85 protein-coding genes, 6 tRNA genes and 1 riboswitch (2 of these 92 running past the window's edge) are annotated in these 115343 nt (G+C 40.6%); of the genes, 51 read left to right on the top strand and 40 right to left on the bottom strand.

What is annotated here, in order from left to right:
* Both LPB86_RS00885 and thrC read left to right on the top strand, forming a co-directional pair.
* Positions 1-698: the 3' portion of a homoserine kinase gene (locus tag LPB86_RS00885; protein ID WP_230640577.1), read on the top strand. Its footprint begins 238 nt before the window's first position; 698 of the gene's 936 nt are visible here — the last part of the coding sequence; the start codon falls outside the window, past its left edge; its stop codon occupies positions 696-698.
* Positions 699-730: 32 nt separating this feature from the next.
* On the top strand, positions 731-2038 hold the full coding sequence (thrC, locus tag LPB86_RS00880; RefSeq protein ID WP_230640576.1) for a threonine synthase: 1308 nt from the start codon (positions 731-733) through the stop codon (positions 2036-2038).
* 32 nt (positions 2039-2070) lie between these two features.
* On the opposite strand, the gene metF is transcribed toward thrC, so the two are convergent.
* Together metF and metH are read right to left on the bottom strand one after the other, a co-directional pair.
* Positions 2071-3027, bottom strand: a complete 957-nt coding sequence (metF, locus tag LPB86_RS00875) for a methylenetetrahydrofolate reductase [NAD(P)H] (RefSeq protein ID WP_230640575.1) — start codon at positions 3025-3027, stop codon at positions 2071-2073.
* A gap of 39 nt (positions 3028-3066) precedes the next feature.
* Entirely contained in the window at positions 3067-6729 is a 3663-nt protein-coding gene (gene metH, locus LPB86_RS00870; RefSeq protein WP_230640574.1) for a methionine synthase, read from the bottom strand.
* Between the two features lie 116 nt (positions 6730-6845).
* Positions 6846-6961, bottom strand: a riboswitch (SAM riboswitch).
* A 267-nt stretch (positions 6962-7228) separates the two neighbouring features.
* On the opposite strand from metH, the gene LPB86_RS00865 reads away from it, so the two are divergent.
* A complete protein-coding gene (locus LPB86_RS00865; protein WP_230640573.1) occupies positions 7229-8563 on the top strand; it encodes a S8 family peptidase in 1335 nt (444 codons plus the stop codon).
* 89 nt (positions 8564-8652) lie between these two features.
* Here LPB86_RS00865 and LPB86_RS00860 read toward each other — a convergent pair whose 3' ends face one another.
* The 3 genes from LPB86_RS00860 to murQ are packed head-to-tail and all read right to left on the bottom strand — an operon-like array spanning position 8653 to position 10844.
* On the bottom strand, positions 8653-9405 hold the full coding sequence (locus tag LPB86_RS00860) for a Bax inhibitor-1/YccA family protein (RefSeq protein ID WP_230640572.1): 753 nt from the start codon (positions 9403-9405) through the stop codon (positions 8653-8655).
* Between the two features lie 47 nt (positions 9406-9452).
* A complete protein-coding gene (locus LPB86_RS00855; protein WP_230640571.1) occupies positions 9453-10022 on the bottom strand; it encodes a hypothetical protein in 570 nt (189 codons plus the stop codon).
* 3 nt (positions 10023-10025) lie between these two features.
* Positions 10026-10844, bottom strand: a complete 819-nt coding sequence (murQ, locus tag LPB86_RS00850) for an N-acetylmuramic acid 6-phosphate etherase (protein WP_230640570.1) — start codon at positions 10842-10844, stop codon at positions 10026-10028.
* Positions 10845-11020: 176 nt separating this feature from the next.
* On the opposite strand from murQ, the gene LPB86_RS00845 reads away from it, so the two are divergent.
* The 6 genes from LPB86_RS00845 to LPB86_RS00820 all read left to right on the top strand — a co-directional run bounded on the left by LPB86_RS00845 (position 11021) and on the right by LPB86_RS00820 (position 19162).
* Positions 11021-11428: a hypothetical protein gene (locus LPB86_RS00845; RefSeq protein ID WP_230640569.1), complete on the top strand. Its 408-nt coding sequence runs from the start codon at positions 11021-11023 to the stop codon at positions 11426-11428.
* Between the two features lie 121 nt (positions 11429-11549).
* On the top strand, positions 11550-12632 hold the full coding sequence (locus LPB86_RS00840; RefSeq protein ID WP_230640568.1) for an efflux RND transporter periplasmic adaptor subunit: 1083 nt from the start codon (positions 11550-11552) through the stop codon (positions 12630-12632).
* 31 nt (positions 12633-12663) lie between these two features.
* On the top strand, positions 12664-15840 hold the full coding sequence (locus LPB86_RS00835) for an efflux RND transporter permease subunit (protein ID WP_230640567.1): 3177 nt from the start codon (positions 12664-12666) through the stop codon (positions 15838-15840).
* A complete protein-coding gene (locus LPB86_RS00830; protein ID WP_230640566.1) occupies positions 15821-17251 on the top strand; it encodes a TolC family protein in 1431 nt (476 codons plus the stop codon). The genes LPB86_RS00835 and LPB86_RS00830 overlap by 20 nt, the downstream gene beginning before the upstream one ends.
* A gap of 186 nt (positions 17252-17437) precedes the next feature.
* A complete protein-coding gene (rsmA, locus tag LPB86_RS00825) occupies positions 17438-18232 on the top strand; it encodes a 16S rRNA (adenine(1518)-N(6)/adenine(1519)-N(6))-dimethyltransferase RsmA (protein WP_230640565.1) in 795 nt (264 codons plus the stop codon).
* Positions 18233-19162: a 2-hydroxyacid dehydrogenase gene (locus LPB86_RS00820; protein WP_230640564.1), complete on the top strand. Its 930-nt coding sequence runs from the start codon at positions 18233-18235 to the stop codon at positions 19160-19162. It begins immediately after the preceding gene.
* Here the strand turns inward: LPB86_RS00820 and LPB86_RS00815 are convergent, their stop codons facing one another.
* Positions 19163-19555, bottom strand: coding sequence for an HIT family protein (locus LPB86_RS00815; protein WP_230640563.1), 393 nt, complete (start codon positions 19553-19555; stop codon positions 19163-19165).
* Between the two features lies 1 nt (position 19556).
* Positions 19557-20030, bottom strand: coding sequence for a transcription elongation factor GreA (gene greA, locus LPB86_RS00810; protein WP_230640562.1), 474 nt, complete (start codon positions 20028-20030; stop codon positions 19557-19559).
* A gap of 182 nt (positions 20031-20212) precedes the next feature.
* On the opposite strand from greA, the gene LPB86_RS00805 reads away from it, so the two are divergent.
* Positions 20213-22093, top strand: coding sequence for a M1 family metallopeptidase (locus LPB86_RS00805; RefSeq protein WP_230640561.1), 1881 nt, complete (start codon positions 20213-20215; stop codon positions 22091-22093).
* A 65-nt stretch (positions 22094-22158) separates the two neighbouring features.
* Complete coding sequence (locus LPB86_RS00800; protein WP_230640560.1) at positions 22159-23169, top strand: type IX secretion system membrane protein PorP/SprF; 1011 nt, start codon at positions 22159-22161, stop codon at positions 23167-23169.
* A gap of 8 nt (positions 23170-23177) precedes the next feature.
* Here the strand turns inward: LPB86_RS00800 and LPB86_RS00795 are convergent, their stop codons facing one another.
* A complete protein-coding gene (locus LPB86_RS00795; protein ID WP_230640559.1) occupies positions 23178-26753 on the bottom strand; it encodes a gliding motility-associated C-terminal domain-containing protein in 3576 nt (1191 codons plus the stop codon).
* 266 nt (positions 26754-27019) lie between these two features.
* Between LPB86_RS00795 and LPB86_RS00790 the strand changes: the two genes are divergently transcribed.
* The gene (locus LPB86_RS00790; RefSeq protein ID WP_230640558.1) at positions 27020-27436 is read left to right on the top strand and encodes a GAF domain-containing protein; all 417 of its coding nucleotides are present in this window, start codon (positions 27020-27022) and stop codon (positions 27434-27436) included.
* Here the strand turns inward: LPB86_RS00790 and LPB86_RS00785 are convergent.
* From LPB86_RS00785 to LPB86_RS00765, 5 genes are read right to left on the bottom strand one after another with little or no spacing between them, the layout of a single operon-like run.
* Positions 27408-31148 carry a S8 family serine peptidase gene (locus tag LPB86_RS00785; RefSeq protein ID WP_230640557.1) on the bottom strand — a complete coding sequence of 1247 codons (3741 nt, stop codon included), beginning with the start codon at positions 31146-31148 and terminating at the stop codon, positions 27408-27410. The two genes, LPB86_RS00790 and LPB86_RS00785, sit on opposite strands and share 29 nt — an antisense overlap.
* A 39-nt stretch (positions 31149-31187) precedes the next feature.
* Positions 31188-32048, bottom strand: a complete 861-nt coding sequence (locus tag LPB86_RS00780; protein ID WP_230640556.1) for an N-acetylglucosamine kinase — start codon at positions 32046-32048, stop codon at positions 31188-31190.
* Positions 32049-32066: 18 nt separating this feature from the next.
* The gene (locus tag LPB86_RS00775) at positions 32067-33380 is read right to left on the bottom strand and encodes a TolC family protein (RefSeq protein WP_230640555.1); all 1314 of its coding nucleotides are present in this window, start codon (positions 33378-33380) and stop codon (positions 32067-32069) included.
* Positions 33370-36468, bottom strand: a complete 3099-nt coding sequence (locus LPB86_RS00770; protein ID WP_230640554.1) for an efflux RND transporter permease subunit — start codon at positions 36466-36468, stop codon at positions 33370-33372. Before LPB86_RS00770 ends, LPB86_RS00775 begins: the two co-directional genes overlap by 11 nt.
* Before the next feature lie 5 nt (positions 36469-36473).
* Positions 36474-37550, bottom strand: coding sequence for an efflux RND transporter periplasmic adaptor subunit (locus LPB86_RS00765; RefSeq protein ID WP_230640553.1), 1077 nt, complete (start codon positions 37548-37550; stop codon positions 36474-36476).
* Positions 37551-37958: 408 nt separating this feature from the next.
* Here LPB86_RS00765 and LPB86_RS00760 point away from each other — a divergent pair, with 408 nt between their 5' ends.
* Entirely contained in the window at positions 37959-39752 is a 1794-nt protein-coding gene (locus LPB86_RS00760) for a M61 family metallopeptidase (RefSeq protein ID WP_230640552.1), read from the top strand.
* 110 nt (positions 39753-39862) lie between these two features.
* On the opposite strand, the gene LPB86_RS00755 is transcribed toward LPB86_RS00760, so the two are convergent.
* Positions 39863-40342, bottom strand: a complete 480-nt coding sequence (locus LPB86_RS00755; protein WP_230640551.1) for a hypothetical protein — start codon at positions 40340-40342, stop codon at positions 39863-39865.
* Between the two features lie 171 nt (positions 40343-40513).
* Between LPB86_RS00755 and LPB86_RS00750 the strand changes: the two genes are divergently transcribed.
* The 8 genes from LPB86_RS00750 (at position 40514) to LPB86_RS00715 (ending at position 50684) form a co-directional block, all read left to right on the top strand.
* The gene (locus LPB86_RS00750; protein WP_230640550.1) at positions 40514-42286 is read left to right on the top strand and encodes a long-chain fatty acid--CoA ligase; all 1773 of its coding nucleotides are present in this window, start codon (positions 40514-40516) and stop codon (positions 42284-42286) included.
* A gap of 269 nt (positions 42287-42555) precedes the next feature.
* The gene (locus LPB86_RS00745; protein WP_230640549.1) at positions 42556-43014 is read left to right on the top strand and encodes a MarR family winged helix-turn-helix transcriptional regulator; all 459 of its coding nucleotides are present in this window, start codon (positions 42556-42558) and stop codon (positions 43012-43014) included.
* Entirely contained in the window at positions 42992-45355 is a 2364-nt protein-coding gene (locus LPB86_RS00740; protein ID WP_230640548.1) for a 3-hydroxyacyl-CoA dehydrogenase/enoyl-CoA hydratase family protein, read from the top strand. Before LPB86_RS00745 ends, LPB86_RS00740 begins: the two co-directional genes overlap by 23 nt.
* 121 nt (positions 45356-45476) lie before the next feature.
* Positions 45477-46652 (top strand): acetyl-CoA C-acyltransferase, encoded by a 1176-nt coding sequence (locus tag LPB86_RS00735; RefSeq protein ID WP_230640547.1) that lies wholly within the window; start codon positions 45477-45479, stop codon positions 46650-46652.
* Positions 46653-46743: 91 nt separating this feature from the next.
* Positions 46744-47094 carry a four helix bundle protein gene (locus tag LPB86_RS00730; RefSeq protein ID WP_230640546.1) on the top strand — a complete coding sequence of 117 codons (351 nt, stop codon included), beginning with the start codon at positions 46744-46746 and terminating at the stop codon, positions 47092-47094.
* Positions 47095-47296: 202 nt separating this feature from the next.
* On the top strand, positions 47297-49078 hold the full coding sequence (locus LPB86_RS00725) for an acyl-CoA dehydrogenase family protein (protein ID WP_230640545.1): 1782 nt from the start codon (positions 47297-47299) through the stop codon (positions 49076-49078).
* Positions 49079-49244: 166 nt separating this feature from the next.
* Entirely contained in the window at positions 49245-49772 is a 528-nt protein-coding gene (locus LPB86_RS00720) for an FKBP-type peptidyl-prolyl cis-trans isomerase (RefSeq protein WP_230640544.1), read from the top strand.
* 6 nt (positions 49773-49778) lie between these two features.
* On the top strand, positions 49779-50684 hold the full coding sequence (locus LPB86_RS00715; RefSeq protein WP_230640543.1) for an FKBP-type peptidyl-prolyl cis-trans isomerase: 906 nt from the start codon (positions 49779-49781) through the stop codon (positions 50682-50684).
* A gap of 2 nt (positions 50685-50686) precedes the next feature.
* Here the strand turns inward: LPB86_RS00715 and LPB86_RS00710 are convergent, their stop codons facing one another.
* Positions 50687-51991 (bottom strand): deoxyribodipyrimidine photo-lyase, encoded by a 1305-nt coding sequence (locus LPB86_RS00710; RefSeq protein ID WP_230640542.1) that lies wholly within the window; start codon positions 51989-51991, stop codon positions 50687-50689.
* A gap of 30 nt (positions 51992-52021) precedes the next feature.
* The gene (locus LPB86_RS00705; protein ID WP_230640541.1) at positions 52022-52930 is read right to left on the bottom strand and encodes a TIGR01777 family oxidoreductase; all 909 of its coding nucleotides are present in this window, start codon (positions 52928-52930) and stop codon (positions 52022-52024) included.
* A 196-nt stretch (positions 52931-53126) separates the two neighbouring features.
* Between LPB86_RS00705 and LPB86_RS00700 the strand changes: the two genes are divergently transcribed.
* The 5 genes from LPB86_RS00700 (at position 53127) to LPB86_RS00680 (ending at position 60274) form a co-directional block, all read left to right on the top strand.
* Positions 53127-54125, top strand: a complete 999-nt coding sequence (locus LPB86_RS00700) for a deoxyribodipyrimidine photo-lyase (protein WP_230640540.1) — start codon at positions 53127-53129, stop codon at positions 54123-54125.
* A gap of 114 nt (positions 54126-54239) precedes the next feature.
* A complete protein-coding gene (locus LPB86_RS00695; protein ID WP_230640539.1) occupies positions 54240-55118 on the top strand; it encodes a MerR family transcriptional regulator in 879 nt (292 codons plus the stop codon).
* 64 nt (positions 55119-55182) lie between these two features.
* Complete coding sequence (locus LPB86_RS00690; RefSeq protein WP_230640538.1) at positions 55183-57984, top strand: 2-oxoglutarate dehydrogenase E1 component; 2802 nt, start codon at positions 55183-55185, stop codon at positions 57982-57984.
* Positions 57985-58003: 19 nt separating this feature from the next.
* Positions 58004-59239, top strand: coding sequence for a 2-oxoglutarate dehydrogenase complex dihydrolipoyllysine-residue succinyltransferase (odhB, locus tag LPB86_RS00685; protein ID WP_230640537.1), 1236 nt, complete (start codon positions 58004-58006; stop codon positions 59237-59239).
* A 144-nt stretch (positions 59240-59383) separates the two neighbouring features.
* Entirely contained in the window at positions 59384-60274 is an 891-nt protein-coding gene (locus LPB86_RS00680) for a hypothetical protein (RefSeq protein WP_230640536.1), read from the top strand.
* 7 nt (positions 60275-60281) lie between these two features.
* Here the strand turns inward: LPB86_RS00680 and LPB86_RS00675 are convergent, their stop codons facing one another.
* A complete protein-coding gene (locus tag LPB86_RS00675; protein ID WP_230640535.1) occupies positions 60282-61733 on the bottom strand; it encodes a M1 family metallopeptidase in 1452 nt (483 codons plus the stop codon).
* 37 nt (positions 61734-61770) lie between these two features.
* Positions 61771-63642, bottom strand: a complete 1872-nt coding sequence (locus LPB86_RS00670; protein WP_230640534.1) for a CocE/NonD family hydrolase — start codon at positions 63640-63642, stop codon at positions 61771-61773.
* A gap of 88 nt (positions 63643-63730) precedes the next feature.
* Here LPB86_RS00670 and LPB86_RS00665 point away from each other — a divergent pair, with 88 nt between their 5' ends.
* From LPB86_RS00665 to LPB86_RS00655, 3 genes are all read left to right on the top strand, one after another.
* Positions 63731-64177, top strand: coding sequence for a GtrA family protein (locus LPB86_RS00665; protein ID WP_230640533.1), 447 nt, complete (start codon positions 63731-63733; stop codon positions 64175-64177).
* Between the two features lie 90 nt (positions 64178-64267).
* Positions 64268-65674: a dihydrolipoyl dehydrogenase gene (gene lpdA / locus LPB86_RS00660; RefSeq protein ID WP_230640532.1), complete on the top strand. Its 1407-nt coding sequence runs from the start codon at positions 64268-64270 to the stop codon at positions 65672-65674.
* 41 nt (positions 65675-65715) lie between these two features.
* On the top strand, positions 65716-66858 hold the full coding sequence (locus tag LPB86_RS00655; RefSeq protein WP_230640531.1) for an MFS transporter: 1143 nt from the start codon (positions 65716-65718) through the stop codon (positions 66856-66858).
* Between the two features lie 72 nt (positions 66859-66930).
* Here the strand turns inward: LPB86_RS00655 and LPB86_RS00650 are convergent, their stop codons facing one another.
* From LPB86_RS00650 to LPB86_RS00630, 5 genes are all read right to left on the bottom strand, one after another.
* Positions 66931-70125 (bottom strand): efflux RND transporter permease subunit, encoded by a 3195-nt coding sequence (locus LPB86_RS00650; RefSeq protein ID WP_230640530.1) that lies wholly within the window; start codon positions 70123-70125, stop codon positions 66931-66933.
* A gap of 6 nt (positions 70126-70131) precedes the next feature.
* Positions 70132-71196 (bottom strand): efflux RND transporter periplasmic adaptor subunit, encoded by a 1065-nt coding sequence (locus LPB86_RS00645; protein WP_230640529.1) that lies wholly within the window; start codon positions 71194-71196, stop codon positions 70132-70134.
* A gap of 84 nt (positions 71197-71280) precedes the next feature.
* Entirely contained in the window at positions 71281-72612 is a 1332-nt protein-coding gene (locus tag LPB86_RS00640; RefSeq protein ID WP_230640528.1) for a TolC family protein, read from the bottom strand.
* Between the two features lie 20 nt (positions 72613-72632).
* Positions 72633-73241, bottom strand: coding sequence for a TetR/AcrR family transcriptional regulator (locus LPB86_RS00635; RefSeq protein WP_230640527.1), 609 nt, complete (start codon positions 73239-73241; stop codon positions 72633-72635).
* A gap of 111 nt (positions 73242-73352) precedes the next feature.
* Positions 73353-73961 (bottom strand): TetR/AcrR family transcriptional regulator, encoded by a 609-nt coding sequence (locus LPB86_RS00630; protein WP_230640526.1) that lies wholly within the window; start codon positions 73959-73961, stop codon positions 73353-73355.
* Positions 73962-74136: 175 nt separating this feature from the next.
* Between LPB86_RS00630 and murB the strand changes: the two genes are divergently transcribed.
* The 3 genes from murB (at position 74137) to LPB86_RS00615 (ending at position 76145) form a co-directional block, all read left to right on the top strand.
* Positions 74137-75153 carry a UDP-N-acetylmuramate dehydrogenase gene (gene murB / locus LPB86_RS00625; protein WP_230640525.1) on the top strand — a complete coding sequence of 339 codons (1017 nt, stop codon included), beginning with the start codon at positions 74137-74139 and terminating at the stop codon, positions 75151-75153.
* A gap of 149 nt (positions 75154-75302) precedes the next feature.
* On the top strand, positions 75303-75833 hold the full coding sequence (locus tag LPB86_RS00620) for an RNA polymerase sigma factor (RefSeq protein WP_230640524.1): 531 nt from the start codon (positions 75303-75305) through the stop codon (positions 75831-75833).
* A gap of 72 nt (positions 75834-75905) precedes the next feature.
* Complete coding sequence (locus tag LPB86_RS00615; protein ID WP_230640523.1) at positions 75906-76145, top strand: cytochrome b5 domain-containing protein; 240 nt, start codon at positions 75906-75908, stop codon at positions 76143-76145.
* Here the strand turns inward: LPB86_RS00615 and LPB86_RS00610 are convergent.
* Both LPB86_RS00610 and LPB86_RS00605 read right to left on the bottom strand, forming a co-directional pair.
* On the bottom strand, positions 76142-76699 hold the full coding sequence (locus LPB86_RS00610; protein ID WP_230640522.1) for a hypothetical protein: 558 nt from the start codon (positions 76697-76699) through the stop codon (positions 76142-76144). The genes LPB86_RS00615 and LPB86_RS00610 overlap by 4 nt on opposite strands.
* A gap of 269 nt (positions 76700-76968) precedes the next feature.
* On the bottom strand, positions 76969-77889 hold the full coding sequence (locus LPB86_RS00605; RefSeq protein WP_230640521.1) for a PfkB family carbohydrate kinase: 921 nt from the start codon (positions 77887-77889) through the stop codon (positions 76969-76971).
* A 142-nt stretch (positions 77890-78031) separates the two neighbouring features.
* Here LPB86_RS00605 and LPB86_RS00600 point away from each other — a divergent pair.
* Positions 78032-78108, top strand: a tRNA-Asn gene (locus LPB86_RS00600).
* Between the two features lie 105 nt (positions 78109-78213).
* Positions 78214-78891, top strand: a complete 678-nt coding sequence (locus LPB86_RS00595; protein WP_230640520.1) for a DUF429 domain-containing protein — start codon at positions 78214-78216, stop codon at positions 78889-78891.
* Between the two features lie 246 nt (positions 78892-79137).
* Here LPB86_RS00595 and LPB86_RS00590 read toward each other — a convergent pair whose 3' ends face one another.
* A complete protein-coding gene (locus LPB86_RS00590) occupies positions 79138-80049 on the bottom strand; it encodes an AraC family transcriptional regulator (RefSeq protein ID WP_230640519.1) in 912 nt (303 codons plus the stop codon).
* A 232-nt stretch (positions 80050-80281) separates the two neighbouring features.
* Positions 80282-81259, bottom strand: a complete 978-nt coding sequence (locus tag LPB86_RS00585) for an aldo/keto reductase (protein ID WP_230644269.1) — start codon at positions 81257-81259, stop codon at positions 80282-80284.
* Positions 81260-81797: 538 nt separating this feature from the next.
* Here LPB86_RS00585 and LPB86_RS20825 point away from each other — a divergent pair.
* The 12 genes from LPB86_RS20825 to LPB86_RS00530 all read left to right on the top strand — a co-directional run bounded on the left by LPB86_RS20825 (position 81798) and on the right by LPB86_RS00530 (position 97029).
* Positions 81798-81920: a hypothetical protein gene (locus tag LPB86_RS20825; protein ID WP_255695465.1), complete on the top strand. Its 123-nt coding sequence runs from the start codon at positions 81798-81800 to the stop codon at positions 81918-81920.
* A 269-nt stretch (positions 81921-82189) separates the two neighbouring features.
* A complete protein-coding gene (locus tag LPB86_RS00580) occupies positions 82190-82774 on the top strand; it encodes an RNA polymerase sigma-70 factor (RefSeq protein ID WP_230640518.1) in 585 nt (194 codons plus the stop codon).
* Positions 82775-82868: 94 nt separating this feature from the next.
* Positions 82869-83981: a FecR family protein gene (locus tag LPB86_RS00575; protein WP_230640517.1), complete on the top strand. Its 1113-nt coding sequence runs from the start codon at positions 82869-82871 to the stop codon at positions 83979-83981.
* 218 nt (positions 83982-84199) lie between these two features.
* Positions 84200-87508: a SusC/RagA family TonB-linked outer membrane protein gene (locus LPB86_RS00570; RefSeq protein WP_230640516.1), complete on the top strand. Its 3309-nt coding sequence runs from the start codon at positions 84200-84202 to the stop codon at positions 87506-87508.
* A 12-nt stretch (positions 87509-87520) separates the two neighbouring features.
* A complete protein-coding gene (locus tag LPB86_RS00565) occupies positions 87521-89026 on the top strand; it encodes a RagB/SusD family nutrient uptake outer membrane protein (protein WP_230640515.1) in 1506 nt (501 codons plus the stop codon).
* An 11-nt stretch (positions 89027-89037) separates the two neighbouring features.
* The gene (locus LPB86_RS00560) at positions 89038-89823 is read left to right on the top strand and encodes a DUF4843 domain-containing protein (protein WP_230640514.1); all 786 of its coding nucleotides are present in this window, start codon (positions 89038-89040) and stop codon (positions 89821-89823) included.
* Positions 89824-89850: 27 nt separating this feature from the next.
* A complete protein-coding gene (locus LPB86_RS00555; protein ID WP_230640513.1) occupies positions 89851-91368 on the top strand; it encodes a PKD-like family lipoprotein in 1518 nt (505 codons plus the stop codon).
* Positions 91369-91700: 332 nt separating this feature from the next.
* Positions 91701-92858 (top strand): TlpA disulfide reductase family protein, encoded by a 1158-nt coding sequence (locus tag LPB86_RS00550; protein ID WP_230640512.1) that lies wholly within the window; start codon positions 91701-91703, stop codon positions 92856-92858.
* 89 nt (positions 92859-92947) lie between these two features.
* The gene (locus LPB86_RS00545) at positions 92948-94075 is read left to right on the top strand and encodes a TlpA disulfide reductase family protein (protein WP_230640511.1); all 1128 of its coding nucleotides are present in this window, start codon (positions 92948-92950) and stop codon (positions 94073-94075) included.
* A gap of 191 nt (positions 94076-94266) precedes the next feature.
* Entirely contained in the window at positions 94267-95337 is a 1071-nt protein-coding gene (locus LPB86_RS00540) for a serine protease (protein ID WP_230640510.1), read from the top strand.
* Between the two features lie 20 nt (positions 95338-95357).
* Positions 95358-95987, top strand: coding sequence for a PDZ domain-containing protein (locus LPB86_RS00535; RefSeq protein ID WP_230640509.1), 630 nt, complete (start codon positions 95358-95360; stop codon positions 95985-95987).
* A 439-nt stretch (positions 95988-96426) separates the two neighbouring features.
* Positions 96427-97029, top strand: a complete 603-nt coding sequence (locus LPB86_RS00530) for an alcohol dehydrogenase catalytic domain-containing protein (RefSeq protein WP_230640508.1) — start codon at positions 96427-96429, stop codon at positions 97027-97029.
* Positions 97030-97177: 148 nt separating this feature from the next.
* On the opposite strand, the gene LPB86_RS00525 is transcribed toward LPB86_RS00530, so the two are convergent.
* Positions 97178-98578, bottom strand: a complete 1401-nt coding sequence (locus LPB86_RS00525) for an RtcB family protein (RefSeq protein ID WP_230640507.1) — start codon at positions 98576-98578, stop codon at positions 97178-97180.
* A 765-nt stretch (positions 98579-99343) separates the two neighbouring features.
* On the opposite strand from LPB86_RS00525, the gene LPB86_RS00520 reads away from it, so the two are divergent.
* Positions 99344-99949, top strand: coding sequence for a 2'-5' RNA ligase family protein (locus tag LPB86_RS00520; protein ID WP_230640506.1), 606 nt, complete (start codon positions 99344-99346; stop codon positions 99947-99949).
* 36 nt (positions 99950-99985) lie between these two features.
* Here LPB86_RS00520 and LPB86_RS00515 read toward each other — a convergent pair.
* From LPB86_RS00515 to LPB86_RS00495, 5 genes are all read right to left on the bottom strand, one after another.
* Positions 99986-100057 (bottom strand) — tRNA-Glu (locus tag LPB86_RS00515).
* Between the two features lie 30 nt (positions 100058-100087).
* Positions 100088-100163 (bottom strand) — tRNA-Met (locus LPB86_RS00510).
* Positions 100164-100199: 36 nt separating this feature from the next.
* Positions 100200-100271, bottom strand: a tRNA-Glu gene (locus LPB86_RS00505).
* A gap of 24 nt (positions 100272-100295) precedes the next feature.
* A tRNA-Glu gene (locus tag LPB86_RS00500) sits at positions 100296-100367 on the bottom strand.
* Between the two features lie 30 nt (positions 100368-100397).
* Positions 100398-100473: transfer RNA gene (locus LPB86_RS00495), tRNA-Met, on the bottom strand.
* Positions 100474-100582: 109 nt separating this feature from the next.
* Between LPB86_RS00495 and era the strand changes: the two genes are divergently transcribed.
* Together era and der are read left to right on the top strand one after the other, a co-directional pair.
* Positions 100583-101461 carry a GTPase Era gene (gene era, locus LPB86_RS00490; protein WP_230640505.1) on the top strand — a complete coding sequence of 293 codons (879 nt, stop codon included), beginning with the start codon at positions 100583-100585 and terminating at the stop codon, positions 101459-101461.
* A gap of 87 nt (positions 101462-101548) precedes the next feature.
* Complete coding sequence (gene der / locus LPB86_RS00485) at positions 101549-102850, top strand: ribosome biogenesis GTPase Der (protein ID WP_230640504.1); 1302 nt, start codon at positions 101549-101551, stop codon at positions 102848-102850.
* Between the two features lie 8 nt (positions 102851-102858).
* Here der and LPB86_RS00480 read toward each other — a convergent pair whose 3' ends face one another.
* Entirely contained in the window at positions 102859-104418 is a 1560-nt protein-coding gene (locus tag LPB86_RS00480; RefSeq protein ID WP_230640503.1) for a S41 family peptidase, read from the bottom strand.
* A gap of 158 nt (positions 104419-104576) precedes the next feature.
* On the opposite strand from LPB86_RS00480, the gene LPB86_RS00475 reads away from it, so the two are divergent.
* Positions 104577-105374, top strand: a complete 798-nt coding sequence (locus LPB86_RS00475) for an alpha/beta fold hydrolase (RefSeq protein WP_230640502.1) — start codon at positions 104577-104579, stop codon at positions 105372-105374.
* 7 nt (positions 105375-105381) lie between these two features.
* Positions 105382-107859, top strand: a complete 2478-nt coding sequence (locus LPB86_RS00470; RefSeq protein WP_230640501.1) for a response regulator — start codon at positions 105382-105384, stop codon at positions 107857-107859.
* On the opposite strand, the gene fabF is transcribed toward LPB86_RS00470, so the two are convergent.
* The 6 genes from fabF to LPB86_RS00440 form a co-directional block, all read right to left on the bottom strand.
* Positions 107846-109090 carry a beta-ketoacyl-ACP synthase II gene (gene fabF, locus LPB86_RS00465; RefSeq protein ID WP_230640500.1) on the bottom strand — a complete coding sequence of 415 codons (1245 nt, stop codon included), beginning with the start codon at positions 109088-109090 and terminating at the stop codon, positions 107846-107848. The two genes, LPB86_RS00470 and fabF, sit on opposite strands and share 14 nt — an antisense overlap.
* Before the next feature lie 66 nt (positions 109091-109156).
* Positions 109157-110458 (bottom strand): M28 family metallopeptidase, encoded by a 1302-nt coding sequence (locus LPB86_RS00460; RefSeq protein WP_230640499.1) that lies wholly within the window; start codon positions 110456-110458, stop codon positions 109157-109159.
* The gene (locus LPB86_RS00455) at positions 110455-111711 is read right to left on the bottom strand and encodes a sugar MFS transporter (RefSeq protein ID WP_230640498.1); all 1257 of its coding nucleotides are present in this window, start codon (positions 111709-111711) and stop codon (positions 110455-110457) included. Before LPB86_RS00455 ends, LPB86_RS00460 begins: the two co-directional genes overlap by 4 nt.
* On the bottom strand, positions 111689-112522 hold the full coding sequence (locus LPB86_RS00450) for a sugar phosphate isomerase/epimerase (protein ID WP_230640497.1): 834 nt from the start codon (positions 112520-112522) through the stop codon (positions 111689-111691). The genes LPB86_RS00455 and LPB86_RS00450 overlap by 23 nt, the downstream gene beginning before the upstream one ends.
* 2 nt (positions 112523-112524) lie before the next feature.
* Entirely contained in the window at positions 112525-113427 is a 903-nt protein-coding gene (locus LPB86_RS00445) for a phytanoyl-CoA dioxygenase family protein (RefSeq protein ID WP_230640496.1), read from the bottom strand.
* Positions 113428-113450: 23 nt separating this feature from the next.
* Positions 113451-115343: the 3' portion of a DUF5107 domain-containing protein gene (locus tag LPB86_RS00440; RefSeq protein WP_230640495.1), read on the bottom strand. Its footprint extends 1230 nt past the window's final position; only the last 1893 of its 3123 coding nucleotides appear in the window; the start codon falls outside the window, past its right edge; its stop codon occupies positions 113451-113453.

Below are 115343 nucleotides of genomic sequence, written 5' to 3'. Positions count from 1 at the left end.
ATTTGGGTTTAGAAATAGAATTACACAAAAAAATGCCAATTGGCAGCGGCCTGGGCTCTAGTTCTGCAAGTACTGTAGCAGGCTTATTTGCCGTGAATTCTTTGCTGGATAATTTACTAACCAACATGGAGCTGGTACCTTTTGCCATGAAAGGTGAGGAACTGGCATGTGGTTATGGACATGCCGATAATGTTGCACCAGCATTATTAGGTGGCTTTGTCTTGATCAGAAGTTATGAACCGCTTGATATTATCAGTTTGCCTTCTCCAGAGGGATTGTATGCTGCAATTGTATATCCGGAAGTAGATGTGCCTACCAAAGACGCACGTCAAATGATCCGCAGTAAGGTGTTTTTAAAGGATGCTGTAACACAATGGGGTAATGTTGCTGGCTTGGTAAGCGGTTTGTTTCTGAAAGATTATGATTTGATTGGAAGGAGCATGACTGATATTTTAATTGAGCCAACACGGTCTATCCTAATTCCGGAGTTCTATAAGCTGCGCAGCATAGCCATGGAAGCTGGCGCCATAGGATTTGGAATCTCGGGCTCTGGTCCTTCTGTTTTTGCCTTAACAAAAGATGAAGCAACGGCAGCAAAGATTACACAAAGTCTGCAGGCACATTTAAAAGGAATTTCAATCAATAGCTTATCCTTCGTTTCTAAAGTGAATGAAAAAGGTCCGGTTGTTTTAGATTAAAAAGACCTGCCTTAACCCATAATAAAATTAAAATGAGATTATATAGTACCAACAATAAAGAATTAAATGTAGACTTTGCTACAGCAGTTTTTAACAGTATGCCCCAGGATAAGGGCTTGTATATGCCTGTAGAAATTCCTCAGCTGGATGCTGATTTTATTGAAAATATAGGCAGTTATTCCCTGCCAGAGATTGCCTTTAAGGTAGCCTCTGCCTTATTGGGAGATGCTATCCCCGCCGCAGCTTTAAAAGCTTTGGTTGAAGATGCCATCAACTTTGACGCACCTGCCAGAAAACTGGATGAAAATACTTATGTGCTTGAATTGTTTCATGGTCCTTCTTTGGCCTTTAAGGATTTTGGTGCACGTTTTATGAGCCGTGTGATGGCCTATTTTTTAAAAGATGGAGAGCAGTTGCTGGACGTACTGGTAGCTACCTCGGGTGATACTGGAGGTGCCGTTGCACTTGGTTTTTTGGGTGTGCCAAACACCAGGGTAACCATTTTATACCCCAAAGGTAAGGTGAGTGAAATTCAGGAATTGCAATTGTGTACCAATGGACAAAATATCCATGCCATAGAAATTGATGGTACCTTTGATGATTGTCAGCATTTAGTTAAGCAGGCTTTTGCTGATGCGGACTTAAATGAAAAACTGCGGTTAACCTCTGCAAATTCTATTAATATTTCCAGGCTTATACCGCAGACTTTCTATTATTTTAATGCCTATGCACAGCTGGCAAGGGAAGGTAAAAAGAAAGTAGTATTTGCAGTGCCCAGCGGTAATTTTGGAAACATAGCCGCAGGTTTAATGGCCTATAAAATGGGCTTGCCCGTACATCAGTTTATTGCAGCTACCAATGCCAATGATACTGTGCCAAGGTTTCTGGAAAGTGGCGTATACCAAACCCGCCCTTCGGTACAAACTTATGCCAATGCGATGGACGTGGGTGCGCCAAGCAATTGGGTACGCATTATGGACTTGTTTGATGACAGTCGTGAAGAAGTTTTAAAAGTAGTGAGCAGTTCTCGTTATACAGATGAGGAAACTTTGCAAGCCATCAAGGATATTGATCAGCAATACAACTATGTAGCTTGTCCGCATACGGCAATTGCGTGGCTGGCTTTAGAAGGATATAAACGAGCGCATGCCGAAGAAAACTTTGCCGGTGTATTTTTATCAACGGCACATGCTTGTAAATTTCCTGATATTTTTCCTGAAGATATAGCCGCTAAAATAGAAATACCTGCGCAGGTTCTGGAATTGATAGATAAAGAAAAAGGTGCAACGGTGATGGATACTGATTTCAAAAACTTTAAAAATTACCTGCTTAACCTTTAAGGTTAGCAGGTAATTTGTGATCAGCATAGTAGTTAAAAGATAGCCTGAGCAATTCTTTTTGTTGGCTCTGGATTTCCCATGGTATAGAAATGCAAAACAGGCGCACCCATTTCACGCAGTTCTTTACACTGGTTGATCATCCATTCAATACCAACTTCTTTTACCTGCTTTTCAGTGCTACAAGCCTGAATGGCGTTGGTAAGGTCTAGCGGAATATCCAGATGGAATATTTTAGGCAGGCCAATCAACTGTTTGCTGTTAGTAATTGGTTTAAGTCCCGGAATAATGGGTACATTAATGCCGTGGGCACGGCATTTTTCTACAAAGGCCTTGTATTTCTGGTTGTCAAAAAACATTTGGGTAACAATAAACTCTGCACCCATATCTACCTTTAATTTTAAATAGCTAAAGTCTGTATCCAGGTTAGGGGATTCAAAATGTTTCTCGGGATAGCCTGCAACACCTATACAAAAATCTGTTTTCTCTGCACTGTCCATATCGTCGTGCAGATACTTGCCCTTATTCATGTCTGATACATGTTTAACCAGGTCAGAAGCATAAGCATGACCATTTGGAGTTGGAATGAACATGCTGTCGCTTTTTCTGGCATCACCACGCAGTGCAAGTACATTATCTATACCCAAAAACTGCAGGTCAATCAATGCGTTTTCTGTTTCCTCCTTGGTAAAACCGCCGCAAATCAAATGCGGTACGGCATCTACCTTGTATTTATTCATAATGGCAGCACAGGTAGCCACTGTACTTGGACGTTTACGGTAGGCTACTTTTTCCAGTAAACCGTTGCTGTGCTGTTTGTAAATGTAATCTTCACGTAGATAAGTTACATCTATAAACGGAGGATTAAACTCCATTAATGGGTCAATGGCATCAAAAATACCTTTGATACTTTGTCCTTTTATGGGTGGTAAAAGTTCAAATGAGAATAAGGTTTTACCCTTTGCGTTACTGATATGGTCTATGATCTTCATTGATGCGTAATGTAAATGCTAATTTCTGAAATGATTAATTTATGAATAGGCAAGGTTAGGGCTAAGCCATCTTTCCACCTCTTCAACAGACATGCTTTTTCTTAGCGCGTAATCCTCAATCTGGTCTTTGGTAATTTTACCTAAACCAAAATACCTGGATTGTGGGTGTGCAAAGTAAAAGCCACTTACCGCTGCGGTAGGGTACATCGCATAACTTTCTGTAAGTCTAAGTCCAATTTTAGCTTCAGCATCCAGCAATTCGAAGAGCGTTCCTTTTTCTGTGTGTTCCGGGCATGCAGGATAACCAGGAGCGGGCCTGATACCAGCATACTCTTCTTTAATTAAGTCTTCATTGCTCAAGTGTTCATCTTTAGCATAACCCCAGTATTCTTTACGCACCAATTCATGCATCCTTTCGGCAAAAGCCTCCGCTAAACGATCTGCCAGGGCTTTGGCCATAATGCTGTTATAGTCGTCGTAATTTGCTTCAAATTCTGCGACCAGCTCATCGCAGCCCAAACCTGTTGTCAAGGCGAAACCACCAAAATAATCAGGTATACCACTATCTTGCTGGGCTATAAAATCAGATAGCGCATAGTAAGGCTGGCCTTCTGCTTTCTCTGCCTGCTGACGCAAAGTATGGATAACTACTTCTTCACCGTCAACATTGAGTACAATGTCATCTCCGGAAGCTTGTGCAGGCCAGAAACCGATTACTGCTTTTGCAGTAAGGAGCTTTTCATCTACAATTCTTTTAAGCAATACCTGGGCATCCTTAAAAAGCTTTTTCGCTTCGTCGCCTACCACTTTATCTTCAAGTATCCTTGGGTAACTGCCACGCAATTCCCAGGTATGAAAAAATGGGGTCCAGTCTATATAAGGTACCAGTTCTTCTAACGGGTAGTTTTCGAAAATCCGGGTTCCTGTAAAGGCCGGGGCCGGAGCAACCAGGCTGGTGTCAATTTTAAAGTTGTTAGTACGTGCCTCTTCAATCGATTTGAATCGTTTGTCTGAACGTTTGTTTAAATGTGCTTCACGTGCTTTATCATATTCTGCCCTGATGCCGTTGATATAGTCATCACGGGTATCTTTGTTCATTAATGTACTACATACGGTTACACTTCTTGAAGCATCTAGTACATGTATGGCCGGGCCGGAGTAATTGGGTGCAACCTTAACAGCTGCATGAATTCTGGAAGTAGTAGCGCCGCCAATAATCAACGGAATGGTAAAACCTTCACGCTCCATTTCTTTTGCAAAATGTACCATTTCATCCAATGAGGGCGTAATCAGTCCGCTCAAGCCAATGATATCTGCATTAATTTCCCTGGCTTTTTTAATGATCTCCTGTGCAGGTACCATTACGCCCATGTCAACAATTTCAAAGTTATTACAGGCCAATACTACACCTACAATGTTTTTACCGATGTCATGAACATCACCTTTTACAGTGGCCATCAGTACTTTTCCCGCAGAAGAGTTTTGATCCTGATCTGGATTGTCGAGTTTTTCCTGTTCAATAAAAGGCAACAAATAAGCTACTGCTTTTTTCATTACCCTCGCAGATTTAACTACCTGTGGCAGGAACATTTTTCCGGCGCCAAATAAGTCACCTACAATGTTCATTCCGTCCATTAGCGGACCTTCAATGACCTGGATTGGTCTGGCATATTTTTGCCTGGCTTCTTCTACATCATTGTCCAGGTATTCGATGATCCCTTTTACCAGCGCGTGCGAAAGGCGAGACTCTACCGATTCTTTACGCCATTCTTCGTCACGAACAATCTCTTTACCCTTTGATTTAATGGTTTCTGCAAATTCTACCAATCTTTCTGTGGCATCATCCCGGCGGTTCAATAACACATCCTCTACACGTTCTAACAATTCTGGTGGAATTTCCTGATAGACTTCCAGCATTCCGGCATTTACAATCCCCATATCTAAACCAGCACGTATAGCATGGTATAGAAAAGCAGAGTGCATCGCCTCACGTACCGTATTGTTCCCTCTAAAAGAGAAGGAAATGTTAGATACACCTCCACTAACTTTAGCATGGGGTAGGTTTTCTTTGATCCAGCGGGTTGCGTTGATGAAATCTACTGCATAATTGTTATGTTCCTCTAGTCCGGTAGCTACGGTAAGAATGTTAGGGTCAAAAATGATGTCTTCAGAAGGAAAGCCAATTTCATCTACCAGTATATCGTAAGACCTTTTACAGATCTCTTTTCTTCTTTCAAAATTATCCGCCTGTCCATGTTCATCAAAGGCCATTACAACTACGGCAGCACCGTATACCATGATTTTTCTGGCACTCTCTCTAAATTTATCTTCGCCTTCTTTTAGAGAAATGGAGTTGACAATTCCTTTGCCCTGCAAGCATTTTAGTCCGGCTTCAATCACCGTCCATTTAGAAGAGTCAACCATAATAGGCAACTTTGAGATGTCCGGTTCTGAGGCAATCAGGTTCAGAAATTTAGTCATAGCTGCTTCTGAATCGATCATACCCTCATCCATGTTCACGTCAATCACCTGTGCACCACCTTCTACTTGCTGGCGTGCTACGGTTAATGCCGCCTCAAAATCCCCACTCAGAATCAGTTTAGAGAACTTTGGTGAGCCTGTGATATTGGTCCGTTCGCCAATATTAACGAAAATGCTTTCTGGAGTAATGGTTACAGGTTCTAGACCACTTAAGCGCAAATAAGGTTCAATAACAGGGATTTTTCTCGGTGCTACACTTTTAGCTTTAGCGGCAATACAGCCAATATGATCTGGTGTGGTACCACAACAGCCACCAACAATATTTACAAATCCGTGTGCTATAAAGTCCTCTACAAAATGAGCCGTTTCATGAGGCATCTCGTCATAAGCCCCAAACTCATTCGGTAAACCTGCATTTGGATAAGCGGAGACATAACATCCTGCTTTTGCAGCAAGTTCTTCAATGTGTGGCCTCATTTCTTTAGCACCCAGTGCACAATTGAAACCAATGCTTAACGGATTTGCATGGATAACAGAGTTTAAAAAAGCTTCAACCGTTTGTCCGGAAAGCGTTCTTCCAGAAGCATCGGTAATGGTTCCGGAAATCATGATTTCTATCTTTCTGCCAATGACCTCTTCGTATTTTTTGATAGAAAAAATAGCTGCTTTGGCATTTAAGGTATCAAAGATGGTTTCGATCATCAGTAAGTCTGACCCTCCATCAACCAGTCCCCTTACCTGGGCATCGTACGCATCTACCAGTTCATCAAAAGTCAATGCCCGGTAGCCAGGATCATTTACATCCGGCGAAATGGAAAGTGTTCTATTGGTAGGCCCAACAGCACCAGCAACGAAACATTTACGCTCAGGATTGGCCTGCATAAAGGCGGCTGCCGCTTCTTTAGCAATTTTGGCGCCTTCAAAACTCATCTCATAATCCAGTGTTTCCATCTGGTAATCTGCAAGTGAAATGCGCTGCGTACTAAAAGTATTGGTTTCGATGATGTCAGCGCCAGCCTTTAGGTATTCGGTATGAATCTCTTTAATGATGTCGGGACGGGTAAGGTTTAGTAAATCATTATTACCTTTAACATCGCAGGGGTGGTCTTTAAAACGTTCACCGCGAAAGTCTTCCTCGCTAAGTGTATAACGCTGGATCATGGTACCCATCGCACCATCGATAATTAGTATTCTTTTCTCTAATTCTTCTCTAATGTTCATTAATAAAACAATAATATGAGCAGGTGATGAGCTATTTTTGATAGTGGCTAAAGCCAAAACAAGTGCCGAACTCATTACGTGCAAAGCTTATTCGGAATTCAGGCTGTGATGAACTCAACTTATCTTTCGGGGGTTGCTGTTTAAAAGCGTATTCCGGTAGAATGTAGCACCTTGTAAGCACAGGTTGCTAAGACTTCGCAGGGTCTAATCCCTCCGTCTTTCTCTATAAGCAGTACAAAAATGCAACAAAGAAAACTCAATTCCAAGAAATTAGCGTTTTTACCATATAAAATTGTATTTGATGAAACAAAGGAACCGTGTTTTAAAATTAAATTTTTCCAGAGCGCTATATTGGGGTGTACAAAAATTAGTTATTTAAGACCAGAACAGACCGCGCTTGAGGGTAAAAAAGGCCAATAGAAAAAACATAGTTGCCAGCCTGATTTTAAAATAAAAGCAAATATGTGTAGGTTGCACAAAAAAACTGAAACACAAAAAAATGAAAAAAACAATTGCAATGGTGATGTGCTTGCTACCGGCTTTAGGCTTTGCGCAACAGGCACCGCAAAACTGGCACATGCTCTCAAAAGATGCAGATAATGTATATGGTATCGGCGTAATTAAAGCTTATGATAAGCTATTAAAAGGAAAAACACCAAAACCAGTGGTAGTGTGTGTATTGGATGGCGGTATTGATACTCTACATGAAGATTTAAAGGCAAATTTATGGCGCAACCCAAAAGAAGTATTGGGTGGTGATAAAGATTTAGATGGCAATGGCTACAAAGGTGATGCTCTGGGTTGGAATTTCTTAGGAGGCCCAAATGGACAGGTTACTGCTGCCAGTGTAGAATATCAACGTGTATATCATATGTATAAAGCCCAGTTTGCTGGTATTACGGATGAAAAACAAGTAAAGAAAAAAGATCTGCAACATTACCGCTCATGGGTAGTAAGTAAAAGCTTACTAACAAAGGCAGACAGCGTTGCACCAGTTGACTATAGAGGTAAACAAGTAAAAGATGATTATTTCAATAAGAAAGACCGTTTTTACGGAAATTCAAACCTAATTGGAGATCCTTATTTCCATGGAACCCACGTAGGTGGTATTATTGGTGCTACACGCGGCAATGGTAAAGGAATGGACGGTATAGCAGATAATGTAAAGTTGATGGGTGTTCGTGTGGTGCCAAATGGCGACGAGTATGATAAAGACGTGGCCCTTGGCATTCGCTATGCCGTAGATAATGGCGCACAAATTATCAATATGAGTTTTGGGAAAAGGGTATCTCCGGAACGTGAACTGGTAGAGGAAGCTATTAAATACGCGGATAAAAAAGGTGTGTTACTAATCAATGCTGCCGGAAATGATGGTGCTGATGTAGATAGTATCCCGCATTATCCAACTCCATTTTTTATGAAAGGTGGCAAAAGAGCACCCAATATGATTACTGTAGGTGCAAGTGGCGCTACTGAGGCAGGATTGGTTGCGCCATTTAGCAACTACGGCGACCAAACCGTAGATGTGTTTGCTCCTGGTGTAGGTATTTATGCCACGGTTCCTGATAACAAATACAGACCAATGTCTGGAACAAGTATGGCTACGCCTGTAGTGGCGGGATTGGCCGCTTTGATTAAAGGTTATTATCCTGATTTAACAGCTAAACAATTAAAATACATCATCGAGCAATCGGTAACTAAAATCACTATTCCGGTTACTAAACCAAAATCAGGTGGTAAAAAGGTAGCTATGACAGCGCTTTGCAGAACAGGTGGAATTGTTAATGCCTATGATGCATTGATATTGGCAGATCAGATTTCTAAAGGGAAATAGTTCCAGCAGAGTCTGAACAACGATTACTGAATTCAAAAAAAGACAGCTGGTCATTTATGATCAGCCGTCTTTTTTTATACCAGAATGTTTTATTTTCTTCCTCCAAAAATCCTTAACAGGAATAAGAAGATGTTGATAAAATCAAGATATAGATTTAATGCGCCCATGATCGCTAATTTCTTAGCATCAGCAGCAAGAATTTGTTCACCGTCAGCTTCCAGGCCTTGCCCGATGTTTTTCAATTTCTGAACGTCGTAAGCGGTAAGTGCAGTAAATACAGCAACACCAATAAAACTCATTACGTAGCTTAAGGTACTGCTACCAATAAATAAGTTCACCAGACTGGCAATAAATAAGCCTGCAACACCAACCATAAGGATAGGGCCAAACTTAGTTAAATCAACATCTGTAGTATAGCCTAAAACAGCCATAATTCCGAAGATGCCTGCTGCCGCTCCAAAACAAGCTACGATAGAGCCAGAAGTATAGATTAAGAAAATAAAACTTAGACTAACACCAAGCAGTATGGAGAAGAGCACAAAAACACCCAGTAAAGCACCATAGGAAAGACGACTAAATCCAGACCCCATAATTAGCACCAAACCCAGAGGTGCAAACATGGCAATATAACCAAGCACAGTTCTTTGTCCTGTCTCAAAGTTGATAAGCTGACTTACGGCTTCTTTAGATGATGAAATGTATAGTGCTGCTAATGTTGATAAGCTTAGCGCTACAAACATCCATAAAAACACATTCGCGAAAAATTTCTTTGCAACTCCGCCTGTTTGGTTCTGTACAAAAACAGAGTCTTGTGACCAGTTGTAATTATTGTTATTGTCCATTTTGTTATTGTTTATTTTAAGGGTTAATGATTAGTGTTATACAAATGTTATGCCCCAAGTCTTTTTGTCAGAATTTCCTCTGCTTTCTTGAAAATCTGTAATGGTTTGAGTGTGCGCCATGCCATTTCGTCAAGTTCGCCTCCAAAGTTAATGTAATAGTCAATATTGCTATTCCTAAACTCCTGAATCACATGCTCATTAAAATTAACGCCGCAGATCCACCCATCTTCTACTTCCTGAAACCACTCCTCGTAGTAACTGTCTTCAGAGGAATGAAAGTTTAGCACATTTTCTCCGATCAGGATAAACTTGTTGATGCCTTCATTCATCATCAGTTCCAGGATTTCCCTTTTCATGAGCATGATGTCATTGTTAATGGCATCGTTCCATTCGCCAATTAATTCTATAATGGTGTAATTTCTGTCATAATCAACAAAAAGTACCTTTAAATACATGGTGTTGGATCCAAAATCATCCCACTGCGGATGAATTAAGAAATTATAGAGTTGCTTGTCAAAATAAAACTCCGAATACTCCGTCTCGTAAAAAGGCGAACGATCATCTTCTGCAGCAATATAATCATCGCGCCATTGATAATATGGTTCTATTTCATGCATAATTTATTGAGATATCAGTTTTTTTCCGGCCTCTACGGCTTTCCGTACACTTCCGTGGCGCAATAGTAAATCTGCAGAAGCATCATAACCCAGCTTCAGTTCATCCATTACCATTTGCGTACCGCGGTCTACCAGTTTATGATTTGTTAACTGCATATCCACCATTTTATTGCCTTTAACTTTTCCAAGTTTAATCATTACCGTGGTGCTCAGCATGTTTAAAACAAGCTTTTGTGCCGTTCCGGATTTCATTCGTGTAGAACCAGTTAAAAATTCTGGACCAACCACCACCTCTACGGGATAATCACTTTCCTCAGCAATTGGTCCACCTTCATTACAAACAATACAGCCTGTTAAGACACCGTTTTTGCGTGCAGTATTTAGACCGCCAATTACGTAAGGTGTAGTGCCCGAGGCGGCTAATCCAACCAGACAGTCTTTAGCATTGATGTTAAATTCCTTTAAGTCAACCCAGGCTTGAACTGCATCATCCTCTGCATTCTCAACTGCTCTGCGGATAGCTTTATCGCCGCCAGCAATAATGCCTACAACCTCATCAAAAGGAACACCAAAAGTAGGTGGGCATTCCGAAGCATCTACAACACCTAGTCTGCCGCTGGTGCCTGCGCCAATATAAAATAGCCTTCCGCCATTTTTCATTCGCTCAGTAACAGCCGAAGCGAGCTTTTCTATTTGTGGAAGAGACCGCTCCACGGCAAGAGGCACGGTTTTATCCTCTTCATTAATGTGCTGTAGAATCTCTGCGAAAGACATTTCATCGATATTGTTATATCTGGATTCCTGCTCGGTAACTCGGATCATATTATTTATTTTGGATAAAAATCGTTAAATTCTTCCTGAACTGGAAATAAATAGACGAATAATTGAGGATGTTAACAACAGCAAAAGCCACTGGTCAACTATTTACAAAAATTTGACTGTTAAAATATGTTAAGGCCATACTACCTATGAGGGCTTATCTTATTTTTGAGGCGGATATGAGATTTGTATTTATTTTGGTGCTTTCGCTGTTTTCCTTCTTATTGAAGGGTTCAGGACCTGTGTATGCGGGAGGCCATACTAATGCAAAAATCTCTAGCCCTCCTTTGCGCAGCTCAGAAAGCACACAGCAATTTAATCTCGGCTACCTTTCTAAAGGCTATCCAGTTATCAAACACGAAATTCTTAGTGATAAAAAGGAAGACCTGCTCAACGTTGACGATAGCGAAGACGAACCGGTTTTTAGCAGGAAATCTGTGCTGATCAGTAAAGCTTATCTGGCGCTAAATGATCCCTCCCTTTTAATTGAGCTACACAATAGCTCCTGCAATCACCTGCCTATTTGCAGGCATTTTTCTTACACATCTACTTACACCTATCTTCTTCAAAGAGTTTTAAGGCTATGATAAAAACATTATCAGCTTAAGGTACGATCGTGCAGGTCAGCCCCTAAACTGATGTGATTTTTAATTCCAGGGAATTTTACATTCCAGATTATCGAAATAGCTTAATAAAAAACTTAATATCGTGAAGAGAATTGCAATGCTCGCCGGCTTATGTGCGCTTTTGTGCCATATCGGCTGTACATCTAAAAAAGAAGAAAAAGAAGAAGTGGAGAAGTATACTGTTACTACTCCTGTAAAAATTGATACTTCATTTACCAAAGAATATGTTTCCCAGATTAAATCGGTTAGAAACATTGAAATCCGTGCCCAGGAAAAAGGGTTTTTACAAAACATCTATGTTGACGAAGGTCAGGCTGTTAAAGCTGGTCAGGTATTGTTCCGGATCATGCCAAAAATGTATGAGGCTGAATTGCTTAAAGCCCAGGCCGAAGAGAAATCTGCTGAAATTGAATTTCAAAATGCAAAAACCCTGGCGGATAAAAATATCGTTTCCAAAAATGAACAAGCAGTAGCACAGGCTAAACTCCAGGCTGCAAAGGCAGAAGTTGCATTGGCTAAACTTCATTTAGGATTTACCGAAATCAGGGCGCCCTTTGATGGTACAATTGACCGGATTCCCTTAAAGTTAGGAAGCCTTATAGATGAAGGGGAGTTGCTCACCAGCCTTTCTGACAACAGCCAGATGTTTGCTTATTTTAATGTGTCTGAGCCGGAATATCTCCAATATCAAACGGATATAAAAGACCGCGCCGAAAATAAAGTTGATTTACTTCTGGCCAATGGCGATGTTTTTAAATACAAAGGAAACGTAGAGGTTATTGAAAGTGAGTTTAACAGTGAAACAGGGAATATCGCTTTTAGGGCCAGGTTTGCCAATACAGGAAAATTACTTAGAAATGGTGAAACAGGGAAGATCCAGATGTTGGTTCCTTTGAAAAATGCGATTGTAATTCCGCAAAAAGCAACCTACGAGATTCAGGACAAGAAGTATGTTTTTATTGTAGATAAAAACAATAAGGTGCATTCACAAGAGATCACCATTACCGGAGAAATACCCGATTTATATGTGGTAAGTAGCGGGCTTACTGCACAGGATAAAATTTTATTTGAAGGTGTACAGAAAGTAAAAGAGAATGATAAAATTCAATTTGAGTTTGAATCTCCTGAATCGGTATTGAATCATTTGCGCTTAAAAGCAGAATAGGTTTTTGATTAATCATTAAAAGAATATAACAATGTTTAATAAATTCATTCAAAGACCTGTGCTGTCGATAGTAATATCGCTGGTGATTGTCTTTTTAGGGGTGTTATCGGTGATGAATTTGCCGATTACCCAGTTTCCTTCCATCTCTCCTCCAATGGTAAATGTTACGGCAGATTATCCTGGATCAAATGGAGAGCTTATGATTAAATCGGTAGTTATTCCTTTAGAAAGAGCCTTAAATGGTGTTCCGGGAATGAAATATATGACTTCTGATGCAGGAAATGATGGTGAAGCAAGTATTCAGGTGGTATTTAACCTGGGAACCGACCCCAATCAGGCTGCAATTAATGTTCAAAACCGTGTGGCTTCGGTTACCAATAAATTACCTCCATTGGTGGTGCGTGAAGGGGTAAAAATTACCCGGGAAGTGCCAAGTATGCTCATGTATGTAAACCTTTATAGTACGGATAAAAATACCGACATGAAGTTTTTATACAATTATGCGGATATCAACGTGCTGTCCGAATTGAAGAGGGTAAATGGCGTTGGATCTGGAGATATATTAGGAACACGCGAATACGCGATGAGGATTTGGTTAAAGCCGGATCGGATGTTGGCTTATAAGATATCTGCTGATGAGGTCATGGAAGCTTTATCCAGTCAGAGTTTAGAAGCTTCACCTGGTAAAACAGGAGAGAGTTCGGGTAAACGCTCTCAGGCATTTGAATATGTATTGAAGTATTCCGGACGATTTACCACCAAAGAGCAGTATGAAAATATTGTGGTGAGGTCAAATAGTAATGGTGAACTCTTACGGTTAAAGGATATTGCCAAAGTTGAGTTCGGCAGTTCAATGTATGACATCTATTCCAACTTAAATGGTAAGCCATCGGCAGCTATTGTATTAAAGCAGTCATTCGGAAGTAATGCCAACCAGGTTATTGAAGATGTAAAAGCCAAGCTCGAGAAGATTAAGCGCTCCTTTCCGAAAGGAATGAATTATGAAATCTCGTATGATGTATCTAAATTCTTAGATGCTTCTATTGAAAAAGTAATTCATACATTAATAGAAGCCTTCATTTTAGTGGGCTTAGTGGTATTTTTATTCCTGGGCGACTGGCGTTCTACTATTATTCCGGCAATAGCAGTTCCTGTATCACTGGTCGGGACTTTCGTGTTCATGCAATTCTTCGATATTTCACTCAACTTAATTACGCTATTTGCGCTCGTTCTGGCTATTGGGGTTGTGGTAGATGATGCCATTGTGGTTATTGAAGCGGTTCATGCCAAAATGGAGGAAGAACATCTTTCGCCGTTTAAAGCGACTAAAAAGGCGATGCACGAAATTGCGGGGGCTATTATAGCCATTACCTTTTTAATGGCTGCGGTATTTATTCCGGTTGCTTTCATGTCTGGCCCAGTAGGGGTCTTTTACCGACAGTTTTCAATTACCATGGCAACAGCCATTATCCTTTCAGGTATTGTAGCTTTAACATTAACCCCTGCGCTTTGCGCAATGATGTTAAAGAATAACCATGGCAAGCCTAAAAAGAAGACACTTGCAAATAGATTTATAGATAGTTTTAACAACACGTTTAATCTGGCACAAGGCAAATATCAGCATGTATTGGGTAAAATTGTGAATAGAAGAGTTGTTACCATCCTTGTACTACTGGGTTTTTGTGCGGGTACATGGTTAATTAGCAGTACAGTCCCTTCCGGCTTTATTCCAAATGAAGATCAGGGTATGTTCTACGCCATTATTCAAACGCCGCCGGGTTCATCTCTGGAGAGAACAAATGATATTGCCGAGAAATTGCAGAAAATAGCCGAACATGTGGAGGGCGTAAAATCGGTTTCTTCTTTAGCAGGTTATGAAATTTTGACGGAGGGTACCGGCTCTAATGCGGGTACTTGTTTAATTAATTTGGAAGATTGGAACGACCGTAAACAATCTGTACAGGAGATTATGACAGAACTGGAGGAAAAATCAAAAGATATTCCTGGAGCAAACATTGAGTTTTTCCAACCGCCTGCAGTACCAGGATATGGAGCAGCGGGAGGATTTGAACTTAGGTTGCTGGATAAAACAGGGACAAATGACTTCAAAAAGCTGGAAGCGGTCAACAAAGATTTTGTAGAAGAGTTAAATAAGCGGCCGGAGTTATCTAACGTTTTTAGCTTCTTTAGTGCCAGCTTTCCGCAGTACATGATGAAAGTAGACAATGATTTGGCGCAACAGAAGGGTATTTCCATCGAAAATGCAATGAATACCTTGTCGACGCTTGTGGGCAGCAATTACGAAATCAGTTTCATTAAGTACGGAATTAATTACAAAGTTATCGTTCAGGCGGCTCCTGAATATCGTGCGCAACCTGATGATATTTTAAAGCTGTATGTAAAGAATGATCATGATGAAATGGTGCCTTATTCGGCCTTCATGAAATTAGAAAAGGTGTACGGACTCTCAGAAATTACGAGACATAATATGTACACTTCAACAGAAATTAGTGGGGGTGCGGCTCCAGGATATAGTAGTGGTACAGCCATTAAGGTGATCCAGGAAGTTGCAGCTAAAAAGCTACCCCGGGGGTATGATATTGATTGGGCAGGGATCTCTGCTGATGAGGTTGCGCAGGGTAATCAAGCCATTTGGGTATTTTTAATCTGTTTAGGATTCGTATATCTGGTTCTAGCGGCCCAATATGAAAGTTTTATTCTTCCATTGTCTGTGGTCTTATCTTTGCCAGCCGGTATTTTTGGGGCTTTCCTTTTGTTGAAATTAACGGGATTAGAGAATAACATTTATGCGCAGGTTGCCATGGTAATGCTTATCGGACTGCTGGGTAAAAATGCTGTGCTAATTGTGGAGTTTGCCATACAGCGGCATGCATCAGGTAAATCAGTTCTGGAAGCTGCGATGGAGGGAGCCAAAGCGAGGTTCCGGCCTATTTTAATGACTTCATTTGCTTTTATAGCAGGGTTATTGCCGCTTGCTTTTGCCAGCGGACCAGGTAAAATCGGAAACAGAACCATTGGTACTGCGGCTGCGGGTGGTATGCTCATCGGAACCATTTGCGGTGTCTTTGTCATCCCTGGCTTGTATTATATTTTCGGAAAGATTGCCGAGCGATACAAGCTGACCAAATATGAAGAGGAAAATCCCTTAACAGAAGAAATAGACAACAATGAAATACAGCACATATAAATATATTGTCCTGCTAGGCATAAGCCTGGGCATGGCAAGTTGTAAAATCCCTGCCATTCAGCAGCAAACAGAAAATACGCGTACGCCCGAGTCTTATTTGGGCAGTACCGACAGTACCAATACCGGGGGACTGGAATGGAAGATTTTTTTTAAAGATCCTAATCTGGTTAACCTGATAGATACCGCTATAAACCGCAATCAGGAGTTGATGATTACTTTGCAGGAAATTGAGATGGCCAGAAATGACATCAAGTTAAAGCAAGGTCAAATTAGCCCTACAATTGGGGCAAGGCTTGGTCTGGGCGTTGAAAAAGTAGGCCGGTACACCAGTCAGGGTGCGGGTGATGCTTCTACAGAAATTGCTCCGGGCAAAGAAACACCTGATCCTTTAATGGACTACTCGGCCTCTCTTTATGCCAATTGGGAAGTAGACATTTGGAAAAAGCTCCATAATGCCAAGAAAGCTGCAGTAAGCCGCTATTTGTCTTCGGTTGAAGGAAAAAACTTTGTGCAGACCAATCTGATTGCCGAGGTTGCAAATTCTTACTATGAATTGCTGGCCTTAGATAACCAGCTTGCCATAGTAAAGCAAAACATCCAGCTACAAAAAAATGGTTTGGAGGTAGTAAAGGTTCAAAAGGAAGCCAGCCGTGTTACAGAGCTTGCGGTACAGAAGTTTAAAGCCGAGGTGTTAAATTCTCAAAGCCTTGAATTTGATATCCACCAAAAAATCAAGGAAACAGAAAACAGGATTAATTTTTTGCTGGCGCGTTATCCGCAGGAAATTCCGAGAGATCACAGCAGCTTTTTAGACTTGGTGCCTGCCGCGGTGCGTGTTGGTATTCCTTCTCAATTGCTGGCCAATCGTCCGGATATCAAAAAAGCAGAGTTGGAGTTGGCTGCGGCCAAGCTGGATGTTAAAGTAGCAAGGTCTGAGTTTTATCCATCATTTGGTATCTCTGCAGCATTTGGCTTCCAGGCATTTAATCCTTCATACCTGGTTAAGTTTCCTGAGTCTATGCTGTATTCACTTGCCGGAGACCTGGCGGGCCCGCTCATCAACCGTAGCGGAATTAAAGCAGAGTTCAAGAACGCTAACCTCCGTCAGCTTCAAGCGATGTACAATTACGAGCGAACCATACTTAATGCTTATCTTGAGGTTTCTACGCAACTGTCTAATATCAGCAATCTTGAAAAAAGCTACAGCTTGAAATCTGAGCAGGTTGATGCACTGAATAAATCAATTGCCATCTCCAATGATTTATTTAAATCGGCCAGGGCCGATTATTTAGAAGTACTGATGACCCAAAGAGATGCTCTAGAGTCTAAGCTGGAACTCATAGAAACTAAACAAAAACAGCTAAATGCTGCTGTTAATGTATACCAGGAACTTGGTGGCGGCTGGAAGTAAAATCAACGCAGCTGATCTGTATTTAAAGCGCAGATCAGCTGCTTCTTTGTTTAAGCAGTTCGTCATAGCCGTAGCCTACAGGCAATAAGATAAAGGTATCATTTTGTTTTTCTGTTTAGGTTAAATGCCCTGGATTCGGTAAACTTTGATAATTTTACACCTTTACAAAAGAAAGCGTTAGAAAATATGAGTTTGGTAAGGGCGAAAAAGCATTTGGGACAGCATTTCCTGACGGATAAGAGAATAGCCGCGAAAATAGTAGAAGGTCTGGTACATACAGATCAATATACCCAGGTTTTAGAAGTGGGCCCCGGAATGGGCATACTCTCTGATCTTCTGTTGCAACGTACAGATCTGGAGACTTTTATGATTGATATTGATGTAGAATCTTATCATTTTTTAAAAGACAAATATCCTGAAATGGGTAACAGGCTTATTCTCGGCGACTTTCTTGCACTAGATCTTAATACTATATTTCCCGGGAAGTTTTCAATTATTGGTAATTTTCCATACAATATATCTTCCCAAATTCTTTTTAAGGTGTTGGAACACAAAGATCATGTTGTAGAAATGGTAGGGATGTTTCAAAAGGAGGTGGCAGAGCGCTGTGCTTCAAAATCGGGCACTAAAGATTATGGCATTTTGAGCGTTTTAATTCAGGCTTATTACGATATAGAATATCTGTTTACCGTAAAACCGGGGACTTTTAATCCGCCGCCAAAGGTCAATTCTGGGGTCATCCGCCTTAGCAGAAATAGCGTAGAACATTTACCATGCGATGAAAAGCTCTTTTGGCGTACTGTAAAAGGGGGATTTAATCAAAGACGTAAAACTTTAAGAAATGCTTTGTCGGGCACCATTTCAAAAGATAAGATGGATAACCATCCGTTTTTTGAAAAACGCGCTGAGCAACTTAGTGTAGCGCAATTTATTGAACTTACACAGCACCTTACTTTTTTAAATAACAATCAAAGCAGCTAAATGAAAGGCAAGATTTTAATCATAGACGATCTCCATCCCATATTTAAAGAACGCGCCCTTGAAATGGGCTATCTGGTAGATGATTTGCCAAAGATTACCCGTGAAGAAACGTTGGCTATAGTTAAAGATTACGTAGGTATTGCGGTACGTACCAAGTTTAGGATTGATAAAGAACTTTTTGATGTTGCCCCTAACCTGAAATTTGTGGCCAGGGCAGGAGCCGGGCTGGATAATATTGACGAACTGGTAGCGGGAGAAAGAAATATTGCCCTTTTAAATGCACCGGAAGGCAACCGTGATGCTGTTGGTGAGCATGCTACAGGAATGCTCCTGGCTTTAATGAATAATTTTCAAAAAGCCGATGATGAGGTCAGAAATGGCGTATGGAACAGAGAAGGCAACCGAGGTTATGAACTAAAAGGTAAAACAGTTGGCATCATAGGTTATGGTTTTATGGGCAGCAGTTTTGCCAAAAAGATGAGTGGCTTTGATGTTAAGGTAATTGCCTACGATAAATATAAAACCGGGTTCTCTGATGCCTATGCGCAGGAAGTAAGTATGGAAGAGATTGTAAAGCATAGTGATGTGCTGAGCCTGCATATTCCGCTAACTGCTGAAACAAGGCAAATGGTTGATGCGGAATATTTGTTTCACTTTAAAAAGCCCATCTTTTTTATCAATACTGCACGTGGGGAAATTGTAAATACAACAGCTGTATTGGAAGCCATTAAAGATAAAAAGATTATTGCGGCTGGATTGGATGTGCTCGAAACTGAAAAGTTCCCTGCACTGGCTCAGCAAGCCTGGTACAAGGAACTTATACTATCTGGGAAAGTGCTACTAACACCACATGTTGGGGGCTGGACTTTTGATTCTTATCGCCGGATTTCTGAAGTACTGGCGGATAAGCTAGCTGTCATCAGCAGCTAATTATAGCTCTGCCCTAATTCTGGAGGCCGCATTTGCCAGTTCTTCCTGCGAAGGGCTTAGCTTTGCTTTACTAAAATTCATGTCGCTCACATTATTCATAGGAATAAGGTGGATGTGAACATGGGGCACTTCAAGTCCAATAACGGCCATGCCTACTTTGATACATGGAAATGCCTTTTTGAGACCCTGGGCAACAATTTTTGCAAAAAGCGTTAGTCCAAAGTAACTCTCCTCTTCCATATCAAAAATATAATCTATTTCTTTTTTTGGAATCACCAGTACGTGTCCCATAGTTAGAGGACTTACGTCTAAAAAGGCCATAAATTCAGTAGTTTCGGCTACCACATGTGCCGGAATTTCTCCATTGACAATTTTTGAAAAGATGCTCGACATGTTACCTGCTGATTTCTAAGATCTCAAATTCTATTTTACCTGCCGGTACTTCAATCTCCGTTTTGTCTCCCACAGATTTGCCTAGTAATCCTTTTGCAATAGGAGATTTTACAGATATTTTTCCTGTTTTTAAATCTGCTTCAGATTCTGCCACTAATTGATAAGACATTGTAGCGCCATTTTTAACGTTTTTGATCTTTACAATAGATAGGGCCAAAACCTTTGAAGTATCGAGTTTAGACTCGTCGATAATACGTGCCGAAGAAAGTGTTTCTGCTAATTTAGCAATCTTCGCTTCATGCAGGCCTTGTGCTTCTTTAGCAGCATCGTATTCAGCATTCTCAGAAAGATCACCCTTATCCCTGGCTTCAGCTATTGCTTTAGAAATTTGCTGCCTGCCAACTGTTTTTAAGTACTGTAATTCTTCTTTCAGTTTGTCTAAACCGTCTTGTGTATAGTAAGTTACTTCTGTCATTGCTCAGTTTGTTATATTGCCTTTTAATACAAACAAGCAAGGCTATTTAAGGGCATCTGCCTTAAATAATCTTGCTTGAATAAAGACGAAGATAGTAGGCTGTTTTTATAAAAACAAATATTTTAGTTTGAATTAACCTAAAATTCTATAATTCTTTTACTTTTGAAAGTATAACTTATTATATGATGCAGATCTACAGCCTGAGGTTTCTTATATTCCTTATCCTTCTTTCCAATACTGTCCTGGCACAGGAACTTTACATGCCCCGGAATATTAAAAATGCTTATGAAAAGGGGACTCGTTCTATGGACGGTAAACCTGGTAAAAACTACTGGCAAAACCGCGCTAAGTATGATATTGCAGTAACCGTAAATCCAGATAGTAAAACCATTGCCGGAACAGAAACCATCGTTTATTCTAACAACAGTCCGGATACGTTAAAAGCTGTAGCGCTTCATTTTGTAAACAATGTACATAAAGCAGAATCGCCCAGAACGGATTATACCAATGCTGAAGAGTTTACTAAAGGGCTTTCTATTTCTTCATTTGCTATAAATGGGCAGCTCTACCCTATAGATGCTAAAAACTGGGGTACTACCGCAAATGTTAAGCTCCAAACGCCCTTACTGCCTGGCAAAACTGCAACCTTCGTCATCGCTTACAGCTACCCCTTATCAAAAGGTGAGGGCAGGGAAGGTCAAATAGACCCCACTACTTTCTTTGCCGCATACGCTTATCCAAGAATCTCTGTATATGACGACTACAATGGATGGGACCGTGTCCCTCACCTTGGCAGAAATGAGTTTTACAATGATTTTAACGATTACAAACTGGCCGTTAAAGTTCCTAAAAACTACATTGTATACGCAACCGGCGACCTGCAAAACCCAGATCAGGTACTAATGCCTGAATTTGCAGCCAGGCTTAAAAAATCTTACAGTTCTGATGATGTGGTTCATATGGCTACGGCTGCGGAACTAAAAGCAGGTAAAGTTACTTTACCTAATGAATGGAATACATGGAAATTTACGGCCAATAACATCTGTGATGTAACTTTTGCCCTTAGCGATCACTATTTATGGGATGCGGGAAGTGTAATGGTAGATCAAAAAGCAGGGCGTAGGGCGAGTGTGCAATCCGCTTATGATGAAAAGGCTACAGACTACCCATATGCGGTGAAATGGGCAAAGGAAGCTTTAAGCTGGTTTTCTGAAAATGCGCCAGGCGTACCTTATCCTTTTTCTAAAACTACCATTTTTCAGGGGTTTGCAGATATGGAATATCCTATGATGGTTAATGATGCTACGACAGATGACAATGAGTTTTCTCAGTTTGTCATGAACCATGAGCTGGCGCATACGTATTTCCCTTTTTACATGGGGATAAATGAAACCCGTTACGCTTATATGGATGAAGGCTGGGCTACTACGCTGGAGTATCTGATTTCTACTGCTCAGCTTGGAAAAGCGAAAGCAGATGCCAACTACAAACAGTTTAGGGTAAACAGGTGGATTAATGACCCTTCTACTGAGCAAGATCAGCCGGTTATTTCTTTATCCACTCAATTATCTGGTTCTGGCTATGGCAATAATGCTTATGTAAAGCCCTCTCTGAGCTATCTGGGGTTAAAAGACTTGCTTGGTGACGAGTTATTCGCAAAATCTTTACATGTGTATATGGACCGTTGGAACGGAAAACATCCAATGCCCTGGGATTTCTTTTATTCCATCAATGATGCCACTGGACAAAATTTAAACTGGTACTGGAACAACTGGTTTTTTAGTAATTATTATATAGATCTTGGCATTGAAAAGGTAGCCATTAAGGGTACTTCTTATACTGTCTTTGTAAATAATATTGGCGGTTTCGCTATCCCTTTTGATGTTAAGGTTACCTATGCAGATGGCAAAGAACAGGTTTTTCATCAGAAACCGGGGGTATGGAAAGCAGATCAAAAAAAGACCAGCATTGTCATCAACGGTTTGCAAGCCATCAAATCTATAGTGCTTGATGGAGGAATATTTATGGATGCAAAATCTGCGGATAACACCTGGAGCAAGTAATTATTTTATTGTCAGGCAGTACATTTATGTTTACAAATGCTAACTTAGGGCTGAATATTTTTTAAATGAAAGCTTTCAACGCACTCTGTCTTTTTTTATCATTAACTATCTGTAGCCAGGCACAAGAAACACCAAGGTCTACTCAATATATTTTTAACAGTTACCTGATCAATCCAGCCGTTTCCGGAATTGATAATTACACTGATGTAAAGTTAGGCCATCGCACACAATGGCGGGGTCTTGAAGGTGCCCCTGTTACCAATTATGTTTCGGTACATGCGCCAATTGGTGATGATTTTGTGCGTAGTTCTGTAAACTCCTTTGCGGGCAATGGCTACAATCCTTTAAGCCGGAGCTACGTAGATCAGTACATGGCTGCCGAACCTCATCATGGTATAGGTTTTTACGGTATTACGGACAAAGCGGGTCGGATTAGGCAAACCAATGCAGGCGCCAGCTACGCCTATCACCTGGGCTTAAGTATAGATGTGAATTTAGCACTGGGTGTTTCTGCCGGATTTTCTTCCATCGGTATTGATGTGGCAAATGTGAAAGTTGACAATACTGCCGACCCTTTATTAACAGCAGAATACAACAACAGAATCAGGCCAGATGTAGGTGCAGGTTTTTGGTTGTATAGTCCAAGGTTCTTCTTAGGTGTTTCAGCAAAGCAAATTATTGGATTTAGTAATGCCATCGAAAATTCTCAGAATGTTTATCGTCCCTATCAGAAAGCTGCATTTTATGGTACAACGGGTTACAAGTACTTTTTAGATGAAGACATTGCGGCAGTTCCCTCTATATTGATTAGTTACTGGCTCAATTCTCCTGTTGCTTTAGATGCTAACTTAAAATTGGCTTATCAGGATAAGTTTTGGGTGGGAGGAAGTTATAGAAACAATGATTCTTATTCTTTTCTTGCTGGCCTTAATATGGGTTCGCTGATTAACTTAAGTTATTCTTACGATGTAAGCAGTTCTGCACTGCGTTCCGTTAATAACGGAACGCATGAGATTGTTTTGGGAATCCTACTCAATAACAGGTATGAAGTGAGGTGTTCTGCACGGCAGTTTTAAATTAACCTTTACCTTAGCAGGGTTAAACTCCCCCCAAGCGGAGCACAGTCTGCACGTAAGTCAATTCTGTAGTAATATACGCCGGCTGGTAAATCTTTGCCTCTAAAACGGCCGTCAAATGGTTTGAGGTATTTGCCATTGGCTTCATAGATGAGTTGACCGCTGCGGGTATAAAGCTTGATGTTTACCTCACTCTCTGGTAAGCCATTGATTACCCAGGTGTCATTCATTCCATCTCCATTTGGCGTGATGGTATTCATGGCTAAAAGATTATCATTCGTGACTTCTACATTTATTTTAGTGAAGCCGCTCTCACAAGTGCCCAGCCTTCTTTTTACGTAATAATCACCAGTTTTACTTACTCTAAATACAAAGACACCAGTTTTGTTTTGCATAATAGGCTGGCTTCCTTCGATGTCACTGTAAAGTTCGTAAGTTCCTTCCTCAGGAGCTGTAACGTTAATCATGATATCTGAAGCGTAACACACCTTAATTTTTCCGTTAAATACTGGGTCTGCGATCGGGAAAGGAGGGTTTGTGACAACATATTCTGCACTAAAAGCTTCACCGCAGTCCGTTCCGTCTTCAACTCTTAAATGATATTTCCCTGCTGGTACGCCAATTAAATCAGGTGTAGTCTGTACTGGTTTAACAGGCTGGTTAAATTCATTAAGCCAATAATAGCGATAAGGCAGTATCCCACCATCAACTGTTATTCCCGTAACGGAGCCACGTGATAGGCTACAACCGTCGTTAGTTGGCGGTATCTGTGTATTGATCACGGTTAAGAGAGGAGTTTCGCTTAAATTATATGGTCCAAAAGGCACCGGACATCCATTTCCATCAAATGCAGTCATTGTATATAAGCCTGGAGGCAGGCCGCTTAATGAACGTATTCTTGGATTCGAATTAGTCTGGTTAGGTATCACGCTTCCCGAAGCATTTGTCCAGATATAAGCTACAGGTAATGGTGTGTTATTCGCAAAAGTAATCGTTATACTCCCGTTGGTATTTCCGCAGGTGGTAGCTTGAGAAGCCTCCGTAGTACTGTAAGCAGTGGGATTGATACTACCTATATTAAATACGATTTCATTGGAGCAGTTATTCACACTATTACGTGCCCGAATCCTGTAATTGGTGCCAGCTGCAAGATTTGGAATTTCAAACATGGCAGTGTATTGTTTTTCTCCTTGGGATGTACCATTAGGAAGTATGAGCTCATAACGATCAGCGCCAGTTATGCTTATGTTTCTGTATGCGCCATTGTTATTTCCACATGTGGTAGAATAAGGAATTCCTGAAATACTTACTGAGGAGTTAAAGCCAATATAACGTGCTTCAGACCATACAGGAGAGCAAGCTCCGGCATCAGTTACTTTTAGAACGTACCAGTTATCTCCAGAAACATTTTCAAGGTCTAAAAAGGTTGCTCCCGGTATTGGGGTAGTAACAAGATTAGTAGTCCTGTTATAATTATACCATTGATAGGTAACGGGACTGGTGTAGTCGGAAATCGGGTTAACAGTGGGGCTTGCTTTTAAAGCACCATTTTGCAGACCGCATGAAGCACTAATAGATGCAAATGCATTTATGTTGATGATAGGTTTTGGTTTTCTGTTAATCGCATTAAAAGCATAAGACATAGAACATCCCGCGTCATCCGTAGCAGTAACTGTATATGTTCCTTGTGGTAAATTTACTTCAGAGAGTACTCCATAAGTAGTTTGTCTTATAACATTTGCTATCACATCCTTCCACTCAAATTTAATAGTGCCGCTCCCTCTCAATACTTTTACAGAAAATTGAAATGACATTTGTCCGCAATCAGGTTGAGGAGTGGTAACGACTTCAATCGGAGTTAGTTTTTGATCTTTAATCTCTAAGGGAATGGTCGATTCTTTACAGCCATCGTTTACTGTAACTTCATAGGACCCTACCTCCAGCCCGGTAATTTGTTGGCTATTCCCGAGAAATTGCTTTCCTCCGCCAGGGAGGAGTTTATTCCAGGTAAATGTGATGCCCTCCCGATCTTCTAAAATAGTAATGGAACCTGATTCATTGCAAGTAACATGTTTCACTTTAAAATCCTCATCAGTTAATTCAGTAGATGAGAAAGTTGAAGTTGTCATGTTTAATAATGTTGCAGTTGCGATAACGCTGCCCGTTATTGGTGCTGAATATTCCCAGTAACCTGAACTTAAAGCTTGTACCGTTTTAAAGTAGGTTCGCCCTTGACAGGATCCTCCGCAGTTCTCTGTGTAAAATAGCTCTACTGATGAATTGGGCGTAGCTTTACCTGATATATAGTTAGGTTGTATTTTTAAAATCCTAATAGTAGGTTGGGGATTATTTTGGGATTTTACAATTCCTGCGAAATTATTGCAAAAAATGCTGTTTCTTGTGATGGTGATAGGTTTCGAGGAGGTGCTTTCGATACCATAACCGTTATAACCAATATAATTGGTTTCGGCTGAAGTTCCACCAATCGTTCCAAAGGCACCACTCTCTATTTTAATTCCAACCCCTGCGTTGCTTAGATTCTCCGTATGTGCAATACCAGTTCCAACCGAGTTACCCGTAAGTATAAAATCAGCATTAGCTATAGAAACCCCTGCTGTTCTGTTTCCAGAAATAATATTATTACGGACATATAAATTTGTATATGCGGCATCTATCTTTAAACCGTAAAATGTTACTGAAGATCCGGTACCAAATAAAGGTATTCCTTGATAGTCTTTGACGCCATTAAAGTCTACTCCTATTTTGTTATTGATTACATTAATTTCAAACCGGGTGGTTGTGCTGCTATAATAATATCTGTTAATGGTTACGTTATTTTGATTGGCGGAGATCACATTTCCTTCACCTGGATTGTCTCCTCCAATATTTAGATTGCAATCATAAAGACTCGCATTAATACCATTTACGTTAGAACGTTCAGAAGTACCATCATAGAAAACACCTATAAAATTTGATTGTATGGAAATGCTTGAGGTGGCGTAGGTAGAATAATAAGAAGAGTTCTGGATAAGAATACCGTTGATGTTACCGCTAAATACGTTTCCTTTGCCAGGTGCACCTATTTTAATGTTATTTGCCCTGTAATCTACAACAATTCCAGATCCGCCAGTAGGAGAAGGTTGTAGGGATTGGATCTTTGCAAAATTACGCAAATATAGCCCGTAAATTTCCACTCCAGAAGTTTGTAGCCCGGTTGAATAGTATTGACCTATGGTTAGTCCATTAAAGGTTGTATTTGTATATTCTGGTTCTATGATAATTTTAGCACCCGATATGCCTAAGGCCGGCCAAGGTTGAGTATTTCCATCAATAATGACGTTAGATGGAATTACTGGTAAGGCAGTTTTTATTTTAATAGTTCTATTTTCGTCACTGGGACTGCCAGGTAAGTTGAATTTAATTGTATAGCCAGGAGTGTTAGCAGGAATATGTGATAATGCATATCTTAAGGATGTTGTAGATTGATCCTCATCTCCATTGCTGGTTACAGTGAATACCTGCCCAAACCCTTTTTGAAAGCCAAATAACAATACTAAGACCAGGAAATACTTAGAGAAGCGCATACTTAAAATGTAAAATGTCAGGTTATCATTTATTTAGAGGTAAAGATTGTTAAAAGTTATGAAAAAGAGTGAGTTTTAGCCTGATATTTTATCAGGCACTTAAAAATATCTTAAACACTTTAGTGTTAGTTGATTAAGTTGTGTAGATTAGTTGTCAAGTGCTTATCTAGGCCTTAGAACTTTTAATTGTATGAATGTGCACGCAAACAATCAGTTATATCAAAACGTTTGTCTTTTTGGAATGGAAATTGTAAATCGAGCATTTAATGGGAATGAAGGATTATATTGTTAAAAGCGCCGGTGCTATTCCAGTGGTTACCGAACTGGTTGTGGAAGCGGCAGAACTACTGGACGTATCTGCGGTACTAATAAATTTTGCTGGCACAAATCAGCTAACTAATAATTTAGAAAATAGTCAAAATTTTGAACAGGGTTTTTGGACAATTGCCTCTACAAATGGCATTAGTGATCCTGCTATACTTTTAAATGCCGTTTCATCTGCAGAACATGGATTCCGCTTTTACGCTTCAGTACCCATTAGTTGTTCAGAGGGCTTAAACAGAGGATTTATATGTGTAGCCTGCTACAATCCCCGTTGTTTTACAGAAGAGGATAAAGCTAGTCTCAATAGAATTGCCGAAAAAATCTGTGAACTTACTTTATCAGTGTCACCTTGCGACTAAATTTCTTATTACCAGATCTCACTGTGAGGATATAGACGCCATTAGTCAGATGGTTCATTTTTATCCTGGTGCTGAAAAAGCCCAGATAATTAGCCCTGCTCTCTTTAAATACCTGTTGTCCCATCATGTTGCTAAGTACAATTGTAAAATCACCCTCAACAGGTATGCTGAAATTCAGGTTCAGCTCTCCGTCCGTGGGTACTGGATAAGCTTTTAAGTTAATATCCAATTCACCAGCATTTGTTGAAATGTTCGTATAGGTATATTCTCCTGATCTGAGCACACATCCGCCTGATACGGTAACATCAACGGTATACTTTCCATTCTGTAAAGGCTTGTAGGTTTTTGCAGTAGCTCCTGTAATTAGCACCCCGTTTAAATACCATTGATAGGTTCCTGTACCACTAACAGAGAGTTCTCCATTTATATTGGTAATGGTAGAAGAAGTTAAAGGAACAGCTATTTTTTCTGTACTGCTACAGCCAGTCGATTTTACCTTAATGTCATAAAAATAATAGTAATATGCGCCAGAATTAGTGGCTGCGGTATTTCCAGTAATTTTTAACAAATCCAAAGCTGAAGCATAGGGGTATTGTGTGGTAACGGGGTAATTTCTGAAAATAGTTGCGCCATCAAAATATTCCAGTGTTATGGTATAATTTCCTGCTGTAGGAAAGGTAAGATTCAATGGATAAACCTGTCCCTGATCATTAGCGTCATTAGTCGACTCGCCAGCGGCAGGCGTAGTCCTGGTTGCAGTTACGCTAAGGGTATTACTGGATACTTCGACTCCTAAACCGTTGATTACAGAAAATTTAATCCTGCCAGAATTTCCGATGTACAATCTTGCGCTTTCGATTACAACTGGTGCCAAAGTGGTAACCAGTACTGCTGGATCAAAGGAATTATAATTGCCGCTAGGAAAGGTCGCTTTTGTTTTAGGGCCCGCCTCACTTCTATAATCATTCAACCCAGCGTAATAGGTATTGTTCTCAGGTGCCTCCATCGTGGTTACAGCACTCCCATAAGCAAAAGGGACAGTAGCATTAGCTGTTTTGTACCAATATACCGTTCCTTGCCCTGATGAAGTAAGCGCATAAGAATTGAAAGAGTTGCAGAAGTAGGCCTTGCTATCTGCCGAGACGATAGGAGGCATATTTACCTGTACATTTGTCGACAATTGATTATTTCCGGCATCTGCATCACCAGCTTGGGTAATACTTGCCGTTATGCTATAACTTTTGCCCGCCTCAGCATTAAAACTTCCCGGAAGGAGGAAGCTGCTTTCTGCCATACTCGCAAGTGTTCCCGTAAAGGTTCCAATTAGCGTAGCTACAATAGTGGTATTTTCCCTGACCACAACCATTACCGGAAGGTTACTGACGGCCTGTGCACCATAATTTTTCAGCGTTACTTTAACCGTTTGGGCTGTGTTTGCACACAGAGTTGCTGTAGGGTCTACAATGGCTTTAATACCGGGGTCAACTGCTGGTGTAAGGAATTTGATGCGGTAGTCCTGGGTTTCTCCTTTGGCATAGTTTCCGCAAGGATTAACGGTGCCTGCATCGCTAGTCTCTACTAATACTACCCTTAACAGCGAATAGTGTTCAGGGTTAACGTTTCCAGGAACGGTAATTGTGGTGGTGTAAGTCCCTGCCGCAGAAATTACGGTTGAAGTTCCAATCAGTTCCCCGGCGTCAGTAAAGTCACCATCGCCATTCCAGTCTGCATATATTTTAGCAACCTTATTAAAGTTGTTGCCGCAAGTACCAAGCGATAAACTTAAGGGATAACTTACTCCTTTTTCCAGGTTAATGCTCATGGAGCTGAAGTCAGAGTAGGTGCTGCAGCCTGTTGCCGTAGTATTGTTGATATTGCTTAGACTAAAATTCGTGATTTTTGAATCTGCAGAACTGGTAGGTGCTGAACTGCAATAGTTGCTTCCGCCAATGCCAGATAAAATTAACGAATAAGCCTGTGGTCCACTTTGTAAAGTGCCTTTATGACTGACGCGGATGGTGTAACTTCTTCCCGGTACTGCATCTGCAATCAAGACCTGCTCTACATTGTCTCTAAAGTTATCTCCTTTTGTAGCCGCTGTTGAGGGACTTGCAGGGTTTAAAATCCAGGGTGTAAAAGTACTGCTTCCCTGAATCACACGAAGGTCAAGGTCATTTACCAGTCTTGCTATGGGATTATTCAAGGCATTTTCTGTGGTTACAGGATTTGCTGCCGGATCTGTCCAGCTAATGGTAGCCTTTAATGGTCCATTGCCAGAAGCAATAACAACAAGGTCTTGAGACTGACCTTGAGCCAGCGCATTTTCTGTCATTCTGCTTTTAGTACCGTTGTCTAAAATTAAGGTAGCGGCCTCCTGCATATTCAATAAACCCCATCCGTAGATGTAGTCTGGGCCGGCATTACCAGCATCAGCAGCAGTACCAATTGCTAGCCCTTTAAGGGTAGCAGCACGCATAAAAGCGCCATTATTCTTCTGGCTATATAATTCTTGCAGCAGGAGCAGAGACCCACTCACGTTAGGAGCGGCCATAGAAGTCCCTGAATAGGTAATATAGGCATTTACACTGGCATCGCTGGTAGAAGTTACATTAGAGCCATTACCTACCAGATCCGGCTTAATCCGTCCGTCGTCTGTAGGCCCCCAGCTGCTAAATGATGTAATGGCTGCTGTAGATGCTGATGCTGGCCCGCCACTAAGTGGTCCAATTGCACCTACGGTTAATATGTTTTTTGCATTGCCGGAAGTAGAGATGATGTCATAGCCGTTGTTACTGCTGATCCCGGTGGGGCGAGGTCCTGCGTTGATAAATGTCCCAGCCGTATTGTATCTGTAATAAGTTGCGCCAACAGCAGGACCATTAACGGAGCGGTTGTTTCCGGCAGATTTAACGGGTAGGTAGTAAGGCGCATTGTAGCAAATCCTATCCCAGGCTGCGGCATCATCGTCGTAATAGCCAAATTTATAATCTTCATTGGCGCCCGCTCTACCATAAAATTCCCAGCGTTGTGGCGATACATCTGTATTCAGGTCCCAGCCAGCAATCACGCCATAAGAATGATTGGAAATCAATAAGGTGGCGGCGTTGGCAGACATTTCAGCATTGTCGTTGGTAAAATCAAAAGAAGATAATTTAGGCAATGCATAAGCCATTCCTCTGGCTGCAGCATTGATGCCCGAAGCTATCATTGTTCCGGCAACGTGAGTAGAGTGTGTAGAGGTAGCGGTGGTATTATCTTTAATTTCAACCCTTCCGGTGCCAAATTCAATATGGTTGGTTAGCACAGCACCGCCATCCCATAAAGCAGCTTTTGTTCCTGTTAAGCTACTGCCGCTCAATGACAGTCCTAAACTTCCTCCTGTATATAAGGTATTTGTTCCTGTGGTAATGGCAGAAAGGGCATTGTTGTCGGTTGCATAATATATGGGTAAGCCCAGTGCGTCAATACGCTGTAACACCAAGATACGCCCATTTTGCCTCCTTATGGATACTGGCCAGCCTTTTTCTTTAGCCCTGGCCAAAGCAACAGTTCTTTGTGCTGTGCTTTTTTCTCTTAGCTCAATCCCGTTTTTTTCCAGAAATGCGGTATTGGTTACACGTGGATTGTTTACCTGTGCATTTAAACCGGCAGTCAAACCAATCCATGCCGTAAAAAATGGTAAAGTGTACTTTAGAAAGGAACTTTTGGTCATATTGCCGGAATCAAACTTAAACCGAAAGTACAAATTTCCCTAATCCTTAACCAGTAATCCTTCTTTTTTAAGAATATAATTGTAAATACCCTCAATTGGCTTTTGAAGAATGTTTCCTGCTTTGACACCATTCTCCGCACAAACTGCTCTTAAGATGTCCTGATAAAAATAAGCGATTGAGCCAACAAAATGACACTCTAGACTTTTATAGTCCGTATAATCTCTGATATTCGTATCTACAAACTCCTGAAAACCCTGCTTTAAGATTTGAATGATGAAAGGGTGCGCCCTGTGGTTTGCCATAAACCTGCTGATGCCGGCCAGGTATACATTAGGTGAGGGCTGCTGGTATACATTGGTAATTACAGTTTCTTTATCTACCTGGTGCTCCGCAAAAAAAGCCTTGCCCAATTCGGCAGGCATATGGCCATACAAATAGCTGGTAATGAGTTTGCGACCGAACCAGGTGCCTGATCCTTCATCACCCAAAACATAACCCATGCCATTTTTACCGGTGTGCAGTACCTGCCCATCAAAATATGAAATGTTAGATCCTGTTCCTAAAATGCAAGTCAGGCCTTTTTCATCTCCACAGGTTGCGTATGCCGATCCGATCATGTCATGATCTACACTGATAAAAGCATTTGGGAAAAACATAGACAAGCCGTTGGAAACTACTTCATGTTTATCTGGTGAGGAACATCCGGCACCAAAAAAATAAATCTCTTTTACCTGATCTGCGTAAGCAGCTACATCTTTCTTTTTTGAAAAAAGCCTGTAAATATCCTGTGCGGTTAAAAAGTAAGGGTTGATGCCCGTTGTACTAAAACTGATAGTTCCTTCCGGACTATATCCCATCCAGTCTGTTTTTGAAGAGCCACTGTCTGCTACTAAAATCATGCGCTAAAAATAGTAATCTTATTGAACATTTAAAGTGCCACTAATTTCTTTCAAATTGATTTCAGTAAGTTTTGCCTGATATTGAGCTTCAAGGAATCTGGTTACTGCGTCAATAGCATTGCGTTGCGCCTCTCTCAATTCCAATGGTGCTATACTTCCCAAACGGTATTTTTCTAATGTGATGTCTAGATTTTGCCTGGCAACTTCTACGTTTTTGCTTTCTATTTTAAGTAAATCCAGGTTGGTTTGGTAATTTTGATAGGCAGATAGTAACTGGGCATTAATGTCCTGTTTGGTTTTGCTCAGCAATAACTCAGACGAATTGATCTGAATTTTTGCATTCCGCTCATTCTGTCGTTGTAAAAAGCCATTAAACAAATTCAAACTGGCAGTTAAGCCATAAGTTAAACCTTTTGCACGTTGCTGGGTATTAAATCCTGTGGGGCTGGCACTACGCTGTACTTCATAGCCTCCGTTTATACCTATGGTTGGGTAACGCTGCCCTCTAACTTGTTTTAAGTTCAACTCAGCCAGTTTTTTGCTGATAAAAGCATTTTGTAGGTCGGGGTTCAGTTGTTCCATTTGGGTAGCCAGGGCAGTGTAATTCAAATCGCTTGTAATGTTGATGTTGTCCTGAACAAGAAAATCGTCGTTCAGGTTTCTTGCCATAATTTGATTGAGGCTTACTTTTGAAGTCTTTAACAGGTTTTTTTCCTGTAAATAGGAAGATGTATCTGTATTGTAATCTACAGTAGCACTGAGTACGTCTAGCTTAGAACCCCGGCCAATTTCCAGTTTGCTGTTGGCAATCCTCAAACGCAATTTAGAAACATCAAGCGCACTGTCTTTTGCCAGCACCAGCTGTTGTTGCTTTACTACCATGAAATAGGCATTGACCACATCACTTATGGTGGTTAATATGGTGGCCCTGGCATTGACTTCGCCTTGTTTTTGTAATTCTTTAAGTCTATCGTAATTTGCAAACATTTGGAAACCATCAAAAATGGTCCAGCCCAGGGCCACACCATAGCTCATATTGGTGTTTCTAATGCCATTTAAAGTTTGCTGGGCGCCGGTACTTTGTGTACGGGTGGTATTTTGCAGACTTCCGCCCTCGGTAAAACTTGCATCCAGGGCCGGTAAAAGTCCTGCATTGCCTGGATTTACATTGTTTTTAGCAACAAGCAGGTCGTTGTTGATGAGTTTGATGTCGTAATTGTTTTTTAAAGCGGTGGCTATGGCTTCCTCAAGCGTTAGCCTTTCCTGTGCAGCAGCCTGTTCAATCAAGCCGGCAAACAATGCGAATGCAAATAATAGGGCTTTAATTTTCATCTGGTGATTTGTCTAAGTATTCTTTTAATTCTATATTCACTTTATGTGGTTTGCTCCAGTAAGAATAGATGGCCGGAATTACAAACAGGGTAAGTACCAATGAAAAGGTAGTGCCGCCTACAATAACAATTCCCATCCCCATCCGGCTTTTTGCGGCCGCACCCAATGCCATGGCAATAGGTAATGCACCGATGGCAATTGCAAGACTGGTCATTAATATTGGGCGGAGGCGATTAACAGAGGCTTCCCTGATGGCATCATGAATTGAAGCACCCTGTTCTTTGAGCTGATTGGCAAACTCTACAATTAAAATCCCGTTTTTGGTTACCAGACCAATGAGCATAATGGTGCCAATCTGGCTAAAAATGTTCCAGGTTTGTCCAAATAACCAGAGCGACAACAAAGCTCCGGCAACGGCCATGGGTACCGTAATAATGATGATAATAGGGTCTATGAAACTTTCAAATTGAGCGGAAAGAATTAAGTAAACCAATAGCAATGCAAGGCCAAAAGCAAACATGGTATTGGAAGAACTTTCTTTAAAATCTCTGGATTCACCACCCAGATCTGTAGAAAAGGTTTCGTCAAGTACTTTCGCTGAAATCCTGTCCATGGCTGCAATTCCATCACCAATACTGCTTCCGGGCGCTAGTGCTGCGGATACGGTTGCAGCTGTAAAACGGTTGTTGCGGTAAAGTTGAGGCGGGCTGCTTTGCTCTTGTGCACTGACTACATTATCAAGCTGAATGAGCTGACCTTTATCATTTTTAACATAAACCGAGCTTAAATCCAAAGGATCTTTCCGGTCGGCCACTTCAAACTGACCAATCACCTGATACTGCTTTCCGTTCGTGAAAAAGTAGGAGAAACGTTGTCCGCTCAAGCCCAGCTGTAAGGCCAGTCCGATATCTGAAGCGGAAACCCCCAGGTTTTTTGCCTTGTCCCGGTCTATCGTCAGGTTGATTTCTGGTTTATTGAATTTAAGGTTCACATCAGATGTGGTAAAGGTTGGGTCTTTAGCAACCTCATCCATAAACACCGGCACTTTCTCCCTAAGTTTCTCAAAGTTCTGTCCCTGGATGATGTAATTTACCGGCAAACCTCCGCGCCTGCCTACAGAGATGGTGGGCTGCTGGGTTACCGTAACTTTTCCTTCAGTGTATTTTCTAGTGATTTTAGTTAGCCTGGCAGCGACCTCCGCTTGTGACAATTCACGGTCGCCCGGATCTGTTAAGCCCATCCTTACAAAGCCACTGTTTGTTGATCCTGCACCGCCAAATCCTGGAGAGGTAATGGTGATGTTGACCTTTTTTTCGGGTACAGAGTCAGAGATCATCTGTTGTACCTTCATCATAAACCTATCGGTATACGCAAACGAAGCGCCTTCTGGTGTCGTAATATTCATGTTGATGGCGCTGCGGTCATCATATGGAGCAGTTTCTTTTGGTACCAGGCTCCAAAATAAGGCAATCATGCCCATGCAGATGGCAATAATAGGTATGGCGAGCCATTTTCGGTCTAAAAATTTGTTAAGGTTTTCTGCGTAACTGTCGTTAAGTTTTACAAAATAAGGTTCAGACCAATTGTAAAACTTTGATTTCTCATGGCCTGTTTTTTTCATCAGGTAGGCGTTCAGCATTGGCGTTAAAGTGAGCGAAACAAATGCTGAAATGAGTACCGCCGCACCAATAACGATCCCAAACTCTCTGAAAAGCCGTCCAACAAAGCCCTGTAAAAATATTACGGGTAAAAATACGGCAGCAAGCGTGATGGAAATGGAGATGACCGCAAAAAAGATCTCGTTTGAACCTTTAATGGCAGCTTCAAATGGAGAATAGCCTTCTTCTACTTTCTTAAAGATGTTTTCGGTAACCACAATTCCATCATCCACCACCAATCCCGTTGCCAGTACAATGGCCAATAAAGAAAGTACATTGATAGAAAATCCAAAAATGTACATGATGAAAAAAGTAAAAATCAATGATACTGGAATGTCAATTAATGGCCTGATGGCAATGGCCCAGTCCCTGAAAAACAAGTAAATGATGATAATTACCAATATCAGCGACAGAATGATGGTTTCCGCGACTTCTGTTACAGATGATTTGATGAATTTGGTCGTATCTAAAGATATGTTGAGCCTAATGTCTTTAGGAATGTCTTTTTGAAGCTGCTCAAAACGGGTGTCAAACTCCTTCGAAATGTCCAGGTAATTGGCTCCTGGTTGCGGAATTAAGCCGACGGCAACCATGGGTTTACCAGATTCGCGCAAAACCGTTTCTTCATTTTCTGAACCAAGCTGGGCAAAGCCGATGTCTTTTAACCGCACTACATTGTTGGAGTCTGATTTTAAGATCAGGTTATTGAATTGTTCTGCATTCGTTAGTTTACCCAGGGTTTTGACAATCAGCTCTGTATTGGCACCGGTTATTTTTCCTGAAGGCAGCTCCACATTTTCATTATCTAATGCGGTAACGATATCTTGTGTAGTTAGACCATAAGAAGCCAGTTTATCCGGTTCAATCCGGATACGCATCGCATATTTACGCTGACCCTGAATTTGGATAGCGCTGACACCGGAAATGGTTTGTAGCCTTTCAGCTATTACATTTTCGGCATAATCACTCAGTTCCATTACATTGCGTTTGTCGCTTTGCACGGTCATGGTAATGATGGCATCAGAATTCGCATCGGCTTTACTCACCACTGGGTTCCCGTCAATGTCTTTGGGTAAACTTCTGGCCGCTTGCGAAACCTTATCGCGCACATCATTGGCGGCATCGTCTATGTTTTTATCCAGGTTAAATTCAATGGTGATGTTGCTGGTTCCCTGGTTGCTGGAAGAGCTGATGTTCCTGATTCCGTCTATCCCATTAATGGATTTCTCCAGCGGCTCCGTAATCTGCGATTCTATAATGTCTGAATTTGCACCAGGATAAGATGTTCGCACAGAGACTACAGTTGGGTCTATGTTTGGGAACTCTCTTACGCCCAGGAAATTATAGCCGATAACCCCAAATAGGAGAATGGCTAAATTCATGACAATGGCCAATACCGGCCGCTTTATACTGGTGGTTGAAATACTCATAAATGCTAATTTTTAACCACAGTTACTTTTACAGGGGCATCGTTTTTTAAGGCCATGGCACCTGTTGTCAATACCGTATCGCCTACTTTCAACCCTTTTGTAATCACAATTTTTTCATCTGTTCTGGTGCCTGCTTCAACAGGAATCTGCTGCGCCTTTCCCTGTTTGCTGATAAAAACGGTTTTGCCCTTTAGTACTGGAATAATGGCCTCATTGGGAATTAAAATTGCGCCCTTAGCTGTATTTAATGCTACTTTTATTTTAGCGAAGGCCCCTGGAAGGAGTTCTCCACCTGGATTGGCGGTAAGGGCTTTGATTTGTAAGGTGCGTGTTTGTGTATTGATGCCGGGTTCAATGGCAAAAACTTTAGCCGTATAGGTTTTGTTTAAACCATCTGTTGTAAAAGAAATCTCTGATCCTGATGTGATTTGGCCATTATATTTTTCAGGTATGGAAAAGCTCACTTTCACAGGGTTGATGCTGGCCAGATTGGCAATTGTTGTGCTGGGTGTTAAATATTCGCCAGTTGAAATTGCACGTAAGCCTATTTTACCACTAAATGGGGCATAGATAGACGTTTTGGCCAATTGCGCGCGGATGAGCTGCGCCTGAGATTTTAGGGATTGCAGGTCTGCAAGAGAAGTATCGTATTCTTCCTGGCTAATTGCACCTTTTTGTAAAAGCTGTTTAGATCTGTTTTCGTTTGTGGCCGATAAGCGTTCCTTCGTCAGGGCATCTTGCAATTGTGCCTGGATATCTCTGTCATTGATCTTTACCAGGAGTTGTCCTTTGCTGACATTACTACCTTCCTGAAAATTAATTTTGGTGACCAAGCCAGATACTTCCGCTCTTAGCGCTACCGCTTCATTGGCTTCGATGGTGCCGGTGATGTCCAGGAAGTTCTCAAAATCAATAGTATTAACAACGATTCCGTCTACCTGTAAACCTTTTGCGGGACCAGCTTTGCCTTTGCCGCCTCCTGCACCATCTTCGGCTAATTTTTTATTGGCAGAAATACGGTAAAATACCAGGTAAGCAACCGCTATGGCGATCAGTCCATATATAACATATCTAAGTTTCATTTGGTGTGTTTTGTTGTTTAACTGTGTGTATAACCTATCAGCAAAAATATTTAATTCATTCAAAATTACTTGTATTAAGTGTGTTACAGCTTAATTGTTTTATTTATTTTTTTCCGTTGTTTTTTGCTACTTTTTTCATTGCTTTTACAAATCTCATAGAAGTTCAATCCCATGACTTGAATTAACAAAGCTTTGGTAAGTGCATAAGAGGGGGTTGAGTAGCTTTTAGGGTATGCCAACCCCTTACCAACCCCTTGTCAACCCCCTGTCAACCCCTTGTCAACTTTGGCTATGGGTGGGAAAAGCTCAATAATTGGACAAAAAGCTTAAAAGTTAACATTAGGGACGCCTTTTTACACACTTTTACCTAAGTTTGGGCTAAATAATGCCAGGAATAAATATTGAGATATGAAGAATGCAATTTTAGGAATAATAACGTTACTTGCAGTAAGTATGACAGCAAAATCACAGGTAAAAATTGGGTTTGAGGTTAGTTTTAAAGAACCACAAGCTCATTATGCAGAAATTGAAATGAATATTTCTGGTTTAAGCAAGGATTATATAGATGTTAAAATGCCAGTCTGGACGCCAGGGTCCTACCTGGTGCGTGAATTTTCTAAAAGTGTGGAAGGTTTTGCTGCTAGTGCTGGTGATAAAGCACTAAAATATGAAAAAGTAAGGAAAAATACCTGGAGAATTTATTCAGCGAAAGCAGCCAGCGTAAAAGTAAAGTATAGGATTTATGGATTTGAAATCTCTGTTCGTACGCCTTTTATTGATGACGCTCATGCATTCTTGTCTACTTCGGCGGTGTTTATGTATCCTGATGGTCATCTGAAAACGCCAAGTACGGTCAAGATTATTCCTTTTAATGGTTGGACAAAAGTTTCTACAGGTTTGGAGCCGGTAGCTGGTCAACAATTTACCTATACCGCACCGGATTTTGATATTCTATTTGATAGTCCAATAGAAGTAGGTAATCAGGAGGTATTCGATTTTATGGCTGCTGGTGTAAAACATGAGGTGGCTATGTATGGCGGTGGTACTTATAATGTGGAACGCTTAAAGGTGGATATGAAGAAAGTCATTGAGCAGGAAACAGCTATTTATGGTGAGAATCCTAATCAGCATTATACCTTTATTGTTCACAACTATGCTTCTGGTGGAGGTGGTTTAGAACATTTAAATTCTACAGTATTGGGCGCAGGGCGCGATCAGTACAGCACGGAAGAAGGTTATATTGGTTTTCTTCAGCTTGTGGCACATGAATATCACCATTTATGGAATGTGAAGCGTTTGCGCCCCGTGGCATTAGGCCCGTTTGATTATGAGAATGAAAACTATACCACCAATTTGTGGATTGCTGAAGGTTTTACTGCTTATTATGAAAACAAGATCATGCTAAGGGCAGGCTTTAATCAGCCTGAAGGATTTGTTTCTGAGGTTGCTACTGCGCTGGCAAATGTAGAAAATACAACGGGTTCAAGAATTCAGTCGGTTGCGGAAGCAAGTTTTGATGCCTGGATTAAATATTACAGACCAAATGAAAATTCAAGCAACACAACAGTATCTTATTATAGTAAAGGAGAGGTTGTTGGTTTGTTGATGGACCTGGAAATTGCAAATGCTACTAAAGGTGCAAAAAGCCTGGACGATGTGATGAAGGCGATGTACCTGCAGTGTAAAACATTGAAAAGGGGATATACTGATGCAGAGTTTAAAACAATGGTAGAAAAAATAAGCGGAATTAATTTTGATGATTTTTATGCTAAATATGTAAATGGAACTGCTCCGGTAGATTACGTGAAGTATTTTGGTTATGCAGGTATCAATATTACCAATGAAAATACTGGTAAAAAGTTTGAAGAGACGCCTTATTTAGGCGCTAGTTTTGCGCAAAAGGGCGGTGCTATAGTTGTTTCTGCGGTGTCACGTAATTCTGCAGCCTGGATCGGGGGCTTAAATGTTAACGATGAGTTGCTTAGTTTGGGAAACAATGCTGTTGATCCACGTGCCAATAGCTTGCCACCAATGAATGGTAAAGTCGGAGAAATGTTTAAGGTAATTGTTAAAAGAGATGGCAACATCAAAGAATTGAGTCTGCTATTAAAAGCCAGTCCGAATATTAAACTAAGTACTACCTTTAATGAAAAGGCTACTGCAACGCAGTTAGCCGTTCGTAAAGCCTGGATGGGAATTTAGTATAAATGTGAAAAAGCAATAATCTATCGCAGTCTGGCATCTGTTAGGCGCTTTCAGCGCAAACAGCGCCTGGGCCTGCTCATAGATTATTGCTTTTTTTGCTTTGTTACCTAGAATGTATAACGTATAGATAATGCTGCGCCAGATCCGTCAAAATCTGTGTCAGGTGTCAGTTGTATTGCCGGTTTCCAATCCAGGGATAGGTTAAAGGGAGCATCCTGAAATTTATAATCCAAACCTAAAACACCGTCAGCAGAAAGATAAAAATCTTTGGATCCGGTTGGTTTATATTTAACCGATCCTACAGTAGCACCGGCACCGTAATACCAGCCTAATCCGGGTGCACCAGCAATTGGCATGTTTACCTCATACAATCCAGTTAATCTCGTGTACTTAAAATAATTAGTGTTCCTGAAATTAAGGATAAGGTCCAGCATTTTGTTGTCCCCTAAAGTAGTTTTAAACGTCACTCCATTAGCAGCTCCAAAGCGTCCTCCTATGGCATTTTTGTAATCTTGAGCATCAGCAGTAGAATGCATCGCAATTGTTGCGATGACAGTAAAACAAAGGGCAGTAATAAATCGTTTCATAATTATGTGTTGTTAAATAAGCGAGCACCAAACAAATATTATGCCGTGTTAAAAGTAATATTATACCCTTTTGACTTTAATAGAAATTTTATTTTGCTAGATTTGGATTGTACCGTTGTTCGTGTATGGGCACCAGAACAAGTATTTTAACCAAATTTAATTCCGAATGTTATGGCCGTAAAAATCACAAGAGTATTTGACCTGCTTCAATACAACTTAGAGCAATTTCCGAAAGAAGAATTCATTAGTGGCAAGGTAGGGGGGCAATGGAAAAAATACAGTACAGCACAATTTATAGAAATAGTTGATCATCTGAGCAAGGGCCTGATCCGGCTTGGAATGCGCAAGGGATCAAAGATAGCAGTGATGTCTCACAATATGCCACAATGGAACCTGACTGATTTTGCCATTATGCAGATCGGGGCCTATCAGATTCCGCTTTATCCAACACTGGCAGAGCATGACATTAAATTTATTCTGGAGAATGCTGAAGTAGATTTGATTTTTGTGGCTGATGAGGCTTTACATACAAAAGTGAAAGCCGTGATTACAGAAGCTAACTTAGCCGTTAAGATATATACTTTTAATCAGGTAGTTGGCGCAGAAAATATACAGCAGCTGGTGGATGATGGTGCTTTGGGTACCGACATCAATCTTGACGAGTACCGGAATGCAGTGGATCCTGAAGATATTTTAACTTTGATTTATACTTCTGGAACTACAGGCACGCCGAAAGGGGTAATGCTTACGCATAATAACCTGGTAAAAAACTTTCAGAATTCTGCTGTCCTGCTGCCGGAAGGCATCAGTAAAGTATTGAGCTTTTTGCCGCTGTCGCATATTTTTGAGCGGATGGTGGTGTATTTATACATGTATGTAAATACAAGTGTTTATTATGCGGAAAGTTTGGATACTATAGTTGCAGATATCCAGTTTGTTAAACCAAATGTATTCTCTACAGTGCCCAGGTTGCTGGAAAAGGTGTATGAGAAAATTATGGAAAAAGGTAAGGCGCTAACCGGAATTAAAAAGGGAATTTTCTTTTGGTCTTTAGCGCTCGCTGAACAGTTTGAAATTAAACATAGCTGGTGGTATGGCCTTAAGTTGGCGATTGCCAGGAAACTGGTTTTTAAGAAATGGCAGGAAGCATTGGGCGGAAACATTGTCGTGATTATTTCTGGTGGCGCGGCTTTAAATCCTCGTTTGGCCAGGATTTTCTGGGCAGCAGGCATGCCTGTATTTGAAGGATATGGATTAACGGAAACATCGCCGGTGATTACTGTAAATCATTTTCAAAACGCCATGTTTGGAACGGTAGGTCCGGCAATTGAAGGTGTTGAAGTGAAGATTGCTGAAGATGGTGAGGTATTAACGCGTGGTCACCACATTATGAAAGGCTATTATAAACGCGATGACCTGACTGCGGAGACCATAGATCAGGATGGCTGGTTTCATACTGGTGATATTGGTCAGTTAGTAGACGGTAAGTTTTTGAAAATTACGGACCGTAAAAAGGAGATTTTTAAAACTGCCGGGGGAAAATATGTTGCTCCTCAAATGGTGGAAAATAAGTTTAAGGAATCCAACTTGATTGAGCAGATTATGGTATTGGGTGAGAACCGAAAGTTTCCTGCGGCTTTGATTGTTCCTAATTTTGCGGCTTTGAAAACATGGGCAGGTAAAAAGGGAATCAATTATACTTCTAATGAGGAAATGGTTAAGGATCCTCAGGTGCTGGAAAAATTTGAGCAGGTTACCGCAGAGAGCTGCAAGGAATTTGGCAAATGGGAACAGGTAAAGCGTTTTGCATTGCTGACTAAGGAATGGAGTATTGTTGGTGGCGAGTTGACACCGAAAATGAGTTTAAAACGTAAGGTTATTTTGGAGAAGAACGCGGATACGATTGAGCAGATCTATAAAGACGCAGAAAATTTTAAAGGCTAATTATAGGTAAATAAAAACAATGATCTGTCAGAGTCTGGCATTTATTAGGCGCGAAAAGCGCTAATAACGCCTAGGCCTCCTCATAGATCATTATTTTTATTTGTACAGCGAGGTGTATATATCGAGCATCATGAGGGTGTCTATATTTTACCTATCATGATGATTTGTCTGGTATTGTCCCTTCCAATAAACGCTTAAAATAATTGAGTTTTTATTTCTTGGATTAAAACTTTTTATTCTATATATTTGTTATGCAAGCATAGCAATGTATGAAACAACAGGAAACGGTAGATTATTTTTTGAAGGTAGTTTGGCAAAATGTAGTCAACACTTACAACCAAATCGCTTCGGGCTTTGGTATCACACAATCTGTGGGTTATGTGCTTATCAATATTGATAAAGAAGGTACAGCTGTTTCTCAGTTGGCCGGACTTCTTGGTGTTAAGGCAACCAGCCTGTCAAGGATGTTAAATAATATGGAAGATCTGGGGTTGATATACCGCGAAACTTCTGCAGGAGATAAGCGTTCTGTTAAGGTGTTTCTTACTGATTTTGGTCGTGAGAAAAGACACCTTGCCCGTGGCGTTGTGATTTCTTTTAATGAATATTTAAATGAAAATATGACGGCCAAAGAAAAGAATGAATTGATTTTGACTTTGCAGAAATTGAATAAACTCACATTAGCCTATACAAATACATTAGAAGATGATAAACAAAAAGATAAATAAGGTTGCGGTTTTGGGTTCCGGAATTATGGGTTCCCGCATCGCCTGCCACTTTGCGAATATTGGCGTAGAGGTTTTGTTGTTGGATATTGCCGCAAAAGAGGGGCCTAAAAATGGTATTGTAGATGCTGCGTTGCTTGCAGCGGTAAAAAGTAATCCTTCTCCGGTTTACACCAAATCTGTGGTTAAAAAAATCAGCACTGGAAATTTTGAAGACGACATGTCTAAAATTGCTGGTTACGATTGGATTATAGAGGTGGTTGTAGAAAACCTTGACATTAAAAAGGTAGTGTTTGATCAGGTAGAGCAATACCGAAAACCGGGCACTTTAGTTACCTCAAACACTTCGGGGATTCCAATTCATTTGATGGCGGAGGGCCGGAGTGATGATTTTAAAGCGAACTTCTGCGGAACTCACTTTTTTAATCCGCCACGTTATTTGCGCTTGCTGGAAATTATACCCACACCGCATACCAAACCAGAAATTGTTGATTTTTTGATGCATTATGGTGATCAGTTTTTAGGTAAAACCACTGTTTTATGTAAAGACACACCTGCATTTATTGCTAATAGAGTTGGGGTTTATTCCATTATGGCTTTGTTGCACCTGGTTCAGGAAATGGACTTAACGGTAGAGGAAGTAGATAAATTTACTGGTCCTGCTTTGGGTAGGCCTAAATCGGCAACATTTCGTACTACTGATGTTGTAGGACTGGACACTATGATTAAGGTGTCAAAAGGTTTGTATGATAATGTGCCGGATGATAAGGCGCATGACTTATTTAAACTGCCTGATTATGTAGAGAAGATGGAAGCAAATAAATGGCTTGGCGACAAGACCAAACAAGGCTTCTATAAAAAAACTAAAAATGCGGAGGGTAAAAGCGAGATACTGGCATTGGATTTAAAAACGCTGGAATACCGCCCGCAACAAAAGGTGAAGTCCGCTACACTCGATATCACCAAAAGCATTGAAAATGTAAAAGACCGAATGAAGGTTTTTGCAACGGGTAAGGATAAGGCTGCTGAACTCTTCCGGGCTTCGTTTTTTGGTTTGTTTGAGTACGTATCTGACAGGATTCCTGAAATTTCTGATGAATTATACCGAATTGATGACGCCATGCGTGCCGGCTTTGGCTGGGATCTTGGTCCCTTTGAAGTTTGGGATGCGGTAGGTATTAAGGAATCTTTGGATGGTATGAAAACCTATGGGCATGAAGCTGCAGTATGGGTACATGAAATGCTGTCGGCAGGCCATACCTCGTTTTATAAAGTAGAGGAAGGGGTTAAAAAATATTACGACATTCCTTCTAAATCTTACAAAGCGGTACCGGGTACTGAAGCTTTTATAGTGCTGGATAATATCCGTCTAACTAAAACCATTTGGAAAAACTCTGGTGCTTCTATTTTGGATTTGGGTGATGGCATTTTGAATGTGGAATTCCACTCTAAAATGAATACCATTGGTGGTGATACTTTGCAGGCCATTAACAAGGCGATTGATCTAGCTGAAAAGGAATACAGGGGGTTGGTGATTGGTAATGATGGCGCGAACTTTTCTGCTGGTGCTAATGTGGGTATGATTTTTATGATGGCGGTAGAGCAGGAATGGGATGAATTGAATATGGCGATAAAGCTGTTTCAAAATACTTCTATGCGCATCAGGTATTCTTCTATTCCGGTAGTGGTGGCGCCGCATAACCTTACGCTAGGCGGTGGTTGTGAGTTTAGCTTGCATGCAGATCATGTGCAGTTGAATGCGGAGACGTATATGGGATTGGTAGAGTTTGGTGTTGGCGTAATTCCCGGTGGCGGCGGAACAAAAGAATTTGCGTTGCGTGCTTCTGATGAATATACTGATGACCAGATTGTGCAAAATGTGTTGAAAGAAAGATTTTTGACCATTGGTATGGCTAAAGTGTCTACGTCGGCGCTGGAAGCCTATGAACTGGGGTATTTACAGAAAGATAAGTTTTCTGTATCCATGAACAGAAGCCGTTTGATTGCCGATGCAAAAGCCAAAGCGATAGCGCTGGCTGAGGCAGGTTATACGCAACCTGTTCGCAGAAAAGACATCAGGGTCTTAGGTAAACAGGGGCTAGGTATTGTGTATGCTGGTGCAAATACGATGTATTCTGGACATTATATTTCTGAACATGATAAGAAAATCTCGGAGAAATTGGGTTATGTGATGTGCGGGGGTGATTTGTCATCTCCAACAGAAGTTACTGAGCAATACTTACTGGATTTGGAAAGAGAAGCATTTTTGTCACTTTGCGGGGAACGTAAGACATTGGAACGTATACAAAGTATTGTAACCAAGGGTAAGCCGTTGAGAAACTAGTTGGAGCGAAGGTCTTTAGAATAAAGATTGAGCGCAGAAATTGAAGAAATAAATTAAAATAATAATATTGGTTAGGTGGTCTGGTTTTTAATCCCTGCTCCTTAACCCTTAATCATAAAAAATGGAAGCATATATCATAGCAGGTTTACGTACAGCAGTGGGCAAGGCCCCACGTGGGGTATTTCGTTTTACGAGGGCCGATGATTTGGCGGCTGAGGTTATCAAACAATTGGTGGCCTCTGTTCCTAACCTGGATAAAGAACAAATAGATGATGTAATTGTAGGTAATGCTACACCTGAGGCGGAACAGGGGCTGAATATTGGCCGGATGATTTCGCTGATGGGGTTGGATACGGATAAAGTTCCGGGGGTTACAGTGAATAGGTATTGTGCATCTGGATTAGACACGATAGCTACTGCGGTAGCTAAAATTAAAAGTGGAATGGCAGATTGCATCATAGCGGGTGGTGTAGAAGTGATGTCTGGAATGCCCTTTGGCGGATGGAAAGTTGTTCCTAATCCGGAAGTGGCTAAAACCAATCCAGACTGGTACTGGGGTATGGGCCTGACTGCAGAAGCGGTAGCTGCTGAATATAAAGTGAACCGGGAAGATCAGGATGAATTTGCTTATCAGTCGCATTTGAAAGCGGTGGAGGCTATAAAAAACGGGCACCTTAAGGCCGGTGTGGCCCCCATTACCGTTACTGAAAATTATCTGGATGGTAATATGAAAAAAGTAAGCCGGACTTATGTGGTGGATACTGACGAAGGGCCGCGTGCGGATACAAGTCTGGATAAACTAGCGAAGCTTAAACCTGTATTTGCTGCAGATGGAAGTGTTACAGCCGGGAATTCCTCTCAAACTTCAGACGGTGCTGCATTTGTATTGGTGGTTTCGGAAAGTAAATTAAAAGAACTTGGTGTTGAGCCGATTGCCAGATTGGTTAGTTATGGCGTAGTTGGTGTGCCACCCAGAATTATGGGAATTGGCCCAATTGATGCTATTCCACTGGCTTTAAAGAAAGCAGGATTGAGCCTGGAACAAATGGATCTGGTTGAGCTAAATGAAGCATTTGCTTCCCAGTCTCTGGCTATTATCAGGACGTTGGGGCTGGATACTTCAAAACTGAATGTAAACGGTGGTGCTATTGCCTTAGGGCATCCGCTTGGTTGTACTGGTGCTAAGCTTACGGTGCAATTGTTTAACGAACTGAAACGCAGAGAGGGGAAATACGGAATGGTAACGATGTGCGTGGGTAGCGGACAGGGTGCTGCAGGTATTTTTGAAATGTTGTAGTTAGAGAACAAGGATTAAGAAAAAAAGATAGTAGTAAGACTAGATGTATATTAGAACAAGGATGAAGGATTAAAGATAAAAGCAAGACTAGATGCATAATTTTAGGCAATTACAGATTTGGCAAGAAGCAATGAGCATTGTAAGAGATACTTACATAGCTTTAAAATCTTTACCTGATGCAGAAAGATTTGGGTTAATTTCTCAAATTTCCAGATGCTCAGTTTCAGTTCCTTCAAATATTGCAGAAGGCTCTTCAAGATCTTCGGATAAGGAGTTTTCTCATTTTCTCTCTATAGCATTGGGCTCTCTTTTTGAATTAGAGACACAATTGTTGATCTGTGTAGCTGTTAATCATCTTACTGCTTTACAAATACAACAGCTATTGTTAGATATAACTCAACTTCAAAAAAAGATATCTGCATTTAAAAAGACACTCAGTTAGATGTCATTATTATAAAAAAAAGATAAACTCGATTAAAGCGCCCGGTCTTAAAATCCTTGTTCTTTAATCTTTAATCTAATAAAAAACTTGGTTAAAGCGCCCGGTCTTAAAATCCTTGTTCTTTAATCTTTAATTTAATAAAAAACTTGGTTAAAGCGCCCGGTCTTAAAATCCTTGTTCTTTAATCTTTAATCTAATTAATATGGACAAAAAAACAATTAAAGGAGGTGAGTTCCTGATCAAGGAAACCTCATTTCAGGATGTATTTATTCCTGAAGAATTTGATGAAGAACAAAATATGATTGCACAAACCTGCCGTGATTTTTTAGCGGCAGAAGTGTTTCCAAATCTTGATCGCATTGATAGCCAGGAGGAAGGTTTGATGCCGTCTTTAATGGATAAAGCAGGTGAACTGGGGATTCTTGGTGTTTCGATTCCGGAAGAATATGGAGGCTTTGGAAAGAATTTTAATACCTCTATGCTGGTGGCTGATGTAGTTGGCGCAGGACATTCTTTTGCCGTGGCACTTTCTGCCCATACGGGAATTGGAACTTTACCAATTCTTTATTATGGAAATAAAGAACAGAAAGAAAAATACATTCCAAAGTTAGGAACGGGAGAATGGAAAGCAGCTTACTGTCTAACGGAACCTAATTCTGGATCGGATGCTAACTCTGGTAAAACTAAAGCTAAATTGAGTGCAGATGGTACGCATTACCTGATCACGGGTCAGAAAATGTGGATCACTAATGGTGGTTTTGCTGATGTATTTATCGTGTTTGCGAAAATTGACGACGATAAAAACCTGACTGCATTTATTGTAGAGCGGGAGTTCGGTGGCATTTCGATGAACCCTGAGGAACATAAAATGGGAATCAAAGGTTCTTCAACACGACAGGTGTTTTTTAACGACTGTCCTGTTCCTGTAGAAAACATGCTTTCTGAACGAGAGAACGGTTTTAAAATTGCGGTAAATATTTTAAATATTGGCAGGATTAAACTTGCTGCTGCTGCAATTGGCGCATCAAGAAAGGTAATTGATACAGCTATAAATTATGCGAATGAGCGGATCCAGTTTGACAGGCAGATTTCTAAGTACGGTGCCATCAGGTTTAAACTGGCCGAAATGGCGGCTAAGGTGTATGCTGTAGAGTCTGCAAATTATCGTGCCGGTCAAAATATTGATGATGCCTACGAAGCCTTGGTTGAAGGTGGAATGGATGCCAGTAAAGCGAAATTGAAATCAACGGAACAATTTGCTGTAGAATGCGCCATATTGAAGGTTTGGGGATCTGAGGTGCTGGATTATGTGGTTGATGAAGGTGTCCAGATCTATGGTGGAATGGGATTTTCTGCAGAAGCGCCTATGGACAGGGCTTACCGTGATGCCAGGATCAACAGGATTTTTGAAGGTACAAATGAAATCAATCGTCTGTTAACTGTTGACATGATGTTGAAAAGGGCCATGAAAGGGGAATTGGATTTGATGACCCCCGCTACGGCAGTTGCAGGAGAGTTGATGTCTATACCTGATTTTGGGGAGATTGATGATACTTTGTTTGCGGCAGAGAAAAAGATCATCTCCAATTTGAAAAAAGCTACTTTGATGGTTGCCGGTGCTGCAGTTCAAAAATTGATGATGAGCTTGTCTAAAGAACAGGAGATTTTAATGAACATAGCCGATATGGCAAGTTATGTTTATGTAGCCGAGTCTGCCATGCTAAGAACTGAAAAATTAGTGAGCTTAAAGGGAGAAGAAGCTTGTGCTGGTCAGCTAAACCTGATGCGTATTTATTTTGTAGAGGCTGTTGATGCTGTGCATAAAGCAGGAAAGGAAGCACTTTGGGCTTTTGCTGAAGGTGATGAGCAGCGTATGATGATGGTTGGCCTGCGCAGGTTTACCAAAATGGAAGCTTTTAACGTAAAAGATATACGTCAGCAGGTGGCACAACAGTTAATTGCGGCCAATAAGTATTGCTATTAAGTATAAAAGACAATTAACTAAAAGCTAGATTAGCTTTGGAGCGTCCTTAATTTTAAGGGCGCTTTTTTTATTTAGGATAGCCAGGGGCACTAAGTATGGGGCCAGCTTATAATTGTTAAAATTGGTTAAAAATTGTTCTATCCCTAATAAAAGAGTATTTTTGTGCATGTTGTTAAAAAATGCAGTTTTATTGGTGCTGACTGTTCTTTTGCTTGCCTTTTACGCATGTAATAAGTTTGAAGCATACGATAAAACGGCACAGCTGCAATTGGATATTGATTCTATTCAGCGTTTTTTGACAAAGAAAAATCTGACGATGACTAAAGATGCCAGCGGGATTTTTTATAACATGGTTAGAACAGGAACAGGAACGCAGGTGTTGGGAGATTTTGATACGGTGAAAATAGCTTATACCGGAAAGATGTTAAATGATAGTATTGTAGAGCAGGCAGTAGATTCTGCTAAACTGGTGCTTTTTGCAATGCCTGAGGGTTTTAGAAGAGGATTACAGATTATACCTGCAGGTACCTCGCATGGCATACAGGCTGGTGGAGAAATCAGGTTTATTGTTCCTTCGGCATTGGCTTATATCAACAGACCTGTGTATACGCCATTTCCAATTGGTATCATTCCACCCAATTCAAACCTGGACTATACGGTTCAATTATTACAAATATACAAACAGAAAAAATAACAAAACATGCTTAAAAAGTTGTCTTCATATACTTTTGCTTTACTGGGATTAATCCTTCTTTTTAACTCCTGTACAAAGGAATATGAATCTATTCAAAGTGTAGACGAAACTAAAATACTCGAATACCTGAAAGCCAATAACCTTACTGATAGGTTTAAAAAAGATGCGAGCGGCTACTATTACGAAATTACTACACAGGGAGCCAGTACATCGTTAAAAAATACAGATTCTGTTTTTTATAGGTACGACCTTAAAAGCCTAGCTGGTGAAGTTTTTAGTGAAACTGCTGCTAATGGCAATGAAGGTACTTTTGTAGGTTATGTAACTCCTGTTCCATACAGAGATATCCTGACAAAACTCGGTCGCGGCGGAAAATTTACTGTAATTCTTCCCTCTTATCTTGCCTTTGGTAAAAATGGAAGTGGCTCTATTGGTCCAAATGAAATTATAATGTCCAACGTATCTGTGTATACACAATCTACACAAGCGGCGATTGATAAAGAAAGAATCCAGGCTTACCTTACATCAAAGGGCATTACAAATGCAATTGAAGGTCCTGGTGGTGTTTATTATGTAGTGGTTGCACCAACTACGCCAGGAACGGCCGAAAAACCGATCGAGGTGATTAACTTTGGAAGTTCAATAACAGCCAAGTATACAGGAAGATTATTGGATGGAACTGTATTTGATTCTGGTACTGATGGTACTTTTGTATTCACATTGGCTGGTGTTATAAAAGGCTGGGGAAAAGTTCTACCTCAGTTCTCAACCGGAGCAAAATTGAGGTTGTTTATTCCTTCTGGTTTAGCTTACGGCACCTCTGGAAGTACAAGTCAAACAACTGGAGCTACTATTATTCCTGCAAATGCTATCCTTGATTTTGATATAGAAATTACAGCAGTAACCAATTAAGGTTATTGGTTCAGCGCTTCTTTAAAAACTTTTAAGATCCTGTCCCTTGCAAAAGCATGTTCAACTATCGGTTGGATATGCTTTTCATTTTTATATTCAGGTGCCCAGCGGTAGATGTACTCATTCTTGGGATCAAATTTCTTTGCCTGTAATTCAGGATTAAAGACCCTGAAGTAAGGCGCTGCGTCATTGCCACATCCGCATGCCCATTGCCAGCCGCCAATGTTGCTGGCCATTTCATAATCCAGTAACTTCTCTGCAAAATAAGCTTCACCCCAGCGCCAGTCAATCAAAAGATGTTTGGTTAAAAAGCTGCCCACTATCATTCTTACCCTGTTGTGCATGTATCCGGTTTCATTAAGCTGGTGCATCCCTGCGTCAACTATCGGATACCCTGTTTTTCCTTCGCACCAGGCTTTAAACTCTTGCTCGTTATTCCTCCATTTGATATTGTCATATGCTGGCTTAAATGAATGATCTGCAATGTGTGGAAAATGCCAAAGGATCATCATATAAAAGTCTCTCCAGGCCAATTCAGAAAGCCATTTTTCCGCATGTTGATCAATTGCAGTCTGAACTGCTTTTCTGATGCTTATAGTGCCAAATCTAAGGTGTAATCCAATTCGTGAAGTGGCATCGTCAGCAGGGAAATCCCTTCTTTCCTCATATGCAGCCAGCTTGGTTTCAAAGTGTTTTGAAGGGAATTTCCTGTCCGAAAGTTCGAATCCCATATCTGCTAGTGTAGGGAAAGGATAAGCTGCGGTTTGATATAGGTTCTGAATGTATTTTTCTACCGGGTAGGATTTGCTATAAAATGAATCCAGCTTTTTTTGCCAGGTCCTAAAATAGGGCGTAAATACCGTGTAAGGTTTGCCGTCGGGCTTTACCACCTCGTCTTTCTCAAAAATTACCTGGTCTTTGCAGGTTTTAAATAATATACCTTCAGAGCTTAGAAATTCAGCTAAAGCATCATCCCTTTCTTTTGCATAAGGTTCATAATCATGATTGGTGAAAACACTTTTTACGTTTTGAGCAGCAAGGACTTCTGTCCATGCTTCCTCTGGCGTACCGTATTTAATAAGTATAGCAGAGCCTTTTTTTTGGAGTTGTTTTTCCAGCTCCTGCAAGGTTTGATAAATAAAAGTTACCCGGGCATCTGATTTATCATCCAGCTTTTGAAGGATATTCTTGTCAAAAATAAACAGAAGCAAAACAGGATAGGGACTTTTTAAAGCATGATATAATGCTGCATTGTCATCTAGCCTTAAATCTCTTCGCAGCCAGCAGATGCTTAGTTCTTTCTTCATTATGGTTGTAGTTGCTGCAAAGATAGCAAGCTATTTTTGATAGAGGTTGCTGAGCGCATCCTCTAAACGTGTATATTTAAAAGAGAAGCCAGCCGCTAGAATTTTTTGTGCCGAGGTATTGGTGCTCATTGTAACTACACTGCTCATCTCTCCAAGAATAAATTCCAATACTTTTTCTGGTACATTTATAGGCCAGACAGGTCGGTTGAGTTGCTTTGCCAGTGTTTTGGTTAAAGTGGCATTCGTAACCGGGTAAGGGGCACAGGCATTGTATGCCCCCATCATGAGTGGGTTTTCAATAGCAAATACAAAAATCCGAACCAGGTCATCCAGGTGGATCCATGGAATCCATTGTTTGCCGCTGCCTAGTGGAGCGCCAACAAAGAAGCGGATCGGTTTTTCAAGAGATACCAAGGCGCCTTCATGTTTACCGAGTACAAAACCAATCCGGACTTTTACAACTTTAAGTCCCAGTGTTTTAAAATGATCGGCTTCATGTTCCCATAGCCCACAGCATTCTGCCAGGAAGCCAAAGCCTTTGTCGCTTTGTTCCGTTAAAATCTCGTCACCACTGTCTCCATAATAACCAATTGCGGAAGCGGATATAAACTGCGCTACCTGATGACTGATACGCTTCAGTGTGTTATATAATAAAGCGGCTGATTGAACCCGGCTGTCAATAATTTGTTGTTTGTGTTCTTTTGTCCATTTTTTGCCGGCTACATTTTCTCCCGCAAGGTGTACAACGGTATCTACACCCTCAAAGCATTTTTCGTCTATGGTCTGTTTAGCTATATCCCAAAGGTATACGGTAACGTTTTTAATGGTTGCAGGTTTGCGACTAAGAATGGAAATTTTGTGTCCTTCTTGTTGTAAAGCTTTGATGAGGCTTTTGCCAACCATGCCGGTTGCACCTGTAATTAAAATATGCCGTTTCATAAAGAGAATAACATTGTCTGTTGCTTTTGGTTCTTTGAATTTGCATTTTATTCCTTAGGTTTTTGTTTTGCTTATGTAAATATTACTTTAGGTATTAGTATGATGAAAAAAAATGCTATATTTTTGTTAAGTTAATCTCTTTGCATTTTAAGAATGTTGTTAACCCGGCGCTCGCTGAAGATAAAATATTAGACAAATGAAGCTTAAAAAAATATTGGTTTGGTTTAGAAATGATCTGCGCTTACATGATAATGAAATGTTGGTGGAGGCAATTGCTAAATCTGATTGTATTTTGCCGGTATATTTTTTCGATCCGCGGTATTTCGGGGCTGAAGAAAGCGCGGGGCTTACCGGCTCGTTAAAGACCAGTTTTTTATTGGAAAGTGTACAAGCCCTGCGCAATTCTTTTAGGCAGTATGGTGGTGATTTATTGGTAATACATGGTGAACCAGAAGCACATCTGGTGCGTTTGGTAGAGGAATTTGAAATTACGGAAGTGTACCACCATAGAGAAGTTGCGGCAAAGGAAACAGAGATTTCTGCTCATGCTGAAGACCTGCTGTGGAAAGTAAAGATCAATCTGAAACATTTTATAGGGCATACCCTTTATAATAAGGAGGACTTGCCATTTCCGATAAAAGACATTCCTAACGTATTTGCCCAGTTTAAGAAAAAAACAGAACGTGATGCTATTGTAAAGGCATGTTTTCCGGTGCCGGAAGAAATAAAGTTTGTTGAAAATGCGGAATGGGGCGAATTACCGCGCGCTGAAGATTTAGGGGCAGAAGTTCTTCCGTTTGTTGAAGATCGTGCCGCCGGCGGTGAGGCAGAAGGTATAAAACACCTGGATGCATTGCTGGAAGAGGGGGCGGCTTTAAATATTAAAAAAAGCAAATTGCCAATTAGTCAACCTGGATTTACCTCCAGGCTTTCTCCCTGGCTTGCCCTGGGCTGTTTATCGCCCAGAAAAGTATATTGGCAGGTTAAGGCTGCTGAAGCTAAACACGGTGCCAATCCAAATTTTAACCAATTGATTCTTGGTTTGTTATGGCGGGATTATTTCAGGTTTATGTTTAAAAAACATGGACAGTTGGCCAGTGAACTCGAATTGAACAAAGCTGATGTTAGTGCGCTTGCCAAGCAGGAAGAGGCCCAGCTTTATTTTAAAGCAGAGCTGGAACACTGGGGAAGTTAAGGGTCAGTTTCTTAAGACAAAAGAGGAAAAGGTAAGAAGGATATCCGATTTATTACTGTATGTTAGACAAAAAATTGTTTTTAAACAATATTGTTTAATGTTTGTTTTGTTGCTGTGAAAAAGTATTCAATTAGTGATATAGAAGGTCTTGTTGGTGTTAAAGCGCATACCATACGGGCATGGGAAGTTAGATATAACATTGTTCCGCCCAAAAGAACCCCCACCAATATCCGTTATTACGATGAAGAAGATTTAAAAATGCTGCTCAATATTGTGATGCTGAATGAGAATGGTTATAAAATCAGCCGCATTGCAAAGTTGAGTCATGAGCAGATTAAAAACCTGGTTTTACAGCTAAAAACCGATAGAAGTAATGACGCAGTTCAAATTTTGCAGCTCTCTACTGCCACACTAAATTACGATGAAATAGCTTTTTCGGAGATCCTTGCCGGTTGCATTGATGAAATGGGGCTAACTACTACGATGGACGTGGTTTTATACCCCTTTATGAAAAAGGTGGGTATGTTATGGCAAACAGGTACTATAAATCCATCACATGAACATTTTGCTTCTAATTTAATCCGCGACCGGATTATTGTAGAAATAGATAAGGTAGAGAAACCGGAGAAAGCCTCCCCAAAACGTTTCCTGTTGTTTTTGCCTGAGGCAGAAATGCACGAAACCGGATTGCTTTTTGCGCGCTACTTGCTAAAAAAATGCGGTCAGGATACCTTATATCTTGGGCAGGAAATTCCTTATACAGATCTTCAAAAGGTAATTTTATCTTATCAGCCCGACTATGCTTTTATTGTGCTGACCTCTTTAAACCTTGGAAAGGACATCAATAAAATTATCAGAAAGGTGATGGATAATCTGGATGTGCCATTGCTGGTAGCTGGAAGTTTAATATCGGAATTTGATATTCTTGTAAATGACAAGATGACACCATTGAAAAATGTGTGCGATATGGTGGATTTTCTGGAAGAAATATAAAGAAGTTTGCCTGTTTTATAAGGTAAAATCCTAATTTTGCCATACTTATAGCAATTCACAAATAATGGATAATTTATCTTATCTCAGCGGCGAAAGTGCCGGATACATCGATTCTTTATATCAATCATACAAAGAAGATCCTGGTTCAGTAGAATTTGGATGGCAGAAATTCTTTGAAGGTTTTGATTTCGGAACTACGCAAGGATCGGCTTCGGTTGCCGGTGAGACTCCTGAGCAATTTTTAAAAGAGGTTAGTGTACTGAACCTTATTGATGGCTACCGTTCTCGTGGTCACTTGTTTACCAAAACCAATCCTGTTAGGGAAAGACGTAAGCACAAGCCAACATTGGAGCTTTCCAATTTTAATTTGGGTAATGAAGATCTGGAGACTGTATTCAATTCTGGTATTGAACTGGGAATTGGTGCGGCTAAGCTGAAGGATATTGTTGCTTTTTTAGAGAAGACGTATTGCGGTTCTATTGGTGCGGAATATAAATTTCTACGTACTCCTGAAGTACTGAAATGGTTGGAAAGCAAAATGGAAAGTGCAAATAACACACCTTCCTTTTCTATTGATGAAAAAAAGAGAATTCTTAATAAGTTAAATGAGGCTGTAAGTTTTGAAAATTTTCTTGGAACTAAGTTTCTTGGACAGAAACGTTTTTCATTGGAAGGTGCTGAAGCTTTAATTCCGGCATTAGACTCTGTGATTGAAAAAGGTTCTGCACTTGGAATTGAAGAATTTGTGATTGGTATGGCACATAGGGGACGTTTAAACGTGCTGGCCAACATTATGCAAAAGACCTATAAAGATATTTTTGCCGAGTTTGAAGGTAAAGGTTACAGTGCTCAATCTCCTTTTGGGGGTGATGTGAAATACCATTTAGGGTATTCTACCGATATTACGACTAATGAAGGTAAAAATGTACACTTGAGCTTATGCCCTAATCCATCGCACCTGGAAACAGTGAACGGTGTGGTTGAAGGAATGACCAGGTCTAAAATTGATTTTAAATATGGTGGGGATAATGCCCGCATTGCACCAATCCTGATTCATGGGGATGCTTCTATTGCCGGACAGGGTATTGTGTATGAGGTGATCCAAATGGCTGGATTGGATGGCTACAAAACTGGTGGTACCATTCACCTTGTTATCAACAACCAGATTGGCTTTACCACCAATTATAAAGATGCACGTACCAGTACGTACTGTACTGATATTGCCAAAGTTACTTTATCGCCCGTTTTTCACGTAAACGGTGATGACGTAGAGGCGCTGGTATACGCCATTAACCTGGCCATGGAATACCGTCAGCGTTATAAAAATGACGTGTTTATTGATATTTTATGCTACAGAAGGTTTGGACACAACGAATCTGATGAGCCTAAATTTACACAGCCTTTATTGTATAAAACGATAGAGAAACATGCCAATCCAAGAGATTTATACATTCAGCAATTAATTGGTGAAGGTAAACTTGAAGCCAGTCTGGCTAAAGAAATGGAGAAAGCTTTCCGTAATATTTTACAGGAACGTTTAAATGAGGCTAAAGAAATTACTTCTACCTACCAGGATGTTAAATTTGGTGGTGCATGGTCTGAAATGAGGATTGCAACGGCAAAGGATTTTGAAGTTTCTCCTGATACTTCTGTAAATAAAGAAACCTTGCTAAGTGTAGCTCAGAAAATCAGTGCTTTGCCTGCAGATAAAAAATTCTTCAAGAAAATTGAGAAGTTGTTTGAAGAACGCAGTAAAATGGCCAATACTACATTTGTGTTTGACTGGGCAATGGGCGAGCAGCTGGCTTACGGAACTTTACTTGCTGAAGGTAAAAGGGTTCGTTTAAGTGGTCAGGATGTGGAACGTGGTACTTTCTCTCATCGTCATGCGGTATTGACACTTGAAGATTCTGAAGAAGAATATATCCCATTGGCAAATGTTGCAGAAAATCAGGCTCAGTTTGATATCTACAATTCTCACTTATCTGAATATGGTGTATTGGGTTTTGAATATGGTTATGCCATGGCCAATCCTAACGCCTTAACCATTTGGGAAGCACAATTTGGTGATTTCTTTAACGGTGCACAGATTGTGGTAGATCAGTATATCGCCAGTGCGGAGACAAAATGGCAAAGGGAAAATGGTTTGGTGATGCTGTTGCCTCATGGTTATGAGGGACAGGGACCTGAACATTCATCGGCCAGAATAGAGCGTTTTATGGAGCTTTGTGCGGATAACAATATGCAGGTAACCAACTGCAGTACACCTGCAAACTTTTTCCATGCCATCCGCAGACAGTTTAGCCGTGATTTTAGAAAACCATTAGTGGTATTTACCCCTAAGAGTTTATTGCGTCATCCTAAATGTATTTCTCCGATTGCTGAGTTTACATCTGGTAAATTCCAGGAAGTAATTGACGATGCAAATGTTAAGGCGGCAGATGTAACCAGGGTATTGTTTTGTACAGGTAAAATCTATTATGAACTGTTGGAGAAACAGCAGACTGATCAGATTAAGCATGTGGCAATTGTAAGGGTTGAGCAATTGTACCCTACGCCTTTTGCACAAATGGAAGCCGTTTATAAAAAATATAAAAAGGCTGATGAGGCCATCTGGGTACAGGAAGAGCCGGAAAATATGGGTGCCTGGCCATATTTGTTGCGTAAAACAAGGAAAACCTTCTTTAAAGATATTGAGGTGATTTCCAGAAAAGAGAGTAGTAGTACTGCTTCTGGTTTTGCAAAACAACATGCTGATCAGCAAGCCTATATTTTAGCTAAATCTTTTGAAGAAAGGGTAACTGAAACCGAACAGAAAATAGCTAAAAAAACAGTTAATAAAGTAAAAGAGTATAACGTAGATTAGAAAATAAAATACATCAGTTATGAGTATAGAAATTAAAGTTCCGCCAGTAGGAGAATCAATTACAGAAGTTGTATTATCCCGTTGGGTAAAAAATGATGGCGAGGCAGTTGAAATGGATGAGGTTATTGCTGAGCTGGAATCAGATAAAGCCACATTTGAACTGACTGCTGAACAAGCTGGAACTTTGAAAACAGTTGCTGCTGAAGGTGATACTTTAGCCATTGGTGCTGTAGTTTGTAAAATAGAAGATGGTGGTGCAGCTGCACCTAAAGCCGAAGCTGCTGCTGCTCCTGCAGCTGAAGAAAAACCTGCGGCAGTTGCGGATAAACAATCTGCTCCGGTAGCGGAAAGCAAAGACAGTTATGCAACTGGTACGCCTTCACCTTCGGCAGGAAAAATTCTTGCAGAAAAAGGCGTAGATGCTGCAGCTGTTAAAGGTTCAGGCGTTGACGGGAGAATTACCAAGGAAGATGCATTAAATGCATCGGCTGCTGCTCCAAAACCTGCTGCTGCGGCTCCTGCTAAAGCGGAAAGTCCTGCTCCTGTAGCTGGTGCAAGAAGCGAACGCAGACAGAAAATGACGCCTTTGCGTAAAACTGTAGCTAAACGTTTGGTAGCTGTTAAAAATGAAACAGCCATGCTAACTACTTTTAATGAAGTTAACATGAAACCAATCATGGATCTGCGCGGTAAATACAAAGATCAGTTTAAAGAAAAATATGGCGTAGGCTTGGGCTTTATGAGTTTCTTTACCAAAGCGGTATGTGAAGCGCTTAAAGATTTCCCTGCGGTAAATGCACGTATTGACGGCGAAGAATTGGTATACAATGATTTTGTAGATGTTTCTATCGCAGTATCTGCACCAAAAGGTTTGGTTGTTCCGATCATTCGTAATGCAGAAAGTCTTTCTTTAGCTCAAATCGAAAAAACAGTAATTGAACTGGCTACTAAAGCCCGTGATAGTAAATTGACTATCGATGAAATGACCGGCGGAACTTTTACCATCACCAATGGTGGTGTATTTGGCTCTATGATGTCTACACCAATTATCAATGCACCACAGTCTGCCATTTTGGGAATGCACAACATTATTGAGCGTCCTATTGCAGAGAAAGGTGAAGTTGTGGTTCGTCCGATGATGTATTTGGCATTGTCTTACGATCACCGCATTATTGACGGCAGGGAATCTGTAGGTTTCCTTGTTCGCGTAAAACAACTGTTGGAAGACCCAGCACGTTTGCTGTTAGGCGTTTAATCTTTTTAGTATACAGGAGCCCGCTGATTAATTTTAGCGGGCTTTTTTATGCGCTGTATTTACCGTATGTCATTTAATTGTGGTTAAACGATTAATATTGATGTTGTAACAAATATTTGTTTTTTATTGTGTTATTTTTGCCGCGTGAAGAAAGTTTACTTAGTATTCTTTTTGCTGGCATTTGGCAAAAAGTTAAGCGCACAAGACAATACTGGCGCATCAGCAGGACAGGTTAAAATAGGGAAAAGCTTGTTCGGAAATGAAGTAAAACGGAACTTCTCCCGGAAAGGTGACTTCTATTTTCACTGGGGTTATAACCATTCCTGGTATGGTAAAAGCGACATTAAGTTTACAGGTCCGGGTTATGACTTTACTTTGAAAAGCGTAACGGCCCAGGACAGGCAGTCGCCATTAAGCTGGGACTATCTAAATCCTACGCTAATTTCTATTCCTCAATACAACATCCGCGTTGGGTATTTTTTTGCAGATAATTATAGTGTTTCCATTGGCTGGGACCACATGAAATACGTAGTAGATATTCCGCAAACTGTAGCCATTACCGGTACCATTGGTGCGCAAATTTCAGAGCCTTCTGTTTCAACAGGTGCTTATGCCGGTACTTATAACGGGCAAATGATTAACCTTACGCCCGATGTACTTACTTACGAACATACAGATGGTTTTAATTATGCCAATATAGAATTTGAAAGGCATGATGATATCTGGGTAGCGCCTTCAAGAAAAACTTCATTGACTATGGAGACAGGTCTTGGTGGGGGGATGTTGGTTCCCCGCTCTGATGTACGTCTTTTTAACCAGGGCAGGAACAATCACTGGAATGTTTCCGGATATGGGTTTTCTGCTAAAGCTGGTCTCAAGTTCTACATTACTAAAGGCTTTTATGTCCAAAACACCACCAAAATTGGTGCTACCAACTTGAAAAACGTACATACTACAGGAAACGATAAACTAGAAAAAGCAAGCCAGAAAATCAATTTTGTAGAGAACCTTTGGGTGATTGGTTTTCAGTTTTAATCCTTTTTTACTTGTAAACCGGAGCAGCAGCCTGATACAAGTATTGCTTGAAAACCGTACTCAGGTCTAAGCCACTCTGCTGACTGAGGTATTGCTCAATTTCTTTTCCGGTTACCGTTTTATGGTAAAACTTTTTGTTCATGCCTCTTAAAATGCTGCGAAATTTCTCGTCGTCATTCATGAGCTGACGGATGTGGTAAATCATATTGGCACCTTTATAATACATATCGCCAGAGCCTTCCTTGTTTACCTCTCTGGGGCCAATAATGGGTTTATCGTTCTGTATATTTCTCCGAATTCCCGTTACGTAATCTGTACCTGCTTTTTTGCCGTACTGGCACTCTACAAACAAGGCTTCAGAATAAGTTGTAAAGGCTTCATGCACCCACATGTCGGCAATGTCTTTAGTGGTAATGTTGTTGCCAAACCATTCATGACCGCTTTCATGTATGGTAATGAAATCAAACTTTTGGCCCCAGCCTGTTCCTGACAAGTCAGACCCTAAATATCCTTTTTTAAATTCATTACCATAAGCGATGGCGCTTTGATGCTCCATGCCCAGGTGAGGTGCCTGAACCAGTTTATAACCATCTTCATAAAAAGGGTAGGGGCCAAACCAATGTTCAAAACATTTAAGCATAGGCTTTACATCCGCGTCCCAATGCGGGCGTGCTTTTGCACTATCTGCAGTTAATGACCAATAATCAATAGACAGTTGTCCTTTTTCTCCGGTATAGTTGTCTGTCCAATGTGCATAATCACCTATGTAAAACGTAACATCATAGTTATTGATAGGATTGGCTACAAACCAATTGTATTGGGTGTATCCTGTCGGTTTAGCTTGTACAGACCTTAGTCTTCCGTTAGAAATTTCTTTTAATCCATTGGGGATGCTAATGCTGATTAGCATGCTGTCTACTTCATCACTTTGATGGTCTTTATTGGGCCACCAGCTGCTGGCACCCAAACCCTGGCAGGCTACGGAAACCCAGGGTTTTCCGTTTTTGTCTTTTTTAAAAATGAAGCCACCATCCCAGGGCGGGTTGTTGGCTATCACAGGTCTTCCGGAATAGTAAACCGTAAATTTATCTTTAGTACCCTTTTTGATGGGCTTTGGGAAATTGATAAATACCGCATTAAATTCCCGGCTAAAAGGAACTTCCTCTCCTTTATAAATTACCTTATCTACCTTTAAGTTGCTAAAGAGATCAAACTGCAGTTTGCTGAAATTTTGTGTGGCTGTGAAAACAAACTCATTACTGCCGCCGATGAGTTTCTGATCAATGTCAATTTTCACGTCTAAATGGTAATAATTGATGTCATAACAAGTTCTTAAGGGGCTAAGCATTCCTCTTAAAGTATCAGCACGGGTATATTGATTTTTAGGGCTTATCAGCTGTGCTTTTGATAAGGAGGCCAGTGACATTAAAATAAGGAAACTGTAAATAAATGATTTCATCTGTGTAAAATTGTTTTTAGGCTGATGGCTCAGCTTCTTATTTAAGAATTGTTAAAGTAAGAGAGGAGGCATTTGAACGGTCATGAAAAATCCGGTGTGTTGCTTTTTGAAAATCACCTGGGTCTGCCTGGTAAATGTCCATAAATTTCTGCGGGTTTCTGTCCGCAATAGGAAACCATGAATTTTGGATCTGAACCATCATGCGGTGGCCCTTTTTAAAGGTATGGGCAACATCGGGTAGTGCGTAGTTTATATTTGTGATTTCTCCCGGAACAATAGGTTCTGGTTTTTCAAAACTATTGCGGTATTTTCCACGCATAATTTCTGCACGAACCAACATCTCATATCCTCCCATAATTATATTGTTTGGATTTGGGGTAGGGTTCGGGGCATCTTCCGGGTAAACGTCTATGAGTTTAACTACATAATCTGCGTCAGATCCTGTAGTAGATACAACCAGGTTTGCAAGTACTGGTCCAGTAAGGGTGATGTCTTCTGCTAATGCTTCAGTTTGATAGACTTTAACATCAGGTCTTTGTGCTGCAAAACGCTGGTCATCTATCATATACTCCCGTGATCTCTTTGCCTGCACTCCATTTTGATAAGGTACAGGACTGTTGGGGTCGCTCACATACTCATCCCAGCTGTCTGTTCTTTGTACTTTTTCAAAACTTAGCCTTCCGTTAGGTTGGAGATATAATGTTTTAAGCATGGTCTCTTTTGGCGGCCAGGCACTAAATTTTTTCCATTCGTTGCTGCCGGTTACAAAAACATTAGCTTCCGCCACATTAAAATCTGTATTGCTTTTGAGGTAGTGTTTGAAAAAAGGCAACTCAAAATTTTCCTGGTAATAAGTGCTCGTAGGCTGACCGAATTCTATGTCACCGAATTTACTTCCCGCACTCCGTACCCAGCCTCCATGAAACCAGGGGCCCGCAACTAAAATATTGTTTGCTGAGGGATTTTGTTTTTCTATGGCTTTGTAGGTAGCAAAAGTTCCATAGGCATCTTCTGCATCAAAGAAGCCACCCACTACCATTACAGCAGGTTTAACATTTGTAAGGTGTGGCAGTATTGTTCTGGCTTTCCAAAAGGTATCCAGATTAGGATGTTTAAATAAGTTGTTCCAAAACCTAATACTGTCTGCCAGGTATTTTTCCTTCAGGTTTTTAACGGAACCTGTTTCAAGATAAAAACGATAGCTATCCTGTATAGGAAACCGGAAACTATTAGGTCCTTTTTCTGGCGTAATTGGTTTAGGTCTTGGCACCCCAAAAGTGGTCATGAAACTGAATGCATCCATTGCAAATAAAACACCATTGTGATGAAAATCATCTCCAATAAACCAGTCTGTAACGGGTGCTTGCGGAGACACCGCTTTTAAGGCAGGATGTGCAGCTGGCAAAGATGTGGTAGCATAAAAGCCAGGATAAGATATGCCATAAATCCCTGCTTTACCATTGTTGTTTTTGACATTTTTAACCAGCCAATCAATCGTGTCATAAGTGTCGGTACTCTCGTCTATATCTTTTTTGCTTCTTTTATTAACAACCTGTGGCCTGATGTCATCAAAAGTGCCCTCGCTCATCCAGCGGCCCCTCACATCCTGGTAAACGAAAATGAATCCTTCCCTCATCATAGCTGGGAAATTTCCAAGACTGGTTTTATACTTATCTTCACCGTAAGGGGCAACGGTATATGGGGTTCGGTTAATTAATAAAGGGTATTTTTTTGTTTGGTCTTTTGGGATGTAAATAGAGGTAAACAATTTTACACCATCGCGCATGGGAATGCTGCGTTCAATTTTAGTGTAGTTTTCGCGTACAAAAACTGAATCTGTATTTTGTGCATAAGAAGGCAATTGAGTACTCAATAGTAAAAGTGCCAATAGGGATTTAAGGTGAAGCATGAAGCTGAAATATTAAGCCTTAAACTTACAAAAAATTAAAAATCTTTGATATCATTTGTACCTTTGAAATTTACATGAACACCAAGCGATGCCTGAGCAAAAATTCAGTGTTACTTACTTCTGGTCTTTAATTCCTCCAAGGCTGCTTGCACTAATTAAGTTTGGTATTACAGGTACGTCTGGCCTGATCGTAGATTTTTGTCTTACCTGGCTTTTTAAAGACGAATTCCATGTGAATAAATTTGTAGCCAACGCTATTGGTTTTACTGCTGCTGTGGTTAGCAACTACTTCATCAACAGACTTTGGACCTTTAAAGATAAGAAAGCCGGTATTGGCAAACAGCTCAGCGCTTTTATCGTGGTTTCGCTGATTGGCTTGCTGCTAAATTCCGGTATCATCTATGTGCTGGATAACTTGTTGCTGCTCAATTTTTACCTAAGTAAGGCCATTGCTGTGCTGCTGGTTTTCTTTTGGAACTTTAGCGCCAACTATTTCTTTGTTTTTAAAGCGGAGAAGGAAGTCCGAATACCTTAATAGTCCATTTTTTTGTCATAAACACCTGATAAGATGTCCTATTTCTATATAGGTTTTACTAACTTTGTGGCACAAAAAAACTCTTAGAATATGCAATACGATGTCGTTGTGATAGGTTCTGGTCCTGGTGGTTATGTTGGCGCAATAAGATGTGCTCAATTAGGCTTAAAAACAGCTGTTATAGAAAAGTATAAGACTTATGGCGGTACCTGCTTAAATGTAGGTTGTATCCCCTCTAAAGCCCTGTTGGATTCTTCAGAGCATTACCATAATGCTGCCCATACTTTTACTACCCATGGTATAGACCTTAAAGGTTTAAAAGTAAATATGCCGCAAATGATTGCGCGCAAAAATGATGTTGTGGCACAAAATACTGCCGGAATTACATATTTGTTTAAGAAAAATAAGATTGATGCTTTTGAAGGTGTGGGGTCTTTTGTTGATAAAAATACGGTTAAGATTACTAAGGCTGATGGCAGTACGGAAACCATCACCACAAAAAATGTAATTATCGCTTCGGGTTCTAAACCTACTGCGCTTCCTTTTTTACCTATTGATAAAAAAAGAATTATCACCTCTACTGAAGCCTTAAATATTACTGAAGTGCCAAAAAGCATGGTGGTTATTGGCGGTGGTGTTATTGGTTTGGAGCTGGGTTCTGTATACGCACGTTTGGGAACTAAAGTTTCTGTAGTTGAATTTTTACCATCTATCATTGCTACAATGGATGCTGGTTTGGGTAAAGAATTACAGCGTGTGCTTAAGAAATCTTTGGGCATGGAGTTTTACATGAACCATAAAGTTACAGGTGCAACTACAAAAGGTAAATCAGTAACGGTTACTGCAGAAAATGCTAAAGGTGAGCAAGTAAGTTTAGAGGCAGATTACTGCATTGTTGCTGTAGGTCGTACGGCTTATACTGCTGGCTTAGGCTTAGAAAATATTGGTATTGTTACTGAAGAGCGCGGGGGTAAAATTCCGGTAAATGATCATTTAGAAACTACAGTACCTGGTGTGTATGCTATTGGCGATGTGATTAAAGGTGCTATGCTTGCGCACAAGGCAGAAGATGAGGGTATTTATGTTGCGGAACGTATTGTTGGTCAGAAGCCACACATCAATTACAATTTAATTCCGGGTGTGGTCTATACCTGGCCTGAAGTTGCTGCAGTAGGTTTTACTGAAGAGCAGTTGAAAGCTGCCGGAACTGCTTACAAAGCGGGCTCTTTCCCTTTCAAAGCCAGTGGTCGTGCAAAAGCCAGTATGGATACCGATGGTTTTGTGAAAGTATTGGCTGATGCTAAAACTGACGAAGTGTTGGGGGTACACATTATTGGTCCGCGTGCAGCTGATATGATTGCTGAGGCTGTTGTAGCTATGGAATTCCGCGCATCTGCAGAAGATATTGCCAGGATTTGTCATGCACACCCTACTTATACTGAAGCCTTGAAAGAAGCAGCTATGGCTGCTACTGATAACAGAGCTATCCATATTTAAACCCCTGCAGGCTTTTTTAAGCCTGCTTAAAATTTATTAATTTGACGAGTCTAAATCGTATGCGTTTGGCGGTGTCCCTGTTCTATTTTGGACAGGGACTTTGTTTTGCCTCCTGGGCAAGCCGTATCCCCGACCTGAAACACACTTTAAATTTATCTGATGCCCAATTGGGTAGTATCTTGTTGGCTTTGCCTATGGGGCAGTTGTTAACCATGCCGCTGTCTGGCAGACTGGTAACCGCCCTGGGCAGTCGTACTATGCTGGTTGCTACGGCTCCTTTGTATGCACTTGCGCTAACCAATATGGGCCTGGCTACTACTGGCTGGCATTTGTTTTTTGCTTTGTTTCTGTTTGGTGTTGTAGGTAATATGTGCAATCTGGCTTTAAATACTCAAGCTGTTGCTGCAGAGCAAACCTACGGCAAACCCATTATGACTTCTTTTCATGGTGCATGGAGTTTGGGCGGTTTTAGTGGTGCGTTACTGGGTTTATTGCTAATTAACTTCCATCAAAGTCCGTATGCTCATTTCTGGATCATTGCAGTCGGGGTTTTGTTACACATCCTTGTCAATTATCGTTTTTTGATACCTGGGCAAAAAATAGCCGCTAAGAAAGAAAAAGGCAAGTTATTTGTACTGCCTTCTGGCCCATTGGTGCAACTGGGTATCATCGGTTTCTGTAGTATGGCTACAGAAGGGGCGATGTTTGACTGGAGCGGGGTTTACTTTAAAGAGATTGTAATGGCACCTTCTGCTTATGTGGTGCTTGGTTACACCTCATTTATGATTATGATGGCTACCGGCAGGTTTTTGGGTGATAGAATGATTCAAAAATTTGGACGTAAGCGCTGGCTGCAAATTAGCGGCATCATGGTCTTTACAGGTATGTTTACCTCTGTACTGTTCCCTTTTTTAATTCCGGCTACTATTGGTTTTATGCTGGTAGGTGTGGGCGTTTCTGGAATTGTACCCATGTTGTATACTATTGCGGGTAATAACAAAACAATAGCTCCGGGAATGGCTTTAGCTATGGTTTCTGGGGTAAGTTATTTCGGTTTCCTTTTGGGACCTCCATTAATTGGTTATATTTCTGCACTTTCTAGTTTAAGGTATTCTTATGCCATTATAGGATGTTTTGGGTTTTTTATCACCATGATTGTAGCTAAGATTAAAGCCATTCAATAACACCCTGCAGTAATGATTGAGCATAAAAAAAGCAGCGCCATTAGACGCTGCTTTTTTTATGCTCATAAAGAATTAAATATGGTTACCACCCTCAAGGTCATATTCATGAACCTCTTTGTGGTCATATGGTTCTACCATCAGCTCTTCTACTGTTTTGCCTGGCTTATTGAAACCAAAGTAGTCTAACAGATTGTCAAACACCTGATACATTACCGGAACCACAATCAGGGTTAGGAATAATGAACTGGTTAATCCACCAATAATTACCCAGGCCAATCCGTTTTTCCATTCTGCACCTGCTCCACTTGCCAGGGCAATAGGAAGCATACCAATTACCATGGCAATGGTGGTCATCAAAATTGGACGTAAACGTGCATGATTAGCTAGAATTAGTGCTTCATGTGTAGTCTTTCCTTCTTTCTTCATCTGGTTGGTAAAATCTACCAGGATAATCGCATTCTTTGCCACCAAACCAATCAGCATGATTAAACCTAATATGGTAAAGATACCCAACGACTGGTTAGCTAATGCAAGGGCTAATAAAGCACCTATGATAGATAAAGGAATGGAGAACATTACCACCAACGGATAAATAAAGCTGTCATACAAGGCAACCATAATCAGGTAAACCAGGATGATGGATGACAATAAAGCGATGCCTAAGGTTCCAAAACCTTCACTTTGATTTTCCTGGTCACCACCCCATACATAACTTACACCCAGAGGCCGTTTCAATTTGCCTGATTCTTCAAGTGATTTCAGTTTATCTTCAAAATCTGATACAACCGTACCTGTAGGGCGACCAATGGATTGTGCTTTTACAGTTACAGAGGTGCTTTTGTCTTTACGTTCCAGCTGACTAGGGCCTGCGCCTTCTTTAATGTCTGCAAACTGCGATAGTTTAACTTGCTCGCCGTTGGTATTAATAAAGATCAGGTTTCTTACGTCGTCAATGTTTTTACGATTAAAAGCCTGGTACCTGATGTTGATGTCGTATTCGTATTCGCCTTTACGGAATTTACCGTCGGTATTTCCGCTAAATGCAGTTTGCATGGTAGAACCTACAGTTTGCAAAGTAAGACCTAAAGCAGCCATTTTATCACGGTCTACCTGTACGTTAATCTCCGGGCTACCTTTTTCTACAGATAGTTTTGTTTCGGCGGCACCTTCAATTCCGGCCAGTACTTCTTTAGCTGCTTCGGCATATTTTAAGGCGCTATCCAAATCTGCACCGGTTACCACCAGCTGGATCGGCGCATTTTCTGCGATACCCAAAATACTGATTGGCACCGTCTTTACGTTTGCACCAACTAAATATTTTGCCAGTTCGCGACTCACTTTAGTGGCATAAATGCTCGATTCTTCTCTTTTGCTGCGGTCTACCAGCTTAACATTAATCTCTGCCTTGTATGCCGTAGCTTGCGTACCACCCATATCACCGCTGGCCTGTCCAACAGTGGTAATCATTTGGGTAATCTCTTTTTTAGTGGCCAAAAACTCTTCTGCTTTTTGAGTATACTGGTTCATTTTCTCTATAGAGGCATCTTTAGGCAATTCAATTTGCACTAAAAATTCACCTTTATCACTTTTAGGGAAAAATTCCGTACCAATAAAACCACCTATAGTTAATCCGCATGAACTGATCAACAGCATAAATACACCTATAACAGTAATTGCTTTATGGCGCAGCGTCCATTCTAAGATACCTGTAATCCAAACGGTAAATTTGTGCAGTTGCTTCTCAAACCATAAAATGAAACGGCCAAATACGTTTTTACCTTCTATTTTCTCTAACTTTCCAAAGCGTGAAGACAATAGGGGTACAATGGTAAATGAAGCTACCAATGACAAAAGGGTAGCAATGATAACCACTACGCAAAATTGGCGAAGGATGTTGGATACTAATCCTGTACTAACTGCAATTGGGAAGAATACTACCACAATTACCAATGTAATGGAAACTACGGTGAAACCAATTTCGCTTGTTGCATCGTAAGCCGCACGTACACGGTTTTTACCCATCTCCATGTGTCGGTAAATGTTTTCCAGTACCACAATCGCATCATCCACCAGGATCCCTACCACTAATGATAAGCCCAACAGGGACATCAGGTTTAAGGTATAACCAAATAAACTGATTCCAATAAAGGTTGCAATTAACGAGGCGGGAATGGATACCATTACAATGGCCGCATTACGTAAACTGTGCAGGAAGAAAAGCATTACAAAAGCTACGAGTACAATAGCCAACAGTAAATCGTGGATTACCGCATCTGCAGATTCTAAGGTAAAAATGGAACTGTCGTTTACAATTTTGATGTTCAAATCATTGGCTTTGTAATCTGTCATCAAGGTTGCAATCACTTTATGCATTTGTTTACTTACCTCCACCGCATTTGCATCAGTTTGCTTCACAATCTGAATGGCGATTGCACCGTTTCTATCAATACGGGCAATTTTCTCCACTTCTTTTTGCGTATCCTGAACATCGGCAACGTCACTCAAACGGATTTGCGCACCTGTTTTGCTGGTAGAAACCACCAGGTTTCTAAGTTCATTTACATCTTTATATTTACCAGATAAACGAATTAAGATGTCTTCGTTGTTGGTTTTAACACTTCCTGTAGGGAAGTCCAGATTGGAGGTTAAAATAGCCTGCTGAATTTGAGGAACTGATAAGCCATAACCTTGTATTTTATCAGCATCTAAACCTACCTCAATTTCACGTTCCTGCCCGCCTACAAGTGTAACCTGAGCAACACCAGAAACCCTGGAAAGTACCGGGGCAATTCGTTTATCAATCAGGTCGTAAAAAGTAGCATCATCCATCTTTGCCGAAGCAGACATGGTAATTACCGGAAGATCATCCAATGAAAACTTGTTTAATGATGGTGCTTTTACCTCCTCCGGCAGATCTGCCAAAATTGCATTGATTTTACGTTGGGCATCATTCAATGACAAATCTACATTGGCCTTGTCGGTAAGCGTTACCGTTACTACGGATAAGCTTTCGTACGAGACAGAGTTAATTTTCTTTACGTTCTCCAATGAGGATACCGCATCCTCAATTTTCTTGGTCACCGTATTTTCTACCTCATTTGGCGAAGCTCCCGGATAAATGGTAGAGATGGAGACTACATTATTTGAGAATTTGGGCAAAAGCTCATAACTCAGGGAAAAGTAGCTCAATAGTCCCATTAGTGTTAATGCGGTAAAAACCACAATAACCAGGCTGGGACGCTTTATGGATATTTCTGTTAGTATCATAATGTGTTATTTTACCGGTGTAACGGCGCTGCCGTCTACCAGGTTAATTTGTCCGCTTGTAATTACAGTTTCGCCTTCTTGCAGGCCGTCAATGATTTCTACGTTTTCGCCCAGGATTCTTCCTGCAATTACTTTACGAAGTTTCGCTTTATTGCCATCTGCCAATACAAATACCTGGTTGCTGCTCACACTACCCACAAAAGAACCGCGTGGAATAGTCAACAAAGGCGCTTGTTTAGGGAATTTAAAGATGGCAGTTCCATACATGCCAGCTTTGATGTCGTGTTTGCCATTGTTGGCTACCAAAATTTCTACAGGGAAATTTAATGAGGCATCTGCTTTTGCTGCAATAAAAGTAATTTTTCCTGTGTAGTCATCGGCAGGGAAAACATTTGATTTAAGCTGCACAGCATCGCCGATTTTTAAGTTGGCCACCTGGTTTTCATTTACATTTACTTTCAGCTTTAGCTTTGATACATCAACCAGTTCAAACATCTTTGTGCCCTGGGTATTCACAAAAGCACCCACTTCAATGTATCTTTTGTTAACAATTCCGTTGATTGGAGATTTGATATTGGCGTCGCTAACACGGCGTGCAGAACTTTGTAGCCTTAAACGTGCATTTCTAGTCGCTAGTTTAGCCTGATCCAATTGCTGCTGGGTAACCCCGCCAGTGGCAAAAGAACTTGCATACCTTGCTTCATCCCTTATTGCATTATCAAGGGTTGCCTGTGCAGTTTCTTTATCCGTATTGATAATCTCTGCATCAATCCTCGCCAGCACCTGTCCTTTACTCACGCGGTCGCCTTCGTCTACAAATATTTTACTTACACGGCCGGCATTTTCAGAAAGGAAATCCAATTCCTGGTTTGCCGCAAAAACACCGTTTACGCTGAAATCAAGATCAACAGCTTCTTTTTTGATGGATGCAGTACGTACGCTGACAGCACCACTTCCCTGAGCCACGATTGCAGTTTTTTCTGCGTTCTTCTTCTTATTGTTGGTCAGTACATATGCAATTACTCCTCCAGTAACAGCAATTACCAGGATTGCTATGATTATTTTTTTCATCTGTTTATAGTTTGTTTTTTATTTGTGATGAAGCTATTATGATCTTAATCATTCGAAGTGTGATTTTGAAAGATCATGATGGTTTCATTGTAATAGTGATTTTATATTTCCGTTAGATTTGATGAGTTGTATTTCGGCAATTTTGTAATTAAGTAAAGCCTGTGTGTAGCTATTCTGAGCTGAGGTTAAAGCATTCTCTGTATCTAAAAGGTCGGTTAAAGTTGCCAAACCATTGTTGTAATTGTTTTGGGTGCTTGTATAAATCTCTTGTGCCAAATCTGCATTTTTACGCTGTGCATTAATTGTATTCAAGTTATTGCGTAGCTGTATTTTTGCATTTTCATAAGCCAGATTTAAAGCATTATTAGTATTGGAACGATCTTCGTCGGCTTTTTTAATGTCTACATCTGCCTGACGAATTTTAGAACGTGTTAAAAAGCCATTGAATATCGGTACCCGAAGCGTTAACCCAATTGCTGATGCTCCGTAACCTACTGACAGTGGGCCGGACCCAATAAAATCAAATTTATCACCTTGAGAGGCATAGGTATAGTTAGCAGATAATGCTAGTGTTGGATAATATTCTGATACATAAGCTTTGCGTTGTAATTCCAGTAATTTCCTGTTGATATCCAATATTTTAATTTCGGTCCTATTGCTAAAAGACAATGAACTGGCTAATTCCGGCAGTTGTCTTACTTGAGTCAGCTCGGCAGCTGGCAGAGAAATAATTGTACTTACCGGCATTCCCATGGCATACTTTAACTGGTTTTCTAACAATGTAATTGCATTTAATGTTTGCTCGCGCTGTGTGGTTAGGTTAGTCATGTTAACGCTAATCCTGTCTACATCAATTTTCCTTGCTAAACCATTTTTATACTGGTTTGCTATAATTTTTTCAACAATACCTACATTTTTAATGTTGGTGTCAATAACATTCAATTGTTGCCTATTTACTAAAACCTGATAATAGTTATTGGCTACCATTTCAATGGTTTGTTCTTCGGTATATTGCGAATTTAAATTATAGTAAATCTCACTGGATTTAGCCGCCTGCAAGCCTGTGAAAACTTGTTGGTTAAATAGTTGCTGTGACAATTGTACACCTGAGTTAGAACTCCATTTGTTGCCAATCTGAACGGCATTTCCTGCAAATATAAGTTGCCCAATTACCGGGTTGTAGTTGAGGCCAGCTGTTCCGGTTAGCTGCGGCAAAGCTTGTGACCTCACTTCTTCAACTTTGTATCTGCCTTTTTCTATATCCAGTTTCGCTTTACGTACTTCATTGTTATTTTGCACTGCATAATTCAATGCCTCCTTCAATGTAAGCGTTTGCTGCGCATACGTGAAATTTGACAACATCAAACCCAGCAGCAACAGCGGGATCAATTTCATCGGTTTATTTTTACTCTCCATTCTGTTTTAATTTGTGGTCTTTACTTTCTTAGTCCTTTGATAAATATTTTGGAAAGGCTAAGCTGCCTTTCCAGTATGTTTTTGAGTTCCTTTTTGCTTGGAAAGAGCTCTTTATTTCCATGCATAATGCAGAGGGACGTAATTCCCATTAAACTGCTAATGTACAGATCTGCAATTTTATAAGCGTCGTCAAGTTCTATGCCTTGATGATCTGCCGCATACTGAAATATCTCTGCATGAAACCGCAGGTCTTCCCCTTTCCGGGTCATCACATAGTTTTTGATTTCATCTGAATTCAATGTTGCGTCATTACTGCCGCTTGATAAGTGTAGCATATAATATTTCTGAAAAAAGCGGTGTCTGATTTCAATGAAATTATTAAGTGTTGTATCAAGGGGAGCGCCTTCTTTGTAATCTTTTTTTAGTGCTTCAAAATAATCAGTGAAAATTCTTTCCACTACCCCCAAAATTAAACTGCTTTTGTCGGGGAAATAATAATATAACGAAGGTTTAGAAACTGACAGGTCATCTGCAATTTCATTCATCGTTGTTTTATTGATGCCAAAATGCATAAATCGTTTTATAGCACCATCAATAATACTTTCTCTTTTTTTATCTGTCTCTACCATTCTACCTTTTTACTTTCTGACTTTTTTATTGATAAGGTCAAAAGTACAGCTAAGACAAACTACTAAAGAAGCAATCTAATAATACGTTATTAATGTGACAAAAATATGACTTTATATTTTGTTTTTTAAGCCTGAAAGAAAAATGTTAGCAAATTTTTGTTCTTTTATAAAGATCATTTTAAACTGGTCTTTGCCAGGAAATATGTTTCTGTCTTTATTTAAGATGTTGAAATGCAGCCCTGCCAATGCTTCGATAAATATTTCTGTAGTAATTATGGGGTCGTCAAGGTAGAATTCGTGGTTTTCTGTGCCTTTGATGAGTAATCCGGAGATGATTTTCAACTCAAATGCTCTTGCTATATTAAACTTTTCTTGCAAGCCTTCTGGTAATTCAGGTCCGGCATTTTTAGCATATTCCATTAAATTATAATACTTCTGGATATAGGCTTGTCTTTTTTGAAGTAACGTAAGAATGGCTTCTGTACAGGTCTCTGCTTTTTCAACAGATTTTAAAATGTCTTTGCTGATGGCGTGCATAAGGTGTTCAATTACACTTACGTACAAGCTCAGTTTGTCTGGGAAATAATAGTATAAGAGTGCTTTAGAGAAGGCAATGTCTTTCGCTATTTCCGTCATGGTTGTTTTTGCCAATCCATAATGGGCGAATCTTTTTAAAGCAGCATTGATAATTAAAAGTCTTTTTTTATCCTGATTTTCCATAAAGTTCATTTCTTCCTTGCGTCATTGGCAAAGGAGACTGCTTAAATAAACAGAATTGTAAATATGCAATTTTTTTGAGTATTTAAATTAACATCATTTATGGTCGGCGGTGCTAATCATTCCCGATTTACTGGATTACTTCTTTACATTTGCAGCAAATAAATCCTAAAACAATATGTATCTACTTCGGGAAAACTTCTCTTTAAAAGCATATAATACTTTTGGCATCGACGTTAAAGCACGGTTTTTTGCTGAAATATTTACGGAAGATGACCTGGTGGAGCTAAGTGCCCAGTCTGTTTTTAAGGAAAATAAACTGCTGGTTTTAGGTGGTGGAAGTAATATGCTTTTTACCGAAGATTATATGGGCTTGGTACTGAAGGTGAGTATTCCGGGTATAACCTCACAAGTTTCAGATCATGTTGTTGCTGTTACTGCGGGTGCCGGTGTGGTTTGGAATGATCTTGTGCAGTATTGTGTGCGCAATGGATATGCTGGTATGGAAAACCTGAGCCTGATACCCGGTACTGTAGGTGCATCACCGATCCAGAATATTGGCGCTTACGGTGTAGAGTTAAAAGATGTCTTTGAATCCTGTAGGGCTTTTCATATCCCCACAGGGAAAATTGAAAAGTTTGATTATGCTGCTTGTCATTTTGCCTACCGTGAAAGCGTGTTTAAGCATGAGCTTAAAGGGCAGTATATCATTACAGAGGTAAGTTTTAAATTGGCTACTGAAGCTAAAATCAATACACAATATGGTGCTATTCAACAGCTGCTTACTGAAAGGGGGATTGTTCATCCTAATATTGCTGATATTTCGGCAATTGTTTCAGAAATCAGGGTTAGTAAATTGCCAGATCCATCCACCATTGGAAATGCGGGTAGCTTTTTCAAAAACCCTATTGTGACCGAAGCGGAGTACATCAGGATTAAAGCGCTATTTGCAGATTTAGTGAGTTTTCCCGCTGGAGATGGTTGCGTTAAACTGGCCGCAGGCTGGTTAATAGAGCAATGTGGCTTTAAAGGAATGGTTAGTGGAAATACAGGGACCTGGAAGAACCAGGCATTGGTACTGGTGAATAATGGTGGGGCTACGGGACAGGAAGTGTATAGTTTTTCAGAATCCATTATCGACGCTGTAGCACATAAATTTGGGGTAAAACTGGAGCGGGAAGTAAATATTTTGTGATTTTTGACCTTTTTTAAGTCTTTTTTTAGGATTTGCCTTTTTGGTACACCTATTGTATAATGTTTAGTATACAAGATTAAACAAACTTGAGCTCGCCACAACATCAGAAGCTGTTTGTTTGCCTTTTTAACCTTTAAAGCTTAAACATTATGACAAAAAATGAGTTCAACCTTCAGCTTAATGACCATTCTGGTTCCTTACAGTCATTTGCGTTAAATTTTACAAAAGACATTGAAGATGCAAATGATTTAGTGCAGGATACTATGTTGAAAGCAGTAACCTACTACAGCAAATTTAAAGAGGGTACAAATTTAAAAGGATGGTTGTTTACCATCATGAAAAACACATTTATCAATAACTACAGACGACTGGTTAAAACCAATGCTTTGATTACTCAGGCAGACGAAATTTCATCGGCTAATTTGTTTTTTAGTTCTACAGCTAATGCGAGCGAGAGCAAATTTATTGTGGGCGATATCAATAAAGCTTTAGCTACCCTGCAGCCAGAATATTATGTGCCCTTTATTAAATATTTTGAAGGCTATAAATATCATGAAATTGCAGATATGCTGGAAGTGCCAATGGGTACCGTAAAAACCAGGATCCATGTTGCACGTCAGATTCTTAAAAAGTACCTTAAAACTTATTCTAAAGACATCTTGGGTGCCGAGATTGTATAGGTGTAGGTTTATTTAAAACATATTTTAAAAGCGTTTCAATTTATTGAGACGCTTTTTTTATATTTAAAAATTATGACCGATTTTCCCGTGTATACAAAGCAACAACTGGCCCTCCGCAATGGTGAGGATAAACCGCAAATTTGGGTAGCCTTTAAAGGTTTGATTTATGATGTTGCTGAAAGCCGTTTGTGGAGAAATGGAAAGCATTACGAGCATTGGGCAGGGCAGGACCTTACGGATGAACTTGCTGACGCGCCGCACACAGACGCAGTGTTTGAAAAGTTTAACGTGGTAGGTAAATTGGCGCCTTAGTTAAAATTGATACTAAGGGCATGCCATTGGCCGGCATCAATTTTACGGATATTTATAATAGCGCCTGAATCTGGAATGTTGATGGCTACTCCATCTTTGTTGTTTACAATGTATTTTGGATCTACAGTTTTACTCATTTTATTAACTAGTGTTTCGTAGGCTGAGTTTATGGAGTTGATGTCTCTGGAAGAAGAAATTACATAAGCGTAGGTAGAAACACATCCTGTTTTGTCCACGCAGATGTTTCCGGGGCCTTCCGGGATTGGATTTTTAAGTAATTTAGAATATACACGTGATGCGCATTTCTTGTAGGTATTTCTTGAAACCCGGGCCAATGGTAAAACTGCAGTATTGTAAAGGGTAAAACTATCTATTGGAACTCCTTTTTTAAATTTGTAACTGTCAATTAAATTGTTCACGAAGCCTTTGCTGGTACCTAAGTTTATGCTGTTTTTATTTTCAACGGTGTAAGAAACCAGCGTAGTTTGCGCACTTAAGGTAAAGTTCCAGGCTATTGCCAGGATAAAAAACAGAAGAGAACGTTTGGGGTTCATGACAAAATATTTTAGAACTCTTTTACAATCATCACTCCATTCTTAAACAATCATGGAATGTCTTTTACATTTTGATGATAATGGCTGTTTTTGGGCTTGTAAGTGCTTGTATTTATGGGTTTTGTGTGTTGTAACTCGTATTGATAAATTGTGGGTTGTGTGTATAAATGAGGATTTTGTTCCTCGTTTTATCTCATTTTGAGAAATATAATACACAAAACAAGCCGTTCAGTTTGAGTTGAATGGCTTGTGTAAAAAGGCATATCTGCTTAAAGATCAATGGTAAATGAGCTTAGGTTTACAAATTCTTTGATGCGGCTTTCAATTTCTGCATCTGTAAGGTTAATGATTTTCTCTGTGCCAAATTTCTCCACGCAAAATGACGCCAATGCAGAGCCATAAATGATGGCATTTTTCATGTTGTTGAAGCTGATGGTGCCAACTTTAGCCAAATACCCGATGAATCCGCCGGCAAAAGTATCTCCTGCGCCGGTAGGGTCAAAGACCTCTGCCAATGGGAGTGCAGGTGCAGAGAATACTTTGTCTTCATGGAAGAGCAATGCGCCATGTTCCCCTTTTTTAATGATCAGGTATTTTGGTCCCATGGTTAAAATTTTATTCGCTGCTTTTACCAATGAATACTCTCCTGAAAGCTGACGGGCTTCGGCATCATTGATCGTTAATACGTCAATTAGTTTGATGGTTTCCAGCAGGTCTGGCATCATGATGTCCATCCAGAAGTTCATGGTATCTAAAACAATTAATTTTGGACGGTTTTTAAGACGTTTGATGACAGTTTGCTGTACAATAGGGGTAAGGTTGCCTAACATGAGGTATTCGCAGTCCTGATAGCTTTCCGGGATAATGGGATCAAAGTTTTCCAGTACGTTCAATTCCGTAGCCAAGGTATCGCGGCTATTCATGTCGTTGTGGTACTTGCCCGACCAGAAAAATGATTTTTCACCCTCTTTAATTTGCAATCCTTCGGTATCTATACCGTGCTTTGAGAAGGTATCAATGTCGGATTTTTGGAAATCATCACCCACAACACCCACTATTTTGACTTTATTGTAGAAGTAGGAAGCGGCTAAACTTGCATAAGTAGCGGCACCTCCCACTATTTTATCGGTTTTTCCAAAGGGAGTTTCAATGGCATCGAATGCTACAGTTCCTATGATTATCAGGCTCATATAAATTAATTAAAAATTATTTTCATTTTTTTCACTACAAATATTGCATAAATAAATTAAAACCCCTAATATTGCATTCCCAAAACGAACAAGGCTTTATGTTCTTAACACTAGCCAGAAGCCGTTTTAGGACAACCAGCACTCCTTCTTAGCTCAGCTGGTTAGAGCATCTGACTGTTAATCAGAGGGTCGCTGGTTCGAGCCCAGCAGAGGGAGCCAAAATGAAAGCCTCACAGCAATGTGAGGCTTTTTTGGTTTCTGTAGGTTTTGGATCAAGCGGCAAATTTTAGACAGTACATTTGGTGTAACATCATATACAAAATTATGACTTATGTAGGTATAGACGGATGCAGGGGCGGTTGGATCGTTGCAATAATTGATAGAGATGGAAAATTAAGCCATCTTCTCTTGTCCTCTCTAAAAGACTTGCCTAATATTTCCTTTAAGTTGGCCTTAATTGATATCCCACTTGAATTTGCTGATCAATGTTACAGGTCGTGTGAAATAGCTGCTCAATTGCTATTAGGTTCACGCAAACGGGCGTCTATATTCATGACACCACATCGAAGTGCGGTATTTGCTACTGATTACATTGAAGCGAGTCAACTTAATCGGTTGCATCTTGGTAAAGGTTTATCAAAACAAAGTTGGAATATATGTAGTAAAATAAAAGAAGCTATCTTGTTTATCACCCAGAGACCAGATGTTCCGTTATTTGAAGCACATCCAGAACTTTGCTTTTATTTTCTTAATAACTGTGAGCCTTTACTTTCAAAAAAGTCATTACCTGAAGGTGCTGATGATAGATTAAAAATTATCAACGAAAACGACTCAAACTATATTCAAGTAATTACAGAAACATTAAAAACTACAAAAAGAAAAGCTGTAAAACTAGATGACATTATTGATGCAACAATCCTTGCAATAAGGGCTAAAGCAGCAAATATTCAAACGGTACCAATTAATAAGCACATTGGAGATCGTGATGCCATCTTATTTTAAATAAATAATTCATAATAAATGTAATATCTCCTTCTTTCAACCTTATTTCTTTTCGAAATGGATTCAATCCAGCTTAACTAATAAGTTGCTATATTAGGCAAGGCTGAAAAAAACGAAATACACATTTACAACCTGCGGTCGCTAAAACATTCTCGGGAGAGAAAATGAAAGCCTCACAGCAATGTGAGGCTTTTTTGGTTTATGGCTCAATTCCGCTTGATCCCTGTTTCCGCTTGATCCATGTTTTTAACTAAACGAGTTTCTGAACTCCAAAGGTGATACATTTGTCTTCGTCTTGAAAAGTTTGCTGAATGATTGTGAATGTTCAAAGCCCAATTCATAAGCAATTTCCGAAACGGAAAGATTTGTTGTTGATAATTTTTCTTTGGCTTTTTCTATGATTGCGTTTTGAATGTATTGTTGTGTGTTTAGCCCAGTCAATGAACTCAACATGTCACTCAGATAGCGTTGCGATAGCTTTAATTCTGTGCTGATATATTTCACGGATGGCAAACCATTTTTCAGACTGTTTGTTGCAAAATAACTGTTTAAAAGTTTGTCCAAAGAAGTGATGATGTCGTGGTTGACGGCTTTCCTCGTCAAAAATTGCCTGTTGTAAAAACGGTTGCTGTAGTTCAATAACAATTCTATTTGCGACACCAGAACATCCTGGCTGAAACTGTCAATGTTGTTACCTAGTTCATTGGCTATTGTAGTAAATAGATTGGCTATGATCTCTTTTTCTTTTGCAGATAGAAACAAGGCCTCCGAAACGTCGTAAGAGAAAAATCCAAATTGATTTATTGTGCTTCCTAATGGGTAATTTCGGATAAAGTCCGGATGGAAGTACAAGGCGATCCCCTCATAGCTTTCTGTTTCTTCAGGTGAAAAAACAATTTGTTTTGGCTTCAAAAATGCCAATCCGCCTTCTTCAAAATCGTAATAGCCTTGTCCGTATTTTATGTGCCCTGTGAATGTTGGCTTAAATGAAATTTTGTAAAAATCAAGACTCACTTTTTGCCCTTTTGGAAACATATCAATCGAGACATTATTGTAATCAACCAAAGTGATTAATGGGTGCAATGGCGAAGGAAATCCCAAGACACGCATCAATTGCGATATACTTTTAATCTGATTGATGTTTGATTGTTGCTGCATTTCGTTTACGAATTTAATCAATTTTGTTTTGACGGGCGAATCACGATATCACCAACTTCAACATCTTTCGGTTGGCTAATGGCATAGATAACCGCATTGGCAATGGCATCGGGACTAATGGCTAGATTTTCCATATTTTGGCTAATTCTATGGCAATGGCTTTACCCATTCCGCTGCTTGCACCTGTAATGGCTATTACTTTTCCTTCAATATTCTGCATTGTTCTTCGTTTTTATTTGTCTATTTGTTTTGCTAAAACTTCAGGATAGCGGTCGCCTACAATTGTAATTCCATTGACTGTTGTGTTTATTTTTGCAAGTTCATCAGCTGTTAACACAATGTTTGTGCTACCAATGTTTTCGGCCAAACGATGCAATTTTGTAGTGCCTGGTATGGGTGCTATCCAGGGCTTTTGAGCTAAGAGCCAAGCCAATGCTAATTGTCCGGTTGAAATATTTTTTTGCTCGGCGATTTTTGAAAGTGCATCCACCAAAACCAGGTTGGCTTTTATGTTTTCTTCGCTGAAGCGGGGAATAATATTTCTGCGGTCGACATCCGCTAATTTTTTATTTATTATACCCGTGAGGAAGCCTTTGCCCAAAGGACTGAACGGAACGAAACCAATTCCTAGTTCTTCTAATGTTGGTATAATCTCATTTTCGGGTTCACGCCAAAACAAAGAATATTCGCTTTGTAATGCTGATACCGGTTGAATTGAATGTGCCTTGCGAATGGTTTTTGCACTTGCTTCCGATAAACCGAAATATTTTACTTTACCCTCTTGTATCAGGTCTTTTACTGTACCAGCAACATCCTCTATTGGTACATTAGGATCTACTCTATGCTGATAGAGCAAATCAATGTAATCCGTTTTTAATCTCTTTAAAGATGCTTCGGTTACTGCCCTTATAGTTTCGGGCCTGCTGTCTAAACCTGTCGTTGGTTTAGCATCTTTACATCCAAATTTTGTTGCTATAACAACGTCTTTTCTATAAGGCTGTAACCCTTCGCCAACAAGTTCTTCATTGGTATAAGGCCCATAGGCTTCTGCGGTATCAAAAAATGTGATACCTCTTTCAACTGCATTGTGTAGTAGTGTTATGGCATCTTTTTTATCAAGACCTTTGCCATCCAGGAAGTTTAAGCCCATACAGCCAAAGCCTAATGCGGAAACTTCTAACCCGCTATTTCCTAATTTTCTCTTTTGCATAATTCTTTTTTGAATTGTTTTTAACACTGAATAAATTTCAAGTACAAACTTCCTCATCGCCGCACTGTAAAAAGTAGTCAGATTGGTAATTGTTGTAGTTAGATTTTCAAACGTTTATTAAACATTATAAATTAGTTCTCAAAGTCAATAGCTATTAGGCAAAAGCTATTTGATGGCACAGAATCCCATTCATTTGGGGATTTAACAATCTGGGAATGGAAAAATGTATTTTATAAAAACATTACCACCAGTATATTAAGTTAGTTGAATAGTGGTTTAATCTTAATTAAATCAACCTTTTTATACAGGCCTTTTGCGATTCAGTTAGGGATACATTTGTTTAAGTCTGATCTAGGTCCACAGAGGTAGCTGATACCTAGCCAAGTCCTACAATACCCATATGTTAGTGCTGGTATTCATTAGCCACGGTAGAACCACAATCGAACTATAATTACCCCAGGCCTTTGCCCGAGGTAATTTGTGTCAATCGCTACTCCTTATTCATTCTAACAATACGTGGGTAAATCTCGCTTTCCTCTTGTCAGTTGTTGAAAAATACCAATACAGAAACTTCCAGAGAAGAACAAAGCCTGAAGCAGAAGGAGGAAAGCAAACTGAACCTGGTATTATAAAAGGACAGCGCACGGGAAGTCCAGACTAATTCTTATTTTCGGTATGTCAAAGTGGTAAGGTTTTTTGGCTTTGATTCACCAACGTGTTCTTTGCTTATGAAATTGATGAACATCCAAAACAGATAGACATTCCTCAACTCTGCGATTGTTACGACAACTAATAGATGCTTTGATGCTAGCGAATCTTTACGATAAGGCTTGAATTATATTCCGATCGCAGTAAGTTTCCTAGAGATCCACGTGCTCCCGGACCTTCAATTAATGGCTGATGTTGAATATTATTTTTATATTGCGACATATGTCAGCCAAAGTGGTTAGTTATAATGATACTGAAGAAAGAGACCTATTAGCGCTAGTCAAAACTGGTGACTATTCTGCATTTAAGACAATCTATAATAAGTATTGGAGCATACTTTACGCATCAGCCTATAATGTACTTCGCGATAAGGATTCCAGTATGGATATTGTTCAGGAAATTTTTATTTGGTTTTGGGAACATCGGTTGAATTGGACACTTACATCATGCAAGGGTTACCTACTTACGGCGGTAAAATTTAAAGTCGCTAATTACATTCGAAACGATAAAGTACGCTCTACTTTTTTCGATCAATTAGCGGATTTGCAGGAAGTGGTGGCTGATGATATCAATTTAATGATTGAAGTCGCCGAGCTCAGGCAATTTATTGATACATTTATCAATGATCTGCCTGAAAAATGCAGGGAAATATTTCATCTTAGTCGAGTCGGTCAATTATCCAACAGAGAAATCGCTGAAAAGCTGGGTATTTCCGAAAAAACTGTCGCAAATCAGATCAATACCGCTCTTAATAAATTAAGAAAGCGGCTCGGTAGTTCGAATTATCTGCTTCTTTTGCTTTTTTAGCTGCCCCATTATCAACTATTGTAAAATAATCTATAAACGATATAGGTGATACCTGTCGCTAAAGTGCTTTACATATATAGAGCATTAGACAGCAATGACCAAGACGGAATTTTTATTAATCGCAAACCGAGTAGCTACCGGGGAAGCGAGTGAGCAGGAGTATAAGATTTACTTAACCTATTACAATGCATTTCAAGTAAAGGAAAGTGCTTGGGATGGGATTTCCGACGAAGAAAAATCCAGTATTAAAAATCTTTTAAGTGAACGTATAGATCAGCACATCAGACCTCGTATCCTTAGCCTATGGCCTAGGTTAAGATTAGCGGCAGCAGTAATGGCACTAGTGATTGGCACTTGGCTATTTACTACGAATGAAAGAATGAGTGTACCAGAAAAGCCTGGTATCTCATCCGCGTCAATTAAACCAGGAATGAATAAAGCAATCCTTACCATGGCGAGCGGTAAGAAGTTTGATTTGACTGCGTTGGAAAAGGGCGCTAGCCTAAAATTGGAAAATATATCAATTACGAAAAGGAATGATGGCAGCTTAATTTATTCCATACTTCCTCATCGTAAAAGTCAAGAAGTTTCGTACAATAATATCTCCACGCCTAGGGGTGGGCATATTGAAATTAATCTGCCTGATGGTTCACACGTTTTTCTTAACACCGCCTCGGACATGAAAATTCCATCTGACTTGGTTGAGAACCGTCGAGTTGAACTTTTGGAAGGTGAAGCCTTCTTTGAGATTGCCCATAATAAGCATAAACCTTTTCGCGTAATAAGTCCAAATCAAACCATAGAAGTATTGGGTACTAAATTTAATGTAAATGCCTATGCAGAAGAAAATGTTATCAAAACTACGTTGCAGGAAGGTCTTGTTCGAGTTGGAAACAATATAATCAATCCAGGCCAACAAGCCATAAATTCAAGTGGTCATATTATAGTTCAATCAGTTGATCCAGAAGAAGCTATTGCCTGGATGCGTGGCGATTTTTTCTTTGATGGAAATAGCTTTGAAAGCACAATGAATATGATTTCCAGATGGTATGATGTAGAGATTGTTTATGACTATAAACCAAGTGGTTTGCATCTTTCAGGGCAGATCTCCAGAGCTAGAAGCATCACCGAGGTTTTGGAACGGCTTCAGGAATTAGAAAACGTTAGATTTAAAATTGAAGGAAGGAGGATCAGGGTGATTAAATAACTACTACCAATCAAGATGCTTTCTGTGTAAAATAACCTGGCCCCGAGTGCATTCGGAGCCAGGGATACGAGGGAAATCATCAATAATTAATTGACATTATTAACCAACGTAGCTTGCGCTAAACCAAAGTTACGTTTAAACCAACTAACTTAATGAATAAATTTTTTACCAACTATTTTGGTAGGTGCTCTCTCTATGCCAAAAAAATCCCGTTAACTATGAAGGTATTTGTTGTCATTATTCTTGCTACAATATTAGAAGTGAAAGCTAGTAGTTCTTTTGCGCAGAATATTAACCTCAACGAAAAGAGTGCAACGCTGACCAGTCTTATCAAAAAAATGAGACAGCAAAGTGGTTATGATTTTCTGTATGATGCAGATCTTATCGACGGCTTCAATAACATAAAAATCAATGTCGTTAACAGCACTGTTGAAAAGGCTCTAAATCAAACTCTTAAAGATCTTCCGCTTGCCTATACCATAAGCAACAAGCTAGTTGTAATAAAACGCAAAGTTACCAATCAAACAGGATCAACCATGGTGTTGGCCGATTCCGTGATCAGAGGTCAAGTGTTCGATTCCGATAACAAGGGAATCCCTGGTGTAACCGTGTACAACAAGACCAAAAAAGTTTCGGTACAAACTAATGCATCGGGATCTTATACTATAAAAGGTGAAAAAGGTGATATTCTGGTGTTCAGCTATATCGGATTTGCGCAAAGGGAGGTGCCTGTTGTGCTTACAAATACACCAATGGTTGTGATCCTTAAAGAAAGTATTACTGACATGAAAGATGTTGTGGTGACGGGTATTTTTAACAAGGCAAAAGAAAGTTATACAGGAGCTGTAACTACAATTACAGCCGACCAAATTCAGGCCAATAGAGGACAGAATCTACTGCAAACTATCAAAAACCTAGATCCGGCATTTCAAATTCCAGTAAATAATAGCATGGGAAGTAACCCGAATGTTATCCCTGACGTGACCATTAGGGGCAGGTCGTCCTTACCAACTAGCGTAGCAGACTACAATGCAGGTTTAAACTCCGTGGTTAACGTACCCTTGGTAATCATGGATGGTTTTGAAATCTCACTTACAAGGCTTATGGACTTTAATGATGAAGATATCGAATCTATTAATATTCTAAAGGATGCCTCTGCTACTGCAATTTATGGATCTAGAGGAGCAAATGGCGTTATCGTAATCATACGGAAAAAGCCAAAGCCAGGAAAATTAATTATATCTCCGCGTGTTGATTTCACTACCGAACTACCTGACCTTAGTTCCTATGATATGCTATCGGCGGCGGAAATCCTTCAGTTACAATATAGAGAGGGTTTATACTCTAACGCCTATGCGCCGTCGATGTTGTTGGGTCAAAATGCTTATAATGAGCGATTGAGAGATGTGCTTGCGGGTGTTAACACTGATTGGCTACATTTTCCGATTCGAACGGGGCTTAGCAAAAAATATGGTATGCGATTGGAAGGCGGGAGTAATGAATTTGTTTGGGGAGCCAACTTAGCTTACAATAGTACTCAAGGAGCTATGAGAGGTTCAGAGCGGAATACGTTAAATGGAGATATTACATTATCCTACACCTACAAAAACCTATTGTTTCGTAACCAGCTTAGTGTTGGAATAAATAAGGGCACAGAAAGCCCATACGGTGCTTTTAGTAATTGGGTAAACGCCATGCCTTATGATACACCATATGGGGTTGACGGTTCTTTAAAGCAATATTTGCCTCCTTTTCTATCAGGTAGCACAGATAATATAAACCCTCTCTACGATGCATCATTAAACACAATGAATGAATCGAGGTATACTGAATTGATTAACAATTTCACCCTCGACTGGCAGTTCGTCAAAGGTTTTCGATTGGTTACGCGCTTTGGTATCTCTAAGAGAACGACCGCCTCTGATGTCTTTTTGCCAGCCAACCACTCTGCCTTCCGCACGTATACAACTGATGCCTTGTATTTCCGCAGAGGACGTTACACTTATAACACTGGTGAGGGTGCCAATATGGAGGGGCAGGCTACATTAAGTTATTCTAAAAATTTTGGTGGTAAGCATCAAGTATACGCAGGTCTAGACGTAACAACTCGGCAGGTGAAGAATTATAACTATGGGTTCATTGCGGAAGGGTTTCCAGCTGAAAGTAAGGCCTTTCTAGGGAATGCTGTTCAGTACGCAGCAAACAGCAGGCCAACCGGAACACAAAGCACAGTACGAACAATAGGTTTAACAAGTAATGTCAACTACACCTATAACAATAGGTATTTTGCAGATTTGTCTTACAGAGTAGATGGTAGTTCCCAATTTGGGAGTAATAACCGTTTTGCCCCTTTTTGGAGTGCTGGCCTTGGATGGAACGTACATCATGAGGATTTTCTAAAAAATAATAGCGTCATCAACCTGCTGCGTTTAAGGGGTTCTGTCGGCGAAAACGGCTCCCAGCAATTCTCGGCCTATCAAGCGCAGCAAATGTATGAATATTCTACCAACGACCGTTATATCAACCGAAGTGGTGCATCCTTGATAGCGCTTGGTAATGAAAATCTCAAATGGCAAGTTACAAAGCAATTAAATGGCGGAGCTGAGATTAACATTTTCAATAGTAGGATAAGTGCAAGCGTAGATTACTATGTTAAGACGACATCTAATCTGCTTTCCTCGCGAGACCTTCCCTTTTCTACTGGATTTACCTCTTTCACGGATAACGTTGGCGAAGTAAAAAATACAGGTTTCGAGACCTCCTTAAATGCCTATGTGATTCGTAATACTGGAGCGAAATTAAACTGGATGCTTGGGACGAGGATGGCTTATAATAAGAACAGGATCACAAAACTGTCTAACGCAATTAAAGCACAATCCGCTGCCTATAGGCTTTCAGGAACTGCTGTAAGTACGTTGTTCGAAGAAGGTTATGACCAAAATTCTATATGGGCTGTGCGATCGTTAGGAATAGATCCGAGTACTGGGCAGGAACTTTTTCTTGATGCCAACGGTAATTTGACCAATGTTTGGAGTGCTTCTGCAAAGGTTTTTGCTGGAATCAATAATCCCAAGTACAATGGTAACCTTACTTCAGTGTTACGATATGCTAATTTTACTTTTAACCTTAACATTGGTTTCCGTTGGGGAGGACAAGTCTATAATCAGACACTCATTGACAGGGTAGAAGTAGTAAGGTCCTTATTGCAGAACCGCAACATGGACCGTCGCGTATTAGACCAACGATGGAGCAAACCAGGTGATGTGACTTTCTTTAAAGCCTTTTCTGATGCAGCCACGCTAGCATCTACCAGATTTGTAATGGACGATAATGTTTTGGAATTACAAAGCGCAAGTCTTGACTACAATATTGCAAAAAATGCCTTTTTGAAAAAGTATGGTATCCAGAATGCAAGATTTGGAATAAATATGTCGGATCTGCTCTACCTGTCTTCAATTAAACGTGAAAGAGGTACAAGCTATCCTTATGCAAGACGTGCAGGTCTCTATTTATCACTAACGTTTTAACATTCTTACATCATGAAAAAAATATTTGTAATTAGTTTCCTTGCCTTACTGGTATCACTCACGTCTTGTAGAAAATGGCTAGATGTGAAGCCAGAAAACCAGAAAACAACAGAAGAACAGTTTGGTTCATATTCGGGCTTTGCCGATGCGTTGAACGGAGTTTATATAAAGCTTAAGAACCGCAATATCTATGGTGAAAAGTTGACCATGACCAATATTGAATCTCTAGCGCAGTTATGGCATCTCACCGGGACAACCCGGTTGGACGACAATGAGCTAAGCCTATTTACCTATGCAGATGCAAATCTGGACCTTAGTGCTAATGCCCGCAATTCGATTAGCCAAATTTGGTTGGGATTGTACAATACAATTGCCAATGCTAATATGATCATCAATAATATGCCATTACATGGATCAGTAATTAATGATCCAGCCAAACGATCGGTTATTTTAGGCGAAGCGCTTGCCATCCGGGCATTTTGCCATCTAGATGTGCTGCGCCTGTTCGGACAGCTTCCCAAAAATGCCACTAAACAGGTTTCCCTACCTTACGCTGAAAGTGTGTCTACAAGTGACTTGCCTACCTACTACAACTATGCTCAATTTGTTGCCAAAATTGAAGCAGACTTGCTTGCTGCAGAACAGTTGCTTGATAAAAACGACCCTATATTTTCAAATACATTTGCAGAGCTGAATACTTTGGCAACCGGCGTACAGGATGATTTCATGAGGTTCCGTCAAAACAGGTTCAACTATTGGGCGGTGAAGGGCTTACAGGCAAGGTTTTACCTATATATCGGCAATACCGCAAAAGCATACACTATCGCTAAAAGCATCATTAACGCAACAGGACCAACCAGTAACAAGGTTATCACTTTGAGTAGCCAGGAAGATTTTGCACTTGGCTATCTTACCAGCCCATCTGAAAGTCTAATGATGCTTCACGTTGTTAATCTAGCAGATTATGTGTCAACTGTATTTGGTCCGGATGCATTAAGCCGAGTGGGAACATTCAACGTTTCCCTAAATACTGCTAAGCTCACAACTCTTTATGCAGGTATCCCAACTGTTGCAAATAACGGACGTTATCAGAAGTTATGGAACGTTACAACAACAAATCAGGCGGGAACAACTTTGCCTACATTAAAAAAATATAACCAAGATGCTGCAGTAGGCACGCTTCCCGTAAACGTAACCAAAAGACAGGTCATCCCATTAATCCGTCTTTCGGAAATGTACCTGATTGTCATGGAAACCACTACCGACCTTGCCGAAGCAAACGCACTTTACCAGCAATATCAACTTTCACATGATGCTACATCCGGAATTTTATTCCCCACGTTAGACGCAGTGAAAACTGGCGTTATCAATGAGTATCGGAGAGAGTTTTACGCTGAAGGACAGATGTTCTATACCTATAAACGTTTAGGGGCCACCACAATGTTAAACAGAACCGGAGCGGTTACTGAAGCTCATTACATCCTTCCAATTCCAATGACTGAATTTAACCCAAAATAATCATAAAAAACATGAGATTGAAATTCATAAAATATTTTTTAGTAGTCACTGTGATGGCAGCCTTTGCCAGTTGCGAGAAAAAGCTGCAACCTTATGACAATGGATCTGGATTGAATTTTTTATATGCCACACCGGCAGACACACTGATCAATTATTCTTTTGCTTTAGGGGCTCCAGCTGCAACCATCGATACCGTTTGGCTCGGAGTGGAAACCATCGGCCCCGTTAGTGATGTAAATCGCGAAGTTGCATTGGAACAGGTGCTCACGGGCCTCAACGATGCTGAACCTGGAAAGCATTTCGTTCCGTTGACTGATCCAGATATCAAACGACGATTTGTGGTACCAGCACGGCAGACCATAGCCAGATTGCCTATAGTTTTCAAACGTGATGTAAGCCTTAAAACCAATACATACAGTTTAAAACTTAGGATTAAGCTAAACGATTCGTTCACATTTTCAAACCCGACGAGGACTGGATTGAGAATTTCCTTAAATGACCAACTGGCCAAACCTGTAAGCTGGGGCACTACCGCTACGAGTACTTATCTTGGTGCATACGGAGTTGTAAAACATGCCTGGCTAAGAGAGCAGACTGGTGGCAGTTGGGATAATAATTACTTGCTGGATCTTGGTTTTACTGCAACCGGAACAAACGCAAATTTTGACACCCAATACGCATTGTATTTACGATCTGAACTTAAAAAGAAATTATCGGCATATAATGCAGCCCAAATAGCTGCTGGTAAAGATGTATTAAAAGAGGCAAACGGTACGGTAGTAACATTTCCTGGTTAAGGCTGGGTTAAACTCAAATAAAAAAAAATGAAAAAACTATTTTCTCTATATGCAATAATTCTCAGTGCAGTTTTATTGGTCTCGTGTTACAAAGACGAAAGCAACTATAACCTTGTTGATGTCAACAAAATAACAATTACTGGAATTAACGAAAGATATGTACAGATTACTGCAAGGGATACCTTGAAAATCAATCCGACAATTGGATCAGGTGCAGATGCTCAGCTGTATGAATACGCTTGGATACGTTATTCCGCATTGGCGCCCTATGGTATTATCGATACGATCAGTCGTGACCGGAACTTGTCTTACCCGGTTAAAGGCAGTCCAGGAAACTTTCATGTCATATATTCGGTGAAAAACAAAACAAATGGTTTGAGCGGAAATTTTATGCTAACCCTGGAGGTGACAAGTATCTACAGCAAGGGGCATTATTTTCTTAAGGAAACTGAAGATGGCAATAGCGACATGGATCTGTTGATTGATGATGGTACAGTATTAACCGATATCGTCAAAAAAACGAATGGGGCATCACTTCTTGGAAAGCCACGCAGCATGGGAGTGATGTATAACCGGCCAGTTGTAGATCCCTATACACTTACCCGTACCAATGCCCATGCCCTTGGCCTGATTACATTTGATAAAAAAGTTGGGATTTATCGCGTTGCGGACATGTATCAATTATTTGATCATACGTCCATGTTCTACGCAGAACCAAATGATATACCCTATAAGTTTTATACCAATCACGCGCAAAGTGTTTACTTATCGAGTTCCGGAGTGTATACCACCTCTGGCATTGGAACGGGTAAATATGGTGCTCCCGTAAACGAAGCCGTGATAGGTGCAAGTGACCAATGGGCCATGGCTGTTGGAAACGTTGGATTTGTTTATTGGGACGAAATAAATCGTCGGATATTATTTCACAATTACCAATCGATAGCGATGGAAATTACTACGACCACCAACTTCCCAACAACTAACCTGAATTATAATTGCGTGTTCATGGGGAATACGGGCAACGTTGTAAATATCTTGTTTAGAGACCGCTCTGATGCGTCTAAGATGTCACTTTATCAGTTGACTAGTGTTGCCCCTAGCCCCTTTACCGTACCCACGGTAGCAAGTATCAGGAATATTGCTTCTACTTCCAAATTGCACACCGCAACATACTTTGGTGCAAACGAAAGGACGGCCCAGATGATATATTTTGTAAATGCTAACAAACTATATTATTATAACCTCACCAATAATGAGGAAGTTGCTATTTTACCACAGGGTTTGCCTGCCGATGAAACCATTACTTATGTTTCCAACAGGTTTAACTACTATGAAACGCCAAAGCTTGATTTCTTTACCGTTGCTACTTATAAGGATGGCAACTACAAGGTTTTTATGTATAATATGGTTGGCGGCCTACCTGTTGGAGCAGCCGTTAGAACGGCTTCGGGCAAAGGTAAGATAAAGGAAATTCATCACGTAGGTACAACTTATAATTCGATTACCGAGGGAGGCGGAAGTTTACTTTTTAGTTATTCTCGATAAGTAATAATTCAGATTTTATGGGCGCGAAAGTCCCGTGCCCATAAAATTTGATGTCCAATTCCAATGTTTAAAGTAAAAATCGAGTTTGCGTTGGTTAGATATGGCGTAACGAAGTTTTATGGAAACACTGGGGAAGTTTGGTCGATCCTAGCGGGACCATTATTGCACGAAATCTGTCAGAGCATGAACTAAAGCTATTTTAACTCAGAAACTGAAATAGTTATATCAAATACCCACATTGAAGTATTCATCATCCTTTTGGCCACCACAGGCTACTCAAAACAACTAATTTAAGACCTATGATAAGAATGACAAATTTGCTAATGCTCTCAATGTCAATAGTAACATTGACAGCTATTGCCCAAGAAAAGCCCTTTATAATTAAAGGGAATATCACTGAAAAAACGAAAGGGATGATTTATTTACAATACAAGAATATTGAAAACAAGTCAGTTACCGATAGTGCAGTAATTGAAAAAGGTGCTTTTTTATTTAAAGGCAATATTGACGGTGTTACCGAAGCCAAGGTAATGGAGACCAAAAGACCAACTAAATCAGCAAACTTTTTTCAGATTTTCCTAACTCCCGGTGCTCAAGCTCTCTCCATCAATGGAAGCGATTTTTCTAGCGGTGTGGTTAAAGGAACTGCTATAGCTGATGAGGTAAAAAAGCTGCGGGAAATGAAAGGCGAGCTTTTACCTCAGTTCTCGAAGGCGATGGATGCTTATGAAGATGCAAATCTTGCTGTAGCTCCTGCTAAAATAAACAAAGCTGATGAAGAGACGATCACCAGACTTAGGGTAGCAGCCGAAGAAGCGAGGAAAAAGTTGATCCCGATTTATACTCAATTGAAAGCTAAGGAGCGCGAATTTATGGATAAATATCCGCAGGGATATGTAACTGCCTATTTGCTACAAGCTGATTTGAAATCACCAGATGCTCAGAAAAGATACAGCTTATTATCTCCTGAAGTTGCGAAAAGTGCCGTAGGAAAAGCAATAGACAAACAGTTGAACATCATAAGAAATGGTGCTGTTGGTGCAGTTGCTCCGGGCTTCACAGCTACCGAACTTAAAGGCGAAAAACTGAGTCTAGCAGATTACAAGGGAAAATACGTGTTGCTTGATTTTTGGGCATCTTGGTGCAAACCATGTCGCGCTGGTAATCCACATTTATTATCACTTTATGATAAATACAAAGCCAAGGGCTTCGAGATTATTGGGGTTTCTGATGACGATTCTGCAATCCCTGCCTGGAAAAAAGCAATAGATGACGATAAAATCGGGGTATGGAAACATGTTCTTCGAGGATTGAAAAGACTGCCGGATGGTGGATTTGATCGTAGCGCATCTATTGCCGATCTATATACTGTAGAGGTATACCCAACCAAGATATTGATCGATAGCAAAGGCGTAATCATTGGAAGATACGCTGGTGAAGATGCTGAAATGGATAAAAAATTGGCCGAAATATTTAACGTAGGAAAATGAAATTACGATTAGGGTTTCTGGACATATTGGTGGTTTAATTGCCATACAGAAAACCTCTTTATTAACTCAAATAATAAAATTAATAAATAATGAAAATGATCTTTAAAAATACACTAACATTTATATTGTTATTTGCAAGTTGTTCGCTAACAATAGCTCAACAGAAAACACCTTTAATCGTGGGCGATGCCGCACCGGAAATCAGATATTCAAAATGGCTGAAAGGCACCCCAGTGAGTTCTTACGAGAAGGACCGACTGTACGTTCTGGAATTTTGGGCAACCTGGTGCGGTCCCTGCATTGCTGCCATGCCTGGACTTTCAGAATTCGCAAGAAAGCATCCCGAAGTTACCGTGATCGCATACAATGTTTGGGAAAAAGTAGGCGGCAGACCTTATGAATCATCGCTTCCCAATGTAGAAAAGTTTGTAAAGAGTATGGGGAACAATATGGATTTCAATGTTGCTGTAGACAATAACGAAGAATACGTTTCCAAAAATTGGCTGAAGAATGCAGGTATTAGTGGTATCCCTTCAACCATGTTGGTTAAAGATGGTAAATTAATTTGGATTGGAAGTCCTTCCGGACTTGAAGCCATGGTAGCATCGGTTCAAAGTGGGGCGCAAAATGCAGCTCCAAAAGTCTCCGAAGAGGAGAGAGCTAAAGTCGCTGCCACTATAAATAAGCAAGAATCGATATCGGAAAACTATGATAAAGCTTTAGCAGCAAAAGATTACAAAGGCGCAATTGCTGCTCTTGACAAGATTTTAGCTGATCATCCGGACATGTCTTATGGGATAACCATGAAGAAATTCACAACATATTTAGATTTCTTGGATGAGAAAAAAGGTGTCGAAGTGGCACAAAATTTTTTAGCAACTACTACTATTGGCGGCAATACAGTTGCGAACTTTGGAACTGCAATTGCTGAACGTACAGGTCTTAAACCAGCAACTTATCTCTTCGGAACAGAATGTCTTAAACTGTATATTTCCAGAAGTAAGGGAGAGGTAAATCCATTGGTATACGATTATATAGCTAAATGTTATTTTCTGGCTGGTGACTATAAAAATGCTGTCAAAAACCAACAAGTCGTTGTTGAGAAAACTCGCGATGCACTGACGGCAGGCAAAGGCGGAGCAAGGATTACCAAGGAACTTGTTGCCCAATACGAAGAAACCTTAAAAGAGTACCAGGCAAAAGCAAGTAGAAAATAAAAATGACGCGGATGATCATAAGTTGCAAATAATAGCAAAAATATGTTGACCACCACATTAACAAAAAAGCACTTTAAAAACAATCACTAAATCTTCTGAGCTCTGGACAGCTCGATCATGAAACGAGCTGTCCATTAGGCTTTTTTTGCAGATAATTTTTCTGCGTGGCTGTGCTTTGTCAAAAATTGAACATGCAAAAATTAAATTTAATATTTCGTACCCTATTGTTTGTTGCATTCTCGCTGTCAATTCTACCGACAGCGATGGGTCAACAGGTTGATCCTGAGGCTAAGAAAATACAGTCTATGCTTAAGGGTAATTTAAAAAAAGCGTATGATGCAACTGTCTTTATTGTTGGCTATGATACTGTTAAAAAGCGTCCATCTGGCACAAGATTTAGTGGGGTAATAGTAAATAACTCTGGAACGATTATCACGGCTGGACATGCGGGGCGTACAGGTAATGCTTATTTGATCATATTTCCAGATCATAAAGAATATGTTGCCATCGGCATGGGCCGAATTGCGCTATATGACGCAGCAGTATTGCAGATCAAGTCCAAAGATACTTTTCCGTTTTCAGAAATGGGCTGGTCATCATCCCTCAAAGTAAACGAACCTTGCTTTAGCATTGCTTATCCAGGTAGCTTCAGCCCTCCAAGATCAGTCATCCGCCTAGGCTATGTTGCCGAATTGCCTAGTGCTAGAAGAAGACAAATTCGCACCACGTGCTTAATGGAACCAGGTGATTCTGGTGGTCCTGTATTTGATGTTTATGGGCGAGTAATTGGTATCCGTAGTAATATTACCCAGCCCTTGGAAAATAACTTTGATGTTCCTATTGACATGTTCAGGAAATACTGGTCAGCATTGGTTAAACCACAAGACTATCAGTTTTTGCCAAAGGCGGATGAAATTCCTATAGACCCATTGGCAAACAACCGAATTTACTTTAAGGAACCTAATGGACTCTCGCTTCAACTCGCTAAACTTGAAGAAAAAGTAGATAAATATAGCGTTCAATTGGTAAACAGCGCAGACAGTTTGCAGGGCCTGGGAGTCTTATTGAACCTCGCCAATTTTACTCAAGATAAATCTTTCGGTAAAAAAACATATATCGTTTCTAAAAATTCAATTATAGGTAACCAGGTTAGTGCTAAAATTGGCAATTACTTAATAGCAGCTAAAATAGTCTATAGAGAGCAAGAGTCGGATTTGGTATTGCTAGAGTTAGAGAAAAAAATAAACGGTGGTTTAAAATAGCTAATGCCATCAGCGATACCTTGGCTTTTAAAGATTTAGGCGATATTTTAATTTCGCCGAGTCCAACCGATGCTGGAAAAACTAGTGCCATTGGCAGTTTGCAGTTTACTCTACCAGCACTATACAGTGGCGGCTATCTTGGCGCAAGCTTATCAGAAGCTGAAGGAAAGTGTAAAATAGTAGGTACAACACCTAAATCTCCTGCAGATTTAGCCGGACTTCAAAGCGGAGATGAAATTGAGACACTAAATGGGCTCGCGATCACTTCTACTGATCAGCTCATCAAAGGTATCCAAAAGAACGCACCAGATCATATCGTAAAGCTTGTTTATCAAAGAGATGGTAAGCACAATACTGTTGAGATCAAATTGGGAAAGCGACCGTTGATTACTTCCACACACATTGCCGAGAAATTTTTAGGTGGCAAAAGCATAAGATATGATGGTTTTAAAAATGTTTTTGTACATGACGCTAAAATTCTGCCAACAGCTTGTGGTGGTCCGGTATTTAACTTAGATGGAAAGTTTATCGGTATTAACATGGCTCGATACAGTCGCACGAGTAGCGTTGCCATCACCCTCATAGAACTCAACAGATTTGTGAACGAGGCAGTAAACTATACTGTTGAAAAAAGGAACGCCAAACGCTAATGGGAAATTTTATTTACGTTAATGGTGGCGAATCACTCTTTATGCAAATCTCCAATCACCTTATCGACTAGATTTTGCTAGCCAGGATAAAGCCTGCCGACAAAATCTCCAGCATAAGAAATCTCGCAGTGAATAATTTAAAACAAAATGTCCAAATTAATTGCGGTGCTTGTAGATGGTGAGGCACTGTTACCAAATCGCACTGGAAACGTCATTGCCATGAAATAGCTGGCATTCATACTTATTTAAATAATTTTGGCAAAAGTGGGCCCGAAGCAAAAACGCCCGCTTAATCCGTAAATCACGCAATTAAAACCGTATTTTCCAGCTAAACATCAGTTAGGCTTTTGTTGTTCTTGATTAAATTACTTTAAATCCTGCACAGATGCTAGCTATGAATTACAGAGGACCCTATAGGGTCCGGGCCGAACAGCGGCCAATGCCAGAGATTCAACATCCTGAAGATGCAATCATCCGGGTTACCCGCAGTTGTATCTGCGGCTCAGATCTCCACCTGTACCATGGTATGGTACCCGACACCAGGGTAGGCTCTACTTTCGGACACGAGTTTACCGGAGTGGTAGAAGAAGTTGGCCCTTTGGTGCAAAACCTCAAAGTTGGCGATCAGGTTCTGGTACCTTTTAACATTGCTTGCGGTAAATGTAATTTTTGCAAGCAAGGTTTATTTGGCAATTGTCATGAATCTAATCCAATGGCCACTGCTGTTGGTGGCATCTTTGGTTATTCTCATACTGCTGGCGGATACGACGGTGGACAGGCTGAATATGTACGGGTTCCATATGCAGACGTTGGCCCTACAGTTATCCCTGCAGAGATGGATCCTGATGACGCCGTATTACTAACTGATGTAGTGCCTACTGAGTACCAGGCGGCAGAAATGGGCGGGATTAAACCGGGAGATACAGTGAGTCGGAGATACCTATCTTATAGAAACGCTAACACACCAGTATATTCTGCGGGTTTATCGTGCCTCGCACCGCAATCTTCCCCAAATCAAGGAGGAAGTACACACATTGTCTGAATTAAAGAAGGCTTGTGCCTCCGTTTCCTTTCCTATAGGGTAACTTTCCGCCTGGGTAAAACCATTAGCCAAGTTATATAGCAATTTAAAAAAGCCTTACCTAAATGTGGTAAGGCTTTTACATCTTAAAAGGAAGCAGTCAAAATAACTAATCCTTATTCATCCTCACAATACGTGGGTGAAACTTGCCCTGGATATCAACCAACTCATGCTGTGCTGCTATAACTGTCTCAATATCCTTATACGCTAAAGGGTTTTCTTCAACAGTGCCGCCAATTAAGGTTACGTGTGCGTTGTTCAATAACTTTTTCATAGCCGAAACCGTCATGTTGTCCTTAGCCTTTTGTCTGCTCATGATCCGCCCAGCGCCGTGCGAGGCAGAATACAATGACTCGCTGGTTCCTTTGCCGGATACCAGATAGGCTGCTGTGGTCATACTACCAGGGATAATACCCAGCTCACCTTTATGTGCTGGTGTTGCCCCTTTACGGTGGATGATTACCTCCCGCCCATCAGCTAATTGGTCCTTCCATGCAAAATTATGATAGTTTTCTACCAGGTGCAGTGCTTGCAAGCCTAAAACCTTTAACAGGTTAGCATGGATACGCTCGTGGCAAGCTTTCGCATAATCACCCGCCAAAGTCATGGTAAGCCAGTATTCTTGTCCTGCCTCGCTGTCCATATCTAACCAGGCTAGTTGTTGTGCATAACGTGGCAGTTTGCAGGTATTCATGGCTATCTGGGTGTAATGTCTGGCTATTGCTGATCCTAACCCCCGGCTACCTGAATGCGTTAACAAAGCAGTATACTTTTTTGCTGGTAAGCCTAATGTGTTGTTAGCAAATAATTCAATTTCACCAAATTCAACAAAGTGGTTGCCATTGCCAGATGTACCTAGTTGCCTCACAGCCTTACCACGTAAGGGTTTCAAAAAGGAAATTTGGTTAAAAACAGGGCTGTCTAGTATCTCATGCTCTTGCCTGGTTTCCAAACCACCTTCCATACCAAAGTGGGTGTGATTCTTTAAAGCTTGTTTGATTTGGTATTCAAATCGTTTTAAAAAAACATCGTTCTCATCAATGATAGAAATTGCCATACGGCAGCCTATATCCATGCCTACTGCATAAGGGATAACTGCATTGTCTGTAGCCAATACACCACCAATAGGCAGACCAAAGCCCATGTGTGCATCAGGCATTAAAGCGCCCTGTACACTTACGGGTAGTAGATTAGCCAATTCCATTTGTTTTCTTGCCGATTGTTCAATGCCCTTGCCTCCATAGGTTTTACAAAACACAGGTTCATTCCGAAGGTCAAATGCCTTAAATAATGGTGCTGTTGTTTTGCCAATTACCTTTTCAGCTATCTTGCATGTTAAATCATTGTCCAAGAATGCTTCAGGATTATTTTTAATGTTTACCAACAGCTCCAGCAGTTGCTGTTTGCTATGGTGTTTGAAATTTTTAGAGGCTATGCCAATGACAAGGCTTCGCAGCTGATCATCATGATAACCTATTTTACTTAAATCTTTTGTTCGTAAATTGCCCATTTGGGTTATGTTTCTAATTCCAGATACACTTCTTTACGGTCGTATCTGGGTATGTTTTTAAATTTGTTAATGTATTTGACACGTTCGTTATATACATCTTTCCAGTGATAACTGCAACCGCGGGTTAAGTGACTAATGCGTGGAGAGAGATGATTGCTATCGATATACTTTCTGATCAAGTCTAATATCCTCACGAAGCACAAAAAGACGTTTCCAGCTACGCTGATAGGGATGCGCTAATGGTACTTTTGGTAAAAGTCTTTTTTGTTCCCAAAGTTCATTGCGGCGTTTATCAATTTGTATCAGTTGCTTGTCACGATCAGTTTTAACGAGTCTTCTTTTTTGCCGCGCCGATTAAATACAGCGTGGCCATTCATAATTGTCCATTGGACTTCCATTTTATTTTCTTGAAATGCTATTGGATCTCTATTTCATCCTTGAGTAAGGATATACCCTTTTAAGAGTGCTAAGCAAAAGCCCAATAAATATTTGGCAGGTAAAAACAATCAGCATAACTAAAAAAAGCGGCTGCAACTTATTCAAATAAAAAAGCATGGTTTTTGCCTACCTAATGGGCAATGAGCGAAAGGGGCAATATGTAGTGAAACGCCGTCATGATTACTTGATATTTAAAAGATTAACAAATCAAGAATTGAGTGCAAAGATAGAATTTTAATTTAATTCATGCTCAACTTCATGGTGTTAATTAAAATAATCACAAAAAAAACACTAAAAATAAATTTTAAATTAGTTTAAAAATTAGATATGGACAGTAATGGACTTAATCAGTATCTAGGAATAATAGAGCCGGATACGCAGGTTGCATCAGATGTACAGGACATGAAAACTCGTTGTAAGAAGGAATACCGCTGGCTTTCCGCAGTTTATTCTAAGCCCCATTTTACCGTTTTTGAAATTATTCAACCTGCTTCAAACGAAGAAAGATTGATGAAAAATTTTGAGAGAAATATTGGAAAAATTTCACCTTTCCAAATAGACCTTTGTGGCTTTGATTATTTTTCAATACCTGCCTTTGCACTTTATGTGAAACTTAAAAATGAAAAAGAATTTTCAGGAATGGCCCAATATATCAGGAAGTTTTCAAATCCGATATTGAAGTCAGGAAAAAGTTGTCGGTCCCACTACAATATAAAAGATGCTCATTTAACCATTGCAAAAGGGATTTTGGAGCCTGATTTTATCAAGGTGGCGGAAAGCTGGAAAAATCTCGAATATCATTCTAGTACTATTGCAGATCGCATTGTATTATTACGTAGGCCATTTACCTATGTCAAGCTCAAATATGAAAAAATCGGTACGTATTGGTTTAGGGGAGAAGGACCATTAGATACTCAGATATCACTGTTCTGAAACAAAAAAGCCGCTCTACTTTCGCAAAGCGGCTTGTAGCCCGTAGGGGAATCGAACCCCTATTTCCAGAATGAAAATCTGGCGTCCTAACCGGTAGACGAACGGGCCATTTTAAAAGAAGTGTCATTTCAACTTCTTTGGTAGCGGGGACCAGACTCGAACTGATGACCTTCGGGTTATGAGCCCGACGAGCTACCAACTGCTCCACCCCGCACTATATTTTTCAAGATCCATCCCTTATGGGTCTTTGTAGCCCGTAAGGGAATCGAACCCCTGTTACCAGACAGAAAATCTGGCGTCCTCACCGCTAGACGAACGGGCCATTTCTTCAACCAGTATTTTATTGTAGCCCGTAGGGGAATCGAACCCCTATTTCCAGAATGAAAATCTGGCGTCCTAACCGGTAGACGAACGGGCCATTTTAAAAGAAGTGTCATCTCAACTTCTTTGGTAGCGGGGACCAGACTCGAACTGATGACCTTCGGGTTATGAGCCCGACGAGCTACCAACTGCTCCACCCCGCACTTTATACAACTTAAAACCTCAAAGAACTTCTATTGTGTTGTTTTTAAATTGGACTGCAAAGATATATTTCGTTTCTTTGCAAAACAAATTTATTTTTAAAAATATTCAATGTCGCATAAAGCTGGTTTTGTAAGTATAATTGGTAAGCCCAATGTGGGCAAATCTACGTTAATGAATGCCCTGATAGGGGAGAAGCTTTCTATCATTACCCCGAAGGCCCAAACTACCCGCCACAGAATTTTAGGAATTGTTAACGAAGCGCACTACCAAATTGTGTTTTCCGATACGCCGGGCATCATAAAACCCAAGTACGGACTGCAGGATTCGATGATGAGTGCGGTTAACGGATCGCTTACAGATGCCGACCTGCTTTTGTTTGTAACCGACATTAACGAAGTGCATGATGAAAACGATGTGCTCGAAAAAATACTCAATACTACCATCCCGATGGTGGTGCTGATTAACAAAATTGACAATGCCACCCAGGAACAGGTAGACGAAAAAACCGCCTACTGGCAAGAGCAGCTTAAGCCTAAACATATCTTTGCCATTTCGGCACTCCATAAATACAACCTTGAAGGCATCCTGCGAATGATCCTGGACAATATCCCGGAACATGCCCCGTATTACGACAAAGAAGACCTGACCGATCGTAGCCAGCGTTTCTTTGTGTCTGAAATTGTAAGGGAAAAGATCTTTAACAACTACCAGAAAGAAATCCCTTATAGTACAGAAGTAGTGGTGACCTCTTTTAAAGAAGAAGAGAAAATTACCCGCATCAGTGTAGAAATTATAGTAGAGCGCGATTCTCAAAAGAACATCCTGATTGGAAAAGGCGGCGCAATGCTTAAAAAAGTTGGAACAGAAGCGCGGAAGGATATTGAGAAATTCCTGGAACAGAAAGTTTTTCTGGAAACCTTTGTTAAGGTGCTGCCAGACTGGAGAAGTAAAAAGAATTATTTAAAAAGTTTCGGGTACGAAAATTAACTGTACCTTTGCAACCCCTTAAGCGTCTGCCTGATATTCTGATACAAACGCTTGACTTAATTACAATTATTACAATACAGTATACACATGAGTAACATTATCGCAATTGTCGGAAGACCAAACGTAGGCAAATCTACCCTGTTTAACCGCTTAACAGAAAGTCGTAAAGCCATTGTTGATGATTTTAGCGGTGTAACCCGCGATCGCCATTACGGTGTCGCAGAATGGATTGATAAGCAATTTACGGTAATTGATACGGGTGGTTATGTAGCCAATTCTGAAGATGTTTTTGAAGCCGCCATACGTGAGCAGGTAATCATTGCCATTGAAGAAGCAACAGTATTGTTGTTTATGGTGGATGTAACTACAGGCATCACCGATCTGGACGATGAAATTGCACAATTACTGAGAAGAAGTAAAAAACCGGCATTTACAGTTGTAAATAAAGTTGACAATACCCAACTGGAAAATGACGCCGCCGTATTTTATGGTTTTGGTTTAGGAGAAATCTATACCATTTCATCCATGACAGGTTCTGGTACCGGAGATCTACTTGACGAAGTAGTTGCTCATTTTGAAGATGTACCGCTTGAAGAAAATTCTTTACCGAAGCTAACCATTGTTGGAAGGCCTAACGTAGGTAAATCATCATTGATCAATGCCTTGATTGGGAAAGACAGAAATATTGTAACCCCAATTGCAGGTACCACCCGCGATTCCATTCACATCCATTACAATCAGTTTGGGCATGAGTTCATGTTTATTGATACCGCTGGTTTAAGAAAGAAAACCAAAGTAAAAGAGAACATAGAGTTTTATTCTGTAATGCGTACCATTAAGGCGCTGGAAGAAGCTGATGTGGTAATTTTAATGGTTGATGCAGAGGAAGGTTTAGAATCTCAGGATGTGAACATCTTTCACCTTGCAGAGAAGAATAAAAAAGGTATCGTTATTTTGGTTAACAAATGGGACCTGATCGAAAAGAACAACCAAACGGTTAAAGTATTTGAAGATCAGATCCGTCAGAAATTACAGCCTTTTACAGATGTGCCTATTCTGTTTACCTCTGTGATCAATAAACAAAGGATTTTTCAGGCAATAGAAACTGCTTTAGAAGTTTATAAAAACAGGGGCAAAAAGATCCCTACCTCTAAATTAAATGATGTGATGCTGCCGATCATTGAAAAATATCCGCCACCATCATTAAAAGGCAAATACATCAAAGTAAAATATGTAACGCAGATTAATGCAAGTTCACCCATGTTTGCTTTCTTTTGTAATCTGCCGCAATACATTAAAGAGCCTTACAAGCGTTTTATTGAGAACAAGCTAAGAGAGAACTTTGATTTTAAAGGTACGCCAATACAGATCTTCTTTAGGCAGAAATAAAATGGCTCTTATTGCAAGCTTGTCAGCGCCTTTTTTACCATGGTGTCATTTTGATTTAAGGCTTTGTAATAGCCGGAATCTCCGAGATGGTACTTGTAGAGTAAAACCCTAAGGTCATTGTAAATCAATGGCCTTGCTGCGGTAAGTTGCCGCTGATCTACAGCAATATTCCTTTGTTCTACATATTTGACAAGGTCTTTGAAATCAGCCGGACTAATGTTAAAAGTTTTGATGTTTTGCTCCAGGTAAGCAGCGTCATATCTGGAAGCCAGCACATCAAATACAAAGTCGAACAATACCTTTTTGCCAATGAGGCTGGTGTAGAATTTGTTGATGCCAGCCGTATCCATTTTTACATAAACATCTGGCTGGATGCCACCACCCGCAAAAACCTTTTTAACTGAGCTGGTATCTGTTAATTCACCATCGTTAAACCGGTCGCCGATTTCGTTTTTATAGGCTGCATATCCTTTTTTATAGGATTTCTGGATGCTTCGGCCAGAAGGGGTATAATAACGTGCTATAGTAAGGTTTAAAGCAGAGCCATCACCAAAAGGAAATTGCTCCTGCACCAGGCCTTTGCCAAATGAACGACGGCCAATAATAATTCCGCGGGAAAGGTCTTGCACGGCACCCGCCAAAATCTCGCTTGCCGAGGCAGAGTTTTCATTGATTAATATCGCAAGTTTACCCTGTTCAAACTCTCCGCCCCCAGTGGCAATGTAATCCGTACGGGGCTCATGTTTTCCCTGGGTGTACACAATTAATTTGTTTTCTGGAAGCAATTGATTGGCCAGTCCCGTAGCCGCGGTTAAATAACCACCGCCATTGTCGCGCAGGTCCAGGATCAGTTTAGTCATTCCTTTTGCTTTTAACTGGCGAATGGCTTCTGTAAAGTCTACATCTGTGTTTGCGCCAAACTTACTGATCCGAACATAAGCGGCATCGTTGTTGAGCATGTAGGCGGCGTCAATACTGCTCACCTGGATTTTTCCCCTCCTGATGTTGAGGATGGAAGGCGTGTTGGAACCGCTGCGTAACACCAGCAGCTGAACCGAAGTTCCCTTTTTTCCTTTAATTTTGCCAGTCATCTGCTCCCGTAACAGCTGTTTTCCGCTTACAATATTGCTGTCTATTTTTAAGATCTTGTCACCAAGTTTAAGCCCCGCGCCATAAGCAGGCCCGTCTTTCACTACATTGGTCACCAATAAAGTGTCATTTAAGATGTAATATTCTATGCCAATGCCTTCAAAGTTTCCTTCCAGTTGTTCTGTTTGTTCTTCTGTGGAAGAGGCGGACAGGTACATGCTGTGTGGGTCTAACTGGTGTAAAATGCTGTCAATGGGCAGTTTATTTAAGGTGTCGGTGTTCACTTCATCCACATAATTTTTGTCGATAAGGTGGATAATTTCGTTGATTTTTTCGTCGTTATTTTGAGCGGTAACAACATATTTCTGAACGGCAAAACCTTGGTCTTTCAGGAATTTATAACCCAAAAACATCCCGCCTATTAAGGTAACAGAATAGGTTAATGCGATAAGCAGGTTCTGGCGGGTATTCTTATTCATGAAGCAGATGTAGCACAAAGGTATAAAATACCTGTTAATTAAACAGCTAACGTTTGTGAAATCAAATTGTTTATTATTTAATAAAAGTAAGAAACCCAAATGCCACTCATTTTCGTACATTTATAGTACCCTATTTTATGTATACTATGGATCTGAATTTGAAGAAGAAGCACAATATTAATATAGAAGGAAACCTAAATGCCGATAAGACCATACTATTTGCCAATGGATTTGGTACCGACCAAACTGCCTGGGATGCTGTAAAGCCGGCTTTTGCCGATGACTATCGCCTGGTTTTATTTGACAATGTGGGGGGCGGCCAAGCCGATGAAGCTGCTTACAGCCCCATTAAATACAATACACTCCATACCTACGCCGAAGATTTAATAGCCATTGCAAAAGAGCTTAACCTCGAAAATACGTTTGTAGTAGCACATTCGGTAAGTTCTATGATTACCTTGCTGGCCAGTTTAAAAGCGCCTGAATATTTTACAAAACTGGTGTTTATTGGGGCTTCCCCGCGTTACCTCAATGATGAGCCTGCCGGTTATAAGGGCGGTTTTACCCAGCCGGTACTGGATGAAATGTACGTGACCATGACCACCAATTATTACGCCTGGGTAAGTGGCTTTTCTGCCGCCGCAATGGGTAATCCAGATCATCCCGAACTGGGGGCACGCTTTGCACAAACCTTGTCGGCCATTCGTCCTGACATTGCACTTGCTGTTTCTAAAGTTATTTTTGAGTCGGATGTTAGGGGCGAGGTTGCTAAACTGGCAAAAGATACCCTCATTATTCAATCGCACAACGATATTGCTGTTCCCGAATTTGTTGCGGAATACCTATCGGAGAACATTACAGGCAGCCAGTTGGTTTATGTAGATGCTGAAGGACATTTTCCTCACATTAGCGCACCTGCTGAAATTATAAAGGCGGTCCAGTCATTTATCAATTAGGCTGGTAATGATCAATTGGGCAAAACGCGCGCTAACCTTTATTGCCAGACTTGGCTCGGAAGAGGGATATGAAGAATGGACCAGGACCATGCACCGGAGCATGCTTTATTTAAAAAGCATTGCTGGAGCAGATGAGGTGATCCTGATCAAGAAGGAGGATGCCGTTACGGCACGTCTCATTTTGCCGGATACCATGGACCGGGATACCGTATACGTAGATTTGGATATTTTTAGCCCGTTTCAGGGGCATACCGCAGCACTTTACTACCAGCTTCCGGAAAGCTCTTTTGACGGTTCTTTTTTAAAATTGTTCAACTCCGCGAAATCCTTAGTGGTCTTGCCGGTAAAACAAGACTCTGCAAGCGGATACATCCTGTTGAGCTGGACAAATACCTTTGTTTTTGATGAAGATTTTACGGATTTTATTGAGGCTTGTTTAACGAAAATAAACGAGGCAGGTAAGCTGGCCCAGACTTATTATGCGCTTGAAGAATTAAAGGTAAGGTTTAATGCGATTTTGCAAACTGTGCCGCAGAGCATCGTTTTTATAGATGATTCTGGTAAAAATAGCTGGATAAACGATCAGGCCGCTAAATTATTTGGCATGTCTGGCGGAAGTGTAGTTCCAACCCGGCTCTCCGAAGCCATGCAGCAACTGCGGGTTTCTGCCTCCAATAAAGAAGAAATCTTTCAGCGTGGGATTGCCTTGTTCCGTTCAGAAGATAAGACGATTAAAGACTGGCAATGGATTTTTAACGAACCCGAGTTTCTGGTGTTAAATGTTTGCTGTACACCAACAGTAAGTGAAAACGTCAGCGGCATGTTATGGACTTTTGCCGACTGTACGCAGCAATACCTGTACGATGAAAACCTCAAAGAGCTGAATGTTCAACTGGAAGAGAAAAGTAAGCTTGCAGATGAACAAAATAGGGCCAAGTCTGAATTTTTGGCCAATATGAGCCATGAGATCAGAACACCAATGAACGGGGTGATTGGGATGACGAGCCTTTTGCGCAATACCACACTGACCGAAGATCAGTTTGACTTTGTAGAATCTATCCGGATCAGTGCAGATTCTTTACTGGAGATTATCAATGAGATCCTCGATTTCTCTAAAATTGAATCTGGTAAACTGGAGTTGGAAGAACATCCCTTTTTTATCCATAAGATCATTGAGGAAACCTACGACCTGCTTGCTTTAAAGGCTTTGGAAAAAGATCTTGACCTGCTCTATGTAATTGCGCCAGAAGTTCCTTTGGAAATTGTTGGGGATATGACACGCCTGCGGCAGATTGTGGTAAACCTGGTGGGTAATGCCATTAAGTTTACACCCAGCGGTGAGATTTTAACGAGTATAAAGCTGCTTTCAAAAATAGAAGACCAATACGAGCTGGAGTTTTCTGTAAAAGATAGCGGCATCGGCATCCCGGAAGATAAAATGCATAAGCTGTTTAGTTCCTTTTCTCAGGTAGACTCTTCCACTACGCGTAAGTATGGCGGCACGGGACTTGGTTTGGCCATTAGTGCCCGGTTAATTGAGAAGATGCAGGGAAGTATTAATGTAGAAAGTGAGGTTAACGTAGGTACAACCTTTAAATTTACCATCCAGGTAAAAGTTCATACCGGCATAAAGGAATACAAATCCGTAGTGGTGCAGAAAGACCTGGCCGGTAAATCGGCATTGATCATAGACGATAATACCACCAATTTAAAAATTCTGAAAGAACATTGTGCGCAATGGGGCATGCTGGCCATTACTTTTGACAATGGCCCCGATGGAATTGAAGCGATGGCTCAGCGTAGCTTTGATATTGTGATTATAGATATGTTGATGCCAGACATGAACGGCATAGATGTAGCGGTAGAGATTCGTAAGCGATATGGAGATCAAATACCCCTGGTTTTATTCGGATCTTCCTTTACTTTTCCGGCAGAGCGGAAAGAGGAGTTGAGTTTATTTGCCGCCATTTTGGATAAGCCAATTAAGCCAGATTATTTTCATAAAATGTTGCTGGATAGATTGTCGGTTAAAACCAGTGTTCAAAAGAAAGTAGAAAGTCCGGTGTTGGCTTCGGCAGGCGTACCATCTACAGGCTTTTCTACCCTGAGTATCCTGGTGGCAGAAGATAACATCATTAACCAAAAGATCATGGTAAATGCATTTAAAAATGCGGGATATGCTTGTGATGTAGTCTCTAACGGGTTGGAAGTACTGTCCTCCTTAAAACGCCAAAAATACGATGTGGTGATGATGGATGTACAAATGCCTGAAATGGACGGCTTACAAGCCACCAGAGAAATTATCAAAGAATATGGCCGGGAACGACCTGTAATCATCGCTATGACAGCCGGTGCTTATGAGCAAGACCGTGAAGAATGTCTTGCTGCCGGTATGGATGATTACATTACAAAGCCAATAGACTTTGATAATTTCTACGCCAAGTTTAATTACTGGGCGGCTAGTATTGGTCTTAAACAGACTTAAATACCACAATACCGTTGTGGCCTCCAAAGCCAAAAGTATTGCTCATGGTATTTTTTACTTTAGTATGTAAAGCTTCCTTCAGTACAATATTCAAATGGCCAGGTATTGCAGGATCCAATGTTGTGGTGTTGATGGTTGGGGGAATCACACTGTCCCTCATGCTCAACAAACAAATGATGGCTTCAATGGCGCCGGCTGCACCTAACAGGTGTCCGGTCATTGATTTTGTAGCACTGATGTATAAACTATTTTTTTTCGTACCTAACAGGTTGGTTACCGCTTTTACTTCAGAAAGGTCGCCAACAGGTGTAGAGGTAGCATGCGTATTTAAATAGTTAATATCAAAAATACTCAGTCCCGCTTCTTCAAGAGCAAGATGCATGGCATGAGATGCGCCAAGGCCTTCGGGATGTGTTGCGGTCATGTGATAGGCATCGGCAGTCATAGATGCGCCACCAACTTCGGCATAAATTTTAGCACCACGTTTTACCGCATGCTCATATTCTTCCAGTACCAAAGCACCAGCACCTTCGCCCATTACAAAACCGTCGCGGGTTACATCGAATGGCTTAGAGGCCGTTTCAGGCGTGTCATTTTGTGCAGACATGGCTTTCATGGCGCAAAAACCACCCACTGAGGATGCAGAGATTGGTGCTTCAGAGCCACCACTAATGATGATCTTAGCTTTACCCAAACGGATATAGTTGAAAGCATCCATTATTGCGGTATTGGAAGTAGCGCAGGCAGAAACCGTAGTGTAGTTAATACCCATGTAGCCACCACGGATGGAAATCATACCAGAGGCCATGTTGGCGATGAGTTTAGGCACAAAAAACGGACTATAACGAGGTGTGCCATCGCCCAGAGCATATTCTGCAGATTGCTGTTCAAAAGTATCCATGCCACCTTGTCCAGAGCCCCAGATTACACCCACATCAAAAGGGTTCATTTTCTCAAATTCAAAACCTGAATCTTTAATGGCTTCATCAGATGCAACCAATGCGTACTGTGTAAACCGGTCTGTCCTTTTGATATCGTTACGGTCTAAATATTTAGTAACATCAAAATCTTTAAGTTCACAGGCAAATTGGGTACGGAACAATGAAGCATCAAAACGGGTGATTTTTGCAGCACCACTTTTCCCTGCTACTGTATTGTTCCAGAAAGAATTAACATCATTTCCCAGCGGGGTTAATGCCCCTATACCTGTAATAACTACTCTTTTTAACATGTTTTAATCAGTTTATCTAGTTAACAAAGATATAGAATATTTAATACTAAGCCCATAAAATCATGGTTACAGGCTGTCGAAGAACTTTGTCATCAGCTTAAAATAGTCTTCAAACTCGGTAAAAGGCAGGGTTTCATAACGGTCGTAAATATCATGGTAAGCCCGTATTCCGCCCTGTGTATAGATAAAAATAGCGGGTACACCCTTTTGGTAAAAAGCACAATGGTCACTATTGCAGGATTCGCCCCTGATGTCAACTTTCGGAACCAGCTGGTACTTGTTGTTTAATTCTACCAGTCTGTCGTACTGGTTTTTATAAATCGTTCCGTTCACTACCCTTATGCCTTCTTCTCCGGTCCCCGCCATGTCAAAATTGGTTAGGAACTTAATCTTTCTCAAATCAAACAAGGGATTTTCAACAAATGCCTTTGAACCCAACATACCAATCTCCTCGCCAGAGAAGCCAATAAATACCATAGAATATTTAGGCGGGTGACTGCTGTAATATTTTGCCATGCTCAGTAACATTGCTGTGCCACTTGCATTGTCATTGGCCCCGGGGAAATAAATTTGGTTTCCCATCATACCTAAATGGTCAAAATGTGCAGTAACGACCACCAGGCTGTCTGGTACGCTGGTACCTTTTACCATACCCGCAACATTCCTGGTTTTGTAGGCTGGAATAAATTTGGCTTCAACATCAATATCAATTTCGTTGGCAGTAGAAGGGTTGAAGTCTTTTTTGTTGATGGTTAAAACCGGTCTGGACAACTGATAGGTTAAAGTGGTCCAGGTTAGCTTATCATTTGAAGATACGATGAAGCCCTTAAAATCCAGTTTTTCATCTGTTTTAAGGCTTCTGATGTGCTTTGAAACCAGGGCATCTTCCTCTTCGGTTTCTTTAGCAACAGGCCTGTTGTCCAATAAAATGAAGCCATCCTTTGCCTTCGCTATTAAGGCGTCAAAGAATTGCACTGATCTGAGTTGCGCACGGGTTACCGGATAGACTTTAAATTTGCCTTTTACAGAGGGACTAAATGAATTGACAAGGTAATCTACGGCGGGCTCCAGGAGCTGTCCGTTTACAGCCAGTTTAATTTTGCCGGGAAAGGTATTTACCGAAAGCTCAAATTCATGAAAATAAGAACCCTTATTTAAGGGGGTTAATCCATCTTTTTTAAATTCGGCTGCTACAAATTCGGCGGCTTTTTTAGCGCCGTTGGCTACATAACCGCGACCTTTAAAATCAGCTGAAGTCAATGTTTTTACAGCAGCTTTCGCATAATTTAAATCCTGCGCATGGGTGTTAACCTGTAAAAACAGGAAGCATAAACAGGCGTTAAAAAAAGTAAGTTGTTTTAAATTCATAGGGTTATTTGTTGTTGTTTTCTTCCTCTCAGGCTATAATAGAGTACAAAGAGGTAGCAAGGAATTAAAATAAAATAAGCATGCTGGTTATTGGTGTAGGTAGCAAGTGCACCATATACCAGGGGCATAATGGCGCCACCTGCAATGCCCATGATTAAAATGGCAGAGCCTTGGTTTAAATGCTTTCCTTTAAGGCCTTTTAAAGCCTGTGGCCAGATGGCTGGCCATAGTAAGGCATTAGAAAGGCCAAGCAGTGCCACAAAGACGATGGAATTGCTGCCCGGGATAAACACAACCAGTAGGGAAATGAGAATGCCCAATATGGCCGACCAGGTAAATGCTTTTTCCTGGGTAACAAATCTCGGAATGGCATAGGCACCAATCAGGTATCCCACCATAGTGCTGGCTAAGGTATAAGAGGTTAGGCTTTTGGCAACATTGAGCGACATGCCCTGGTAAATTCCATAGTTCCCGATGGTATCTCCTGCAATTACCTCAAGGCCAACGGTACAAAAGGTAGCCATAAAACCCAGTGCGAAATTGAGACGTTGGTCGGCAGAGGGTTGTGCCTGCACGGTATCTTCTGCTGTATGGGGCTCTGCCGGATTGATTTCCGGCAGGTGCGCAAATTTAATCAGGTAAGCAATCAGCAACAGGATGGCAGTTAAAGCCAGATAGGGTACAATTACGGCATGGGCCAACTGATCTAGCCGTACTGTTCTCTCATCAGGAGTCATGACCTGCAGTTCCTGGATGAGCCCGTCGGAGTTTTTTAAAATGATTGCACCAAGGATAATGGGCGCCATTACCCCTGCAAATTTATTGCAGATACCCATGATGCTAATGCGTTGTGCAGCTTTTTCTGCCGGGCCCAGCAGCGTGATGTAGGGGTTTACCGCAGTTTGCAACAAGGTGGTTCCGGTACCTACCACAAAAAGCCCAAGTAAAAATAAAGGGTAGTACCTTATCAAAGCAGCTGGTATAAAGATCAGGCAGCCTGCGGCCATGATAATGAGGCCTACACGCATCCCCTTTACCATACCCGTATATTGTAACAGGGAGCTGGAAGGAATAGCCATGACCGTATAAGAGATGTAAAAGGCAAAAGTAACCAGGTAGGCCTGCCATTCTTCCAGCTCGCAGGCAATCCTAAGGTAGGGGATAAGCGTGCCGTTGATCCAGGTGATGAAACCGAAGATGAAAAAGAAGGCGCCGATGGTGATGATTTGTTTAGTTTTGGTTTCCGCTGACATGGTATCGGGTTTTTAGTAAATCTTTCATGTAATTGTTAAGTTCCCATTGATGTTTGGTTAGTACATCGTTCTGCTTGCCGAATATAGACATATACGGGAAAGGCCCAAATTCTGAGGTAAAAGTAAAGCGTGTGGCGCCGTTGTTTTTTTGCTTTACAATGGCTTTATCCCAGCATTTTAGGTGGTAATTTAAAGCTTCCTGCCATTCCTCGGCTCTGGGGTCGGGCACTTGTGGTCCTTGTGTAAAACCAACCCTTGAATGGATGTGTGCCGTGTGTTGCAATGCCAGTTCTACAGCTTCCTGCTGGTCTTGCAGGTAACTTTCTGCAACCGCATACCAGTGAGAAATGTCAAGCGTAAGTTTCAACCAGGGGTATTGCTCCAGGTAAGGTTTGGTGAGGTGTGCCGCGAAGCTAAACTTGCCCCGGTGGGTTTCATGGAGGATACTGATGCCAGACTCCCCGCTCATTTCTTCTGCAAGGTTTAACAATGCGCTATTTTGCTCAAAGCTGAAATGGTCTTTACCGGTATGCGACGTAATGAACAGGGGCGCGGCTGCTATCAATGCCTGCAACCGCTCCTCAAGTTCATACCTGTGCCTATGATAATCGGCTGTAACTGTATCCCAGTGTACGCCAATAAATTTCAGCTCATACTGTGCAAGGGCCGCTGCCAGTTGCTGCTGCTCTGCTTTAGCTACAGGCAAACTGGCTTCAATTCCATCGTAGCCGGCTTCTTTAACCTTCTGCGCAAAATCTCTCCAGCTTAAATGTTCAGATCCCCATCTTGTACAAAAGAATAAAATGTCCATGCTTATTTTGCAAACTCAACTGCAGGATCAATCAGCAGTGGAAAGAATTGTCCGCTTATTTTTTCACCTTTAGGTGTAGCAGGTGCACCAGGCATCAGCGGCGTATCCGTATCTGAGGTGGTACCGTCAGCAAAAAGATTGAGCACAAATGCACGTCTTAGTTTTTCCGAGCTGTTCTCGTAAGAACCATGAATGAGTAAAGGATGGTGGAACGTACCGTAGCCCCTGTTAAGCTCAATGGGAATAGGTTTAAAGGCCTCTTTTTGCTCATCTGATAAAAAATCCATTAAGCCTTCCATTTCTCCGGTAAGTTCTGGTTTGCCTAAAAATCCCCAATTATGGCTTCCCGGAACATAATACATGCAGCCATTTTCGGTCGTCGCATCATCCAGTGCTACCCAGCAGGTTAAATGTTGTAAAGGAATGGTACGGGTCCAGTAAGAATAATCCTGATGCCAGGCTACTACGCCACCATGTTTGGCAGGTTTGCAAAAGAGCTGGTCATGCCAGAAGCGAACCGCCCTATCGCCCAATAGCTGACTTGCAGCCATAACGAAAGCAGGGTTCCAAAGAATGTCGTGAAAAGTAGGGGTAGTTCTCCAGGCGCCCAACGCATGAAACAAAACCGAATTAGGATCTGTAGAGGCATTTGAAAAAAACTGGTGAAATAAGGTGTGGTCTGGTAAGTTTGGATCTGAGATGCGGACCAAATCATGGTTAAGCGCATCTACCTGCCAGTCTTCTAAAAATTTAATGCCACTTAAATAGCCATTTTCATTAAAAAATTGCACTTGTTCGTCGGTTAGACGGTATTGTTCCCATTCCTCTTTATTGGCCGGCCATTTAAAAAAGTCGGAGACCAGTTGATGATATTCAGAGTAATCTTGTAGTTGGTTAGTTTCCATTACGTAATGTTTTAGGTTATATTTTATTGGTTAACGGTTGCTTGCAGGTTAAGAAATCCCATCTTATATAGTTTTTTAATAAACAAATAAGACCGGTCTTCAAATGGGATTTCATACGGTAATACTTCTTTAATTAGGAGCGGTAGACCAGATAGCTGATCAATCTTTTTTTGATCCCCGGCTACTACGGCCAAAGACCAGGCTAGCGGTAAAGCTTCAGGATCTTGCTGTACCCAGGCACTAAGCAGTTGTTGGGCTTTCTCTGTCTCGCCAGCTGCCATAAGGACTAAAAAGCTGATAAAATCTGTAGATCCATACGGACCTGGATGTTGAGCCTCTCTATAGCAGGCAATTTGATGAAGCAGGGCAGAAGTGCTCTTGTGTTGTTGCGGGGCATAACAGCTCATCATCATAAAATCTTCCAGTCTTTCATCAACATGATAGGGTTTGCCAATGCCCATCTGCTCAGGCCAGGTTTTGGCTTGTTCAATATGTAGTACCGCAGTATTCCAATCTTCGGTTTCCATGGCTTCCAGCGCAGCATAAAGATGGGTTTCGCGCCAGCAATTTCGGCCTTCAGATGCGCCTTCATTTGGTAGCACATTTAGCCCTTTCATCAGGGTTATGCCTTTTTTATAGGCTTTCATCTGCATCAGGCAGCGGGCAAGCTGTAATCCAAGGTAATAGTTTTCAGGCTGGGTAGCATAACATTTCTCAATGCTCTGCACTGCGGCGGCATAATCTCCCTGCTCTTCCAGATATTTTGCCCAGGCACTTACCGTTCTCCATTCTTCTGGCGCAATACGGTATGCAGCTTGTAAATCGTCTTTATCCATTTGTCCGTTCAGTTCTTTTTCCAATTTCGCCCTAACCAGGTAAAATGGATAGAAGTCTGGCAATTGTCCACAGGATTTCAATAAGCCTAAGGCTTCATTTTTCCGTAGGTTTTGTACGTAATGTAAGGCAAGGTAATACCTGAATTTCCATGAAGGATGATGTTCAATAGCCCATTTCAACATAATCAAATCCTCTTCGCGATGCGGAAATACGAGTTCTGCGGTCAGTAGCGCGCTTTTCTCTAAAGATAAGGCAGCCAGTTCAGGTAATTCAGAGCGGTACTGAAGGTAGGCAATCCACAATTGAACTATTGCATGTGCCGGTGCGGCAACCAACACCCTTACTGCTTCAGCATATAAATTTAAATTATAATAAAATGCGGCAAGTTCCAGATAGGTTTCATGGGGCATTTCGCTTACTGTTAATAAGGTGCTGTTGTCCAGTTCAAATCTGGCCAGGTAATTCAGCGGATCCTTTTTAAGGACCAGTCTGCACAGCTCTTGCGCTAAATCTGTATTGCCCTTTAGTCTGTTGATGACGATGTTGAGGCGATCGCACTGGAGGTTTAGCGGGCTGTAAAGCTGTGCTTTTTTTAAGTAGGTATTTGCTTTTTCAAGCTGGCCCTCCCTAAAGTACATTTTGCTAAGCTCCGTATATGCCGCCGTCCGGTATGCTACTGATTGGCTTGCAATAGAGAAGCCATCTTTTGCATCCGTTAGTTGGTTTAAACGTACATTAGCCAATCCGTAAAGGTAGTTCGCTTCATCATGGTAAGTGTCTGTAGCCAGTGCCCTAAGCAGGTAGGGCAGGGCCTCTTCCGGTACTGACCGTTTAATGCATAAGCCCGCAAGTCCGCACAGCGCCTCTATAAAATATGGATCCTTTTTTAGGCAAATGGCATATTCATCTATTGCCCTTTTGTAAAAGCGTTGTCTTTCCCATTCTTTTGCTTGTAAACAAGAGGCTTGTACAGCATTGAAATCATAACCCTCATCTATTTTTATCGGCCGGCTTAAGGGGCTATGCTGCTCAGGACCATCAAAAATAATGGTATCGTTGAGCAATACCAACATTTCTTC

The organism is Pedobacter sp. MC2016-14 (assembly GCF_020991475.1).
GTDB lineage: Bacteria > Bacteroidota > Bacteroidia > Sphingobacteriales > Sphingobacteriaceae > Pedobacter.
This window is presented reverse-complemented; position numbering and strand designations above follow the sequence as displayed.

Excerpts from the sequence above, each read along its gene's own strand:
- thrC (WP_230640576.1), top strand. The coding sequence starts at position 731 with ATGAGATTATATAGTACCAACAATAAAGAATTAAATGTAGACTTTGCT.
- metF (WP_230640575.1), bottom strand. The coding sequence starts at position 3,027 with ATGAAGATCATAGACCATATCAGTAACGCAAAGGGTAAAACCTTATTC.
- metH (WP_230640574.1), bottom strand. The coding sequence starts at position 6,729 with ATGAACATTAGAGAAGAATTAGAGAAAAGAATACTAATTATCGATGGT.
- LPB86_RS00865 (WP_230640573.1), top strand. The coding sequence starts at position 7,229 with ATGAAAAAAACAATTGCAATGGTGATGTGCTTGCTACCGGCTTTAGGC.
- LPB86_RS00860 (WP_230640572.1), bottom strand. The coding sequence starts at position 9,405 with ATGGACAATAACAATAATTACAACTGGTCACAAGACTCTGTTTTTGTA.
- LPB86_RS00855 (WP_230640571.1), bottom strand. The coding sequence starts at position 10,022 with ATGCATGAAATAGAACCATATTATCAATGGCGCGATGATTATATTGCT.
- murQ (WP_230640570.1), bottom strand. The coding sequence starts at position 10,844 with ATGATCCGAGTTACCGAGCAGGAATCCAGATATAACAATATCGATGAA.
- LPB86_RS00845 (WP_230640569.1), top strand. The coding sequence starts at position 11,021 with ATGAGATTTGTATTTATTTTGGTGCTTTCGCTGTTTTCCTTCTTATTG.
- LPB86_RS00835 (WP_230640567.1), top strand. The coding sequence starts at position 12,664 with ATGTTTAATAAATTCATTCAAAGACCTGTGCTGTCGATAGTAATATCG.
- LPB86_RS00830 (WP_230640566.1), top strand. The coding sequence starts at position 15,821 with ATGAAATACAGCACATATAAATATATTGTCCTGCTAGGCATAAGCCTG.
- rsmA (WP_230640565.1), top strand. The coding sequence starts at position 17,438 with ATGAGTTTGGTAAGGGCGAAAAAGCATTTGGGACAGCATTTCCTGACG.
- LPB86_RS00820 (WP_230640564.1), top strand. The coding sequence starts at position 18,233 with ATGAAAGGCAAGATTTTAATCATAGACGATCTCCATCCCATATTTAAA.
- LPB86_RS00815 (WP_230640563.1), bottom strand. The coding sequence starts at position 19,555 with ATGTCGAGCATCTTTTCAAAAATTGTCAATGGAGAAATTCCGGCACAT.
- greA (WP_230640562.1), bottom strand. The coding sequence starts at position 20,030 with ATGACAGAAGTAACTTACTATACACAAGACGGTTTAGACAAACTGAAA.
- LPB86_RS00805 (WP_230640561.1), top strand. The coding sequence starts at position 20,213 with ATGATGCAGATCTACAGCCTGAGGTTTCTTATATTCCTTATCCTTCTT.
- LPB86_RS00800 (WP_230640560.1), top strand. The coding sequence starts at position 22,159 with ATGAAAGCTTTCAACGCACTCTGTCTTTTTTTATCATTAACTATCTGT.
- LPB86_RS00795 (WP_230640559.1), bottom strand. The coding sequence starts at position 26,753 with ATGCGCTTCTCTAAGTATTTCCTGGTCTTAGTATTGTTATTTGGCTTT.
- LPB86_RS00790 (WP_230640558.1), top strand. The coding sequence starts at position 27,020 with ATGGGAATGAAGGATTATATTGTTAAAAGCGCCGGTGCTATTCCAGTG.
- LPB86_RS00785 (WP_230640557.1), bottom strand. The coding sequence starts at position 31,148 with ATGACCAAAAGTTCCTTTCTAAAGTACACTTTACCATTTTTTACGGCA.
- LPB86_RS00780 (WP_230640556.1), bottom strand. The coding sequence starts at position 32,048 with ATGATTTTAGTAGCAGACAGTGGCTCTTCAAAAACAGACTGGATGGGA.
- LPB86_RS00775 (WP_230640555.1), bottom strand. The coding sequence starts at position 33,380 with ATGAAAATTAAAGCCCTATTATTTGCATTCGCATTGTTTGCCGGCTTG.
- LPB86_RS00770 (WP_230640554.1), bottom strand. The coding sequence starts at position 36,468 with ATGAGTATTTCAACCACCAGTATAAAGCGGCCGGTATTGGCCATTGTC.
- LPB86_RS00765 (WP_230640553.1), bottom strand. The coding sequence starts at position 37,550 with ATGAAACTTAGATATGTTATATATGGACTGATCGCCATAGCGGTTGCT.
- LPB86_RS00760 (WP_230640552.1), top strand. The coding sequence starts at position 37,959 with ATGAAGAATGCAATTTTAGGAATAATAACGTTACTTGCAGTAAGTATG.
- LPB86_RS00755 (WP_230640551.1), bottom strand. The coding sequence starts at position 40,342 with ATGAAACGATTTATTACTGCCCTTTGTTTTACTGTCATCGCAACAATT.
- LPB86_RS00750 (WP_230640550.1), top strand. The coding sequence starts at position 40,514 with ATGGCCGTAAAAATCACAAGAGTATTTGACCTGCTTCAATACAACTTA.
- LPB86_RS00745 (WP_230640549.1), top strand. The coding sequence starts at position 42,556 with ATGAAACAACAGGAAACGGTAGATTATTTTTTGAAGGTAGTTTGGCAA.
- LPB86_RS00740 (WP_230640548.1), top strand. The coding sequence starts at position 42,992 with ATGATAAACAAAAAGATAAATAAGGTTGCGGTTTTGGGTTCCGGAATT.
- LPB86_RS00735 (WP_230640547.1), top strand. The coding sequence starts at position 45,477 with ATGGAAGCATATATCATAGCAGGTTTACGTACAGCAGTGGGCAAGGCC.
- LPB86_RS00730 (WP_230640546.1), top strand. The coding sequence starts at position 46,744 with ATGCATAATTTTAGGCAATTACAGATTTGGCAAGAAGCAATGAGCATT.
- LPB86_RS00725 (WP_230640545.1), top strand. The coding sequence starts at position 47,297 with ATGGACAAAAAAACAATTAAAGGAGGTGAGTTCCTGATCAAGGAAACC.
- LPB86_RS00720 (WP_230640544.1), top strand. The coding sequence starts at position 49,245 with ATGTTGTTAAAAAATGCAGTTTTATTGGTGCTGACTGTTCTTTTGCTT.
- LPB86_RS00715 (WP_230640543.1), top strand. The coding sequence starts at position 49,779 with ATGCTTAAAAAGTTGTCTTCATATACTTTTGCTTTACTGGGATTAATC.
- LPB86_RS00710 (WP_230640542.1), bottom strand. The coding sequence starts at position 51,991 with ATGAAGAAAGAACTAAGCATCTGCTGGCTGCGAAGAGATTTAAGGCTA.
- LPB86_RS00705 (WP_230640541.1), bottom strand. The coding sequence starts at position 52,930 with ATGAAACGGCATATTTTAATTACAGGTGCAACCGGCATGGTTGGCAAA.
- LPB86_RS00700 (WP_230640540.1), top strand. The coding sequence starts at position 53,127 with ATGAAGCTTAAAAAAATATTGGTTTGGTTTAGAAATGATCTGCGCTTA.
- LPB86_RS00690 (WP_230640538.1), top strand. The coding sequence starts at position 55,183 with ATGGATAATTTATCTTATCTCAGCGGCGAAAGTGCCGGATACATCGAT.
- odhB (WP_230640537.1), top strand. The coding sequence starts at position 58,004 with ATGAGTATAGAAATTAAAGTTCCGCCAGTAGGAGAATCAATTACAGAA.
- LPB86_RS00675 (WP_230640535.1), bottom strand. The coding sequence starts at position 61,733 with ATGAAATCATTTATTTACAGTTTCCTTATTTTAATGTCACTGGCCTCC.
- LPB86_RS00670 (WP_230640534.1), bottom strand. The coding sequence starts at position 63,642 with ATGCTTCACCTTAAATCCCTATTGGCACTTTTACTATTGAGTACTCAA.
- LPB86_RS00665 (WP_230640533.1), top strand. The coding sequence starts at position 63,731 with ATGCCTGAGCAAAAATTCAGTGTTACTTACTTCTGGTCTTTAATTCCT.
- lpdA (WP_230640532.1), top strand. The coding sequence starts at position 64,268 with ATGCAATACGATGTCGTTGTGATAGGTTCTGGTCCTGGTGGTTATGTT.
- LPB86_RS00650 (WP_230640530.1), bottom strand. The coding sequence starts at position 70,125 with ATGATACTAACAGAAATATCCATAAAGCGTCCCAGCCTGGTTATTGTG.
- LPB86_RS00645 (WP_230640529.1), bottom strand. The coding sequence starts at position 71,196 with ATGAAAAAAATAATCATAGCAATCCTGGTAATTGCTGTTACTGGAGGA.
- LPB86_RS00640 (WP_230640528.1), bottom strand. The coding sequence starts at position 72,612 with ATGGAGAGTAAAAATAAACCGATGAAATTGATCCCGCTGTTGCTGCTG.
- LPB86_RS00635 (WP_230640527.1), bottom strand. The coding sequence starts at position 73,241 with ATGGTAGAGACAGATAAAAAAAGAGAAAGTATTATTGATGGTGCTATA.
- LPB86_RS00630 (WP_230640526.1), bottom strand. The coding sequence starts at position 73,961 with ATGGAAAATCAGGATAAAAAAAGACTTTTAATTATCAATGCTGCTTTA.
- murB (WP_230640525.1), top strand. The coding sequence starts at position 74,137 with ATGTATCTACTTCGGGAAAACTTCTCTTTAAAAGCATATAATACTTTT.
- LPB86_RS00620 (WP_230640524.1), top strand. The coding sequence starts at position 75,303 with ATGACAAAAAATGAGTTCAACCTTCAGCTTAATGACCATTCTGGTTCC.
- LPB86_RS00615 (WP_230640523.1), top strand. The coding sequence starts at position 75,906 with ATGACCGATTTTCCCGTGTATACAAAGCAACAACTGGCCCTCCGCAAT.
- LPB86_RS00610 (WP_230640522.1), bottom strand. The coding sequence starts at position 76,699 with ATGAACCCCAAACGTTCTCTTCTGTTTTTTATCCTGGCAATAGCCTGG.
- LPB86_RS00605 (WP_230640521.1), bottom strand. The coding sequence starts at position 77,889 with ATGAGCCTGATAATCATAGGAACTGTAGCATTCGATGCCATTGAAACT.
- LPB86_RS00595 (WP_230640520.1), top strand. The coding sequence starts at position 78,214 with ATGACTTATGTAGGTATAGACGGATGCAGGGGCGGTTGGATCGTTGCA.
- LPB86_RS00590 (WP_230640519.1), bottom strand. The coding sequence starts at position 80,049 with ATGCAGCAACAATCAAACATCAATCAGATTAAAAGTATATCGCAATTG.
- LPB86_RS00585 (WP_230644269.1), bottom strand. The coding sequence starts at position 81,259 with ATGCAAAAGAGAAAATTAGGAAATAGCGGGTTAGAAGTTTCCGCATTA.
- LPB86_RS00580 (WP_230640518.1), top strand. The coding sequence starts at position 82,190 with ATGTCAGCCAAAGTGGTTAGTTATAATGATACTGAAGAAAGAGACCTA.
- LPB86_RS00575 (WP_230640517.1), top strand. The coding sequence starts at position 82,869 with ATGACCAAGACGGAATTTTTATTAATCGCAAACCGAGTAGCTACCGGG.
- LPB86_RS00570 (WP_230640516.1), top strand. The coding sequence starts at position 84,200 with ATGAAGGTATTTGTTGTCATTATTCTTGCTACAATATTAGAAGTGAAA.
- LPB86_RS00565 (WP_230640515.1), top strand. The coding sequence starts at position 87,521 with ATGAAAAAAATATTTGTAATTAGTTTCCTTGCCTTACTGGTATCACTC.
- LPB86_RS00560 (WP_230640514.1), top strand. The coding sequence starts at position 89,038 with ATGAGATTGAAATTCATAAAATATTTTTTAGTAGTCACTGTGATGGCA.
- LPB86_RS00555 (WP_230640513.1), top strand. The coding sequence starts at position 89,851 with ATGAAAAAACTATTTTCTCTATATGCAATAATTCTCAGTGCAGTTTTA.
- LPB86_RS00550 (WP_230640512.1), top strand. The coding sequence starts at position 91,701 with ATGTCAATAGTAACATTGACAGCTATTGCCCAAGAAAAGCCCTTTATA.
- LPB86_RS00545 (WP_230640511.1), top strand. The coding sequence starts at position 92,948 with ATGAAAATGATCTTTAAAAATACACTAACATTTATATTGTTATTTGCA.
- LPB86_RS00540 (WP_230640510.1), top strand. The coding sequence starts at position 94,267 with ATGCAAAAATTAAATTTAATATTTCGTACCCTATTGTTTGTTGCATTC.
- LPB86_RS00530 (WP_230640508.1), top strand. The coding sequence starts at position 96,427 with ATGCCAGAGATTCAACATCCTGAAGATGCAATCATCCGGGTTACCCGC.
- LPB86_RS00525 (WP_230640507.1), bottom strand. The coding sequence starts at position 98,578 with ATGGGCAATTTACGAACAAAAGATTTAAGTAAAATAGGTTATCATGAT.
- LPB86_RS00520 (WP_230640506.1), top strand. The coding sequence starts at position 99,344 with ATGGACAGTAATGGACTTAATCAGTATCTAGGAATAATAGAGCCGGAT.
- era (WP_230640505.1), top strand. The coding sequence starts at position 100,583 with ATGTCGCATAAAGCTGGTTTTGTAAGTATAATTGGTAAGCCCAATGTG.
- der (WP_230640504.1), top strand. The coding sequence starts at position 101,549 with ATGAGTAACATTATCGCAATTGTCGGAAGACCAAACGTAGGCAAATCT.
- LPB86_RS00480 (WP_230640503.1), bottom strand. The coding sequence starts at position 104,418 with ATGAATAAGAATACCCGCCAGAACCTGCTTATCGCATTAACCTATTCT.
- LPB86_RS00470 (WP_230640501.1), top strand. The coding sequence starts at position 105,382 with ATGATCAATTGGGCAAAACGCGCGCTAACCTTTATTGCCAGACTTGGC.
- fabF (WP_230640500.1), bottom strand. The coding sequence starts at position 109,090 with ATGTTAAAAAGAGTAGTTATTACAGGTATAGGGGCATTAACCCCGCTG.
- LPB86_RS00460 (WP_230640499.1), bottom strand. The coding sequence starts at position 110,458 with ATGAATTTAAAACAACTTACTTTTTTTAACGCCTGTTTATGCTTCCTG.
- LPB86_RS00455 (WP_230640498.1), bottom strand. The coding sequence starts at position 111,711 with ATGTCAGCGGAAACCAAAACTAAACAAATCATCACCATCGGCGCCTTC.
- LPB86_RS00450 (WP_230640497.1), bottom strand. The coding sequence starts at position 112,522 with ATGGACATTTTATTCTTTTGTACAAGATGGGGATCTGAACATTTAAGC.
- LPB86_RS00445 (WP_230640496.1), bottom strand. The coding sequence starts at position 113,427 with ATGGAAACTAACCAACTACAAGATTACTCTGAATATCATCAACTGGTC.